This is a genomic window from Paraburkholderia monticola, from assembly GCF_001580545.1.
GTDB classification, from domain to species: domain Bacteria; phylum Pseudomonadota; class Gammaproteobacteria; order Burkholderiales; family Burkholderiaceae; genus Paraburkholderia; species Paraburkholderia monticola.
On record NZ_LRBG01000035.1, the window covers coordinates 226325 to 339758 of the forward strand.

Genomic DNA, 113434 nt, shown 5'->3' on the forward strand with positions numbered 1-113434 from the left:
CAAAGCGAATGAGTTGGACGCTCTCCAGCGGTTTGTCGACAGACTCAAGGAAGACCCGCCAAGTACAGCGACACCGCTTCCGGCCGTAGGATCCACGCCGATCCGACTGCAGAAGCGCATGCGCCTTGGATGGTGGCTGGCGTTGCGGCGAGTGCGTGCACGAAAGCGTCCGTCAGCATAGGCGCACAAGCCGCGACTTCAGCATTTCGTACTTCTCCCGCGACGTATCCGCAAAGGCCTCCTCACGACTCGACCGCGTATCGTCGAACGGGATCGGCTCGGCAAACTGGCTGATGGTCAGGTCCCATCGTTTGCCATCGATCAGGTTATAGAAGTGAGTGCCGCCCGACGTTCGCGTCGTCAGAATTTCGCCACCGAAGCAGTCGTGAACGATCAGTGCCGTGACACTGCAATGGTTCTGCGCCGGATTCGTCGCCGACCAGGCGTGAGTGGGGCTCGACGTATCGCCGGACCACACGCGTAGAAGCGCACGATACAGTTCGATCGGCGTGGCAAAGGTCTTCGATACGGCGGGCGTCTGTGCTTCCTGTGTCATGGCGGCAATCCTTCGTTCGATGAGCGGATCAGATCGTAGAAAACAAAAAGCCCCGTCGTTTCCGGCGGGGCTTTCTTGCGCATGTCGCTGCAAATGCTATCTAGCGTCGTATGCGTGTGCGAGTCCCCACTGGCAGTCCCGCGCGGGCATGCGCATGATGATGCTTTGCAATCGTGTGGGACGTGAGGGCTTGCATAGTGAGCGAGTGTGCCTTCAATTGCGCGACGCGTCAACGAAGCATCGGTCGTTGCGTCGCGCTCAATCTGCTCAGGACTTCGCGCCGCTCAGAATCGCGAGGCTCGGGCAGTAATGCGTCGCGCTCAGATACGCAGCCTGCTGCGAGCGCACGCCTGCGCTGCTCGAGGTGGGCGGATCGATGAACACCTGCGCATTGTTCGATCCGGCCGGAGCCGTCAGCGTCATCGTCACCTTCCACCAGTTGCCGGATTTCACCGCGCTCAGCGCCGTCGCCTGGCCTCCGCCCCACGTACCGCGCACGATCGCACCGGTGTTGGTGTTCAGCACCCAGCCGAACTCCGTGCCGCTCGGATCGTCAGTCTGGATCGAGCCGCCGGGGAACACCGTCGCGTTGGTGGTGGCGAGCACATAGTCGGTGAACGTGTACGACTGGCCACCTTGCACGCGGATCACTTCGTGGATGTTCGACACGGCCGAACCGTTCGTGCTCGTGACCGTCGCGGCGCCGCGATTGACACCCGAGATGTCGGTGGCGGGCACGGCTGTTCCGCCGTTCGATTGCGACCACGCATCGGGCGTCGCGAGACTGAGCGGCGAGTCGATCAGGTTGTTCGCATAGCAGGCCGACGCGGCCGTGTTCGACGGCGGCCCGTAGAAGCTCGCGATGCTCGACTGGATCTCGTTGTCGGTCGTATCGGCGGTCGCCTTGGTGAGGATCGCGCCTTCGAAGAACTGGATCGGCGCGGCGCTGCCGTCACCGCCTTCGCCGAGCGACAGACCGCCTTGCCATTGGCCGTTGAATGCATGACCTGCGTCGTTGCCGAAAATCAGCGCTTCAGGCGGCGCCTGGTCGTACAGCGAAGTCAACACGGTCTGCGACGCGGAGCCGCCTTTGACCGCGAACTGATTCGAGGCGGCGACTGGCGAGTACTTGGACAGCACCGTGACGAACTTCTCGTTTGCCGGCTGCTGCGGTCCGTACAGATAGACGCCGGCTTCCGCGTCGACGCCCGGCCAGTTGGTATCGAGCGCATTGCACACGGGGTCCTTCACATTCGACGGCTGGATCGAGTCGCCATCGCAATAGCCGAACACGGCCGCGTTGCCGTTCGAGAACGCGAGCGCGAACATTTCTCCTTCCACTTCGCCGTGCGCATAGGTGCCCGGATTCGCGCTGCTCTCCATGTTGCCGTAGGTGCCGCAGCAGGTCGACGATTGGCTGTAGTGCGCGCCGGCCACCATGTACTCGGCGATTTCGCTATCGCCGATCGACTGGTTCACCGTACCGAAGCGATTGCGATAGGCCTGCCCAGCCAACGTGCCGAGCGCTGGAATCTGCACACCGTTGGTCGTCACGAGTGCGAGCTTGGCCGGCGTGCCGGGTAGCGCGGGCAAGTCATTGCCGATCGTCAGTTGCTGCGTGGGTGCTTGCGCGGTCAATGCGGTCGGCGGCTGTAGCAGTTGCACGGTCAGGGTGCCCGCGGTGCCCGGCAGCGTGATCGTCGCGAAGCCGTTGAGAACCGGCACGGTGGTCGTTTTCTGCGAGCCCGAACTGCCGTTGGGCACCGTCAGGGATTGCGTGCCGTCCTGGTTGAGTGTGAGCGTCGCGGGTACGTTGCCGAATGCGCCGCCCTTCAATGGCGCGACCAGATCGATCTGGTCGTAGATGTAGGTGACGGAGCAGGTCGTGTTGTTACAGAAGGATTGCGTGCTCTGCACATTCGCCGAGCCGACCAGCGAGCGGTCGCCGCCCTTCAACGTGCTGTTGGTGTACGGGTAGACGTCGAGCGTCGTATTGTCGGATGCGCGTTTGATCTGGAACAGCGGGCCCGTGTAGTTCTTCGTCAGCAGCCGGGTCACGCTGTGCGCCGCGGAGCAGGGTGTGTTGGCGGTCGCGGCGGCGTCGCAGGGCAGCGCGGTGGTCGACTTACCGTTGTTGTCCGCCGATGCATTCGAAGTCGATTGCGAGGCGCTATTGGTCGACGCCGAACTCGAGGTGGCTGCATCGGCCACCGGCGATGTCGACGCGCCGCTATTGTCGCCATTACACGCGGCGAGTCCGACGGCCATCGCCAGCCAGACCGCCACCAATCCCATTCTCCTGGACATCATGAGCTCCTCCTGTTGAACCGCTGATCGGGTGGAAATACTTAGTTGTACGGATCGGGAAAAAGAATCGTTGTGATCGCGGGTTACTTCGCAAGACTCCGGCGAGGCCGGCACCGGACATCCGGTAGGTAATAATATTAGTCAATAATATCGATTTGACGACATGGGGTAATCCCGCATCTTTGCTTTACGAGAATGAAAGAATCAAGGCGTATAGCGGGATACGCAATCCGCATACGCTAGATGCATTGCCGGATTATTACTAATATTTGGATCGACGCGGCACGCGGCATGCTGCGGCGTTGACGTCGCGGGATGCCACGTCGAGCCGGGGCAGGAGTCAAACGGGGGGATGGATGGAAATGAAAGTGACGCGCGGCGAATCAGGCGTTCGACGCAATTCAACCACCGGATAAAACTGAATCCTCGATTTCGTAGCGTTCATTGCCGATGGAAATCAGATTGATGCCGGCATTCTTGCGGGTGAGCGTGTTACCTGGCATCGGCTGATCGCTTGCGGACGCAGCGGTGCCGATCACGCGGCCACTGACGCCGAAGAAAATCGCTCGCGTCGCGCCATCGGGCCAGTAGACCACGACCGTTGTCGATCGATCGCCGTGATGCTCGACGCCGAACTTGCACATCGTTCTGGTCTGTCCGTTGCCGCGTTCACACGGCAGCGTGCCGGTCGCGCTAATAGGCGATGGCTTCTCCGGCTTGACGCTCTTCTGCGAGTCGATCGGCGCCCCTTCCGTTGATATCGAAATCAGCGTCACGCCATCCGCGTGACCGACCGCGCGCGCGTACCGATGATGCTCGAGGATCGCGCGCGCGGCGGCGCTATCGCTCGAGCCCGGACAGCCGACCAGCATCGCCATATGGTCGAGATAGTTCGCGGTTGCAGTCGACTCGCCGAGCCGCCGGCATGTATCGCCCGAGTGCGGATAGCCATCGCCGAGCACGACGAACGAAGCGGGCCATTCGAAGGGCTTGTGCGTACCAGTGGTCTGCGCTGAAGTCGAACCGCTAGCGGCTGCGAAAGCCATCGCCGCGCACAGCACTGAAGCAAAGGTCCGGGAAGCGCGTCGCATCGAAGTTTTCCTCCGCATGTTCACGACCGTGCCGCACCCGAGGCCAATGCAGTCTGCGCACGTTGCAGCCATTCGCGATTGTGCTCGCGTGCGAGACGCGTCCAATGCCTGGCATCCTGAACGATTTCCGCATAGAGCGCGCTGGCCCGGCGGCGGTCCGCCTCGTCCGGTTGGGTGGCGAGCCAGTCGGCAAACAGGCAGCGCGGCGCGACGTCGTTCGCGCAGGTCAGCGCCTGTTCGAATGCCGCGCGCGCGCCGGGTGCGCTCAGTGCGGCCAGCGTGCGCGCGTACAGCAGCGCCGGGATGCCCTGATTGCGTGCTCGCGGATCGACCGAGAACAGATTCGCCAAGGTCGCATCGGCGGCGGTGTACTCGCCGAGCGCGAACTGCGAGCGTGCAAGACCGAGCAGCAACGCGGCATCGTTCGCGAACGGGCCGTTCGCCGCGGTCTGGAAATGTTCGAGGGCTTCGCGCGGATCGCCGGCATCGAGCAAGGCCTCGCCGAGGCGCATCCGATGCTGTACGGTCGGCGCACGGTCGAAATTGGCGCGCGCTTCACGCAGCGCCCGATTCGGATCGACGAATTGCGTTATCGCCTGCGTGGCTACTCGTGCGCCGCGCGTATGGCGCAGACTTGGCAGATAGATCGCGAAGAAATATACGACGCTGCCGAGCAGCGGAAAAGCAAACAGAATGAATAACCAGTAGATGCCCTGGTTATTGCGCATTGCGTGGACGGCGAAAAAGATCGCGACAAAAACGTGAAGACCAATTCCAAAGAAATAGGGCATATCGATTCAACCTTCGGGCGTGAAGCATCAATGCAGCGACTCGACGCGCAAATACGCGAATAAAAGTGACAGCGCGACGACGATCACGCCGGTCGCAATGACGAGACGATTGGCCAACAGTCGACGCATCGCGATTCTCCTAGACGAAGCTGTAGCGCTCGGAATGGTAGCGGATGCGCGGCACCTTCATGTCGCCGAGCGCTGTTTCGATCGCATCCATCATCGGATCCGGTCCGCAGATGAAGTACTCGTGATCGGCAAATTCGGGCGGCAGATGGCGCCGGAACATCGCGGCGTCGATGCGCCCGGTTTCGCCGCTCCAGCCTTCGGGCGGGTCCGACAGCACATAGACGATACGCAGATCGAGCCGCGTTTTCAGCGCATCGAGTTCTTCGCGGAACGTCAGCGAGTCCCACGTCTTGCCGCCGTACAGTAGCACGAGCGGACGTCGATCGCCGCGGTCGGCGAGCGTGCGGATCATGCTCATCATCGGCGTAATGCCGATGCCGCCTGCGATCAGCACGTGCATGTCGGTCGGATGGCCGATCGTGAATGCGCCGTACGGGCCGTCCAGATACACGCGTTGTCCGGCTTCGAGCGTGTTTACCGTGCTGGTGAAATCGCCGAGATTGCGGATCGTCATTTCGACACGGCCATTCGCGGCCTCGGCGCTCGACGAAAACGAAAAAGGATGGCCGGTGATGCGGAACGGACTGCCCCACACGTTGAGCCAGCCGAACTGGCCGGGTTGGAAGCGAAAGCCCGCATGACCTTCAGGCTGCATGACGAGCGTCGTGGTGTCGCCGCGTTCCGCGCGCACTTCGGCGATCCGGTAGGGACGTCTGAGCATGAAAAGCGGCTTGAACAGCCGCACGTACAGCAGTAGCGCGATCCAGAAGATCGTCATGCAGATCCACAGCGTGCGCTTGAGCGGATCGGCCAGATAGAAGCCCCAGCCGATCATATGCAGCACGCCGCCGAAGATCGCGACCAGCGCGAGCGCGATGTGCGACAGATGCCACAGCTCGTAAGGGATCTTCAGTTGCTTGCGCCACAGTGCTGTGATCACCAGCACGATCACCGAGCCGATCGACAGGAACGCGAACCACGCGCCCCATGGAACCTCGAGCAGCGAGTCGGGCATCTCGAGCTTATCGGAGCCGATCGCGAACAGAATCAGCGGATGCACGACGACGAGGCCGACCGCGAGCAACGACACGCGTCGATGGAAATGGTAGATGACGTCTTCGCCCCACGGCTCGGTCACGTGACGAAAGCGCGCGGTGAGGCCGAATTGCAGGCCCATCATCGCGAGGCCGGAGTAGCCGAGCGCCACCGAGAACTCGGTGCCGAAGTTGCGCGCGGGCGGTAGCGTACCGGCCAGCAGCGCGAACAGCGGCGCGAGAATGAACAGCAGATAGATGGCCGACCAGACGGCTTTGCGTGCGAGATCTTGAGACCGCATCAGTGCTCCTCCATGCAAGGGTGCGTCGCCCGGGCTCGCGCCCGATCCGCGTTCAGACGCAGGTGGTGAGCAGTAGCGCGGGGCCGAACGTGATCACGGTTGCGACCAACGCGGCGATCAGGGTCCAGACGACGACGGTATGCATGAACGAGCTGATGCGTTCGGGCCCCGGGTCGCGGGTCGCGGCGCGATAGCGCCACAGCCAGCCGATCGCGATCAGATGCAGCAGCAGGATGATCGCGAGACTGGCGCGCAGCGGTCCGGTCGGCCATGCGAACGCGCAGCCGATCGCATGGAGCGCATAGAGGATCACGAACGCGAGACACCAGATCGTGAAGCCGACGGCGAGCCACCACAACCGCCTTGGCGAGAGCGGACGCGCATTCATGGTCGGGCTCCCAGCATGGCGACGAGGCTCGGCAGCGCAAGCACGAGTGCAAGCGCGATGAGGCCCGTCGCAAACGTGTAATCGAGCCACAGGCGCGTGAGACGCAGGTCGGTCAGGCGGCGCGCGGAAACGAAGCCCGCGCCGATACGCAGCACGTTGCTGATCAGGAACAGCAGCCCGATGCCCGCGTGAATCGCGATATACGTGAGCAGCGCCGCGGCCGTCGCCCCGAGTGCGTGCTCGCGCGGATTCGGTGTCACGCCGTTGATCAGCATCACGCAGGCGACGAGCGCGACGATCAGTGCGATGGCCGTCAGCCCGATCGTGCCATGCGGTTTGCGCTCCGCCGCGGCGGCCCGCAGCGAGCCATGCGCGGCGGCCGCCGCGAGCGCGAGCGCGACGACCGCGACGAGCGCGAGCAGGCGGCTCGGATGCGGCGTCACCGCCGCCGGCCAGTTCGGCGCGGCGATCCAGAGATAGAACGTGCCGAAAACCAGCGACGTGAACAGCGTGCCGTCCGCGACCAGTGCGCAGATCAGTGAAAGCCATGACGGCGCGCCGGCCACCTCGGTGTGCGGCGGCACGCTGACGCCGCGGCCGACCGGCAGCGCGCCGTAATCGCGCGCATGGCCTGCGCTTTGTCCCGCGTAGATGAAGAGGCCGAACGTCACGAACGCAAACGCGACCGACAGCAGATAGAACTTGAACAGCATCGCGAGCACCGCCGCGCCCGTCACCAGGGCGGTGACGAGCGGCAGATAGGTCGCGTTCGGCAGCACGATCAGCTGTTCGGGCTCGCCCGAAGTCATATGCACGCCGAGCGTCTCCTGCCAGCCGTTGCGCGTGAAGCCGAGGTAGCCTTCGCCGCGCGCGAGCGAGCTGGCGAGCTGGCCCGGTGGGACCTTTTCGGATTCGGCGTCGATGTGCGGGATCGACGCGAACGCGTACGGGGCGGGCGGAATCGGCATGGCCCATTCGAGTGTGGTCGAGTCCCACGGATTGCGCCGCACGCGCTGGCCGAAACGCACCTGCACGATGATGTCGATCACGACGAGCGCGAAGCCGATCGTCATCACGAAGCTGCCCACCGAGGACAGCAGATTGAGCCAGTTCCAGCCTTCGTCGCCGCTATAGGTGAAGACGCGCCGCGGCATGCCGAGCAGGCCGGTCAGGTGCATCATGAAGAACGTCATGTTGAAGCCGATGAACACGAGCCAGAACGCCGGCACCGAAAGATTGTGCACGGCGGTGCGCCCTGTCAGCAGCGGCAGCCAGTAATAGAACGCCGCGAGCATCGGAAACGCGAGCGCGCCGGCCACCACGTAGTGCATATGCGCGACGACGAAGTAGGTGTCGTGCGCCTGCCAGTCGAACGGCACGATCGCGAGCATCACGCCGGTCAGGCCACCGCACGTGAACACGAAGAAGAAGCCGAAGATGTACAGCATCGGCACGTCCCAGCGCGGCCGGCCATGCGACAGCGTGGCGAGCCACGCGAAGAACTGGATTGCCGTGGGCACAGCGACGATCGCCGAGCCGGCCGAGAAGAACGCGAGCGCGAGATGCGGAATGCCCACCGTGAACATGTGATGCACCCAGATGCCGAAGCTCAGGAACGCGAGCGCGATGATCGCGACGACGATCGTGCGATAGCCGACGAGCTTGCGTCGCGCGAACACGGGGATCATCGTCGACAGCACGCCGGCCATCGGCAGGAAGATGATGTACACGTCCGGGTGGCCGAACAGCCAGAACAGATGCTGCCACAGCAGCGGATCGCCGCCGCGTGTCGGATCGAAGAACGGCAGGTTGAACGCGCGCTCCACCTCGAGCAGGATCGAGCCCAGAATCAGCGGCGGGAACGCGACGATCATCATCATCGCGGTCACGAGGATGTACCACGCGAAGATCGGCATGCGGTCGAGCGACATGCCCGGCGCGCGCATCTTCAGGATCGACACGACGATTTCCATCGCGAGCGACAGCGCCGAGATTTCGACGAACGTGATACCGAGCAACCAGACGTCGGCGTTCAGTCCGGGCGTGTACACGTTGGAGCTGAGCGGCGTGTACATGAACCAGCCGCCGTCGGGCGCGCTGCGCAGAATCAGCGAGACGGTCAGGATCGTGCCGCCGAACAGATAACACCAGTAGCCGTAAGCGGTCAGGCGCGGAAACGCGAAGTCGCGCGTGCCGAGAATTTTCGGCGTCAGATAGACCGCGAAGCTTTCGACCATCGGGATCGCGAACAGGAACAGCATCATCGATCCATGCATCGTGAAGACCTGGTTATAGGTTTCCACGTCCATGAAGTTCGCATGCGGCGTCGCGAGCTGGACGCGCGTGAGCATGCCGAGAATCCCGGCGATCGCGAAGAACACGAACGACGTGATCATCATCCGCATGCCGAGGATCGTATGGTTGACCGCGGCGAGCTTTTGCAGACCCGGCCCGGTGCCCCAGATCGCGGCAAGCTGGCGGTGCAGTCGCAGCGCGTTGATGCCCTGTGATGGCGGCTCGACCGGCACACTCATTTCTTCACCTCCCCGTTGGTGGCGGCGCTTTTAACTGCGGCCGGAAAATCTTCCGCACGATCGACGATCACGGTGAAGTGCATCTGCGCGTGACCGATACCGCAAAACTCATTGCATTGCCCGGCGTACTGGCCGGGCTGATCGGCCTCGATGCGCAGCAGGTTGTGGTGGCCCGGCACGGCGTCGATCTTGCCCGCGAAGCGCGGAATCCAGAACGCGTGCACGACGTCCAAGCTGGTCACGGAGATATCGACCGGCGTGCCCGCCGGCAGATGCAGCACGTTCCCGGTTTCGACGTTGCCGAGTTCCGGATAGCGGAAGGTCCAGCGCCATTGCTGCGCGATCGCCTCGATGCGCGCCGGCGCATGCGCGCGCAGCGGCAGCAGCAACTCGCCTGCGTACAGCGCGTAGCAGACGAGCGGGATCAGGATCACCGCGGGCAGCACGAGACCGCCGAGCACGATCCAGCGCGCGGGCGACACCTGCGAGCCCCAGCCGGGCCGGAACACCGTCATCAGAAACAGCACGAGCACCATCGCGAACAGGATCGCCGCGCCCGTCAGCATCACCCACCACAGCCCGGCGATCGAGGCGGCGGCCGGGCCGGACGGTTCGAGTGTCGAAAGCGGCCCGGTGCAGCCGGACAACGCCGCGAGCGATCCTGCTTGGACCACCCGACGCAAGCAGCTATGATGGTTTGCACCACCAGGCATTCGATGCGAGGGCACACCACCATGGCAAACAAAGGCAATTCGGGAACCGGCACGAGAAGCGAAGTGATGGTCGAACTGGAGCGGCTCGACAAGGGTTCGGCGGTGGCACTCGTTGGCCATCCGATTCACGTGATGATGGTGCATTTTCCGATCGCGTTCGTCGTCGCGACATTGGGCGTCGACGTGATCTACTGGTGGACGGGCGACCCGTTCTGGATCCGCGCCGGCCTGTGGGCCGCCGGCTTCGCGTTCTGGAGCGGCGTGGCCGCGAGCGTGGTCGGCACGGCCGAGCTGCTGCTCGTGCGCGGCATCCGCCTGAAGGAGGCGAGCTGGTCGCACGCGGTCGCCGCAATGACGCTCGTCGCGCTCGCCGGGGCGAACTGGGGCGTGCGGCTGCTGTACCCCGACCAGATCCTGCCGCATGGACTCGTGCTCTCGGCGCTCAGCTCGGTGATGACGGGCTTCGCCGGCTGGCATGGGGGCAAGCTCGTGTTCGATCATGGCGTGGGGATTCTCGTTTCGCCGAAGGAATGATGCAGCCACCGGCCAAGTCCGCCGGGCTCGAACAGATGCGGGGCGAACAGGTTCGAGTCGATCTGCGGCTTGGCCAGCACGATCCAGATGATCGCGACGATCACGACCAGATAAGCAATCGTTAGCGCGATCGCCGAGGCCCGGCCGAAGCGGCCGTCGGGCAGATACAGATCGTGCAGCACGAGGCCGGCCAGCACGTGCAGCATCGCCATGATGCCGACGAACACCATCTTCGCGGTGAACCACTCGACGAAGGTGGCTTGCAGAAAGATCAGCACGGTGCCGCTCGCGATCGCGACGAACGCGGCGGGCGAGGTCAACTCCACGAACACGAGCCGCGTGATGCGGTGTAGCCGGTCGAGCTCGGTGCCGGCCGCGAGCCCGCGGCGCTGCCAGAACAGATACGGCAGCACGATCAAACCGCCCGACCAGATAGCGATCGCGGCCAGATGAATGAATTTCAGGAGTGTCGTCACAGTGCGGGCTCTCTGACGCGCAGGCTTGACCAGACGAGCGAGAGTCCTGCCGCGAGATAAGGGATCATCGCCAGGACCCACATCAGCAGTCCGGCGAGTTGCTGGTCGGCGAGCGGCGTGAGCCCCCACGCGGCCGTGGTCGCGAAGTGCACGACGTAGAGCGGCACCGGCGCGAACACGATCAACGCACCGAGCAGACCCATATGGCCGATCGTCGCGACGAGCGCCATTAGCGCGGGTCCGGTCGGCAACAATGGCGAGAAAATGCTGCGCCACATGAGCCAAGCACTACCAAGCAACGTGAGCTGCATCAGCCAGTAGCCGGGCACGCTCGATAGTCCCCATGCGTAGGGCCCCGGTGCATGCCACAACCAGATGATCACCGCGTGCGCGGCGACCACCGGCACGAGTGGCGGATGCATGAGCCGCGGCAGCGGAAACGCGAGCGCGAGCAGCGGCGCGACGGCGGCGATCAGAATGATGTGATGTGTGACGCGCGCGGAGAACAATGCCGACGACAGCGCGCAGAGCGGCGACACGAACACGACCGCCATCAACGCGATGGCAACCCATCCCGCCCGTGCATTCGCCGAGCGGCCGCTGGCTACGATCCATGCAAGGGCCGCGAGCGCGACGAGCAATGGCGGGTCCGTATTCCAGCGCAACCACAAGCTCTCTGGGACAGCCGCGGGACCACAGTAGGCGACGGGAAAATATGGCATGGCGCAATATCTTCAACGAGTCCAGGTGCTTCATTAGTACACGCAATGAAACGCGTAACAGAAAACACCTTTGAATTGTCGGGACGGCTCACGATCTGGCTGATCGCTCATGTACTCTAGCGCAAATAAACTGTTTAGGGACAGCTATCTGAAACTTGTAAGTTTTCGCGTGACAAAATGTTTTCGATTGATCGCTGGCAACTTTAGTAAAGGCCGGTGTAACGATAGCAAGATAAACTCGATGGTGCGGCGCAATACTCGTGGGTTTCTACTGCGAGGCGTAATATGACGAAATCATGTGACGGAGGTCCGCCATGTTTCATGATCCAATTCAGATTCCTGCAATGATCGAATTGACATTGCTTGCGATCGTGCTGATTGTGGTCAGCATCGTGCGTGCGAGGCAGCAAAGGGAGCGGGCGAGGAATCGGGCAATGGCGGAGCAGGGAAGATCAGATAAAACGCAAATGTAATATTCGCATTTAGTGCATCTTTTGATGCTCATCTAATTCAGATTCTTTGCGGCTGTCTCGCCGCTTCTATCGATGGCTTGCCGGCGTGGCGGGCGGCCACGCCGGGCCACTTCATAACGGCGGACGCTTCAGCTGAACCCACTGTTGCACGCTGGCACGCTGCCATTGTCGCGTGGCGTATTCCTCGAGCCTGGGCGGAACCGGATCGCCATTCAGCACGAGGCGGTTGAGCATCAACGCGAGGTCGGTGTCGGCGATGCACCACTCGCCGAACAGGTTAGGCGAGTTGGCTGGAAGCAACGCGTCGGCGGCGGCGAAGAGTTTTTGTGCCGCCTGTTCTGCGCTGGCGGAAAGTGGGCCGCCGCGTGATCCAAAGAAGATGACTTCGGTGGAACGCTCCTGACGGATCGGTAGCAGATCGCTGCGCAGCCACGCTTGCACCTGGCGCGCTCGCGCGCGCAGACGTCGGTCTTGCGGATAGACCGGCGTCTGCGGAAATGTCTCTTCGAGGTATTCGGTAATTGCCGACGACTCGGACAACGCAAAATCATCGTGTATCAGCGTCGGCACGCGCCGCGTCAATGATCGGGCCGCGTAGTCGGTCGCGTGATTCGCTTTGCTCGCGAGATCGACGGTCGAAAAGTCGAACGGCAAGCGCTTCTCGTGCAGCGTCACGAAGACGGACATCGCGTAAGGGCTCGCGAATTGCGCGTCGGTGTAGAGGTGGAGGGCGTGTTGTGGCAAGGAGGCTCCGTTTTCGTGAATCGTCGATGTCGAGATTCGAATACTAGCTGCTCGTCGCCCCACCGCGTGGCGTTTCACCAATGCGGATTGGCCAGGTCACATGCGAGCAGGCAGCCTACCGCCGACACGGTGCCAACCGCGCCGAGACCGACGCCTACGGCAAGGTTTTCCACCGTCGTCGCGCAACCTTGCAACATGGAAATCGAGGTTAGCAGCGAGGCGAGAAGCAGACGCTGCCGGAGTCGCCAGGATGATGTGCGTGGTGGTGACATGGTGTGTTAGCCGTGAAGCGCTCGTTCAGCGCATGAGCGTACGAGCATAGTGGCCCACCATGTGCCGCATTCCCCGAAGGAGCGCCCGACAAGCGTCAGCCCTTACAAGCTGTTGCGAGGCCGCGGGTTTCGCAACAGCCGAACAAAATCACAAGAGGGGCTTTAAAAAAATAATTTTGCTGCTACAATTGCGGCCCTCTGCCCATGTGGCGGGAAGTTGGTAGACGCATTCGGCACAGTCCGGTGCGCTCCAGACTGCAGTGAAATGCCGACGTGGTGAAATTGGTAGACACGCTATCTTGAGGGGGTAGTGGCGAAAGCTGTGCGAGTTCGAGTCTCGCCGTCGGCACCAAAGTCAAAGTGTTTTCGCGTTCATGCACCTTCAGCATGAGCGGCGCTCGGGACTCAAGCGCCCTCGCAGCGCCTCAGAATTCGTTCCGGTAGGCAAATAGTCCGGGCAGTCCGCCGGTCATCACAAATAGAATCTTCTGCCCCACCGGGTACTTCCCGGTACTCACGTTTTCCACAAGACCCGCAAACGCCTTGCCGCTATACACGGGATCGAGCAATAGACCTTCCGTCGATGCCATCAGGCGAACCGTGGCCCGCATGTTTTCGGTCGGAATGCCATAGCCGGGTCCGAGCTGCGCTTCGTCGATCGAGATTGCGTCATCACTGACGCGCAGGCTTGGGTCGATCAGTTGAACCGTCTGGTTCGCTTTTTCCAAAGTCAGCGGGTAGGTGTGCGCAGCGCGTCCCAATACCGTGAATGCGGCAATACACGATGGATCCAAACCCATCGCGACAAAACCCGCGACCAGCCCCGCCTGCATGCCGCCGCTTCCGTTCGGCACCACGATGCGATCGAAAGCCAGGTTTTGCGTGTGCGATTGAGCGACGATTTCAGCAGCGCAGTCCGCATAGCCGAGGCAACCGACCGGGCTCGACCCGCCCAACGGACACACATAAACGTTACGGCCCTGCGCACGCAACTCGTTGGCGCGCTCCTCGGCGAATTGCAGCGCGTTGGCCGTGCCGGGAAGATCATGTACACGCGCATCGAATAGCGCATCGAGCAGGACGTTGCCGTTCTCCAGATAATCGTGATCGAAGCGCGGCACGGTTCTCGTCAGCACCAGCTCGCATCGAAGTCCGACGCGAGCCGCCGCGGCCGCGGTGAGCCGCGCATGATTCGATTGACGCGCGCCGACGGTAATGACGGTGTCCGCACCACGCGCGAGTGCTTCGCCGATCAGGAATTCGAGCTTGCGCAGCTTGTTGCCGCCGCCGCCCAGTCCCGTCAGATCTTCTCTTTTGACGTAGATGTCCGCGCCGCCGAGGCGAGCGCTCAGACGCGCGAGATGTTGAATGGGCGTGGGGCCGTCGAGAAGCGTGCGGCGCGGAAACCTGGATAAGTCGAGGCTGGGCGATGAGGTGGAGTTCATAGTCGGATTCGGGCCGTTGAGTTGGAAGCGACGCTCGTGGTACTCAATGCGTCAACGTTCGTATCCCCGCCAGCAATTTATCAATTTCGGCGTCGGTGGTCAGATAGCTGACCGACGCACGCGCAATCTGTGTCAACCCTCTGCTCGTCATATCGAACGGCGTGTATGCGACACCGTTCGAGCCGATCGTAATGCCCTGGGTCGCCAGAGAACGTCGCACCGAAAGAGCATCCATGCCGGCGACGTTGAACGATACGAGTCCGGATCGTTCAATCCCCTGATCGAGCACGGACACGCCCGGCAGCGCGGCCAATTGTTCGCGCAATGCCTGTGCGACCTGATCGATCCGCGCATGGATGTTGTCGATGCCGATTTCCAGCGCTTCCTCCAAAGCATTCGCCAATCCGCAATGCAGTGCTATCGATGCCTCCGACGACTCGAAGCGCACGGCATCGTCGCGCAGTACAGGTTCGCCATGGGCATCGAGCGGCGCGGAATACGTGTCGACGAAGGCTGGCGTCAGGCGAGGCAAAAAGTCCCGTCGCACGTATAAGAGCCCAGTGCCGCGCGGTCCGCGCAGTGCCTTGCGGCCCGGGCCGGCCAGAACGTCGCAACCCAGCTCGGCCACATCGATCGGAAGCTGTCCGACGGCCTGCGCCGCATCGATGAAATACGGAATGCCGTGACGGCGTGCAATCTGACCGATTGCGGCGGCCGGATTGATCAGTCCGCCATTCGCCGGCAGCCACGTCAGTGCAATCAGCCGGACCCGGTCGTCGAGCATCGCTTCGAGCGCGCGAGGATCGACCCTGCCGCTGGCATCCGATGGAATCGGCTCGATCGATGCGCCGGCACGTTGCGCCACCAGACGCATGGTCGCGAGATTGCCGCCCCATTCGTGCCGCCCGACGAGGATGCGTTGCCCTGCGCGCCACGGCCCCAACCCCGCGAACGCGGCGCCCCAGCCCGGCGAATTGCCTGTCGTCAACGCGATCTCGGCAGGCTGCGCGTTCAGCAATCGCGCGGCGAGCGTGCGCGCGCGCTCGGTCTGTTCGGCGGCGGCCGCGCCCGCTTCCATCGGTCCCATCGACGCTTCGCGCACCAGGTGCGCGTGAATCGCGTCGAGCGTGGCAGCCGACGGCAGCGACGCGCCAGCGTGATTGAAATGCGTCGTCGTGCGAACGCCGGGCGTGCGAGCGCGTAAAGCATCCACGATAGCGGGCGACAGCGGAGAAGACATTGGCGGCTCCGAGGTGATGAGTTGAGTTCAGGTGTTCTTCAATGCAATCACGGCTTCGACTTCGACGGCGACTCCCGCCGGCAGCGACGCGACGCCTACCGCGCTGCGCGCGTGACGGCCGGCCTCGCCGAAGATCTGCACCATCACGTCGGACGCGCTATTGGCAATCACACTTTGAGCACTGAATGCCGGCGTGCTCGCGATGAATACGTTCAGGCGCACGACGCGTGCCACGCGATCGAGCCGGTCGTCTGTCGCCGCGACGATCTGCGCGACGACACCGAGCGCCGACTGCCGCGCGGCCTGAGCGCCTTCGTCGTCGCTGATATTGTCGCCGAGACGTCCGAGATACGCAGGCTGTCCGTTGTGGCGTGAGATCTGACCGGAAATGTGGAGCAGATCGCCCTCGACCACGAAGGGCACGTAGTTGGCGGCGGGTGCCGACGCGGATTCGAGCGTCAGGCCGAGGCTGGCGGCGCGGCCGGTAATCGAAGCTGTCATGAGGAGCGTACCGTTGGGTGACGAGAAAGCTTCGATGCTAGGGATTCGCCGCGCGCGTGACCAACGAATTTTCGTGCTCGACGCATGAGCCAGACTAATGCGTTCAGACAAGCGGGTCCTGCTGCGCCGTTTGCATGATCCACGAGCGGAATGCGCTCGCGGCGCCATCGAGCTTGCCCTTGCGCGTGACGAGCCACCACCCGATGCGCGGATCGTCGAGCGCCGCGCCAGGCAGCGCCTGCACCAGCGAGCCTTGCGCTAGCTGCTGCGCGATCAGCCGATGGCGGCCCATCGCGATGCCCTGTCCGGCGAGCGCCGCTTCGACGACGATGTTGTAGTCGTGCAATTGCACGCGTTGCGCTTCGCCGAGATCGAGGCCGGCATGTCGCGACCACGCTTCCCATTCGAACGAGTGCGTCGAATACGAAATGAGCATGGGAAAGCGCAGCAGGTCCTGCGGTTTGCGCGGGCGCTTTTTGCCGGCGATCAGTGACGGAGCGCATACCGGGGAAAGACGTTCGGACATCAGCTTTTGCGAAGCGACGCCGGGCCAGCCGCCGCGTCCGTAGCGGATCGCGACGTCGACTTCGCCGCCCGGCACATTGGCGAGTGCGATGTCCGGTTGCAATTGCAGCTCGATGTCGGGATGCGCGAGCGGGAAAGTATGCAGACGCGACGCGAGCCAGCGACTCGCGAATGAAGACAGCAGGCCGACGCTCAGCGCTTTGCGTTCGGTGGAGAAGGCGCGGATTTCGCTGGTACCGAGTCGCAGCAGTTCGAAAGCCGCATGGACTTTCGCATAGTACGCCCGGCCTTTGTCGGTGAGCTCGATGGCGCGGGTCTGGCGCTCGAATAGCGCGATGCCCAGATCGGCTTCGAGCTTCTGGATCTGGTGGCTGACCGCGCTTTGCGTCACGAACAATTCTTGCGCCGCGCGGCTGAAACTGAGGTGCCGCGCGGCGGCTTCGAAGGCGCGCAGAGAAAGAAGAGGCGGTAAGGGGCGGGTGGAACGCATCGTATCGAGCGATGACAGCGTGAGCGAAGTCTGCCGTTATACGCCTGAAGCGACGCAAATAGAACCCTTACCGTCCAGCTTCATTGCTGCCAGGCCTCTCCTTCGGGAAACCAGTACTTCTCCAGCGACTCTTCCAGCATCTCGATGCTGTACCCCGGCTTTTGCGGCGGCATATAGTGCCCGTTGCGAATCACGACGGGATCCACGAAATGCTCGTGCAAATGATCGACGTATTCGAGCACGCGATTTTCCAGTGACGCCGACACGCAGATATAGTCGAACAGCGAAATATGCTGCACGTACTCGCACAAACCGACGCCGCCCGCATGGGGGCACACCGGCACACCGAACTTCGCGGCCATCAGCAGCACGACGATCACTTCGTTGAGTCCGCCGAGCCGGCAACTGTCAATCTGGCAAAAGTCGATTGCCTCGGCCTGCAGGAGTTGCTTGAACATCACGCGATTGTGGCAATGCTCGCCGGTCGCGACGCCAATCGAACCGAGCCGGCGCCGAATCTCCGCATGACCGAGGATGTCGTCGGGACTCGTCGGCTCCTCGATCCACCACGGGTCGAACTCGGCGAGACGGCGCATGTTCGCGATCGCTTCGTCGACGTCCCACACCTGGTTCGCGTCCATCATCAGCTTCAGGTTCTCGCCGATCTCTTCGCGCAGAATGCGCGCGCGCCGTACGTCCTCTTCCAGATCGCCGCCGACCTTCTGCTTGAAATGCGTCCATCCCTGCGCGACGCCTTCGCGCGCGAGACGGCGAATCTTGTCGTCTTCATAACCGAGCCAGCCCGCGGATGTCGTATAGGCAGGATAGCCGTGCGCGAGCATTTCCTTTTCGCGCTCGCCTTTGGTTTTGGCATGCCGGTGCAGCATGGCGAGCGCTTCTTGCGGCGTGATCGCATCGGTCACGTAGCGAAAATCCAGACAGCGCACGAGCTCTTCCGGACTCATGTCGACCAGCAGCTTCCAGACCGGCTTGCCAACCGACTTCGCCCACAGGTCCCACACCGCGTTGACGACCGCCGCGGTGGCCAGATGGATCGCGCCTTTATCCGGGCCGATCCAGCGTAGTTGGCTATCCGAAGTAAACGCGCGCCAGAAGGCGCCCATATTCGTGGCGATATCTTCGAGCTTCTTGCCGACGATCAGCGGCATCAGCGCATTCACGGCCGTCACGCAGATTTCATTGCCGCGTCCAATCGTGAACGTGAGGCCGTGGCCGGTGAGATTCGGCGTGTCGGTTTCGAGCGTGACGTAGGTGGCGGAGTAGTCCGGTGCCGCATTCATCGCATCGGAGCCGTCCAGCGAGCGTGAAGTGGGAAACCGGATGTCCCGAACGGACAGTCTTGTGATCGTAGTCATTTGTGCGCCCTCCGGGGCTATGGCTATCGGCTTGTCGTCTGCGAACACAGACGGATCGGCTTCGTGCGCACGTTCTTCGTGCGCGTTCCTGCTTCGCGTACGGGTTAGCCCGTAGTTCCCAGATACCAGGCACCTCTAGGTATTCCCAGGCATTTGTACGCGTTGACAACACGGCAATCACTTTCTAGCATGCTAGCATGTCTTCTCGAAATCAAGGCCTTCGTGAACTCCTCAGCCGAACTGGAGAATGCCGCCGGCAATCCTTATGTCGCACTGCAAAAGATTCGCGGTGGCGAGCGCGGCAGCTTGACCGACGCGGTCGAGGCGGCGTTGCGCGAAGCGATCGTCACGCTGGCGTTGGAGCCCGGCATGATGATCGACAAGATGGCCGTGTGCGAACGGATGGGGGTGTCACGCTTTCCGGTGTCGTCCGCGTTGGCGAGGCTTGCGCATGCCGGGCTCGTCGAGGTTTTGCCGCAGCGCGGCACGCGCGTCAAACCAATCGCGCTCGACGACATCCGCCAGCATCTGTTCATCCGCAGCGCGCTGGAAGTCGAAACCGTGCGCGGGGTGGCGCGGATGCATGACCCGGCGACGCTCGATGCCTTGGCCAGCAATCTCGACCAGCAGCGCAGTCTGGCCGGAGGGGGCGACCGTCTGGCGTTTCATGCGCTCGATCTGGGTTTCCACGAGATCCTGCTCGACGCGGTGAAGCTGCCGCGCGTGAAGGAGATCGTCGCGGTGTCGCGCAATGCGCTGGACCGCGCGAGGCAATTGCTCGCGAGTCCGGAACGGCTCGTGCATACGCTGGAAGAGCACGAGAGCATTTTCAAGGCCCTGTGCGCCGGCGACGGCGATGCGGCCGCGAAAGCGATGCACGACCATCTCGACCAGGTCGTCGCCGAATTGCACCGGTCCGCGAAAGCGCGGCCGGATCTGTTCGAGCCTTGAAGGAAAGCTCGAATGAAAGCCGTTGTTCAAGCTGTAGAGACCTCCACTGTAAAAGCGTTGGTGATATAGGCAGCCGTCGGCAGATCAGCACATGAACCCACTTATTTCCGTCAACAAGCTTTGCAAGAGCTTTCCGGGCGTCAGAGCGCTTCATGACGTCCGCTTCGAACTCATGGCCGGCGAGGTCCATGCGCTGATGGGCGAGAACGGCGCGGGCAAGTCGACGCTGATGAAAATTCTCGCCGGCGTCTATACGCGCGATTCCGGTGAAATTTTCTTCGACGGCAAGCCCGTCGATTTTCAGGGTCCGCGCGACGCGCAAGCGGTCGGCATCGGCATCATTCATCAGGAACTGCAACTGATGAATCATCTGAGCGTCGCGCAGAACATCTTTATCGGCCGCGAGCCGCGCAAGGGTCTCGGTCTCTTCCTCGACGAAGACAAACTGAATGCACAGGCGCGCGAGATCCTCGCCCGCATGCACGTGAATATCGATCCGCGCAAGATGGTCGGCACGTTGACCGTGGCGAGCCAGCAGATGGTCGAGATCGCAAAAGCGCTGTCGTTCGATTCGCGCGTGCTGATCATGGACGAGCCCACGTCGGCGCTCAACGACGCCGAGATCGCCGAGCTGTTCCGGATCATCCGGCAATTGAAGGAGCGTGGCGTCGGCGTCGTCTATATCTCGCACAAGATGGACGAGTTGAAGCAGATCACCGATCGCGTCACGGTGATGCGCGACGGCGAATACGTGGCCACCGTACCGACCGAGGGTACCAGCGTCGAGACGATCATCGGCATGATGGTCGGGCGCACGCTGAGCGACGTGGCGCCCGTGGAGCGCGCGCCCGAGAAAGGCGAACTCGCGCTCGAAGTGAAAAACCTCGTCGCGGGTCCGCTCGTGCGCAACGTCAGTTTCGAGTTGCGCAAGGGCGAGATACTCGGCTTCGCCGGCTTGATGGGGGCGGGCCGCACGGAGGTTGCGCGCGCTGTGTTCGGCGCGGACCCGGTCGAATCGGGCGAGATTCTCGTGAAGGGCGTCAAGACGTCGATCAGGAAGCCTAGCGACGCGGTCAAGCGCGGCATCGGCTACCTGTCCGAAGATCGCAAGCGCTTCGGTCTCGCGACCGGGATGGATGTCGAATCGAACATCGTGATGTCCGATCTCGGCAAGTTCCTGTCATTCAACATGTTCCTGCGGCGCGGACAGATTCGCAAACGGGCGCAGCACTTCATCAAGCTGCTTGCCATTCGCACGCCATCCGCGACGCAGCAGGTGCGGCTCCTGTCGGGCGGCAATCAGCAGAAGATCGTGATTGCGAAATGGCTCGAACGCGACTGCGACGTGCTGTTCTTCGACGAACCGACGCGCGGTATCGACGTCGGCGCGAAGAGCGAAATTTACAAGCTGCTGCGCTCGCTGGCATCGCAAGGCAAGGCGATCGTGATGATCTCGTCCGAGCTGCCTGAAGTTCTGCGCATGAGCGACCGCATCGTGGTGATGTGCGAAGGCCGCATTACCGGCGAGCTGTCCGCCGCCGACGCGACGCAGGAGCGCATCATGCATCTCGCGACGCAGCGCGAAACCCTGAAAACGGCACAAGCCTGAAGAGGTCTACGACATGACATTGCAAACGGATACCGCGGCGCTGGATAACGAACGGCGCACTTCCGGGCTGAAAGCGCGCATCTTCGCGCCGACTGCGGTGCAAAAAATGCTCGCGTTCGCGAGTCTCATCCTGCTGCTGGTTTTCTTCAGCTTCGCGTCGCCGGCCTTCATGCAGATGGACAACATCCTCGGCATTTTGCAGGCGACCGCGGTGAACGGCGTGCTGGCCATTGCCGCCACTTTCGTAATCATTACGGGCGGCATCGATCTGTCGGTCGGTACGTTGATGACATTCACCGCCGTCATTTGCGGGGTGTTTCTCACCTACTGGCATCTGCCGATGTGGACGGGCGTACTCGCGGCACTCGCGACCGGCGCGGTGTGCGGCACGGTATCGGGCACGTTGACCGCGAAAATGAAGATCCCGCCATTCATCGCGACGCTCGGCATGATGATGCTGCTCAAAGGGCTTTCGCTCGTCGTGTCGGCCGACAAACCGATCTATTTCACCGACACCGAGAACTTCTACCGTATTTCCCAGGACTCGCTAATCGGCTATTTCCTGCCGAGCGTGCCCATTCCGAATGCGGTGCTGATCCTGTTCTTTCTCGCGATCGTCAGCTCCATTACGCTCAATCGCACCGCGCTCGGCCGCTATACCTTCGCGCTCGGCAGCAACGAAGAGGCGGTACGGCTTTCGGGCGTCAATGTCGATCGCTGGAAGATCGCGATTTACGGCGTGGGCGGCGCGATCTGCGGCATCGCGGGCCTGCTGATCGCGTCGCGGCTCAACTCGGCGCAACCGGCGCTCGGCCAGGGCTACGAGCTCGATGCGATCGCCGCGGTCGTGATCGGCGGCACGTCGCTGAGCGGCGGCTCGGGCACGATACTCGGCACCATCATCGGCGCTTTCATCATGAGCGTGCTGACCAACGGACTGCGCATCATGTCGGTCGCGCAGGAGTGGCAGATCGTCGTGACTGGTCTGATCATCATTCTGGCGGTGTATGCGGACATCCTGCGGCGCAGCCGGAGAAGTTGACGCGGGAGCAAGGAAGCAACGCAACAGCAGCACAAGCAGTGAACGCAGAAGCAGGAGAGAGAGGGGCGGGTGAAGGCTCCCTCGAAAGCTCGATAGCGGCTTGATAGCCCAACCATTGGAGGAGGCCCCATGTTGAAGAGAAGACTAATCGGTATCGTGGTCGGTGTCGGTGCGCTCGTCGGCGGAACCAGTCTCGCGTATGCGGACGAGCCGTATATTCCGCTCATTTCGAAGGGCTTCCAGCATCAGTTCTGGCAAGCCGTCAAATCGGGCGCCGAGCAGTCCGCGAAAGCGAACAGCGTCAGGATCACGTTCGAGGGACCGGAAACGGAGGCGATGGTCGACAAGCAGATCGACATGCTGTCGGCCGCGCTCGCGAAGAAACCGCAAGCGCTCGGCATTGCGGCGCTCGACAGCAAGGCAGCCATCCCGCTGCTCAAGCGCGCGCAGAACGACAAGATTCCGGTGATCGCGTTCGACTCGGGCGTCGACAGCGACATTCCATTGACCACCTGCGCGACGGACAACATTGCCGCCGCCGCGCTCGCCGCCGACAAGATGGCCGAGCTGATCGGCAACTCCGGCGAAGTCGCCGTGATCGTGCACGACCAGACCAGCCGCACCGGTGTCGATCGCCGTGACGGTTTCGTCAATCAGATCAAGTCGAAGCATCCGAACATCAAGATCGTGTCCGTGCAGTACGGTGCCGGCGACCACCTGAAGTCGGCGGAAATCGCCAAGGCGATGATCCAGGCGAATCCGAACCTGAAGGGCATCTTCGGCGCGAACGAAGGTTCGGCGGAAGGCGCGGCGATCGGGGTCAAGGAATCGGGCAAGAAGCTGGTGCTGATCGGCTTCGACTCCGGCAAGGAGCAGAAGGAGAACATCATGTCGGGCCTGATGGCCGGCGCGATTACGCAGAACCCGGTTGGTATCGGCAAGTGCGTGGTCGACTCGGCGGTCAAGGCGCTGCATGGCGAGAAACTGCCGAAGAAGGTCGACACCGGCTTCTACTGGTATGACAAGACCAATATGAACGATCCGAAGATCGCGGCGGTGCTGTACGACTAAGCGAGCCTGACGATCCCGCTCCGGCTGGCCGGGGCGGCCGGCATCATCAAAAGAGGAAGAGCGGCGCTCTTCCTCTTTTTTATTGCCCATTCGCGTGGCGGCTAGTCATTTCACGCCATTGCACGTATTAATCTGATATTTTACGTTTATGTAATCGTTGCACGAACCGTCCATTCGCATGCCGACTCGGACCCGCTAACCGCCCAACGCGTAGGTCATGGCTTTTACCGAACCCAGCTCGCCATTTTTCAAGTGGGTCGTGTCCTGCGCCCAGAATCTGAGCCCTGACAACCGGCAGATTCTGCTTGCTAATCTGTTTACGCGGACTGCTTCGATCATTTTCGCGTCGATTTGCGAAATCAGTGTTTGCGCGACGGCGTATTACCTTTATCCGATTCCACTGTACGCCGGCTGGGGCATCGCGGTCGTCGCCTTGCTGATTGCAAGGCTCCTGCTGATCTGGCTATGCCGCACGCGCGCCGCGCGAGGGCTGCCCACGCCGACTTCCGCGTTTATCTTCGCGAGTCTTTTGTGGAGCGCGCTATTCGGCTTCGGCACGCTCCTGTGCAATATCAGCGGGAGTCCCACGCTGTTTCTCCTTGGAAACGTTTGTGCGGTCGGTGTGATCGGTGGTTTGGCGGGACGTAATGCGGGTACGCCTCGGCTCGCGTTATTGCAGATCATCTTTATTCTCGGTTTTCTGAGTGTCGGCGCGGCGATGTCGCCGGGCAACGGCAAGCTGGTGCTGCTTTTTCAGGCGCCGTTTTGCGCGGCCGGCTTTTTCACGGTCGCGCTGCGCAGTAATCGCGACACGGTCGCACTGCTGCTCGCGCGCGATACCAGTCATCGTCTCGCGCGCCAGGACAGCCTGACCGGACTGCCGAATCGCGCGCGCATCAGCGAGTTGCTGCTCGAACGCACCGGCGAGGATTCGAATCGGCAGGGCGAGTCGTTCGCGGTGCTGCTGATCGATCTCGATGGCTTCAAGGCGATCAACGACAGTCTCGGCCATGCCGCCGGCGACCAGATTCTTCAGGAAGCGGCGACGCGTTTGCGCGATTTGCTGCCGAGCGGCGATCAGGTTGGCCGTCTGGCGGGCGACGAGTTCGTGGCGATTTCCGACGGCGCCGGGCAGCTTCGCGACGTGCGCGTGCTGGCCGATCGCATCGTCAGAACGCTGGCGCGGCCGTTCGTGTTGAGCGACGCGCTCGTGCATATCGGCGCGAGCGTCGGCATCGCGCTCTATCCCGAGCATGCGAAAACGGGCCCGCAATTGCTGATCTGCGCCGATCGCGCGTTGTATGGCGTGAAGCGCAGCGGCAAAAGCGCGTTCGCGATTTTCGACGCCGAGAAGCACGTGTCCGACGAAAGCCTGAGCCTGTTGCGCAGCGATCTGGAAGGCGCGCTGAAATCGTTCAACGGCTTGCGCATGGAGTATCAGCCGATCATCGATCTGAATACGGGCGCGGTGGCCGGCCGCGAGGCGCTGCTTCGCTGGACCCATCCGACGCGCGGCGAGCTGTCGCCGTCCGCGTTCATTCCGACCGCCGAGCGCACCGGCCTGATCCTGCTGTTGGGCGAATGGGTGCTGCTGCAATCGTGCACGGCGGCGGCGACGTGGCGCGACAAGGTGATCGTCGCGGTCAACGTCTCGCCGGTGCAGTTGCGCGAGGAATCGTTCGCGTCGACGGTCACGGCAATACTTCGGAAAACCAGGCTTTCGCCGATGCGCCTCAATCTCGAGGTCACGGAAACGGCGCTATTGAACGACGACGAAGTGACCCGCCGTAATATCACCCGATTGCGCGCACTGGGCATCGGGCTCGCACTCGACGACTTCGGCACCGGCTTTTCGACGATGTCGACGCTCGTGCGCTTTTCGTTCGACAAACTGAAGATCGACAGCTCGTTCGTCCGCGAATCCGTGCATCGGCGCGAATCGGCGGCCGTGGTGCGCGGCATCGTCGCGCTCGCGCGCGAGATCGGCATGCCGACCACGGCCGAGGGCATCGAGACCCAGGAGCAGCTCAATTTCGTGCGCGTTTGCGGTTGCACGCATGCACAGGGTTTTCTGCTCGGCAGACCGGTGCATAACGACGAAATCGAGCAGGCCGAGGCAGTGCTCGATGCGCGTGTCGCCGACAAGGCCGCACCCGCGGACTTCTGATAATCGTTACCGACACGATCGAGGCGGTGATGTCTTCACCCTTGCAATTTCAGTTGCGAATCACGGTAACGGCGGAACTCGCCCAATCGCTGCGATCGGACGTTTCATGTGCGGGGCACCCAGCGCTGCGCGCCATTTTGCAAACGCATCACGCAACGCTCAAATGCCAGTTCGATGCATTCGCCGACTATGTCAGCGAAGCGGAAAGAAGGGGCACCGAGCACTATCCGCTTTATCAATGGACGCGGCAAACCATCGAGAACCCGGAGAAAAAAGCGAAGTACCTGCAATCGTTCACGCTCTATGTGAACGGCGACGAAGTGTATGGCAAGGACGTCGCCGATGCATTGGAGGCCGGCTTGTCGAAACTGATCGACACCAACGGCATTCTTCGCGTTTCGAGGTACGACACGAATCCGGCAAACAATCCGCAGCCGCCCGCGCGCACGTGAGGCATCCGCTTACATTTCACTCCGAAAGCTTCACGGTCAGGTGGCTTAACAATTGACGACACACCACGAAGTTCGTGAGACGATGCAGTTTCACTTATTTTTTGTGGGAGTGCGACATGGGACTTCTGGACGAAGTGGGCAAGATTGCCGGTGCGGTTGCCGCCGTTGAAGCAGCGGAGAAAGTCGATCCGGAAGCGGGCCTGCTGACGAAAGGCGTGGCCGCTATCGCCGGCTTCGAAGGCGCCGGCAAGCTCGAATCGCTGGTGGAAAACAAAGAAGAACAGAAGCCAGACGACGCCAACAACGCTCAAGCCGCGGACGACGCGAGCTCGCAGACCTGAGCGGACGTAACGTGAATTGCCGGTTGCCTGCGCGGGATCGAATCACGCGCAGCACCGGCAATATGTTCTTGTAAGCGCTTCGATATCCATCCTCTTCTCTCGCTGTTCGTCCGATGTTTTCATCGGGCTGTCATCGCCGTCCGGCTACGATCCCTCGTCACTTTCCGTCCGCGCTCGCCTCGCGGGGCGTTGTTTTGCGCTGGCATTCTTCCACCTGAACAACCATACCGGACATGTCGAACAGAAAAATCGTCAAGACAACGCACGCCGATGAGCACGGCGCATCGATCGTTTCGCGTCGCGGCTTTCTGAAGTTTGCCGGCGTATCAGGGCTCGCGACGGCGGCGGGCGCACTCGCATCGACCGCGCGCGGCGCGAACAGCGACACACCCGATGGCACGCCCGAACAGATTCACCTGACCTGGGGCAACGACCCGACGAGCGAGATCACGGTGTCGTGGTCGTCGCTCGCACCCGCGGTCAATCCGCAGGTTCGCGTGAGCGGCGCGAATGGCGGGGATCACGCCAAACGGACGGTGCACGCGGTGCAAAGCACCTACACCGACGGCATCAACGGCGAGGTCGTGTTCAACTATCACGCGCGCCTGCGCGACCTGAAGGCCGACACGAACTACCAGTACGAAGTGACGGCCGACAACGACGGCAACGCGTCACAGCCCTTCACCGCGAGTTTTCGCACCGCGCCGCACGGTCGCACGCCGTTTCGCTGGACGAGCTATGGTGACCTCGCGACGCCGAATACGAACTGGGTGCTGTCGTCGCCGCAGAGTCGCTTCGCAGTGGCGGCAGTCGAGCGCTTTCAACCGCTGTTCCATCTGCTGAACGGCGACCTCTGCTACGCGAATCTGAACCCGACGCAGCAGCCCGAGGTGTGGCGCGATTTCGGCAACAACGCGCAGACCTCGGCATCGAACCGGCCATGGATGCCGTGCCCGGGCAATCACGAACTCGAATTCAACAACGGCGAGCAGGGGTTGGCGTCGTATCTGTCGCGCTACTCGCTGCCCGATAATCACACGCGTTTTCCGGGGCGCTGGTACACGTTTCGCGTTGGCTCGGTGCTGTTCATTTCGCTCGATGCGGACGACGTCGTCTATCAGGACGCCGCCGCGTTCGTCGCGGGTCCCGCGCCGCTGACGCCGGTGGCGAGTACCGGCAATCCGCCCATACCGGCGGGCACGTCGCTCTACGTGCGCGGCTATAGCAATGGCGAGCAGACGCGCTGGCTCGAAAAAGTGCTGCAGCATGCGTCGCACGATAACGACGTGGACTGGATCATCGTCCAGATGCATCAGGACGCGCTGAGTTCGTCAAAGACCGGCAACGGCTCCGACAAGGGCATTCGCGAAGCGTGGCTGCCGCTGTTCGACCGCTATGGCGTCGATCTCGTGCTGTGCGGCCACGATCACGACTACGAGCGCAGCTATCCGGTGCGCGGTTGCAATCACAACAAGGGCACCGACATCGCGACGGGGCGCCCGGTCGATACGCTGCAGCCGAAGCCGATCATGTCGGCGGTATCGGCGGGCGCATCGACGTTCGATACGAGCCACGGCACGATTCACCTGATTCTCGGGGGTGGCGGCACGAGCGCGCCGCTTGACGTGTACGGCGTCGATACCGGTACGGGCCTACCGCAGGCGCGCATCTTCACGAAGCCGAATCGCCCGGTGCCGTCGACGAGCGCGGGCACGTTCGTGCGCGCGAGCGCCGATGCGGTCGAAGACGCGATCTGGTCCGCGCAACGCGACACCGGCACCGGCTACGGCATCGCGGTGTTCGATTACGATCCGGGGGAGCCGGGCGGCGACACGACGATCACGATGAACTACTACCATGCGCCGGGCGCGGATCAGACGCCGACACAGGACTATGAACTGTTCGAGACGATCGGGTTGAAGAAGAAGCGGCGCGGGTAGAACGATCGCTATTTCTTCAATCGTCTCCGTGCCACCGAGGGCCGCTCATCATGAGCGGCCCTTGTGTTTGTGCGCTCCCCGCAAGCGCAATCGTGTATTCATTTTGTTACACGTCTTACGGCCAAAGACGGCCGTGGTTACAAAGCCCTTTCGAAAGCCCCGCTATACTCGGCGCCGTCTCACTAAAACAAACACCGGATATGTCGAAAAAAATCATCCAGATGGTTGCCGTGGCTGCATTGAGCGCCGCGGCCTCGTTGCCGGCACTCGCCGGTGATATGAACAACATGCTCGGCGGCGCGCTCGGTGGCGTGGCTGGCGCGGCAGTCGGCGGCGCGGTCGGCGGCAGCACCGGCGCGGTGATCGGTGGCGCGGTGGGCGGCGGTGCGGGCGGCGCGGTCACGTCGAATCGCCGCGAACGAACCGGCGCGATCATCGGCGGCGCGCTCGGTGGCGGGGCGGGCACCGCGGCCGGCAATGCGATGGGCGGCCGCGGCGGTGGCCTCGTCGGCGCGGCGCTAGGTGGCGGCGCAGGTTCGGCGCTCGGCGGCAACATCTCGCGCTCGAACTCGTATGCCGACGACTATTCGCGCGGCTACCATTCGGGCAAGCACCATCACAAGCATCGTCGATACGACTGATTAGGCCTGGCGTTCATAGGGCCGCCGCATTCGCCTCACGGGCGAAGGCGGCGGCCCTTTCGCTTTCCCATCACGCATGCAGAACCAGCTTCTGAATACGCCAGTTCAGCAACTCGGCAACGAATAATACGTTCTCCGAAGGGCATGCCATCTCGTGAATCCAGCCGAACTGCTTCGGCTGTCTGCCCGCTTTGCCGAGCACGCCGAGCAGCTTGCCGTCGAGTGTCATCTTGTAGATGCGGCCCGGAAACGCATCGGCGCTATAGAGCACCTGATTCGGTCCCGGCGAAATGCAGATCGCCCATGGCGAGCCCGGCGCGAACGTGCCCGCCGCGAGCTCGGCTTCGGTCGGCATGTTGCCGATCAGCGGACGCGCGTCCGGCGGCACCGGCACGTCGATCGTGAACTGGCGCAGGAAGGTGCCCTCGGTATCGAACACCTGGATGCGCCGGTTGCTGCGATCCGCGACATACACGTTATCGTGCGCATCGACCGCGATGCTATGCGGCGTATGGAACTGCCCCGGACCCGTGCCGCGATCACCCCATGACTTCAGCCAGTTGCCGTCGCGATCGACTTTCGCGACGCGCGAGTTGATGTACCCGTCGCTGATATAGGTGTTGCCCGCCTTGTCCCACGCGACGTCGGTCACCTGGCGAAAGCGTCCGGGCTCGGACGGCAGCGGCGGATTCGGATGCTTGAGCGGCGCGGTTTCTTCGTCCGATGCTTCCTGCTTGCGGCCGAACACCATCGCGACGCGTCCTTCCGGCGTGAACTTGATCACCATGTCCGAGCCCTTGTCGGTGACCCAGATGTTGTCGTGCCGGTCCACCTTCACCGTGTGCGCGAACGACCATGCATACAGGTTGTGGCCGATCTCGCGCACGAAGCGTCCGTCGGGCGCGAACTCGAGCAGTTGCGCGGCGGCCGCGCCGTAGGCGGGCCCGGTCGTGTTGCCGCGCGACAGCACGAAGATATGGCCACGCGAATTGAGCGCGACGCCCGAGCATTCGCCGAAGTACACGTCGTTCGGCAAACGTACGGGATTGGGAATCGAGTCGTAAGCAATCGTGGGTACGGCGGGTGCATCCGCCGCGAACGTGGACGGTATCGCGAGCCCGGCCGCGCTGCCCGCCAGCAGGTTCATGAAGGTCCGGCGGCTCATCGCCCGGTGCTCGGGACTGCCACAGCATGCACACAACGACTCGTATCGTTCGCTCATTCGTTGTCTCCGTTGGTTGTCCTTCAGGCTTTACCGGCTTACACCCGGAACGCGCAAAGGCAATCGTAGTGCACAAAACGCTTAATAGCTAAACCGTTTTGCAATGCCGCGGGAGACACTTCCTGTCACGCGCGATCACGTGCTTGCGGTGACTCGCCTCGACGTTTGCGCCGCGCCACGCACGAACTCGACGAAGCGCGCGGTCACCGGATCGTCGCGCGTGGGCTCCCATGCGAGTCCGACCCGCCAGCGCGCCGCGGCATCGCGCAACGGTATGACGGTCGCATCGCGCAGCAGATATTGCACGCGGGACGGCAGAAACGCCGCGCCCACGCCTGCGGCAACGGCCGCGAGCACCGTCTGGATATCGTCGGCTTGCTGGATCACGCGCGGCACGAAACCGTGCACGCCACACCAGCGATCAATCTGCGCGGTGAGCCCCGGCCCGCGCCCGCGCGCCAGTGCAACGAAGCCGGGTTCGTTCAACCGCTCCAGGCTCGCCGGCAGGCGCTTGACGCTCGCGTTTTGCGGCAACGCGAGCGCCAGTCGTTCATCGAGCACGGCGAACGATGAGAGCCCGGCTTCGGCGGGCAAACGTAGAAAGCCGACATCGAGCTTGCCGGCCAGCAGCCGCCTGCTTTGCTCGGCCGACGACAGATCGTTGAGCGTGACCGACACGTTCGGATTGAGGCGCCGGAATTCGGCGATCAGCGGTGGCGCGAAATTGAGGGTGGAGAGCCCGAGACCGATCCGCAACGCGCCGCGCTTGCCGCCGCCCGCCTCGCGGGCGCGCGCGAGCATGTCATCGGCATCCCGGAGCAGTGCGGTCGCGTCGGCAAGAAACGCTTCGCCGAACGCGGTGAGTTCGGCGCCATGCCGGCCACGTACGAAAAGGCGTGCGCCGAGACTCGATTCGAGCGCGACGATTTGCTTGCTCAGCGCGGGCTGGCTCACGCACAGGTGTTCGGCCGCGTGACCGAAGTGACGCTGTTCGGCGACGGTCACGAAGGCCCGCAATAATTTGAGTTCCATTCCCTTGACCTATTGAACGCGTCAAAATATTCATTTTACTTATCGATGCATGGCGGGTCCAATGGAGCTGTCCGATTCGCCCGTTCAGAGGTCTCTGCCATGTTCGCTTCGATGTTGCGTGTTGCCGCCTTGCCGTTGGAATTGGCCTGTGGCGCGAGTTCACCCCATGTCACTCACGTTTCGCGGATCGCGGACCGGCTTGCGCGTGCCGCTTGCGAAGGGATTGGGCTCGCGGTGTTTCCCGAAGCGTGTCTCGTCGAGTGCGCGAATCTGGCGAAGCTGCATCGGCGTGAGTTCGAAGCGCTGGCCGAGCGGCTCGACGGACCCTCGGTGAGCGCGGTTGCCGATGCGGTCGAAGCAACCGGTGTGGGCGCCGGTGTCGGCCTGATCGAGCGCGGGCCGGATGGGCGTATCTTCAACAGCTACGTGATTTGCCTGCCCGGCGGAATGCGTCATTGCCATCGCAAGCTGTACGCGTTCGAGCATCGGCGCATCGACTGCGGAGACCGCTTTACCGTGTTCGATACAGCGTGGGGCGTTCGCATCGGCGTGCTGATCGGCGCCGACAACTATCTGGTCGAAAACGTGCGCATGACCGCGCTGATGGGCGCGACGCTGCTGGTGGCGCCGCATCGGCGGTACCGAACGGATCGTGACGGCGCGCTGCGCCGCTGGTTGCCAGCGCACGCGGCCGAGAACGGCATGTTCGTCGCATTCAGCGCAGCGACCGAAGGCGCCAACGAGAACGACGGGGAAGCGGACACCCCGATGATTCTCGACCCCTGCGGCCGCGTCCTCGCCGACCACGCCAGTGGGGAAAGCGCATTCGTCTCAGCGGAACTGGACACGGCGTTGCTCGGCGAGAGCGTCGGCCGGAGATGGCTCGAAAGCCGTCGCCCGGAGCTTTACGGACCCTTGGCTCAACCGGCCGGTGTGGCGCGGGCGAACGCGCATGCCGGCGTGGCGGCACGCGGCGGCGCGGTACCGCTCAGCGTCGCCGTGGTGAGTCGCGACCGGCTGACGGTCAGGTGGAATGTGCGGTGACGGTACAGCTTCGCGATCCCTCTTTGCTACTATGTAAGACCGCGACTGGTTTGGTCCGCTTTTGTCCCGCATGGGCCCATCACACAAGGAGATTCGAATGAGCAAAGGTTATTGGGTGTCGTCGTACCGCAAGACCAACGATCCGCAGAAACTGGCCGCGTACGCGCAACTGGCCCCGGCCGCGGTAGCAGCGGCTGGCGGCAAGTTTCTCGTGCGGGGTGTGGCGGACGAGACCCGCGAGCAGGGCCTCAAGGAACGCACGGTCGTGATCGAGTTCCCGACCTACGAGGCGGCCGTCGCCGCTTACGAAAGCGAGGAGTACAAGAAGGCGCTGGCCGCATTGGGCGACGGCGTCGAGCGCGATCTGCGCATCGTGCGCGGTACCGACTGACGCGCGAGCCGCATGCAAACACTGCGCGGCACGCGCCGCGCAGTCACTTACTTCACCGCGCCCAGCGCGAGCCCCTTCACCATATAGCGCTGCAACCACGCAAATACGATCGAAACCGGCAACGTCGCGCACAAGGTCGCGGCCATCACGAGATGCCATTCGACCACGTACTTGCCCGCCACCATATCGGTCACCTGCACGGTCAGCGTCTTGTTCTCCGGCGAGCGGATCAGCGTATAGACCACCGCGAACTCGTTCCACGCGTTGATGAACGTGAAGATCGCGGTCACGACGATGGCCGGCACCGCGAGCGGCAGAAACACCTTGAACACCGCGCGCGTGCGGCTGCAGCCTTCGAGCCACGCGGATTCCTCGAGATCCTGCGGGACGGTCTGAAAGTACGACGACAGCATCCACACCGCGAACGCGATATTGAACGCCGCGTACGACACGATCACGCCGATCCTCGAATCGACCAGGTTGCCGTCACCCCACGGAATCATCGCGGCGAGCCGGAACAGGCCGACCACGAGCAGGATCGGCGAGAGCATCTGCGTGACCAGCAGGAACTGCCGATACAGGCCGCGTCCGCGAAACGGAAAGCGCGCGAGTGCGTAAGCGGCGGGCAGGCTCACCGCGAGTGCGAGCGCGGTGGACAGAAAGCTGATGATCGTGCTGTTGCGTAGCGCGACGCCGAAGTTGGCCGCGTCCCACATGTCGATGAAATTGCGCCATTGCCATTGCACCGGCAGCCAGCGCGCCGGGTAGACGAAGATCTCCGAGGCCGGCTTGACCGCGGTGAAGAACATCACCGCGAACGGAAACAGGATGACGATCACGAGCGGCAACAGCGCGAGCCAGCACCACAGCGAGCGTTTCGTCTTCGCGCTCAGACTCATGACGGCACTCCTTCTTTCGTGCGTTGCAGACGCAGATAAGCGATCGAGAACGCGAACAGCATCACGAGCATGATCAGCGAGACGGCGGCCGCTTCGCCGGGGCGTCCGAGCCGGAAGCCGAGTTCGTACAGATAGGTGACGAGGATGTGCGTGCTGTTGTCGGGCCCGCCTTGCGTCATCACCCAGATGATCGGAAACGAGTTGAACACGTAGATCACGTTCAGCAGGATCGCCATGTTGATGAACGGGCGCAGCAACGGCATCGTCAATTGACGGAACTGCTGCCAGGCGCTCGCGCCGTCGATCCGCGCCGCTTCATAGATATCGCCCGGCACCGAAGACAGGCCGCCGAGAAAGATCGTCACCGTGAACGGAATCGACACCAGGATGCCGACCGCGATTTCGACGGGAAATGCGAGCTCGGGCGTGGCGAGCCAATGAATCGGACCGCCGATCAGCCCGAGCCGCTGCAGCGTGACGTTGACCATGCCGTAGTCGTCGTTGAAGGCCCAGCGCCAGACGACGGCGGTCATCGTCAGCGAGACGGACCATGGCAGCATCACGATCGTGCGCGCGATGCCGCGTCCGTGGAAGTCCTGATTCAGAATCAGCGCGACAGGGACCGAGATCGCCACCGTGCCGCCCACCACGCACACGGTCCAGATGATCGTGCGGCGCACGGAAGCGAGAAACACCGGGTCCTGGAATACGTTGATGAAATTCTGCTCACCGGTGAAATCGCGGATCGCGCCGAAGCGCGACACCTCATGCAGCGACTGCCACACGATGTTGAAGATCGGATAGGTGATGATGAACAGCGCGAGCACGAGGCTCGGCGCAATCAGCAACCAGGGCGCGGGCGCGCGCGGAGAAACGGAACGGCTCATGCGTGCTCGATCGTAAGACGCGCCCGCTTTTTCAGGCGGCGGGTGCGACGGAATGGGCCGGAGAGTGCATCTTGCTGCGTCAGCTCGATGGTGCGGGTGGCGCGGCGGAGCGCGCGACGCCGTCGTAACGGCGCCGCGCGTCTCCTGTTCGCCTCTTTAATGCCAGCGGCTGCCCGTCACTTACCGAGCGACTTGTTCGCCTGCGCAGCGGCCGTATTCAATGCTTCAGCCGGTTGCGCCTTGTTCAGGTAGATCGCCTGCATCGAATCGCTCACGGCCTTCGCGGTGTCTTCCCAGCCGGTCACGGTCGGGGCGAAGTGAGCCGTGGGCAGCAGCGCGATGAATGCCTTTACGTCCGGATCGTTGAACGCCGGGTCCGTCGCTTCGGCCTTCGTGGTCGGCAGGAAGCCTTCCGTCGTCGTGAACTCGACGCGCGGTTCCTTCGTGAACAGATAGTCGAGGAACTTCCACGCGCTCTTCTTCACCTTCGAGTTCTTGAACATCACGATCGAGTCGGTGACCGCGTAGGTGGCGTGCGTCGTGCCCATCGGCACCGGATCGATGCCGTACTTCAGGTTCGGCGCTTCCTTCTTGATCTGCTTGGCGAGGAACGGCGCGGAGATCACCATCGCGACGCGGCCCTGCTTGAACAGGTTCTGCACGTCTTCGCGGCTATAGCCGGTGACGCCCGGTTGCGTGAGGCCCTGGTCGATCATCTGCTTGTACATCGTCGCGGCCTTCACGCCCGCCGGCGAATTGAACGCGGCTTTACCGTCTTTGCCGACCACGTCGCCGCCCTGGGTCCACAGCGCGTAGTAATAGTAGACGTCGGTTTCGATTTCCTTGCCTTGCAGACCGAAGCCGGCGATGCCTTGCGCCTTCAGCTTCTTCGATGCATCGATCACGTCGTTCCAGGTCTTCGGGCCGTCGGGATAGCCGACCTTCGCGAGCATGTCCTTGTTGTAGTACAGCGCGCGCGCCGAAGCGGCGATCGGCAGGCCGTAGGTCTTGCCGTTGATCTGGCCGGGCGCGAGGAACGGACCGATGAAGCGGGCCTTGAAGTTCGCGTCCATATAGCCGTCGAGCGGCTCGGCGACGTCGTCCTTCACGAAGTCGAGCAGCCAGCGCGTGCCGACGATCGCGAGGTCCGCGTTGGCGCCGCCGGAGATGTCCGTTTGCAGCTTCTGTTGCAGCGTGTCCCAGTTCACGTCTTCGATCTTGATGGTCGTGCCGGGGTTGGCCTTCTCGAAGTTGCGGGCCATCTTCTCGAAGTACGGCGCGGTCGCGTCGCTGTAGTGAGCGACCGTCACGCGAACCGTGTCGGCGTGGGCCGAGACGGCGATACCTGCAAACGCGAGCGCCACGGCGACTTTGCCTAGCGCGAGGGAAGCACGGGCATGCAACGACATTTTTCTCTCTCCTGTGGGTGGTTTGCTGCCGTCGCCGGCCGCCTTGGGTAAATTGTTTGAAAAAATCCTACATGACGCAAAATTGCTTGTCACGTAGGGTCTGCGATATTTTTTCTCGCGCGGTTTTGTGCATAAGATGCTGTAAAGCATGGGGTATTCTGCACTGCGAGATGGCGTGAAACCCACTCTTCGGGATAGCCCGGCAGGCGTTGCCGGTTATTCGTGTAGGAAATTTACAGTATTTCGCCCTAGGCGAGCCGGGTGGCGGAAGGCGACGGCAAGACGGCTGAAACGGCGGGGCGAACGAGCGAGGATCACATGGATCGTGTCGTGTTGGTAACGGGCGCATGCGGCGGTATTGGCAGCGTGTTATGCGAGCGCTTCGTCGAAGCGGGCGATACGGTGCTCGCGCTCGACATCGACGCGGCGGCGCTGCAAACGCTCGGCACGAAACTGGGCGAGGACAAGATCGTGCCGGTCGCGGTCGATCTCGGCGACGCCGCCGCGGTGCACCAGGCGGTGGCCGCGGCAGTCGCGCAGCGCGGCCCGGTCGACGTGCTGGTCGCGAACGCGGGCGCGGCGCTCGGCGCATCGCTCGCGAGCACCGACGCCGCGAGCTGGCAGCGCGACATCCACCTGAATCTGAACGGCACGTATCACACGGTCGAGGCGGTGCGCGCGTCGATGATCGAGAGGCAGCGCGGCGCGCTCGTGCTGATCGGCTCGGTGAACGGTCTCGCCGCGCTCGGTCATCCCGCGTATAGCGCGGCGAAGGCCGGCCTGATCAGCTATACGAAAGCGCTCGCGATCGAGCTGGGCCGCTACGGCATTCGCGCGAACATCGTGTGTCCGGGCACGGTGAAGACGCAGGCGTGGCAAGCGCGGGTCGACAAGAATCCGCAGGTGTTCGAGGAACTGAAGAAGTGGTACCCGTTGCGCGATTTCGCGACGCCCGACGACATCGCCGACGCCGTGCTGTTTCTCGCGTCGCCGCAAGCGCGCGTGATCACCGGCGTCGCGTTGCCGGTCGACGGCGGCTTGATGGCGGGCAATCGCCTGATGGCGCAGGAGCTGACGCTCGAGTCGTTCTGAGCGCGCCGTGCGTCCGGGGAACCACCCGCAACTACAACACGCAGCAAGACAATGAGGACAGCATGGCAGCAGTGCAACTGAGCGGTATCTTCAAACGCTATGGCGATACCCAGGTCGTGCATGGCATCGATCTCGACATCGACGACGGCGAGTTCGTCGTGCTGGTCGGTCCGTCGGGCTGCGGCAAGAGCACGTTGATGCGAATGGTGGCCGGGCTCGAGGAAATCAGCGGCGGCGATCTGCTGATCGGCGGCACGCGCGCGAATACGCTCCCGCCGCAGCAGCGCAACATCTCGATGGTGTTTCAGAGCTATGCGCTGTATCCGCATCTGTCGGTGTACGACAACATCGCGTTCGGTCCGCGCATTCGTAAGGAATCCTCGGCGAGCTTCAAGCCGCGTATCGATGCCGCCGCGAAGATGTTGAACCTCAGCGGCTATCTGGACCGCTTGCCGCGCGCGCTGTCGGGTGGGCAGCGGCAGCGCGTCGCGATGGGCCGCGCGGTGGTGCGCGAGCCGTCGCTGTTCCTGTTCGACGAACCGCTGTCGAATCTCGACGCGAAGCTGCGCGTGCAGATGCGCACCGAAATCAAGGCGCTGCATCAGCGTCTGAAGAACACGGTGATCTACGTCACGCACGATCAGATCGAAGCGATGACGATGGCCGATCGCATCGTCGTGATGAACGCGGGGCGGATCGAGCAGATCGGCCGGCCGCTCGAGCTGTATGACCGTCCGGCGAATCTGTTCGTCGCGAGCTTCCTCGGCTCGCCGTCGATGAATTTCGCCGAGGGCGTGATCATCAATCGCACGCAGGGCCATGGCCTCGCGTTGAAACTCGCGGACGGCAGCGAGGTCGCGCTCGAAGGCGCGCCCGCGTCGGCCGTGGTCGGCGCGAAGGTTACGCTCGGCGTGCGGCCCGAGCACATCGAGATCACGACCCAGATACCGGATGCCGCGCTCGACGTCGAAGTGGTCGAGCCGACTGGCGCCGAGACGCACTTGTACGGGACAATAGGCGGTTCGTCGTGGTGCGTGACCACGCGCGAACGCTCGAAGATCGATCCCGGTCAGCGTGTCGCGCTGCGTCTGCCGGCCCAACACATTCATCTGTTCGATACGGAGAGTGGACGCAGGCTGGTCTGAACCGCGCGTGGCTTGAACGTCAATCAAGCCGATCGATGTCGAAGTAGCTGCAAGCGACGCGGATCCATATGTAAACAGACCCTAAGGAACACCGGGTGTCCGCACCGAACTTGATTCCTCATATCCGCAGCGCACTCACGAGTCTGCGGCCCGCCGAGCGCAAGGTCGCCGACATGGTGCTCGCCGACGTCGACTTCGCGATGCGCGCGAGCATCACCGAACTCGCGCAACGCGCTGACGTGTCCGAGCCTTCCGTCACGCGTTTTTGCCGCGCGATCGGTGCGCACGGTCTGCGCGACTTCAAGATGCAGCTCGCGCAAAGCGTGGCGGGCGGGCTGCCGTATGCATCGACCGCGGTCGCGCGCGACGACGACGTGCAGACCTTGCTGGACAAGGTCGGCGAGGCGGCGATCGACGGCATCACGCATGCGCGCGGTGCGCTCGATCCAGCCGTGGTCGAAAGCGCGATCGCGGCGCTTTCGAGCGCCCGGCGGGTGTTTTTCTTCGGCGTGGGCTCGGGTTCGGGGCTCGTCGCGCAGGACGCGGCGCTGCGGTTTTTGCGCATCGACATTGCGGCGGCCGCGTTTACCGACGGTCATTTGCAGCGCCTTTACGCTGGCCTGATGGAACCCGGCGACGTCGCCTTCGCGATCTCGCATTCGGGCCGCAGCGTCGAAGTGAACGAGAGCATCCAGATCGCGAAGGAGCGCGGCGCGACCACGATCGCGCTGACCAACGTCGGCTCGCGGCTCGCATGGCTCGTCGATATTCCGCTGCTGCTGCGGGTGGCAAGTCCGATCGATCCGAATACGCCGGGCGTCTCGCGGCTCGTGCATCTGTGCATCATGGACGCGCTCGCGATCGGCGTCGCGCTGAAGGCGGGGCCTGAGACGCTGGAAAAGATGCGCCACGCGAAGGCGCGGCTCGTGCCGCATGAGCCGGAAGGGGCGGGCGGATAGCGCGCGCTCGTAGCGCTAGCGCATCGTCCTCTTCGGCCAGCCGATCATCCATACCTTGGTCACGGGCTGCGCGACCGCGACCGCCGCGCGAAGCTTCCCACCCATCGGCAAATCGACCATCTGCCACTTGCCGTGCCGCGCGAATTCGAGCGTGAAGCTCGCGGCTTCATCCGAGGACAACACCCGCTCATCGATATCGACCGACGCGTCGCGCAACGCGCTATGCAGGCTGTCGCGCCGCGCGCGCCGGCGTAGTGCTTCGGGCGGTTCGTCGAGCGCGAGGCCCGGCGACGGCACGACGACGCTCAGACCGAGCGCCGTCGTCGCGATACCGATCACGATCCAGATGCCGCCATACGCGATATCGATCGAGATGCCGCGTCCATCACGAGGATGATGCGCGCGCAGCCTGTCGCCAACGTCGTCGCGCAACTCGATGTCGCGTGGCGCGCAGTCGAACAGATGACCGGCGATCCAGCGCACGGCCACGCGCGCGTTGATGAAGCGCTTGCGCAGCGTGGCATTCGGATGCAGCCGCGCACGCTCGCGCTCCGGCTTCGACAGCCACGCATCGCCTTCCGGCGCCGGCACCGGTAGCCATTCGCAACGAAAACGCCACAACTGCAACTCACCCGCGCGAGGCACGGCGGCATCGCGCGGGAAGTGGCGGCTCAGCGGGTGCGGGATCAAGGCGGGCGCGTCGGTCGCGGTGAAGAAAAAAACGCGGGTGGGTGTCTCCGTTTCATTTGCGGCGAGCGTCGCGCACGCGTCGTCCGGTTCCCATGACATAGGCGAAGGTCCTCAATGCATGTATGTGACGCGGCGCGCCTGCACGTCGAGTTCGACGCCGGCATCGAGCAGATCGATGGCGAACCAGCGCAGCAGTTTCAGCACGCCGCTGACGGCCGGCGCGGGCAGCCATTCGCCGAGCATGCGCAACGCGGCGCCGCTATGGGTCTTCTGCAGCAGCGCGATCGATTGCAGCATCACGGCCTCGTCCTTGCCGAGTTCGGTCGCGCAACGGCAGCGCATGTCGAGCGGCCGATACGACACGCGCATCAACGAGCGCATCAGCAGGTCGAAGTGCTCGATGCCGTCCTGGCGTAGGCCGGCCTCGCTCAGGATGTCGCGCCAATGCAGGCTACCGCGCGCGCTTTCGCAGGCCGGCCGCAGCCATGTGCGCACGGCGCTGAGCACGGTGTGCTCGGGCGCGCCGACGGCGTCGAGCGGATGGTCGTCGATCAGTTCGGGGCGGCTGCCGTGTTGCGATCGGAAGTTCATCGATGCTCCTCCAGGGAGACAGTCCGGCAACGCGCGCTGGCCACATGGGACGCGGTCGCGTCGCGAGTCGGATTGAAGGTCGGGTGATCTGCCATGCGCTGAATCATGGGCCAAATTCGTCGTTAATGCAAATCATTCTCATTTAAAAGCATCCGACATTTGAGCTAATGCAACTAACCGTCAAGCCTGAGCGTCGCTCCCGGCTATGATGGCAATCTCGCGCATGCGGCCGTCCCACTTGCTCCCAAACCGGCTTGCAGCGTTCCCGTTCACGTCCCTCCGCCCATGTCCTCCCGTTCCGCCGACACCGCCCCGCACTCTCCGACCACCATCGCGGCCCAACGCCTGCCGACCCTGCTGCTCGCCGCTGCGCTATCGCTCGGCAGCGCGATCGCGCTCGGCTTCGCGCGCTTCGCGTACGCATTACTGTTGCCGTCGATGAAACTCGACCTCGGCTGGAGCTTCGCGCAGGCCGGCGCAATGAACACCGCCAACGCGCTCGGCTATCTGCTCGGCGCGCTCGTGTTTCCGCGCCTCGCGCGCCGCTGGTCGGTGGGCGCGCTGTTCGCGGGCGGCTGTGTGCTGACCACGCTGCTGATGGGCAGCAGCGGCCTCACCGCCGGCACGCATGCGTTGTTGACGCTGCGCGTGATCACCGGCGCGAGCAGCGCGGCCATCTTCGTCGGCGGCGGCGTGCTCGCGGCGCGGCTCGCATCGGCGCGGCCGCGCGATGCGGGGCTCATCCTCGGTCTGTATTACGGCGGCACCGGGTGGGGGATCGTCGCGTCGTCGATGCTGGTGCCGGTGACGATTCTCGACGTCGCCCACGGCTGGCAATTTGCGTGGTTCGCGCTGGCGGCGGCCTGCGCGCTGTTCACCTCGGTCGCGATCGGCGCCTCGCGCCGGATCGAGCGGGCGCATTTGAGCGCGACGTCGACTGCGCACGTCAGCGACGTAGCCAACCCGCCACGCTGGCCGCGATTCGCCACCGCGCTCGCGGGCTATGGCCTGTTCGGCGTCGGCTATATCGGCTACATGACGTTCATCGTCGCGCTGCTGCGCAACGCCGGCATGAGCGCGGCGGTCGTCACTGGTTTCTATTTGCTGCTGGGCGCGGCGACCGTGGTGTCGGCGCGGATCTGGTCGACGCTGCTCGATCGTATGCGCGGCGGCCAGGCGCTCGCGGTGCTCAACGCGCTGCTCGCGATCGCGACGCTGCTACCCGCGCTGTTCACGCAGCCGTGGGTCGCGTTCGTTTCGGGCACGCTGTTCGGCGCGACGTTTCTATCCGCGGTCGCATCGACGACTGCGTTCGTGCGCCACAATCTGCCCGCGAGCCATTGGGCAAAGGGCATCAGCGCCTTCACGATCGTGTTCGCGTTCGGGCAGATCGTCGGGCCGGTCGTGATCGGCTGGGTGTCGGATGGTGCGGGGCTCGCGCGCGGGCTCGTGTACTCGGCGCTGCTGCTCGCCGCTGGCGCGGTGCTCGCGGCGTTTCAGAAGGCGTTGCGCGCCGCGTGAGCCGCGTTGCGCGTGCTTCGCCGTCAGCGCGGAAGGGCCGTTATGGGTTGTCGCGCGTCTCGGCCGTGCGTCGGCCCTGGAAGACCGGCAGCCGCCAGCCGTAGCGCAGCGAGGCGAGTCGCACCAGCACGCACGCGAGCGTGGCGAACCACGGCGTCCACCAGTCGGTCCAGCCCGCATACGAAAAGCCGACCTGCACCGCCGCACCGAACAGCGCGGCCGATGCATAGATCTCGCGCTCCAGAATCGCGGGCACGCGCGAAAGCACGACGTCGCGCATCACACCGCCGCCCACCGCGCTGACGATGCCGAGCAGAATCGCGAGCTCCGCATTGTGACCATACGCGAGCGCTTTCTGCGCCCCCGACACCGCGAACAGACCCAGCCCGATCGCATCGAAGAACAGCACCGGCTGACGCAGCCGGCGCACTTGCGGATACGCGAGAATCGCCACCGCCGACGCGGCGAGCGCGACGGCCAGATATCGCCAGTTGGACAGTCCCGCCGGCGGGATCGCGCCAATGCACACGTCGCGCACGATACCCCCGCCGCACGCGACCATGAAGGCGATCACGACGATGCCGAACAGGTCGAGCCTTCGTTGACGCGCGGCTACCGCGCCGCTGATCGCGAATACGAAGGTGCCGATCAGATCGAGAATGGTATAGACGGCGTGTGAATTCACGGAGTGGTTTCGGGTTGGCAGCCGATGCGGCGGATCGCGTCGAGCATGTACTCGCGCACGTCTTCGTCGTAGGTATGCATGTTCGGCTTCAGCGTCGCATCGTCGGGGATGATGTTTTCTTTCATGCTTTCGCAGGCGGCGCGTTTGCAGACTCGCTTTCGAGCAGGCTGTGCGACAGCTTGCGCAGCAGACGCTCGAGCGTCTTGCGCTCGTTCTCGCTGAGCGCCTTCGCGAGCTCGCCTTCGAGTTCGGTGCCGATCGTTTCGGACGCCTGCGCAACTTCGAGGCCGTGCGCCGTGGCGCGCAACGCGATGCTACGGCGGTCCGACGCATGCATGCTGCGCGTGATCAGGCCGCGCGTTTCAAGCTCGGCGAGGACCTTGGAAAGCAGCGTCTTTTCGATCAGCGCGCGTTGCGAAACGGACTTGGGCGTGATGTCGGGCTCCGCGCAGACGAGGCGCAGCACGCGCAGCGCGCGCACGTCGAGATCCCAGCGCTCGCGGTAGACCAGATTTGCGCGGTTGATCAGCAACGCGCTGGTCAGATCGAGCCTGAAAGTCAGGAAGTCCGAGTACAAGAAGTTGCTCCGCCGTGCGCCGTCATCCGCAGTGCAGGCATTATAGGTAAGTAGTTGAAATTTTCAAATAATTGCGCGGAGCGCGGCGTCTGCGTAGTCAGAGCTGTTTGCAAAAGAAGGTCGTGCCACAGAACGTACCGTCTGGCATCAGCGCGTAATTCGGCACGCTGCCGACACGTTGCCAGCCGGCGCGCAGATAGAGCCGCTCGGCATCGCCACCGGTCACGGTGTCGAGTACCAGAACCGATTTTTTCTCTTGCCGTGCGATCCGATCCAGCTCGCTCATCAAAGCGTGAGCGACGCCGCGTCGGCGTGCCTTTCTATGCACGAGCATCTTCGCGACATCCGCACGATGCGGCTGATTTTCGGGTTGCGCGGTGATCAACTGCACGGTGCCGACGATGTCGCCGCCGGGATCTTCGGCGATCAGCAAGGCGCGCTCGCCGCGTGCGACGCCCTCCGCGACGTTGCGCCAGAACGCGAGCGCGGTGGTGCGCGAGATCGGCAGCATGAAGCTGACCGACGCCCCGCCTTCCACGCAGTCGATCAGCACGTCGGCGAGCGCTTCGACACAGGCCGCCGCTTCGTTCGCGTCGACACGTCGTATGGTCACGCTATCGGTCATCCGTTTCTCCGTTCGTTGACTGGCCATGTGGTTAGCGCGACGAGATAGCGTGCGCGTTTGCGCGTGGGGTTGCGGAATGCGGTCGGGCTATCGAGCCGCATGGCGAGACAATCGCCAGCTTTGAGTCGCCAGGTGCTGTCGCCGACCGTGATTTCCATGGCCCCTTCGAGCATCCACACCTGCTGATGAATGTCGGCGTCGCGCGCGCCAGTTTCGTAACTGACGCGCCGACCCGCGGGAAAGTTGACCTCGACCAGTTGGATCGCCGAACGCGCGGTCGGCGACAGATGACGCCTCACATAACCGGAACTCGGATCGGTCCACACCGCCTGCTCGGCCGCGCGACTAACCGGCGACGGCTCGGCAGCCGGCGCGCCATCCTGCTCGAACAGCGACGCGAGCGGCACGTTCAACGCGGTGGCGAGTTTGTCGAGCACGGTCGCGGTGGGGCTGCTCTGCCCGCGCTCGATCAGCGAGATATTCGAGCGGCTGACCTTGCTGCGCTCGGCCAGCGCATCCAGCGACCAGGCTTGCGCGTCGCGCAGCTCGCGGATGCGGCGCGCGATCAGGGCGTTGATGTCCATGTGATCCAGTTTAAGGGACGGTGTTTCCAGTAAACTAGAGGCCGATTTTTTTGTTGTCAATACCGAGGCAAAGGAATCACGCGTGACGCTACGCACGCATGGTTTCGTGCCTCAACCCGACGAGCCCTTCTGCGATGCCTCGAGATTCGCTGTGCTTTCAGCATTCGACGCCATCCTGACCGTCGGAGTATCGACGGACAACGCCGCGAGTTTTTCGCGCAGGACGCCCGTCGTGCTATCGAACGCGATGCGCTGACTGCTCGTTAGCGGCGAAGCACCGGTTCGGCTTGTCAACTTCAGCGGATCGCGCGGTTGATTATGCTCACGCACCTCGAAATGCAGATGGGCCCCCGTGGCCGTGCCGGTACGGCCTACCGCGCCGAGCGCTTGTCCTTCAGTCACCGGCGCGCCGACGCGCAATTTCGGAGCAAAGGTCGACAGGTGTGCGTAGTGCGTCGTATAGCCTCGCGGATGACTGAGCACGATGATGTTGCCGTACCCCTGTTGGAAGCCGATGAACCGCACGGTTCCTGAGGCGGCCGCGAGGACAGGTGTCCCCTTCGGTGCGGCGAAGTCCACGCCTGTGTGCATGAGATGCTTGCCCTTGACCGGATGAATTCGGTGACCGAATGGCGAACTGACCCGAACGTATCGGAGAGGCAGCGCAAATGGCGTGGCGGCAAGCCGCTGTCCGCCGAACGAATAGTAGTCGCCGTTAGTGTGCCCCGGCGCGACGAACCACACGGCCTGGTAGACCTTACCGCCCGACCTGAGTTCGACGGCCGTCAGACGATTGCGCGGTGCGGCCGTATTGTCCGATTCATAGAGCACCTGGTAGGTGTCGCCGGTCTGCGCGGGTGCGGCGAGGTTGAGTCGGGGAGCAAAAACACGCGCGATTTGCTCCTGCACATCCATCGGCACGGCAGCTTGCACCAGCGTGTCGCGCAACGTCCCTTCAATCCGCCCCGCGTATGAGCCACGATCGGCCTCCGCCATGATAAGCGGCGCAGCGTCAGATAGCGGAGTATTTGTGGTTTCACTCGATGTGTTCACGTCACTGTCGACCTCGGACTCCACAACCCAATCCGACGTGCCAAGCAGCGCAACGATGCCGCATAGCAATACCGCACGCGCCGAAGACTTGAATCGGCAATTCGGGAGATGACGCACTTTGCTGGAAATGGCGTAAGCGCCGGAGCAGCCATGACGTAAAAAGGGCAAGCGCATCATTGCAAAACCTCGCAGTCGAAAGGGCTGCAGGCATGAATGACACTGCTTGAAACGCAATAGAAACCCAATAGAAATCCAATAGACAGAGGGTTACTGATTAGCGCTACACAACCCGGTAAGAAGAGTCCTTAGTCTATTGACCACGACTTTCCATGAATATTGGATGGGTCCTAATTTTGAGATGGGGTGGCCGGGACGAGTCACAAAAACATGCCGAATGCCGGCAGCCGCTTGGCTATGCGCCGGCGACGCGCTGTGTGTCGGACCAGGAGCGCACCTTCTTCCAACCCCGCGCCAGGCCAACAGCGACGATACGTCGCACATCGCCGTACATTTTTCCGCGTTTCTCAAATGTGTGAAATATTCGAATAGAAATTGCCGATTGATTATTCGAATTGATTCGATAGCTTTCAATTAGCCTGTGTAAGAAAAGCCTTACGTCTCATTACGCATAAAGTTACGCGTATTAGTAGAATTACCGATGCTGTAGTCAGACTACATTCTTACATTACTCACCACGGAGAGTCGCTACAGCCCATCCAGTTGCGCTGATTCTTCTTCCAGCAGGCAAACGTTTGCAGTCATCGCTGCACGCCTGTTTTCGCGTCCGCTTCCCACCCACCCGACGCGCTCCGCTGCCCCCAACAAAAGCACAATTTCGGAGAGAAAACGATGCAGAAGAAACTTTGGCCGGCCGTCGCGATAGCGGCGGCTGTGAGCGCTGCTGCGCACGCGGAAATCCCCACTCCTGGGCTCGACTTTGCACCCATGTCGACGGTGCTGAACGCGTTTGCGTCCGCCGCGGCGCATCGGCGCGCGGAAACGCTCGTCAACAAGATGACGGTCGACGAAAAGCTGCAGTTCATTCATTCGGAGTACGCGATGTCGTCCGTGCCGGGCGGCGGCGCGGGCTACATTCAAGGTGTGCCGCGTCTTGGCATCCCGGACCTGAACATGGTCGACTCCGCAACGGGTTCGGGCAGCACCAACCAGCCATCGACGACCTTCCCCGCGACGCTCGCGGTGGCGGCAAGCTGGGACCCTGCGCTGGCGTGGAACTTCGGCAAACAGATCGCGATCCAGTTGCGTCAGCAGGGCTTCGCCATGGGCCTCGGCGGCGGCACGAACCTCGCGCGTGAGCCACGCGGCGGCCGACTCTTCGAGTATCTAGGCGAAGATCCCGTGCTCGCCGGTGAAATGCTCGCCGCGCGGACCGATGGCACGCAAAGCCAGAAGGTCATCGCGACGATCAAGCATTACATGGGCAATGAGCAGGAACATAACCGCGGCGGCGGCAATAGCCAGATCGACGAGCGCACGATGCGCGAGCTCTATCTGCTGCCGTTCGAAATCGCCGCGCGCCGCGCGCAGCCCGGCAGCGTGATGTGCAGCTACAACGAGGTCAACGGCACGCAAGCCTGTGAAAACTCGCACATTCTCAACGACGTGCTGAAGAACGACTGGCACTTCGAAGGTCAGGTGCAGTCGGACTGGGGCGCGACGCATAGCACGGCACCGGCGATCAATGCCGGTCTCGATGAGGAAGAAGATGTCGGTTCGACCGTCTATCTGACGCCCACGCTGGTCAAGCAGGCGATCGCGAACGGCTCGGTGTCGACCGCGCGCCTCGACGACATGGTCGAGCGCAAGCTGTACGTGATGATCCGCACGGGCGTGATGGACGATCCGCCGAAGGGTGGCGCGACGATCGACTTCTCCGCTGCAAGAGCGTTCACGCAGTCGGTCGAAGAGCAATCGATGGTCCTCCTGAAGAACGCCAACAATCAGCTGCCGCTTGCGGGCGGCGCGTTGTCGCGTATCGCGGTGATCGGCGGCCACGCCGACGCGGCGGTGCTGACGGGCGGTGGCTCCGGCAATACGCGTGATCCGGTGACGGGCGCGTTCTCCGGTTGCGGTGGCCTGACGTTCGGCACGACGACAGGCTGCAGCTGGTGGACCAACCCATGGCTGAAGCTGCCCACGCCGATCGTCTCGGCGATTCAGGCAGCCGCACCGCAGGCCACGGTGACGTTCGCCGGCAATAGCGATCAGCAGTCGCCGTTTGCCGCCTACACGCAGCAGCAGATCACCCAGGCGGCGCAGTTGGCGGCCAACTCCGACGTCGCGATCGTCGTGGTCGCGCAGCCGGCCGGCGAGGACATCGGCGATCAGCCGAGTCTGGAACTCGCGAATCCGACCAACCAGGATGCGCTCGTCGAAGCGGTCGCGGCGGCCAATCCGCACACGATCGTCGTCGTCGAAAGCGGCAACCCGGTGCTGATGCCCTGGAAGGACAGCGTGTCGGCGATCGTCGAAGCGTGGTATCCGGGTGAAGGCGGCGGCAACGCGATCGCGAACGTGCTGTTCGGCAAGGTCAATCCTTCCGGCAAGCTGCCCGTCACGTTCCCGGTGCGCGATCAGGATACGCCGACGTGGGGCACGAATGGCGCGTTTGCGGCAAACCCGGTCTACTCCGAGAAGCTTGACATGGGCTATCGCTGGTACGACTCGCAGAACATCACGCCGATGTTCGAGTTCGGCTACGGCCTGTCTTACACGCACTTCGCGTACTCGGGTCTGTCGGTTCAGCATCTGCCGGGCGGCTTGATCGACGTGTCCTTCAACGTGCGTAACGATGGCCGCGTCGCCGGTGCGGAAGTGCCGCAGGTGTATCTGGGCGTGCCGTATCAGGGTGAGCCGCCGCGTCGTCTCGTCGGTTGGGACAAGGTGGGTCTGAACCCGGGCGAATCGCGCCGTGTGCATCTGGTCGTGACGCAGCGCATGCAAAGCGTGTGGGATACGACCAACAACCGTTGGCTCTATGTGCCGGGCAGCTCGGTGTACGTCGGCGCATCGTCGCGCGACATCCGTCTGCAGGGACACAGCTAAATAGTGTGACGGTGTAGCGAATGCGGGCGCGCGAGGTTGCGCGCCCGCATGCATTGCTGACTACGCTTTCAGCGTGTTCTTGTAGAACTTCCCATCCTTCATCACGATGCGCAGGTTCTGCTCCGGATTCGCAATCAGGTCGAGATTCTCGAGCGGATTGCCATCGACGAGCAGCAGATCGGCGTACGCACCTTCCTCGAGCACGCCGAGCCTGCGCGGATACGGATTGCGCTTGCCGGTCAGCGCGAGCAGTTGGCCATTGGTACCCGTGGCCATCCCCAACGCTTCGGCCGGGCTATACCAACGCTTCATGTGAGTGAGCATCGTGCCTTGCCGCGTCGCGATGGCCTGTGAGAAGAGCAGGTCCGTGCCGAACGCGACCTTGATGCCATGCTTGCGCGCGAGTCTGAAAGCGTTGTCGGTGCCTGCCACCACTTCAAGAAACTTTTCGCGACTCTGCGGGGCGAGCGGGCCCACGTCCTCTTCACTGATGAACGGCTGCGTGCTCAACCACGTGCCGTTTTTCGCCATCAATGCCGCGGTCTTGTCGTCCATCAGATGACCATGCTCGATGCACTGCGCGCCCGCCGCCACGGAACGCTGAACCGCTTCGGGCGTGTACGCATGCGAGAGGACATAGGTGCCCCAGTCGGCCGCCGTTTCGACCGCCGCGCGCAGCTGTTTTTCGGTGAACGTCAGCATGTCGAGCGGACTGCGCGGCGTCGATACGCCACCGGATCCGACCAGCTTGATCTGCGTCGCGCCCTGAATGAACTGCTCGCGCACGCGCACGCGCATTTCGTCTTCGGTGTCGGCGATCGCGAAGCCGCCATCCCGCTCCCCTTGCGTGACCTGACTGCTGGTACGCGGCAGATCCGTCAACGGACGAAAATCGCCGTGGCCGCCGGTCGTGGTGATCATCGCGCCGGACGGATAGATGCGCGGCCCCGAAATCATGCCGCTATCGATGGCCTGCTTGAGCGCGAACGAAGGGCCGCCCGCGTCGCGTATCGTCGTGAAGCCGCGCAATAGCGTGCGTTCGGCTTCGGCGCTCGCGGCAAGATGGACGAATGCAATGTCGGATTGAAGGATGACCTGAATCGGCAGCGCCGCGAGCAGCGCATGCCAGTGCATGTCGATCAGGCCGGGCATCATCACCTTGCCGCCGCAATCGACGAGCGTCTTGCCTTCGACCGAAGCGGGCTGCCCCTGACCCAACTGGCTGATGCTGTTGCCCTCGACAACCATATAGAGGCCGTCGCGCAACGTCATCGATTTGCCGTCGAACAAACGGAAGTTCGTGAACAGCACGGGCTTGGCGGGCGGTGCGGGCGGCAAGGTGCTTTGCGCCTGGCTGAGTCCGGGCAGAACCAGACTCAGCATCGAGGCCGCGAGACCGGTGACAAAGCCGCGGCGCGACAGGTCGGCACTGATGCGACGGTTCGCATACTGCGCCTGAGTCTTGTCGCACAGACACGAGAGCGATGGATTGACCTTCTTACTGCCGATGTACTTTCCTGAAGACATAGCTCACCCGTAACGTAGATCACTGTGCATCGAAAGCCGCCATCTGACTACAGTTCACAATTGGCGGCATGAAAGTCAAGCCAGCAAAGAGTATAACCTGAGACTGAAGACGGCAAATTCGCTCGATTTAATACAAGCATTGAAGTCGCATCTATTGCCTGATTACATAGTTGCAACACCTAATTAAAAAATATGCTTGCGACTGCCGAAAAGAACCGGCTATTCTCATACCACTCATTCTGTCGGTGAATATCCCGTAAGAAGGCACGTAATTCTCGACCACGTTGGGGGAGCGAGATGGGGCGGCCATGCACCCCAGCAAGGCGATTGCATCGCGTAATGCAAGCTCGCGTTCATCATTGCCATCCTCGCACGAGGTGACAGTTCACATTTTAGCGACATTGCAATTCGCCTTTATAGCGCTATCGCGTCCGGGTATGCGTACTCATTCGATTTTCATTTTGTTGGGGGCATGTTCGCACCATTCAGCTATTTGATCGTATCGCCACCACGCGATGAATGTCGGGGCCGGCAAAGCCGTATTCGGCTCGCTTGTTTTTTCATGGAGAAAATCGAAATGATTAATGTGTCAAAGCCGCGCATGATCAAGGCGCTGACGGGGGCTGCCTTGTCGCTGTTTGCCGTCGCCGCGATGGCGGACGATACGCTCGGCTTGTCCGAAAGCCTATTCTCGATCGGCGCACCAGAGATCACGCAGACACCCGCAGCGAATGCGAGCCCGTGGCGATTTGCGGTCGGCGCCGGGGTCGTGAACATGCCGAAATTCCCCGGTGCGAGCGGGACGAAGTGGGAAGTGGTGCCGTCGGTGAGCGCGAACTACGATCGCTTCTTTATCGGTGCGAACCCGGATGCGGCGGCGCTGCTGTCGCTCGGTGCATATCTGTATCGCGATAGTAACTGGCGCGTCGGTGCGGCTTTGACATACGATTTCATCGAACCGCGCAGCGAGTCCGACGACTCGCGGCTGCACGGACTCGGCGATGTCAAACGCACCGCTCACGCCGAGCTGTTCGGTGTCTATACCTGGGATTTCATCACCGCGCGCGCGAGTGTGTTGACCGATATTGCCGGCAACGATCGTGGCACCGTCGCGACGTTCGATCTGCTTGGTCGCTATCAGCCCATTCCGCAACTGACCCTGAGCGCGGGGCCGGGCCTGACGTGGGGAAGCGACAAATATAACGAAACGTATTTTGGCGTGACGTCCGAACAGAGCGCCCGCTCGGGATTGCCGACCTATTCGGCCGGTTCAGGTTTGAACCAGTTGCGCTTCTCGGTCAACGGGGTGTACCGGATCGCGACGCAGTGGAATGTCGGCGCGAGCGTGTCGTTCGCGTGGCTGCGCGGCGATGCGACGGATAGCCCGATCACGGAGAAGACAAGTCAGATTACGTACGGTCTTTTCGCCAATTATCTTTTCTAGCCGGCCGATCACGAATGAAGCCCCCATGTTCCCGATTGCTCGGGCGCATGAGGGCTTTTCCGCTCGATGAGTCGGCACACGCTTCGTCAATTCTTCTGGGCGAGCAGCGCCTGAATCTTCGCCTCGGTCTGCGCGTAGTCGCCTTCGCCGAAGTGCGTGTAGACGATGGCACCTTTCTTGTCGATCAGATAGAACGCGGGCCAGTACTGGTTGTCATAGGCACGCCATGTCGCATACTGGTTGTCCTGAGCAACCGGATAGCTGATGCCGAGCCGTTTGAGCGCGGTCTTCACGTTGCCGGTGTCGCGTTCGAACGGATATTCGGGCGTATGCACGCCGATCACCGTGAGCCCCTGATCCTTGTACTTCTGATTCCAGCTTTTCACGTAAGGCAGCGTGTTGGCGCAATTGATGCAGCTATAGGTCCAGAAGTCGACCAGAACCACTTTGCCACGCAATTGCTGCAACTTGAGTGGTTCGCTATTGAGCCATTGCGTAATGCCGGTGAATTCGGGTGCGGGCGGCCCGCTTTCCTGCGGTGCAGCGATGGCGGTCGTGCTAGCGGCGAGCAACGCGCAGGCGGCAAATGCGGTGGACAGTGCAAAGCTCTTCAATTGGGTAGTCATGTCAGATTCCTTTCAGTGAGGGGAAGAGGGCGGCGAGCCGCGCGTACAGCAGCACGTCGTATTGCAGATAGATGGCGAGCGCGGTCAGCATCACCAGTACGCCGAATACCTGTTGCAGGCGCTCAGCGTGACGTGCCACGACGCGTACATGGCGGGTCACGTAATGTCCGCCGTAGATGATCGCGAGCATCGGAATTGCCGCACCGATCGCATACAGCGTGAGCAGCAGCGTCGACCAGCCGAGATCCTGGGCCTTCACGACGAGCACGAGGATCGAGGCAAGCACGGGGCCGGCGCAGGGTGTCCATACCGCGCCGAGCGACATCCCGAGCACGAAGCCGCCCGCGTTGCCGCTGCCGGGTTGCGTGCCCGGTGCCACGACCGCGCCGATGCGATCGAGGGGCCCTTGCAGTTGTGCGACGAGCCAGTTGAAAGGGCGCGGCCAGATGCGCAGGAATCCGGATAAAGCCAGCAACGCAATGCCCGTATTGCGTAGTACCTGTTGTGCGACATGCACCGTGCTCGACACCGCGCCCAATAGCAGCGCAAATGACGCGAAAGTCAGAATGAAGCCGGCGATGATAAAGAGCGGCCGCGTGCGGCTTGGTTGTTCGACGGAAGTGCCGAGCAGGATCGGCATGACCGGCAGCACGCAGGGAGAGGCAATCGTCAGCAGCCCGGCGAGCAGAGCGAGCGGAGTTTCGAGAGGACTGTGCATGATGGGCGTTCCGTTGGCTGGGATGGCCGTATTGGAACGCCCGCACGTATCTGCTTTATGTCGGCAATCGGGCGCGCGTGCATGCTTGTGTATCTGCGTATCGCGCAGATACATTGCGACACAAATCGCCTGAGATGATGAGGTGCGCGGGGTTAGAAGTGGAGTGACCCAGGCACTGGATCGTCACGCCTTGCGTTTGCGTGCGGAGACTCCCGTTGCGCCCGCGGCTCGATTGACCTTCGGCGTGGCGAACATCGGCATGCGCTCCTGAATCCAGCGCAGCAATTCGAGTGGTCCGGGCGCGAGCGGTCGGCCAGTTTTGACGAGCACCCGCGCCTGCGCACCGGAAAAGAGCGGATGCGCGATGGGAACCGTCGTCAATTCGCCGCTCGCGATTTCGCGGTAAGCGGCGAATTCGCCGATTAGTGTCATGAAGTTGTCGACCGTGACGAAGCGCTTCAGCGCACTCAGTGAGTTGGTGGTCAGCGTCGCGCGAATCGACACGTTTTCCGCGAGCTCGGTCATCTTGACGACATGGCCGATCCCGAAGGTCGGTGGCATCAGTGCGAGCGGCCACGCGCGCAGATCGTCGAGTGTCGCGGGTCGTTTGCGCCTGGCGAGCGGATGGTCGCTTCTCAACAACAACACGACCGGCTGCGGCGAACTCGCACGATGCTCGATGCGCGCATGAGGCGGCGGATTGTACGCGAGCCCGATATGAGCCCGACTTTCGGCGACTTCTTCCTGGATCGCGTCGACCGCGAGCATATCGAGGCCAATCTCGAGTTCCGGATATTGGGCGCAGAATGGCGCGAGCACGTCGTCGACCAGCATATCGACGAAGCCTTCGCTGACCGCGAGCCGAATCTGCCCTCGCTGCAGGCCTTTTAGCGCATGCAACTGATCTTCGAGCTTCTCCTGCTGCGAACGATAGCCGCGCCAGAATTCGAGCAGATGGGTGGCCGCCTCGGTTGGCTTCACGCCGCGCGGCTGCCGCTCGAACAGCACGGTGCCGAGTTCGTCTTCGAGCAGTTTGATTTGCCGCGTAATCACGGACGGCGATGTATTGATGCTTTCGGCGGCGCCACGGATGGTGCCGTGCGTGAGCACCTCGTTGAAATAGCGAAGGCGTTGCTGGTTGATCTCTCGCATATTAATACTCGACTGCGGTGGTTGTGTTGCTCGTAAAGCAACGATATGTGAACTTAGTTGCTCTTGCTCGCGACGGTTTGCGCTGTCACTATTCCTCTCAAGCGTTGCGACAGCGGCAAGCTGCTTGCACGGACCCGATTAATTCCGCATCACAGCCTGACAAAAGGAGAATAGCCATGTCGGATCAGATCAACATGCGGCGCCGTCGCCTTCTCGGAACGACGATTGCGGGTATCAGCCTGCTCGAACTGGGACTGAGCGGGCTCGCGCATGCGCAATCGGCCGACACGGCCGGCAGCGCCAAAACGGGCGCGAGCAGCGCGTCGTTCGAGAACATTCGCTCGATCAACGCCGGCACGCTGAACGTCAGCTACGCGGAAGCGGGCCCGCGCAACGGACCGGTGGTCATTCTGCTGCATGGCTGGCCTTATGACATCTACAGCTTCGCCGACGTGACGCCGTTGCTCACGGCGGCCGGCTATCGCGTGATCGTGCCTTTCCTGCGCGGCTATGGCAGCACGCGTTTTCTGTCGGCGGATACGCCGCGCAACGGTCAACAGGCGGTGGTCGCGGTCGACATCATCAACCTGATGGACGCGCTGAAAATCGACAAGGCCGTGCTCGGCGGCTTCGACTGGGGTGCGCGCACGGTGAACATCATCGCCGCGCTGTGGCCGCAACGCGTGAAGGCGATGGTGTCGGTGAGCGGCTATCTGATCGGCAGCCAGGAAGCGAATCGTGCGCCGTTGCCGCCGCAGGCCGAACTCGCGTGGTGGTATCAGTTCTATTTCGCCACCGAGCGCGGCCGCGCGGGCTATGAAGCGAACCGTCATGACTTCAACAAACTGATCTGGCATACCGCCTCGCCCAAATGGAATTTCGACGACGCCACGTTCGAGCGTTCCGCCGAATCGTTCAAAAACCCGGACCATGTTGCCGTGGTGATTCACAACTACCGCTGGCGCCTGGGGCTCGCGCAGGGCGAGCCGCAATACGACGAACTCGAGAAGCGCCTCGCCACCGGCCCGACGATCGCCGTGCCGACCATCACGCTCGAAGGCGACGCGAACGGCGCCGCGCATCCCGCCCCCGCAGCCTACGCAAAGAAGTTTACCGGCAAGTATCAGCACCGCAATATAGACGGCGGCATTGGCCACAACCTGCCGCAGGAAGCGCCGAAAGCCTTTGCGGATGCGATTCTCGACGTCACGCGCCTGTGATCGAGCCGGCGCGCGCCGGTTTCCTGTTCTGAACAGAACCCCAGCAGTCGAATGTCCGGCTGCTGGGGTTTTTTCATGGGCGGACGAAACGCGATAGACGCGCCGTACGAACTGTCTCGAAGCGCTTTTTGTATCGCAATGTATCGACACCGTACACAGACAAACACGCTTGCACAAATGGGGGGTGACGAAAACATTGCAGATACGTTGGCGCGTTCAAATGTCTTCACGCAAGGTTGATTCACAACGTTGCGTGTGAATCAGGCGGGACATGCAGTGTATCTGCGTTGATGCCTTCGCGTCCTGCTCAATCCTTTGATCCCTGATGGTTTGATATCTGGAGAAGACTCATGAAACTCGTTCAATCGCTGATCGTCGCCGCACTCGTTGCCGTTCCCGTCGTTTCGTTCGCTCAATCGCAGCCGCAACAGGCGCTCACGCGCGCTGAAGTCCGCGCGGAGCTGGTCCAGTTGCAAAAGGCCGGCTACAACCCGTCGAGCGACAACACGCAATACCCGCAGAACATCGAGGCGGCAGAGGCGCGTATCAGCGCGGGCCAGGGCGCGGCCGCTTACGGTGGCGTCGTGAACGGCGGTTCGGCTTCGGGCTCGCGCGTGCCGATGAAGCATGCGGCCGCGAATGGCGCGAACGATGGCTCGGACATCGTCGGCCTCGGCGCGATCTACGCGCACTCCTGATTCCTTGATTCCTGAATGTTCTGACAACCGGAGAAGACTCATGAAACTCGTTCAATCGCTGATCGTCGCCGCACTCGTCGCCGTGCCCGTCGTTTCGTTCGCTCAATCGCAGCCGCAACAGGCGCTCACGCGCGCTGAAGTCCGCGCGGAACTGGTTCAGTTGGAAAAGGCCGGCTACAACCCGTCGAGCGACAACACGCAATACCCTCAGAACATCCTGGCGGCAGAGGCGCGTGTCAGCGCGGGCCAGGGCGGGGCCGCTTACGGTGGCGTTGACAACGGCGGTTCGGCTTCTGGAGCGCGCGTGCCGATGAAGCATGCGGCCGCGAACGGCACGAACGACGGCTCGAACGTCGTCGGCCTCGGTTCGATCTACGCGCATTCGTGATCGGTGCAAATGGGCAAGCTGTCCGCGCGCATCGACTCAGGTCAACGCGCGGACAGTCCATCAAGATTGATTCCTCAACCTGTCGAGACATAAACGATGACCACGCTGCTAAAGAAAATCCTCGGCTCCGTTCTGTTGCTGGGCGGACTGTTCGCGTTGCAGGCCACGGAGTTCGCGCAGGCCGCGCCGTCCGATGACCTGAAGGGCAAGAATGTCGTACTCGTACACGGCGCTTTCGCCGACGGATCCAGCTGGGACAAAGTCATCCCGCTGCTCGAAGCGCGCGGCCTGCACGTGGTGGCCGTGCAGAATCCGTTGAGCTCGCTCGCTGACGACGTCGCGGCCACCCGGCGGGTGATCGCGCAACAGAACGGCCCCGTGGTTCTGGTCGGTCATTCGTGGGGCGGCGTGGTGGTCAGCGAGGCCGGCAACGACGACAAGGTGAAAAGCCTCGTCTACGTCGCCGCGTTTGCGCCGGACAGCGGGCAGTCCATCGCCGACATCACGAAGGACCAACCCGCGCCGGTCTGGGCGAGCGAGCTACGCAAGGACTCGGCGGGCTATCTGACGCTGTCGACCCAGGCGGTGCTCGACGATTTTGCGCAGGATCTGCCATTGCCTCGCAAGCGCCTGATCGCGGCGACCCAGCAGCCGTGGGCGGCCGGCTGTATCGACGAGAAGGTGACGAACGCCGCATGGCATGAGAAGCCGTCGTACTTCGTGGTGTCGGGCCGCGACCGCATGATCGATCCGGCCTTGCAACTGGAGATGGCGAAAAACATCGACGCGAAGATCACGCGCGTCGACACGAGCCATGTCGCGATGCTCAGCCAGCCGCAGGCCGTGGCCGAGGCGATCATTGCCGCATCGCGGGCCGCGCACTGAAGCGCGCGCTCAAATTGCAATCGACGGAATGCTCTTCATGCAGCGCAGCGCGAACATCGAGCGGCTATGGCGAATGCCTGCGATCTTGTAGAGCTTTTCGCGCAGGAAGCGCTCGTAGCCCGCGGTGCCGTCTACGGCGACCTTGACCAGATAGTCGTAGTCGCCGGATACCAGGTAGGCTTCGAGCACTTCGCTGAGCGTCGCGAGTTCGGCGCCAAAGCGCGCGAGCGCATCCTCGTCGTGCCGGTCCAGCGTGACTTCGAGCAGCACCACATCGGCAAAGCCGAGCTTCTGCTGATCGAGCAAAGCGACATAGCCGCGGATATAGCCTTCGTTTTCGAGTTGCCGCGTGCGATTCCAGCACGCGGTAGTCGACATACCGACCAGTTCAGCGAGTTCCGCATTGCTGAGCCGGGCGTTCTTTTGCAGCTCGCGCATGATCTTGCGATCGAGGGTGTCGAGTGGACGGTTTCGGGTGGTCATCGGCGAGTTCGGAACAATCTTCTGTTAAAGAAGATTATAGGCGAAGGTCGTTCCGACGCGGTGGCATAACTAGGTGCGTTTAAGAAGCCTATCCAGCGGGCCTCCAGGTATATTTTCACGGTGCATTCATGCCCGGGACAACCGCCCGGACCGCCGGCCTCGGGCCGGCGATCCTCCGTGGCCACAAGCCGCTTTCCGGTGTCTCGCCGCCTTCACGGGAAGGCGGCACGCGGGCGAATTCCGGCGTTACCCGCGCCGGAAGGCGCGCTCGCCGGGCATGGACGCATGTCGCCGCATGTGTCGCATGTGTCTATCGCAACCCTCTTTTGCCCGCAGATTTGCCGATGCCGATCCAGTTGTACGTTTCGTTTCTTCTCGCTTCCGCCGTTCTGGTTTATTCGCCCGGCCCGGTCAATGTTCTGACGATGAGTCAGGCGCTCAGCACCGGATGGCGCGCGGCATTGCCGTGCGTCTGGGGCGGCACCTGCGCGGTGTTGCTGCAACTCGCATTTACCGCGTTGTGCCTGAATTCGTTGTTGCTGATCGATGAACGCGCATTGACCGTGCTGCGCTGGGCCGGCGCGATTTATCTGGTTTATCTGGGCTTCAGGCAATGGAGAAGCGGCATCTTCGCGACTGCGCCAGTGGCGCCCGATAGCGCCGGACAGCGCGGATTGTTTTGGCGCGGCTTCGCGACGTCGGGGCTGAATCCGAAGACGCTATTGTTCTTTCCGTCCTTCTTTCCGCAGTTCATCAGTATGTCGTCGACTGAAGCACATTGGTCGGCCAACCATCTGTACCTGTTGCTGGCCAGTACTTTCGCGCTGATCTTCGCGTTGGGCGTTGCGTCGACGGCGATCTTCTCGCACCGTCTGCGCGCGGTTCTGCAGCGGCCGACGCGACTGCGCATCGTGAACCGTCTGATGGGAAGCTTGCTGGTAGGGATGGGCGCGCTGATGGCGGCGGTACGCTGATGATCGATCGGCATACCGCCGCTTGATCCATCAATGGAAAATCAGATACAGGATCACCAGTACGATCAACGGAACGCCAAGCAACCAGCCAAGTAGGTAAGGCATGATGTCATCTCCTTTCGTATATTGAAGTTGGAATTACGAAGGAGTTTCAGCAGGCAGCGTGCCTGGACAACGGCGCCTCGCTACGACGCGGCATGACCTCATGCGAGGCGGCCCATCTCCTGAGTGCTGCGGCGACGACGAAAGCGAAGCCGCCGCCTACCGGCGCGCGGCTTCGCGCGGGTAGACGGCGGCTAGCGGTATTTCAATCCGACACGCGTGGTCTATATCACGCCGGCGACCAGCAGCACGATCACGACGATCAGTACGACGCCGAGTCCGCCGGTCGGACCATAGCCCCACGCACGACTGTGTGGCCATGCTGGAAAAGCGCCGATCAGCAGCAGTATCAGCACAATTAGAAGAATGGTTCCTAGCATGGTATGACCTCCGCGTGGTTGATAGAGCCCTGCTGACCTGGCTTGGCTACAAGGCCGCAGGGGTTATCCCTAGGGAGCAAACCATGTACCCGAGGCCGATCTTTTCGTTGGATCAGGGAGCGGCGCGCGCCGCGTGCGGAGATTTCGCCAGTCAATTGAAACGGCACCCGTCGCATGCAGAGGAGCGGGTGCCGTCTTTCCATTTGCGGACACGTCGCGCGTCCTATAGATAGGTTCCGCTGATGCGGCCTTCGAAGATCGCGGTGTTGATTTCCCAATCGTCGACGGTACCCGTGCCGTTGCCGTCCACCGTGACGACTACCGAGCGGCCGCCGCGCAGCGTCTTCATCTGTTCGACGGTCAGCGTTTTCTGGTCGGACGCGTCGTCAGCGCGAGGCGGCAAGTCTTTGATGATCACAGTGGCTTTCATGGCATTTCTCCTTGGCTTGGAAGGGCGAGCACCGTACGGCGCCCGCTCCGATTTCTGCAAGGCCTATGCCAATATGAGGGATGTGAGCCGCAAACTGGAGCGGGGGTCGCCATGCAAAGCCAGGCAAGGATGCGCGCGGTAGGCCCGTTGAATCGCACTGAAAGCGCACGCGCTTGCGGGTCGAAGTGTTCGCCCGCCCCCCACGAATCGCGTGGGAATGGTTGGGTTGCCGCGCCATGTCGCGCTCGGCGAACGCAAGCGTGCAACGCCCTCATCGAAGCGCAAACAGAAACGGCACGCGCCCGGTGCGCGTGCCGTCATCGTGCAATGCTACAGCCAGCCGTGCTAGCGGCGCTGCCGCTTGCGCGGCGCGGCTGCTTCGGCGATCCGCAGATGCGCGGTCGGAAAGCCCGGCGGGTACTCGACGACCCGCGTCGCGGCCGGCACCAGCGGCGCGGCGAGACTCGAGCGCGCGCCCACGTGCGCGCCGCCGACGATCGCGGCCATCGCCTCACGGTCCAGTTGGACGCTCTCGGTCAGATCCTTGATGATCAGCTTGGCCATGACGGCTCCAGAAAAACGTTCAGGCGGCCAGACCCGTCGGGGTTCCGGCCGCCGTGCCTGGAAGAAATTCGGTCTCTCGTTCGTTGTACTGAGGTCTCAACGCACTATAAGTATAGGAAATCCAATCGCGGCGCGCGTGTCCATGATGTTGCCAGGGCAGTGAAGGAACCCCCGGTCCCCCGCTGCTGCCCGGGCTCAAGCGGCGGGGTACTTGGAGCCCACGCTGGCGTAGTTGGCGCCCCACAGCGTAGGGTCGACTTTCAGATTCAGCGGCAGGATACCAGCGCCGATCACGCCGTCGTCGTTGAGCACGGCGACGTTGACGTTTTGCTGCTGCACCAGATTCTGATTGACTACGACGTTGACATTGGCGAAGCCGGCAAGGCTGCCGAGACCGCCCGTGGGCATGGGCACGTTGCTGCCGGTGCCGCCGGCGATCCCGGACATGGCCCGGCGGTCGAGTTCGCGCGTGCCGGACAGATCGCGAATCATGAGGGATGACATGGCGTTTCTCCAAAGACGAAAGGAAAACGGACATGCATGGCTCGCGGCGAAGCGGCCCGCGCGAGCGGGCGCCTCGCCGCGCCACGCATTAGTGGCCGTTGGTGTTGCTTTCCACGAGATACGGGTTGAGGTTCGACGAGATGTCGCCGGCGAGCGCAACGTTGTTGCCGTTGGCGTTCTGGAAGTTCAGCTCGTTGGCGATCGTCTGCGTCGTGTTGCTGGTCTTGATGCTGGTGGGCGCATAGACCGGTGCGAAGGTGTAGTACTGGCTCGGGCCGAAGCCGCCGCGTACCGCTTGCATGGCTTTGCTGTCGAGTTGTTCGGTGACGGACAGGTCTTTGATCATCAGCGTTTTCATGGTAAGTCTCCAGAAAGATGTGTTCGCAGTGTTGCGAGTGGTTTCGAGCAATTCGTTTGCTCGGACATCACTAACGCACAGGCTGTGCCAGTTTTAGTCAAGGATCCTGAAGATTTCTGTGAAGCCTTGTCGCATAAGGGTTTTGCGTGTGGTTCGGGGACGGTGCCGGTTAGCGCCAGGCACGTGGCAGCGCTCCGACCGGTGGTGGCAGTCCGACATCGCAGGGCGGCCTGTTGGTTCACGCACGACATCGCGCGAGCGAGAACCCCGCGCGACACGCGATGCATGCCTGGTTTGCCTGGTTTGCGAAAGCGCGCACCGGGAGCTAGTATCGAAAAGGCACATGTAACTGGTTACGTCAGGTTTTCTATCGACCCGCGTGGCGTCGGTCGCATGCGACACGGTCCAGCGGTAACGGCGGTGCTTCGCACAAATGGCTAGCCTTGCGCGTGTGATTCTCGATTACCAGAGCGGCGAGCTGTCGCGTGACGAGTTCGTCGCGCAGCTCGACAGCGCGTTGGCGACCGAACAACTCGGTCCGACGCGGCTGCTGGAGACGCTGTACTCCGCGCATCATCAGGCGCCTTTACCCGAAGATCTCTATCTGGAAGTGCGGCGGCGCATCGAGCTGCTGCGCGTGTCGAACGTAGCGGCAGGCGGCGAGGAAACCGGCATCCAGACCACGGTCGAATTGCCGTCGCTGCGTTCGTCGAGCGCGGGGAGTGAGGGCAGTGCGGGCCTCGGGGGCACCGCGAGTGCTACCGGGAGCGCCGCCAACGAGACTATCAAAGGCATCGGCGACACGCTGAATAATCGCTTCGTGCTCGAGGAGTGCCTCGGCGTCGGCGGCATGGGCACCGTCTACAAGGCGCTCGATCTGCGCAAGCTCGAAGCGTCGGATCGCAAGCCGTATCTCGCGATCAAGGTGCTGAATGTCCAGTTCCGTGGCAATCCGAATTCGCTAGTCGCGTTGCAGCGCGAGGCGCGCAAGGCGCAGGTGCTCGCGCATCGCAACATCATCACGGTCTACGACTTCGACCGCGACGGGCCGATCGTCTATCTGACGATGGAGTACCTGAGCGGCAAACCACTGAGCCAGCTGCTGCGCACGCCCGGCTATCAGGGCATGCCGGTACGGGCCGCGCTGCCGATCGTGCGCGGCATGTGCGCGGCGCTCGCGTACGCGCACGAGCGCGGCTTCGTCCATTGCGATTTCAAGCCCGCAAATGTATTTCTGACCACGAACGCCGAAGTGAAAGTGATCGACTTCGGCATCGCGCGGGTATTCCAGCGGCCGGAAGAGGAGAGCGACGCGACGGTGTTCGATCCAGGCAGCCTGGGTGCTTTGACGCCCGCCTATGCGAGCCCGGAGATGATCGAGCATCGCGAGCCGGACCCGCGCGACGACATCTACGCGCTTGGCTGTATCACCTACGAACTGCTGACCGGACATCATCCGTTCGATCGCCTGTCGGCCACGCAGGCGCGCAATTCCGATTTCAAACCGCAGCGTCCGCCGAATCTCGACACGCGACAGTGGCGCGCGTTGCGTGCCGCTTTGTCGTTCGATCGCAATACGCGGATGCCGAGCGTCACGCGCTTTATCGCCGAGTTCGACAATGAAGCGCGCGCGGAGAAGTCGGGCACGCTGGCGTGGGTCGGGCTCGCGGGTTTGGCCATGGTGTGTGCGGCGACCGTGGGCGTGCTGGCCCTTCGCTCGGGATCCAGCCGGCAGGCCGCGCAAACCGAGGCAGCGAATTCGCAGGGGGACCAGGTCGACCGGGCCAATGGCGCGTCCGGAGTCGCGTCTTCGACGAGCGTAGCGCAAACAACGCCCTCGTCGGCGGCTGCGACGTCGATCCCGACACCGTCGGTTTCGTCGCCGCCGGCATCCCCGCCCGCTCCTGCGCCGAAGCCCGCCTTGACGCTCGCCGCGGTCATGCCCACGCTCGACAAGGTGCCGTGTTCGGCTTTGTCGGGTGCGGTGCAGGATCACGCTTTGACGGTACGCGGCTTCGTGCCTCAGCGTTACGGTGCCGCGCATCTGAAGGAGACGTTGGCGGCGCTGCCGGGTGTCGAGACGGTTTCGCTCGACGTGCGCCCGGTCGCCGACGACAAATGCGACATCGTCAAAACGCTCGCGCCGTATCTGGTGCGCAACTGGCAAGTGGGACGCGCTGCTTCGTTGCAGATGCGTCCGGCAAGCGGCCTGTTGACCGAGCATGACTCGCTGGTGGTCGACCTGAAAGCGCCTGGCTTCGATTCATTCGCGACCGTCGACTACTACCAGCTCGACGGTCACGTCGTGCACATGGTGCCCAGTCATCTCTCGCCGGACAACCAGATGCAGGCGAACGGTTCGTACACGATCGGCAGCAGCGCGGGCGACTGGACCGTGTCGAAGCCGTTCGGTTCGGAGATGGTGGTGCTGGTGGTGACGCCGGTGGCGCTGTTCGACAAGCTGCGTCCAGAAAGCGAAACGCGCGCCGATTATCTGCGCGCGCTTCAGGCACGGCTCACGCAGATCGGCGGTCAGTATGGACAGGATCGTGTGTTGGCGGACTTCGCGCCGATTACGACCAAGGCTGCCTCGCCATGATCCGTTGGGGACTGGTGGAGATGCGGCTGGCGGGTGCAAACGCTATCAGCGCAGATCCTTGACGACGCGAAGACCGTCCTGCGATTGACGCACCCCCGCGCTGTATTTGAAGCGCGTCGCGCTGAGCATGTAGTCGCCGCCTTCGCGCCATGAACCGCCGCGAATCACGCGCATCTCGCAGCCGGGCGAGTCCCACGCGTGGCCGTCGAGGGGAGCGCCCTGATAGGTGTTGTGCCAGCAGTCGGCGGTCCACTCCCAGACGCCGCCGTTCATGTCGTACAAGCCGAGCGGATTCGCGGCGAACATGCCGACGTTTTCCGGTCCTTCCTTGTGCCACGGGTCGCCGCAGTCCTTGCAATTGGCGTTGCCCTTGCGCATCTGTTCGCCCCACCAGTAGGCGGTCGTGGTGCCGGCGCGGTCCGCGTATTCCCATTCGGCTTCGGTCGGTAGACGGTACGATTGGCCCGTCACCTTGCTGAGCCATCTGACGTACTGCTGCGCGTCGTCCCAACTGAGATCGCGCGCGGGGGCGGCCTTGTTGGCATTGCTTTCCGGCGTCAGCTTCATGCATGCATTGGCGGCGACGCAGGCATTCCATTGTTCGACCGTCACCGGGAATTTGCCGATCGCGAAGGGCGAGCCAATGGTCACGTGATGCACGGGCTTTTCGGAGGGATCGTCGGTATTGCTGCCCATCGCGAACGTGCCCGCGGGTACCGGGACCATGATCGGGCAGGCCGCGCAATCGCGAATCTCACCGGCCGAGGGCGGATGGGCGACCGCTTTTTGCGCGAGTGGCGCGGCCGCTGTGGCGGGCGGCGTTGGAGATGGCGCGGCAGCCGCGGGGTGAGGCGGCGGGGTGGCCGCGCTCGCTTGCGTCGCGGGATGCGCGGCCGGTGCGGGCGGCGCGGGTTGTGCGGGTTGTGCGGCATGACCGCTTTGCGCCGCGGGTGCGGCTGGCGGCGCGGCCGGCGTGGTGCTTACCGCGGGACTCGACGCCGCCGCGCGCAATCGATCGATACGCGCATGCGCGAGAGTGGCGAAACGGCCATTCGGATAGGCCTTCAGATAAGCCTCGTAATCCGCCGGGTAGTTGCTGTCCTTGATCGACTCCCAGAACGTGATTTCGTATTGTTCGCCGCTCTCTTTCGGCATGATGCCGCGACTGCGCAGCGTGATGGCGGGATCGTCCGACGCATCTGATGACGCGATGGCGGTTTCGCTGGCGGGAGTAGAAGCAGCCGACGTCGAAAGCCACGGCTGCTGCGCCCCGCGCGTGGCGGCACGTACCTGGGCGGCGACGTGTCGGAACAACACGTCGAGCGGTTCAGACGATGCGTCGGCATCGTGCAGTGCCCGCAGCAGAGCGCCGGTATAGACGCCGTGCAACGGACCATCGGCCGCGAAACCGCCCGGTGCGGTTGCATAGGCAATCACGGTGTTGGCAGAGATCTCCGCCTTGTCGAGCGCAACCACACCGGACGCAAACGGATCGTCGAGGCAGGTATCGAGAATCACGAGATTGAGCCGGTCCGTGCGAGCGGATTGCATCGCATGCAATACGGCATTCAGGTCGACACCACGTTCGAGTAACGAGACCGGTGCGCGCATATCCGTTCGCGTATCGAGTCCCGCGGGCAGAAGCAGCGTTTGCCGGCCTATTTGCATGCCGTGTCCGGCGAAATAGAACAGTCCGATAGCGCCTGTTTGCAACCGTCGCTGAAATTCGCCGATGGCGTCGCGCATTTGCTGCGGCGTAGCATTGGTGCGCGCGATGACTTCGAAACCACGCGCGCGCAATGCTTCGCTGATCGCGGCGGCGTCGCGCGGCGCGTTCGCGCGGATCGGCTCCGAGGCATTGCCGTACTCGCCGTTTCCGATCACGAGCGCGACACGCCGGGAAGGTGTGTTCTCGCGCGACGCAGCGAATGGCGAGGCAAGCCACGCGGCATCTGCCGGTCGCCCCGCATTGCTCGCCACCGAAGCCGCGCGCGGCTCGATGTTTTCACGTTGCGTCGCGGCACCGGCACTGTCCCACTGCGCCTGGATTGCCCCAACCACGCACACCAGCAGGAATTGTCGCCACATCTTTATATCCTGTTTGTACCGGACAGAATTCAGGCGTTCGTACGCCGCCTTGCGCGCGCCTTTCACTAACGATAGCACGCGTTTCGCGTCGCAACTGTCCGGGAGTCCTTAACGCGTCATACGGTTAACGAGCATTGCGTATCTTTTTGGCAAGTTACGTCCTAAGCTGATTCACAAAGTCACGTCACCCGGTCGTTTTAACTAGGTGGATGTCCGCCGCTTTACACGCGCGACATGCCGCTCGAACACCCGGAAGGCCATCGATAGCCGGGCCCAGCCATGACTCCTGTTCGGGAGAGTGCGCTATGCGAAGAACCCGTGTTTCCCTTCTTTTCGGCAGGCGTCATGCGGCGCAAGCAGTTTGCACCGGATTGCGCGCGGCGGCGAACGCGACTCTCGTCGCGGTCTGCATCGGTCTAGGCGCTGGCGGCATCGCGCGCGCCGAACAGACGGCGTCACCGCCCGGCGCCGAGGAGTACATCATCTGGCCGTCGGACGGCGCGGTGATTCACGGCGGCAAGCTGTGGGTGCGCATGGGGCTGCGCAATATGGGTGTGTGTCCGAAGGGCGTCGTGTTTCCGAATACCGGCCACCATCATCTGCTGATCGACACGGACTTGCCTCCGCTCGATCAGGAGATTCCGTCGGATCGCCAGCACCTGCACTACGGCGCGGGTCAAACCGACGCGCGCATCGAGTTGCCGCCCGGCAAGCACACGCTGCAGCTGATTCTCGGCGACCACAATCACGTGCCGCACGTACCACCCGTGTATTCGAAGAAGATCACCATCACCGTGCTAAAAGACTAACGCGATCCGTTCGTTCGAACTGGTCAAGCCGGAACGGAGAGTCCTGATGAACAAGATCATTGCGGCCGCGGCGTTCGTCGTAGCGGCACTGACGGCCGGGAGCGCGCCGCAAGGCGCGTCGGCAGCGACCCCGTCGCCGCCCGATGCCTATGCATATATCGGCTATCCGAACGATGGCCAGGTGGTGCCCGCCAATAAGCCCTTTCGCGTCTGGTTCGGTCTGCGCTTCATGGGCGTCGCGCCGAAAGGCGTGAAGTACCCGAATACCGGCCACCATCATCTTTTGATCGATACCGATCTGCCGCCGATGGATCAGGAGATTCCGTCCGATCGCCATCATCTGCATTTCGGTGCGGGCGAAACCGAAACGATGATTCAATTGCCGCCGGGCAAGCATACGTTGCAGCTGTTGATGGGCGACGACATGCATATGCCGCACAACCCACCGGTGTACTCGAAGAAGATCACGGTGATTGCGCGCTGACTGTCGACTGTCATCACGCAGCCAACAATGTCGCGCGCACTGTTGGCTGTCGACCACCATTCACGTGTGTTTCTCTCCCGCCTGCACGCCCCGCGAGAACGGGCCGGCTCGGGGAGGCCATTGCCATCAGGCGTTCAGGACGCGATTGAGGAAAGCGGGGCGTTGCTGGCATAAGCCATGCATCAGTAGCGTCCGAGCAGACAAGTTGCTCGAACCCCGACGCACAACGATGCGCTTTCCCTTTCCAGGAGATTTGCCATGAACACGCTGATGATCAAGGACCTGTCCAACACCGAACAGCTCGACAGCAAGGCGATGAGCGCCGTGCGCGGCGGCAACGGCTACTGCTTCCCGCTGTCGCCGTCGTACTACAACTATGCGCCCGTGTTTGCGCCGACCAGCATCAAGAACACCACCACGACGCAGTCGATCAACACGGAAATGAACATCCAAAGCGCGAACGGCAACAATTCGGCGCTGGTCGAGGGTACGACGACCTACATCAACCCGACCATTTACGCGAGCAACGTCAACAACTAACACTGAGCGGCGCGGCGCATTCGCGGCCCGAACGGCCGCGTATGTTCCCCCCCGCAACGGGCGGGTTGCTCAAAAAGACGGCTCGCCCAATCGTCCTTTCCACGCATCCTTCGCGTATCCGCCGCTCCCCGCAAAGACCTTTCCGCCGCTTCCTTGCCGAAGCTGCGCGGAAGCGGCTCGGCCTTTGAAGCCGGGCGTCTCGCGCGAAACAGGCGGGTGCAACTGGAGAACACCGTGTCAGCATTGCCGGAATCGTCGCTCGATCTGTCGTGTGATTCGCCCGACCTTCAGCGGGTTTCTGCTGCAACCAAAGCGTCGCGCGGCATGACCCGCGTGCTGCGCGGCATCTGCGCGGCAACGCTGTGCGCGCTTGCGCTGAGCGCATGCGTCGACGTCAGAATGCCGGCTTATCAACGTCCGGATACGCCGGCCAAGACCTCGTGGTCGGATCGCAACGGCGCGCCGGTGTCGGCCGCGGAGACGATCGAGCGCGACTGGTGGAAAGGCTTCCAGGACCCGTATCTGAATACGCTGATCGACAAGGCGATCGACGGCAACTTCGACATCCGGGTGCTGGCCGCGCGGATCGAAGTCGCCCACAGCCAGATCAGCGAGAATCAGGCCGCTGCATTGCCGACGGTGGACCTCGGTGCCGGCGTCGACTACACGAAGACGACCGGCCAGCCCGCCACGACGACGTATAACGTCGCGCTGCAGGTGAACTGGGACATCGACATCTGGGGCAAGGTCGAAAAAGGCGTGCAGGCGCAAAAGGCCGAGTTCCACGCGAGCGAGGCGGATTGGCGCGCGGGGTATCTCGAACTCGTCGCGAATGTCGCCAGTACCTATTTCCAGATCCTGCAATTCGACGACCAGATCGAACAGCAGCAGAAGACCATCGCCACGAACCGCCAGATCCTGACGATCTACCAGGGCCAGGCGCGCAACGGACTCGTGCCGCAGACCCAGGTCTTGCGCCAGCAGGCCGAGATCAACCGGCTCACAAATGATCTGTATGAGATCCGCCGCTCGCGGGCGGTTGCCGACAATGCGCTCTGCACGCTGCTCGGCGTGCCGGCCGGCGAATTCCAGGTGCCGCCGGGACATCTGCAGGAGCGCGTGAAATTGCCAGGCGTGCCCGATGGGTTGCCCGCGCAGTTGCTCTCGCGCCGGCCCGACGTGGTGGCGGCCGAATTCAGGGTGCTCGAGGCCTATGACCTCGTCGGTCAGTCGAAGCTCGCGCAGTTGCCGAGCATCGGCCTCACCGCGCAGGGCGGCACGGCGAGCTACGCGCTGAACCAGCTGCTGAAGTCGTTCACGTTCGGCCTGATGCCGAGCATCAACTTTCCGCTGTTCGATCCGGGCGTGCGTGCCCACATTAAGGTGACCGAGGCGCAATCGAAAGTCGCCGAGCAGCAATATCGGGTGGCCGTGATGGGCGCATTCGAGGAAGTGGAAAATGCGCTCGTCAATCTGAGTGCCCATAAGGCGCAGCACGAGGAATTGCAGCAGCAGGTGGATCGCCTGCAAATCGTCGCGGCTCAGATCCAGTCGCAATTGCGCCTGGGCGTCGTGTCGCAACTCGAAGTTTTCGAAGACGAGCGGACCTTGCTGGAGGCGCAGCAGGCGCTGCTGCAAAACCATCAATTGATTCTGTCCGATACGGTAACGCTCTATAAAGCACTCGGCGGCGGCTGGCCGAGTGTCGATGTGCAAGCGCAGGCCAAAGCGAAGTAACGAAGCGTTGAGCTAATCCACGAGTTGGCGTACCGCGCGGGTATTTCGTCTGCTGACGGCTTACCCGCCTTCTTCCCAACCAACGATAACCAAATTGACACTCGCCATGCGTGACTTACAATCCTTTAGGGGTCTGCGTTTACGTGGCTCTTCGCAACACCATCGTTGCGCTGTTGTTCTTCGTCCCGTTCACCCCGCGCCTTCGTCGCGATGGGTCAACGCTTAGTGATCCAGATAAAATGGCCCCCGGCGAAGCTCCGATTGCTGAAATGCGCGCGACAGAGGACGCGTCCTTCGACGTGGTGTTGACGCCGCTGGCCGGCGCGCAGCGCCCCGCGCTCGACGCCATTCGCATCGTCGACAACCTGTTCGCCGTCGGCCGCAGCGAAGCGCCGTTCAACGACTATCCCCCTCAATGGACCGCCGGTCTGTCACGTCGGCATGCGCGCGTTTTCGTCGAGCATGGCGCGATTTATGTTGCCGATCTCGGTAGCAAGAACGGTACGACGGTCAACGGCGTTGCGGTGCGGCAAGCGCCGGCGCGCGTGCGCGCGGGTGATGAACTCTGCTTCGGCGGCGAGCTGTGCTATCGCGTCGGCCTCGAGCCGCGCGCGCGTACCGTCAAGAGTGGAAGCGCTTCTTCCCTCACGCATCTATTGCTGGTGCCGCAACGCGACGACCTCGCGCTGCAACCGGTCGACGTGCTGGCTTTTCCGTTTCTGGTCAGCAAAACGGACGAGATTTTCGCGCGCTATAAAGACCGCTATCCGCATCAGGTCAATTACATTTCGCGGCGCCATGCACACCTGTTTCTGAAGGGCGACGAGCTCTACGTGGAGGACCTGGGCAGCACGAACGGCACGTTCGTGAATGGCAGGCGGCTCGACGAATCGGCGCTGCCGCTAGCGGATGGCGACGTCGTTGCATTTGGCGGTGACCACTTCGTCTACAGGGTGTCGCTACAGAAATCACCCGACGTCGAACCCACCGTGACCCAGCTTTCCCTCCGTCCTTCCGCCGATAGCGCCGCCGATGCCGACAAGACGACCTTCGTCGGCGCGGCGCATTCGTTCCTCGACATCTTTTGCGTCGATCCGGCACTGCAACGCGAAGACGAAGTGAACGAAGCGGCGCAACCCGGACCCGCGCGCGCGAAGCGCGACGGAGCCGGGAGCGGCAACGGCGCGAAGAATACGAAAGGGGCTAGCGCGGCGAATGCCGCCCACGCCAGCGGCGGCGCGGCTGATGGAAGCGGCAAAGCCGCCGCAAGGGGCAAGCCGCGCCGCTGGAAGATGGTCGCCGGCGAGTTGCGCAAGGTGCTCGCGGATGGCGAGCGCACCAACGTGCGACGCGCGGCGGCGTGGGGCGGCGCGGGTGTCGCCATCGTGGTCGCGCTCGGCGTGGGCCTGTATCTGCACGGTTCATCGGAACGTGAGCTGAAGAACCTGCTCGCGAGCGGCGATTATTCGAGCGCCGTCACGGTGGCGGGCGGTTATCTCGCCACCCATCCGGCGGACACGAAGGTTCGTGCGCTCGCGAGCGAGGCGCTGTTGAAAGCGAAATTGCCGGGCTGGATCGATGCGTTGCAAAAGGCGCAGTTCGACCAGGCCGACGCGCTGCTCAAGGACATGAAGACGTTGAGCGCGAATAACGCCGATGCCGCGTCGCTGGTCGGCGAATTGCAGTGGGTCGGCGATCTCGAACGCTTCGTGGCGGCGCGCGGCGGCGTCGACGCGCCGATCCGCATGTATGTGGACGAAGCGACGATCAACGGTCTGCTGCACCGCTGGGACGACGACGCGACGAGTCACCAGCGCGCGCTCGACCGCATTGCGAGCTATGTGCCGGTGTTCGCGGAGCCCTATGCGCACGCGCTCAGTCATCTGCGCAAGCTCGAAAGCGACGACTCGGTGTACGTCGCCGCGATCGATCGGCTCAATGGCGTGATCCAAACCGAACTCGCGCGCGACAAGCCCGACGCGCTGCCCCCGGTACTGGACGATTACGCGCAGCGATATCCGCGGCTCGCCGGGCTCGACAGAGTGCGTGACGATTTGCGCCAGTACACCGCGCTGCTGAATGCCGCGCTGAGCCGTCAATTGACGTCGTTGCTCGCGATGATGAAAGCGGCGCACTTCAGCACGCCGCCGTTTCAGGCGCAATACCAGCAGCTTGCGGCCACGCGTTTGCCGTCGGCGGAAATCGTCCGACGTCAGGACGCGGTCGATGCCGCGTGGCAGCGCGGCGACGCGCAGGCCGCGCTCAACGAATTGCAGTCGATGCCGGCGAGTCCCTGGTCCGACGTGCTCGCGGCCGAAGCGGCGCACAAGAAGGCGTTGTCCGATCAATACAACGATCTGCAGAAAGCGCGCGGCGCGAAGGATTACGACCAGCGTGTGCTGTCGTTCTACGCGAGCCTCGATCCGCAAACGGATGCATGGTTCGTGCAGTCGCTGCAGAAGGACGTCGCCGCGTTGCATGACAAGGCGCTCGCGCAAGCGCAGGACCTATTGCTGCGTGCGCAGAGCCTGTGGAAGGAATATCGCGCGAATGGTCCGATCGGCGGCACGCAGCGGCTCGAAGCCGGCATCTCGGCGGGCTTTCGCAACGAGGCGCGTCTGTTGACCGACGCGCAAACGGCCGCGCGCCAGGGCATGCGCATCTATACGCAGCTGAAGGCCGATCATCCCGCCGACTTCGATCGTCTGCTCGCGGACATCGAAGCCGAAGCGAGCTTGCAGCGCCGCTCGTTGACCGAGCTGCGCATGGTGCTGGACCCGGGCCTGTTGAAAGCCAAGCTCGCGTTGATTGGAGGCGATCAGAGTGAAGCGCGACCCTCACCCTAGACCGTTGTCGGAGGCGCTCGAAGATCATAGCGTCGAAGGCATCGCGATTCTGACGTCCGAGCCGGTGCGGATTGCGCGCGCGCTGATCTGGGCGATGGTGGCGCTCGTCGTCACGGGTTTGCTGTGGTCGTTCGTCGGCCGCGCGGACGTGATCGTCAGTGCGCCCGGCACCCTGGCGCCGGAGTCGGAAGTGCGACGCATCTATACGCCGATCGATGGCGAGCTCGCGGATGTATACATCGCCGAGGGGCAGCCGGTGTCGAAGGGCGACGTGCTCGCGCGGCTCAATGCACGCGGCGCGATCGAGGCCGCCAGCAACGCATTACAGACACAACTGAAGCTCGAAGACGCCGAACGCGAATGGAAGCAGTTTCCGGAGAAGAAGGCGTTGCTGGAACGCAAGGCCGCGTCGCTGAAGGCGCAACTCGAAGTCGAGGAACGGCTGCACGAGAACCGCGTCTCCGAAGGCACGACGAAGCTCGCCGAGGGGCAGAAAGCCGAACTCGACGAGGCGCGCAGCTCGCTCGACAATGCGCGCCGCACGCGTGAAGCGGCGAATCAGGAACTCGATCGCTATTCGCGGCTGTTCGCGCAGCCGGGCGGCGGTGGCATCGCCGAATTGCAGGTCGAGCAAAAACGCACGGCCGCGCTCGAGGCGGATAACGCCTACCGTGTCGCGCAATCGAAGCTGGCCGAGCTCGACTTCCGGCTCAGTCATGAATATGCGCAGGCCAATGCGCAACTCGCGACGAGCGGCCAGCAAAGCACCGACCTGCAACTGCAATACGATTCGGCGGTGCGCGACATCACCGACGCGGAAGACAAACTGCGCGTGCAACTGCAAAGCGCTCGCCTCGAAGCCGACGCGGCCGCGCGCGTGCGTTTCGAGAACATCGACAAAGACAACTTTCTGCTGATTCTCGCCCCGGTTTCCGGCGTGATCACCGACGTCACGTCGACGCAGCGCGGCGACAAGATTCAGGCGAATGCGCCGCTCGGCGGCATCGCGCCAAAAGACGCGCGGCCCGTGCTGAAGATCGAGATCGCCGAACATGACCGCGCGTTTCTGCACGAAGGTCTGCCGGTCAAACTGAAGTTCAGCGCGTTTCCGTATCAACGCTATGGCTTGATCAACGGCACGCTCGCGTATATCTCGCCGGCCACGAAGCCGTCCGTGGTGGACAAGCAACCGGTCTACGAGGGCCGCGTCACGCTCGAGCGCGACTACTACCAGGTGGCCGGCACGCGTTATCCATTGCGTTACGGCATGACCGCCAGCGCGGAAATCGTCGTGCGCGAGCGGCGCCTGATCGATCTCGGTCTCGATCCGTTCAGAGAGGTGGCGGGTTGAGCGCGCGAATCAAACATCTACGAAAGGAGCGGAGCAAATGACCGCGATAGTGCGTATCGATGACGAAGTCGTGGACGTGGAAGAATTCATTCGTCTTCTGAAACTGACCGGCCAGTTCGAGAGCCTGATCGAGCAGATCGTGCGCGACAAGCTGACCGTCCATGCGGCGAAAAAGCAGGGCGTTACCGTCAGCGCCGACGAAATCCAGGAGCGCGCCGATCAGTTTCGTCGCGTGCGCGGGCTGCATCGCGCGGCGGACATGAATCATTATCTCGACGCGCTGCACGTGAGCCTCGACGAATTCGAAGTGTTCATTACCGACGGGCTCTATCAGGAGAAGATGCTCGACGAGATCGGCAACGACGCGGCGATTCGTGATTACTTCGCGTTGAATTCGCCGAAGTTCGACTCGATCGAGGTCAGCCATATCGTGCTCGACAGCGAAGGCAAGGCGAAGGAAATGATCTCCTACCTGCACGATGACCCCGACAGCTTCGCCGAGATGGCGCGCGAGCATTCGATCGCGGATACGCGCGAGTCGGGCGGCGTGATCGGCAAGGTGCTGCGCGGCTCGCTGAAGCCCGATATCGAGGCGAAGATCTTCAATGCGGCGGTAGGCGATCTGCTTGGCCCCTTTCCGTCGGCGGACCGTTCGTGCTTCGAGATCTTCGCGGTGACGGCGAAATATCCGGCCACGCTCGATGCCGACGTGGCCACCGAAATCCGTCGTTTGCTGCGCGAAAGCTGGCTGATTGCCCGCTCCCAGGAACACGTGATCGAAGCGCGCTAGCCCCCGACTAGCGCCCGATAAAGCGAGGCTCGCCGATACATGGATGCCCCCCAGACCGCGCCATCCGCGCCTTCCACCGCCGAATTTCTCGCATCGGTGGAGATCCTGTCGCCGTTCTCGCGCGACGAAATCGAGCGGCTCGCCGACGCCGCGCAGGCGAAGTTCTATGCGTTTGGCGAAACGGTGTGCTCGGCCGGAGAAGTGGCCGACGGTCTCTATGTGATCCGCTCGGGCACGGTGCGCATCTTCACCGAGGAGCACGGCAAGGAAACCAGCATGGGCGTGCGCAAGTCGGGCGAGATCTTTGCCGACATTGCGATGTTGCGCACGTATGTTCATGAAGCGTCGGTACGGTCGTCGGGCAAGACCGAATTGCTGTTCATTCCGCGCGCCGCGATCGAACCGGTGATGGCGGGCAATGCCGCGGCGTTGGCCTTCGTCGCGAGCTATGTCGCGATCAATTCGGCCGGCGGCTTCGTCGCGCAACTGTTCGATCTGCGCGGCAAGCTGAACAAGGCGGAACTCGAGGAGTACGTGCGCAGCGTCGGCGCAAAACGGGTACCTGCCGGCAAGGAGATTCTCAAACAGGACGGCCGCGACGACAGGCGGCTTTATGTCGTGCGGCAAGGCCAGGTGCGCATCGTGCGCCAGGAGGAGGGCCACGACTATACGCTCGCGACGCTGGGCGAAGGCGAGATCTTCGGCGAGAAGGCGTGTCTGATGCGCCAGGAGCAGATGGCATCTGTCGTCGCGACCACCGACACGCGCTTACTGGTCATTCCCGAGCGCACCGTTCATTTCATTCTCGAACGCAATCCGAAACTGCGAGAAGTGCTCGACGAGCGCATCCGCTACGGCGACCGCGAATTACAGCGGCAAAAGCGGCTCGAACAGCGGCGCAAGATGCCGCTGATACTCGACCTGCACAGCAAGCCGGAACTCGGCGAGAAGATCATCCGGCGTTTCGCGCTGGTCGAGCAGGCCGAGGAGATGGATTGCGGCGCCGCGTGTCTCGCGATGATCTGCCGCCATTACGGCATTCCGATGACGCTCGGCAAATTGCGTGAACTCGCGAACGTGACGACGCAGGGCGCGACGCTCGACAGTCTCGCGCGCGCGGGCGAGTCGCTCGGCTTCACGACGCGCGGCGTGCAATGCACGTTCGATTCTCTGCAGGGCTTCGACCTGCCGTTCATCGTGCATTGGGAGGGCTATCACTATGTGATCGTGTACGGGCTGTCGAAAGACTATGTCTGGGTGGCGGACCCGGCACTCGGTTTCAGAAAACTGAGCGTCGAAGACTTCGAACGGGGCTGGAGCGGCACCTGTCTGTTGTTTGCCGGCGGATCGCAACTGTTGCAGATATCGGCCTCGCGCTCGCCGTGGATCCGTTTCGTCGGATATCTCAGGCCGTACCGCAAGATACTCGGCTACCTGTTTCTCGCGACCTTCGTGATTCAGGTGCTCGGCGTGATTCCACCGCTGATCATTCAGAACATTCTGGACGGCGTGATCGTGCATCAGAACGTCAGCTTGCTGCATATGCTGATCGGCGGGCTGATCATCTCCAACCTCTTTACGCAGTTGATGTCGACGATTCGCGCGTATCTGGCGAACTTCATGGTGCGCAACATGGACTTCGCGATGATGTCGCAGTTCTTCAAGCATACGTTGTCGCTGCCGTTCTCGTTCTTCGCGAAACGCAAGACCGGCGACATCTTCGCGCGCTTTCAGGAGAACCAGACGATCCGCGCTTTCCTGACCGAATCCACCGTGACGACGGCGCTGAATCTGCTGATGGTGTTCATCTACTTCACGATCATGTTCGTGTACAACGTGAAGATGACGCTGGTGTTGATCGCGTTCGTGATTCCAATCATGGGACTCACCGTGGTCGCGACGCCGAAGATCAAGAGCTACGCGCGCGAGGTGTTCACCGCGTCGACCGAGTCGAAGTCGTTTCTGATGGAAGCGCTGGCCGGTGTCGAGACCGTCAAGGGTATGGGGATCGAGCGGCCGGTGCGGCTGCGCTGGGAAAAGAAATACGCGAAGGCGCTCGAACTGCAGTATCGCGCGCACGCATTCAACATACTCGTCGGCTTTGGCAGTCAATTGCTGAATGCGGCAACGACGATTGCGATTCTTTGGGTCGGCGCGAATCTGGTACTCGCGCGTGAATTGACCATCGGTCAATTGATTGCGTTCAACGCGTTCATGGGCAGCGTGCTGAGTCCGCTGATGGGCCTCGTCGGCTTGTGGAGCATGCTCAACGACGCAGGCGTCGCGATGGAACGGCTCGGCGACGTGCTCGATATCGAGCCCGAACAGAAGCCGCAGGATTTGCCCTCGCGCGTGATGCTGCCGGAGCTGCAAGGCGACATCAGCTTGCAAGGCGTGTATTTCCGCTATGGCGAAGACGATTCGGCCTATGTGCTGGAGAACATCAGCTTCGATATCAAGCCCGGCGAGCTGGTCGCGATCGTCGGGCGCAGCGGGTCCGGCAAAACCACGCTCGCGAAGCTGCTGGTCGGCTTCTATCAGCCGAGCGAAGGCAAGATGACGATCGACGGCTACGACTCCGTTGTGATCGACAAGGCCTATTTTCGCGCGCAGATCGGCTACGTGATGCAAAGCAATCTGCTGTTCTCGGGCACGATTGCCGAGAACATCGCGAGCGGCGATGACGCGCCGGATCGCCGCCGCATCGAGGAAGTCGCGAAAATGGCCGACGCGCACGGCTTCATCAGCAAGATGCCGCTCGGCTATGAGCAGGTCGTCGGTGAGCGCGGCATCGGTTTGTCGGGCGGTCAGATCCAGCGGCTGTGCATTGCGCGCGCGTTGTATCACGATCCGCGCCTGCTCGTATTCGACGAGGCGACCTCGGCGCTCGACTCGCAATCGGAGAGCAATATTCTCGGCAATATGCACGACATCCTGAAGGGCCGCACGGCGGTGATCATCGCGCACCGCCTCAGCACGATCATGCGCGCGGACAAGATTCTCGTGCTCTATGAAGGCGCGATCGTCGAACAGGGCCGTCACGAGGAGCTGATCCAGCGCGGCGGTATGTACTATCAGCTCGTGCAGAAACAGTTGAGCGCATCATGAAGATACTCGACCAGATTGAAGAGGCGAGTCCCGCGATATCGTACGCGGGACTGATCGAGCGGATCGAGATCCTGCGCTCCACGCTGCGCTGGTCGTCGCGGCTCGAGCGGGCGGATATCGACAAGCTGCTGCGGCAGGCCACGTCGTTGCGCGACGAAGTGATGCAGCTTTCGCACAAGGAGCGCTTCGTGCAGGCCGCCACCGCGGGCGAACCGCAGGTGAGCGCGGAGCAATCACGTGGTGCGCGCCGCAAGGCGCTGCTCGAGCGCAGCTTCATTTTCGAGGGGACGTTCGGCGACAATCCGCGTTTGCTCGAATCGCTCGAAATCGCGGAAAAAGCGGCGCCGACCGATTTGCCGGTGTTGATCGACGGCGAAAGCGGCACGGGCAAGGAACTGATGGCCAAAGTGATTCACGCGAATGGCGCGCGCGCCGACAAGCCGTTCATCTCGGTGAACTGCGGCGCGATTCCGGACAATCTGCTGGAGTCCGAGTTGTTCGGTCATCGCAAGGGTGCCTTTACCGGCGCGTCGAACGATCGCAAGGGTAAATTCGAAAGCGCGCATACCGGTACGATCTTTCTCGATGAAATCGGCGAGTTGCCGCTCGCGGGCCAGGTCAAGCTGTTGCGCGTGCTAGAAGCGCACGAGATTCAGCGCGTCGGCTCCGACGAAACGATCGCGGTCGATACGCGCATCGTCGCGGCGACCAATCGCAATCTGCGCAAGCTCAGCGAGGAAGGCAAGTTTCGCGAGGATCTGTTCTACCGGCTCAGCGTGATTCACGTGACGCTGCCGCCGCTGCGCGAACGCCGCGACGAAATTCCGCTGCTGATTTCGTGGTTCGGCGACGAAGCGGCGGGCACGCTGAAACGCCGTCCGGTCAGATTGACGCCGCGTTTGCGCGACTTTCTGTTGGGCTACGCGTATCCGGGCAACATCCGCGAGTTGCGCAACGTGATGTACCGCATTTCGTGTCTGGCCGGGGAGATGGCCGACGTCGAGCACTTGCCGCTCGATATGCGACCAGCGATGCCCGGCTCGGCGGCGCAGGCGAGTGGCGGGCAGGCGAGCGGCGAGCAGCCGATCAGTGTCGCGAATCTGATGTCGTTGAGCGACGCGAAGCGGGCCGCGAGCGACGACGCCGAAAAAGCGTTCCTCGAACGCGGTCTGCGTGAAGTCAGCGGGACGGTCGCGGAACTCGCGCGGCGCATCGATATGAATCGATCGCACTTGCAGATGCTGCTGAAAAAGCACGGCCTGCACTCGAAGGATTTCCGCAATCGCAACGCGGCGCCCACGAAAAACGGCGCGAACGAACCCGACGAGGAAGACGACGAAGGCTGAGGGAAATAGCTGGCGGAAAACGATCAGGGTGCCGGATTCAGCAAGGTCTTCTCCGACGCATCCGGGTCCTGCGCCTCGACCACGACCGCGGTAATGTTGTCGCGCCCCCCGCGCGCGAGCGCGAGGTCGACGAGTTCGCCGCACGCGTTTTCGCGCTCCGCCGAGGTCAGCACGTTCGCGATCTCGTCGTCGCTGAGTTCGTTGCTGAGTCCATCGCTGCACAACAGGAACTTGTCGCCGTCGACGACTTCGATCGCGTCATCGTCGAGTTCGAGCACATCCGTTGCACCGACCGCGCGCGTGATCATGTGCTGCGCGGGATGATGGCGCGCCTCTTCCTCGGTGATGACACCCAGCGAGCGCAACTCCGCGACCTGGCTGTGATCGCGCGTGAGCTGCCGCAACTGCCCCGCGCGGTACAGATAGATGCGGCTGTCGCCGGCCCACACATAGCCGCAGAAGCGATCGCAGGCGAGCAACACGACCACGGTGCTGCCGATACGTTGCACCTGACGGCGCGCGGCTTCGTCGCGCAATTGACGGTTCGCGGTTTGCAGCCGCGCGCGCACATCGGCGATCAGCATTCTGAGGCCGTGCGGTTCCGCCAGTTGGGTCAACGCGTCGATCACCGTGCGGCTCGCCAGATCGCCAACAGCATGGCCGCCCATTCCGTCGGCGACAGCCCAGCGTCCCGCTTCGGGCTCGTCGAGGCAGGCATCTTCGTTGACTTCGCGGACCCGGCCCGTGTCGGTACGGGCGGACGAGGTCCAGCGAAATTGGCTCGCGCAGGTCACAACGGTTACACCATACTGTTTCTGTTACGGGCGTCCGGCGATACGGTGATGGTCGAGTTCGCGCCGGTGTTGGCCACGTCGACCGACTGGAACTGGTTGATCATCTGGTTAGCATAGAAGTTGTTGGAGACCTCGTACAGATTGACCACCGGCCCGATGCTGGGCGTTTGCGGTACGTACGGCTGAATCCAGCCAAAGACCCACGGCGCGCCGCCGCCGCCGCGAATTGCCGCCATCGCTTTGCGGTCGAGCGCGAGGTTCAGCGTGAGGTCATTCAATTTGATGCAGGACATGTCGTTCTCCGGTTGACCGCGTGTGCAACGCGCGCGGCTGTATGGACTCAGGCCAGATGGTGCAAGGGCCATGCCAATCGGGGGCGGATTGCACGCGCTGCCCGCGGCGCATTGACTGGCGGGCGTTGCGCGGCTTTCCCCCGAGCCGGGGCGACGCCATCGGTCGGCTCACGACCAACAAGCCCACCTCCAAACAGGTGTGGGACCCAACACATTCGGCGGGACCCCACACCTTCTCCATTCCTGTCAAATCACCGCGCGCCGCGGTTCGCGAATGAGTGTCGCGCACCAACAGATCAGCGTGATTTCTGTTGGCTTGATCCTGACATCTGCCTATTCAGAAACTCGCTCGATCGGCCGACAACCCCGTCAATACGGGCCTTTCGGCGCCTGGCCCGGATGATGCAAAAGCTGTGGCAACAGTGTTGGAAATACGAACGAGGCCAGCCATGAACACGCAAACGCTCGACACCCGCCGCGACGAACCGCAATCCGCAGCCGCTTGCGAAACCGTATCGTCGACGATCGATCTGCCGATCGGCTCGCATCTGGTCACGCAACGCAACGGCTACGAACATCACGGCATCTATGTCGGCAACGGCCGCGTCGTGCATTACTCGGGTTTCGCCGGTTCAGCGCATCGCGGGCCGGTCGAGGAAGTCGAACTCGCCCGCTTCGCCGCCGGCCATCCGTTGTCGGTTCGCCCGACCCCGAGCGCCATCTACGTCGGCGCCGAAGCGGTGATCCGCGCCCGCTCGCGCCTCGGCGAAAACCGTTATCGCCTGCTGACCAACAACTGCGAACACTTCTGCGCGTGGTGCCTGCTCGGCGAAAGCCGCAGCGAACAGGTGCATTGCTGCCTGCGTCATCCGAGCGCTGGCATGCGCGCGCTGCTGTGTCTCGTGAAGGCGTTCGTCGAAAGCGGGACACGGAATCAACAACGCGCCGCGCAATTCGCGTAAGTCGCGTGAACGGGACGATTCGAGGAGAGCATCATGGTTACCGCAGAAAAGAGCTTGCACTGGGCCGTCGACAAATGGCTCGCGCCGACGCCGTCGATGCCCGCGCGCGTCGTGCGGTTCTGCCATCGCGCCTCGCAACAGCAGCGCTATGTATGCGTGCAGGCGCTTAAGCCCGAAGGCCTGCTATCGATTTTCTTCTTTCGCCACGGCGACGGCTCGTGGAACGTGTTTCCGCCGCAAGCCGAGCGGCCCGCGATGAACGGGTATTGCCGCTCTGCCGCGTAGACGCAGAAACTCATGCGCGGCCCGTCGCGGCCGCTTCCTTCGCGATCCACTGACTGAACAGCACCATCGCCGGCGTCATCGGCTTGGCCTTCAGGCAGGTCAGCCAGTAACTCCCCGCCGCGACCTCGACGTCGAACGGGCGCACCAGCCGCCCGGTATTGATCTCCCTTTCGAACATCAAGGCAGGCGCGAGCGCGATGCCCGCACCCTGGATCGCCGCCTCGACCATCAGCCGCGACGAATCGAACACCGGTCCGCGCACCGGACGCGGCGCGATGCCCGCGGCCGCGAACCAGTTCATCCAGTCGTCCATGCGGTACGAGCGCAGCAGCGTTTCATTCGCGAGATCGTCGGGCCGTGCGAGGCGCGCGGCGATGTCGGGCGTGCAGAGCAGCGCGAGCGGCGCGTCGAGCAGCTTCGTGGCGAGCGAGCCGGGCCACGTGCCGTCGCCGAAACGGATCGCGAAATCGAGGCCCTCGGTCGCAAGGTCGACGAGGTTGTTGTTCGTCAGCAGCCGCAGTTCGACGAACGGATGCGCGTCGCGAAACGACTTCAGGCGCGGCATCAGCCAGCCGACCGCAAACGTGCCGACCACGCCGACCGTCAGCACCTCGTGAAAGTGGCCGCCGTCGAACTGCTTGAGCACCGCCTCGATGCGATCGAAGGCGTCGGACAGCACGGGCCGCAGCGCGAGCCCTTCGTCGGTCATCGCGAGGCCGCGCGGCAGCCGCTTGAACAGCGCCGTGCCGAGCCGCTCCTCCAGCGAGCGGACCTGTTGGCTGACCGCGGCCTGGGTCACGTTCAGCTCTTGCGCGGCGCGCGTGAAGCTCAGATGCCGCGCGGACGATTCGAACGCGCGCAGCGCGTTCAGCGGGAGATACGGTCTCATGGTGCAGATATTAGATTTTCTTGTGAGTGGGCTAACTTATCATCATCCGGCCGCCTGTCCATCCCCCGCCTGTTAATAGCCAGTCGAATTGTGCGACACTAGGGCCACATCGACGGGGGCAACCGCCGCGGATTGCCTCGATGTAGGTCGTGAGAAGTTGACTGTCCAGATGGAATGCTCGACATGTTCTGCCGACGTTCGTCCAGGTAAGCCGTCGGCTCGTGCAACCGTGCATCATTGCCCTCGATCGGGAGTCTGCTATGTCCGTGTATGTTCTGGCCTTGCTCATTGGCATCGTCGCTGGCCTTCGCGCGATGATCGCCCCCACCGCCGTCAGTTGGGCCGCGCGTCTGGGATGGCTGCCCCTGCAAGGCACGCCGCTCGCGTTCCTTGGCTTCACGGCGACGCCGTATATCTTCACCGTGCTGGCCGTGATCGAACTGGTCACGGATCAATTGCCCGAAACGCCGAGCCGCAAGGTGCCGCTCCAGTTCGGCGCGCGCATCGTGCTCGGCGCGCTGAGCGGCGCGGCGATCAGCGGCGCGCATGGCGGCCTCGCGGGAGGCATGATCGTCGGGGTGCTCGGCGCGGTGGTCGGGGCGGTGGGCGCGGTGATCGGCACGCTTGGCGGCGCGAAGGTGCGCAGCTCGCTGGCCAGTATGTTCGGGCGCGATGCGCCGGCGGCGTTGATCGAGGACGTGGTCGCGATCGTCGCCGGTGCGTTGATCGTCGTGTCGTTGCACGGCTTCTGACACACACGCAAACGCGGCGGGACGCTTGGTGCGTCGCCGCCGCGTTCGGCCGATCGGTTAGCCCAATCGGTTAGCCTGATCGGTTAGCCCGATCGGCTCGCTTGTTCAGCGCTCGCTCATTGAGCCCGGGCGACTCGCGGGGTCGTCGCGACTTGCCTGACCGGCGCCGCAATCGCTACCGCCGGGCTTGCCGCCACAGGCGGAATCAGCTTGCCTTGCACGAGCAACTGAAGCGTCTTCACCACCAGAATCGCGATGATCGCATTCGATGCGACGAACAGAACCGGTGCCGCATATTCGAGCGGACCCGCCGCACCGCGTTCGAGCAGACGCAGCGCCATGGTCGGCAACGCGGCCACGCCGAAGCTGAAGGCCCAGTAGCCGGGCACGAATGCCTGTTGGCGAATCCACGGCAGCAAACGCAGTAACAGCAGCGCCTGATACAGACCGTAGCCGAGCAGCGCGTAGGCGAACAGATCGGGCGTGCCGGTGGTGAGACTCATATACGCGACGCCCCCGACGACCGGCGGCGCGAGTTGCACGCCGAGCGTCGGACGCAGCGCTTCGGGCAGCGGCTCATGCACGGCGGCGCGATGCAGGATCATCGATTCGAGCGCGAGCCACGCGAGCATGCCGCCGCCGAAGAACAGCGCGCCGAGTTGATGAAAGCCGAACGCGGCCGACGCCGTCGCCGCGACGAAACCCGCTCCGACCGTCGGCAGATAGATCGCCGGCGTGGTCAGCTCGGGCTTGCGGCCGCCTTGCCACAGCCGGCCTTGAAGATAAATGCCGAGCGCGAGTTGGGCGAGCGCCGCGATGCCGTACAGCGTGAGCGCGAGCGTATGGGCAAACGGCTGCAGCAGTTGCGCGGCGAGCAGCGTCGAGATCGGTGCGAGCGCGACAAACGACGACTGCACCGGATGGTCGAGCTCCGCCCGCGCCTCGGCGGTCTGTGTGAACCACTTGTGCCCGTAGGCGAACAGGATCACGACCCACACGGCCAGCGCCGCGACCGTCACCACGGTGCCCGCGGCGGCCGGCAGATGCCACAGGCGGATGGCCACGCGCCACAGGTTGGCGAGCGCCAACGACCCCACCGCAATCCCCAGGAAACCAGCGGGAACCGCACCACGTTTGCTGTTCATGACGACCTCCGAAAGTTGCGACGCGCTACGGTGTCGTGTTGCGCGCGATCGATGGCCTACTGTAAAAGGCCGCGGAGAATCGCAGAACGCTGGAAACGCTCGATAAATCGCGCGAGCGTCTCAAGCTGTGTTTTTAGCGGGGAGGGGAGGTGAGAGGGGGCCTTTAGCCGCCCATGCGCGCCAGCATCGCCAGCAAAGCGTCGAACGAAAGCGGCTTGCGCGCATACGCAATATGCGGATTCGGCTGCGCCGGAACGTCCGACGCGGCGCTGCACAGGATGATCGGAATCTCGCGCAGCTCGGGGTCCTCATACAGTGCCGCGCATAGCTGGAGACCCGACATGACCGGCATCATGCAGTCGGACACGATGATGGCGGGCCGGTTCGCGCGGATCAGTTCGAGCGCGACGGCGCCATTGGACGCCGTCAGCACCGTATAGCCATGCCGTTCCAGCAACAGCCGCCAGACCGTGAGAATGTCGAACTCGTCGTCCACGACCAGAATGGTTTTCATGGGCGGCTAGGTTTTTCGCCGCGATTGCAGCGTGGCCGACAGGCCCGGCATCGACGGGTTGCCCGCCGCGTTCGGCGGGCCATCGAGCACGTCGAGTCCTTCCGACGAGATCGAGAGTTCGCGCAGCGAGGTGTCGTGCGCGCTTTCGCGTTGCTTGACCACGGAAATCATGCGTCTCAGCGAGCCTTCGGTTTCGGCGTAACGCAGCAGCACGAGGTTTTCGGTCAGCGCCGACACCCGCACGCCCCTCGCGTGGCCCGGATCGCTGTATAGCGGCAGCTCCTCGGTGACGAGCGTCGTGACGGCCGCTTCGCGCAGCTGGTGCAGCAGTGCGTTCAGGAACAGGCCGAAGCGCTCGGTGCGCAACGCCGAATCGCGAAAGCCCTCGACGCCGTCGATCACGATGCGCGTGGCGCCCGTCTGTTTGATGGCGGCGAGCGCTTCGGCAGCGATTTCGTCGATGGCGAGTTCGATCGCCGGCTGCCAATGCACGATGAGGCGACCGTCCTGCCAGGCCTCGGCGAGTGGGATCGACACCGCTTCGGCCTTGCCGACGAGCCGCTGCGGACCTTCGTAGAAGCCGAGATACACGCAGCGTTCGCCGCGCGCGAGGCCAGCCGCGAGGAATTGCAGACACAGCAGCGTCTTGCCGACACCCGACGGGCCGATCAGCGTGGTGGTCGAGCCTTGCGCGAAGCCACCGCCGAGCAGGTTGTCCAGATGCGGCAAGCCGAAGCCGAGCCGCGCTTTCAGATCGACGGGGCCGGGGTGCGCCGCGCACTGCGCTTCGAGGCGCGGGAACATCAGCAGCCCGCTCTCGGCGATGCGGAAGAAGTGCTTGCCCATCAGATGATTGCGCGCGCGCATCTTGTGCACTTCGATTTCGCGCGCGCGGCGCATGCCGTCGTGATAGCGGTTCAGCTCGATCAGGCCGTCCACCAGCGTGTGTTCGGGATGAGGCTCGTTGCCCGACAACGGCGCGAGCAGCAGTGTCGTGCAGTCCATCGCGGCGACCAGCGCGTTCAGCTCGTGAATGAACTTCGACAGCGCCAACTCCGTTTCGCTGAACTCGCGCGCGCTGCGAAAGCCGTCGATGATCATCAGGCTCGGTCGGTAGTCGTAGATGCTCGAGGCGATCAGCTTCAGGAACCCGTCGAGGCCGTCGTGCATGAGTTCGTGATAGCCGGACACGAACAGCATCTGCTGGGCGACCGCGGTTTCGTCGAAGAAGCTCAGGCCTTTCAGATGGCCAAGCAGCTTGTCGTGCGATTCGGCGATCAGTGTCATGTACAGCACTTTCTCGCCCTGCCGCACGCGGTGAAAACCGATCTGGCTCGACAGGATCGTCTTGCCGGCGCCGGCCATGCCTTCGAGCAGATAGACCCCACCGCTCACCAGACCGCCGCCGAGAATTTCGTCGAAGCCGGGCACACCGGTTTCGACATTGCGTCGGGCCGCGTTAGGTCGCGCTGCGTTAGCCAGGGCTGCGTTAGGCCGCGCCGCGTCGGACGGGCCAGGCGTATTGGATGCGTCGGTAGTCATTGTCGGTGTGTCGTTCAAAGTGCGCGTGCCCGGCCTGGTCATGACCGTTCTGTGCTCAACCCCGTTGTGCAGCAATCCACGTTCCCGATCGCGAGCGGTACTCTCCGCGGCGCGGAATGCGGGGATTTTATCCGCCAACGTGGCGTTTGGCTAACCGCCTGGTCTCGACGGGACGGGGGGCGGGGCTGGGGCGAATGGGCCCGCTGGCGTAGGAGTCGGGTGCGCGCGGTATGCGGGGATGAAGCGAGGAGGCGGTCGAACTTGCAATCTCGCGCAAGAAACGGCGAAGAAAAGTCGCGTAGGCCAGGGAAGGGCACGCGCGACTGGGAATATCGAGCGGCTCGTCGTGGCCTCGGCGCGTCGTTGTCTTTCACATCGTTCGCATTAGTCATCCTGATTAAATGGCGTGGACTTTCGAGGCGGCGGCGCGGCGGGGTGCTGTGATCGGCCGCGCTGCGCCGTATACAATTCGGCAGCACCTGATCCCCGCGGGCTTTCGCCCGCCCATTTGCCAACGATCCAACCCATGCCGAATCCGACCCGGGCCTTTCTTCTCGGCCCGCTCCTGAAAGGCGTTTCACGCTCCTTCTATCTAACGTTGCGCGTGCTGCCGATCGGCATGCGCGACCCCATCGGCCTCGCATATCTGCTCGCGCGCGCGGCCGACACGATTGCGGACACCTCGCTGATTGCGCCGGGCCAACGCCTCGAATTGCTGCTCGCGCTGCGCGATCAGGTCAACGGCGTGGCCATCGATCGCGCGCCGTTCCAGCGCATCGCCGCGGAAGTCGCGGGTCAGCAGGCACAGTCGGATGAAAAGCTGCTGCTCGAATCATTGGGCCCCGCGCTCGACGTGCTCGCGCAACTGAGCGAGTCCGACCGCCACGCGGTGCGCGCGATCGTCACGACGCTGACCGAGGGCATGGAGTTCGATTTGCGCACGTTTCCCGATGAACGCTCCGGCCAGCTCGCGGCGCTGCGCGAATACGCTGAACTCGATCGCTATACCTATCTGGTCGCGGGCTGTGTCGGCGAGTTCTGGACCACGATGACCTACGCCCACATGCCGGGCACGCTAAAAGAGCAGCCCGACACGATGAAGCAGCGCGGCGTGCGTTTTGGCAAGGCATTGCAGATGACCAACGTGCTGCGCGATTGCGGAAAAGACCTGCGCATCGGCCGCTGCTATCTGCCGCAGAGCATGCTCGAGCGCCACGGCCTGAGCGCGCGCGATCTGCTGCAACCGGCCAATTCGATGCGCGCGCGGCCGCTGCTCGTCGAGCTTCTGCGCAAGGCGCTCGACCATTTCCGCGCGGCGCTCGACTATACGCTCGCGATTCCGGCGAGCGCGGTACGCTTGCGGCTCGCCTGCCTGTGGCCGATCCTGATCGGCCTCGACACCTTGCTGCTGCTCGCGGACAACGACGCGTGGCTCGATCCGGCGAACGTGTCGAAGGTGACACGCCGCGATGTGTATCGGATCATGGCGTCGTCGCTGCTGCTGGTGCCGTCGAATGTGCTGGTGCGCAAGGCGATCGACAGGCGCATCGCGCGGATCGAAGCGCGCCTGTAAGCGTAAACGCCTACAGTTGCACGCGCAGCCATGCTGAGCGAATAAAACTGAATCGCTTCAATGCACTACGAATGACAAACAGGACGCGCCGTTTATTCTGGATCATTGAATAGACGAAAATCGGGAAACCCCTAGGCCACTGCATTCGTGCTTCGCGTTAGTCTCTTCGAAAAGGAGGCGACCCATGCGACAAGCGTTCAATATTGCGTTGGTGCTTTTGCTTGGCTATTTGATGGCGGATCGGGCGTTGATGCGTGCGCAGGCGGGCGAGGTCGGCACGATTACGTGTCACCAGGGCGCGGCGCTGGTCAAATCGGATGCGTTGAAAAAGGGCTTTGGTGACGCTGGCGCGAGCGCGCAGAGCGAGAGCTTCCTGTCGAGTTGCCTCGTGACCGGGCGTGGCCAGGTCGGCAATCAGATCGCGCGCGACTGAGCGCCGGCAGCGTTAAGGATTCGTCGCGGCGCATGCGGAGCGCCGCGAAAAAGCGCCCAGACCGCAAAGGTCCGGGCGAAGTCATCGGGAGTCCGATGACGGAGGTAACCACATATGAACTGGCCCGCGCTCGGGATACCCGAGTCGCGGGCCAGTTCATTTGAATCAGGGTGCGCGTCGCTCGGACGCGCAATTCGGCGCAGCGTTAGTGCTTACTGACCGAAGTAGACCGACTTCGCGCCAGTCGTCGGAGCCGCATGGCTCGTTTGCGACGTACCGCTCACCACACCACCGAAGCCGGTAGCAGCCTGACCGACGCCGTTCTGCGCGTCGACGCGGGCTTGCGCAGCCTGGATGTCAGCCGGGTAGTGCGGGTCGGCGTGACCGGGTTGATAACCGGCCTTTTCCAGTTGGACCAGCTCGGCGCGCACTTGAGCGCGGGTCACGGGCTGGTTGGCTTGGGCGAACGCGGCAACGGGAGCGGCGATAGCGGCGGCGATGACAACGGCTTGAATCAGCGATTTCATGATACTTACCTCCAGTTCAGGGTTTTATCTTGCTGCGAACTTGCTTGTTCGTAGTCAGTGATTGCATTCTAGATTGGTGAACTGGAGAGAGTAACTCGTGATTCAGGTAATGTTTGTTGCTGAATTTGATACAAAAGCGCGGAACTTTCAGGGTTAATACGTAGGCGCTTTGTGCGCCGCGGCCGCGGCGCGCTGTTATTTCGGCGAGACCGGAACGACGGGCGAGGTCGGCGCCTGTGCATCGTTGTGCGCGGTGCCTGGCGTGGCGTCGTGGAACGACTGCCGAAGGCGTGTGAACGCCTGGCTCGTGCGTGCATCGCGCTGGTCGCGTGCATCGTAGAAGTCCTTGCTGAGCCACTGCCCGAAACTCATCATCAGCGAGCCCAGCGCGCTCTTGAAGCGCACCCACGCATTGCCGGTGCGCGCCAGTTGCGCGGCCGCCTCGACGGCCTGCGCGGCGAGCAGGTCCAGTTCCGCGTGCAGAAAGTCGGCGAAATGGTGCAGGCCATCCTGATTGCCGTTCGACGATTTGCGCTCCAACTCGACATGCTCGGCAATCAAAGCCTGATTGGGCACGCGAATAAACGCCGGCGTGTCGGTTCGCGCGTTGCCGCCACGGCGAATCGCGACACCGAGGTTGGCGGATGCCTCCGCGCGCCTGCCAAGCGATGGCATTTGCCACTTGTCGCACAGGTACTTGAGCAGGCTGCAATGATCGAATCGTTCGTTGCACACGTCGGCTTCGCACCACGGCGATACGAGGATCGCGGGCACGCGCACGCCGAGCTGTTTGAAATCGAAGCTCGCGGTGTGGTCGTCGGGGGCGAGCGCATCGGCGGGCGGTGCAACGTGGTCGTAGAAGCCGCCATGTTCATCGTAGAGGATCACCAACAATGTGCGTTCCCACAGCGCCTCATTGGAGCGCAGTGCGTTGTAGGTATCCGCGATCAGCTTTTCCGCCTTCATGATGTTGTGCGGCGGATGATCGTCGTTCTGCGCTTCGCCGAAGTACTTCGGCTCGATCAGCACGAATTGCGGAAATTGCTCGACGGGTCCGGCTGCGTCGGCGAAGAACCTGTCGAAAGAGCGGTAGTTCGCGAGGTTTTCCGCGCGCCGCTGGTTCTTCAGCAGGAGCGACGCGGGGAAGTCGTAGAAATAGACGCTCCATGATTTGCGCGCCGCATTCAGACGATCGAAGATCGTGTCCTGGTCCTGCTCGGTATACCAGCGCGGATTGAGCGCATCGAGTCCAGCAGGCATGCCGATCTCGCCTTTCGACGTGCCCGTCAGCGCGAAAAAACGGTTGGGCCACGTCGGTCCCGGCAACGACGCAAACCACCGGTCGCATACGGTGAATTGCGAGCCCAGCGTATGCAGCGCAGGCAGAAAGCCTAGCGGGTAATAGCCCATCACGTCCTGGCGCGCGGCAAGGCTGCTCTTTGGATAGTCGTTCACGAACGAACGCACGAAGCCGCTGTTGTCCGCGGCGATCTGCTCCATCACCGCCTTGTGCTCGTGATTCGGATCGTGCTTCATCTGCCGCTCGCGCGTCGGACGCGGAAAGAAGGTGTTCCCCTTGCCGTCGGCGTTCGATTTGCCGGCCGCGTTGCGCACGCCATCGAGTTTGTCGTGCACGGCGTCCAGACAGCCAAGCATCTGGTCGAACGAGTGATTCTCCATCAGCAGCAGCACGACGTGTTCGATCGGATCGTTTTGCGCGCTCTGTGCGTTCTGCTCGACCTCACTCATCTTTATCGCTCCACTCTGGACGGGATGGATTTCGCGGGCATGCCGCCGTACGGGGTGATGGCTGCGCTACGGCGTTGCCAAACTTAGCGCAAAACGCGTGCGCGCGAAAGAGCCGCGCTTCGAAACGGACACGCACGCGACGACCAGCGTGTTTCGTCGCGTGCATGATTGGCTCAACGAAGCATCGGCTCAGCTACCGCCCGAGAAGATCGGCCCTTGCACGCCCGGCCCGAACGACGAGAACGCGTCGCCAGACGGCGCGGCCGCCGCCGGAGCGCGTGATCCCGACTGCGACGCCGGTTCGCGCAACGTCAGCGCGCTATCGGCCGTGATCGGCACGCTCGGCTTCGCGAGCAACTCGGTCTTGCGCATCGAGCCGACCGACGTGCCGAAGTAGTAGCCGATGATGCTGATCCAGGCGGTGCCCAACGCGCCGACGATCACGTTGACGAGATCCTTGTTGGTGCCCGGCAGTGGCTGGAACGCCATCAACAGCAGAATACCGAAGAAGCCGGTCGTGACCGCCATCGCGAGGACCTTCGGGACCCAGTCGCGATTGGCGACGCCCATCGCGCGCGCATTCGCGATATCGCTAGTGGCGATGCGGGCCATGTCGGCTTCGTGTGCGAGGCTCGACTGCGCGGCCGCCACCATCAACTGCTGCAATTGCAGCGAGTTCGCGCTTTCGGCCTGGCGGATTTTTTCTAGCGCACCGGGGTCGTTCAAGGCGGGTTCCACTAAGGCCGGGTCGCTAGGCGTGCCGACCGCGTGCGAAATGATCGCGGCGGCGGCCGTCACGCCGAGACCGACCGGACCACCCACGAGCCCGGCGAGAAGCGGAGCGGTGCTGCTGATATTCGAAGCTACTTTGGTCCAGTCCATCATGCTGCTCCCAGAAGAAGATTGGCTGCCATGCGTTCGGTCCAACCGCGGCTGAAGTGCGGCCACGAATGCAGGTTCCTCAGATACCGCAGACGATACGCGGCGAAGCGCATCACGAACTTCATCGGATCGGCTTGCTTGACCGCTTCGAGTGTGTCGGGGCCGAACTTACCGTCTTCCTTCGCGCCGGACGCTTTCTGCATCCACAGCACGACGAGACCGCCGTTGTAGTTCGCGTCGAAAATCTGGAAGGCCACCCGCGGGTCGAGTTCGTCGAGATGCAACGGGTCCCAATACCGGCGTTTGGCGATCTGGTGGGCGGTATCGAGCGGCAAGTCCTTCATCGCACCGGTATAGCCCTCGTTGCGCGCAACCCGCGCCGTCACGCCCCACATCGTTTCGCCGCCTGGATCGGCCGGATTGAAGCTGTAACCCCCTTCATTTCCGATCAAGGCTTTGAATGCGTCTTCGAAGCTGTCCATCGATCTGTCTCCTCTTCGGCAGTGTTTGCAACTCAAATAGCGAATGCGCCCGGCTCAGGCCGCTTGCATTGCATGTCCTCCGGGCTCGCGTTCCGTATCGAGCGACGCTCGAAGCGGATACGGCACCGTTGGATTCGAAACGGGCTTGACGTGAGGGTCAGGCCGCGATGTCAGGGCGTCGTCGTCGTCGGGCGCTGCGTTCGCCGAGCGTGCGAGATCGATTTCGCGCGGCGACAGCGTGCTGGAGTCGAGCTGCAAGGCGCGTGCGTATTTGCGCGCGGCTTCGCGCAGATCGCCTTTATGCTCGAGCGCGTGTCCCCACAACACATACGACGGCGCGAGATCGGGACGCAGTGCGACGGCGCGCGAGAGCTTGTCGATCGCGGCGTCGTCGTGGCCGGTTTCGAGGAGCGCTTCGCCCCAGTCGTGCAAGGTGTTGACGGCATTGGGCTTCATGTCGTCGGCTTTCTGGAACGCCTCGAGTGCTTCGCGTTCGCGCTTCGCATGCAACAGCACATCGCCGAGTAGTCGCAGGTTTTCAGCGGTGCGCGACGCTTCGTCCGCGCCGGTCCGCAGTTCCTTGAGCGCGTCGTCGATGCGGTTCTGCTGCTCGAGCGCAATACCGAGGCTCGCATGCAGTACCGCCGAATGCTGGTATTGGGTCAGGGCTTCGCGGGTCTGCTGCTCGGCGTCTTTCGAGCGCCGCTGGCTGGCGAGCAACCAGGCCTTGCCCGCGAGTGCCCATTCGGCTTGCTCGGATGCGGGCAGCGCAAGGACTTCGTCGTAGATTCCGACGATCTCGCCGTAGTCGCACTGCGCGTACTCGCATTTGCTCTTTTGCACCTGCGTGAACAGATGGCTGGCGAGGATGTTCGGCTCGGCGAGGCGCATCGCCATGACGGCGATGTCGCGCACGAAGCGCTCGATGTCGCGCCCTTCGAACGGCACCGTGCTTTCGCGGGCGTTGAACGGCCCCCCTTCTATCTGCACGTGCGCGACGTACGAGTCCGCGCTGTTGTTCGTCTTCGTGATGCCGACGCGCACAGCGACATCGCTGCGATTGAGGACGCCTTTGATGAAGCGCACCGTCGTCGCATACGATATCTCCGGCCCGGGAATCTGGATGTCCGGCTGCGCGTCGTTGTCGGTCATCGAGTCGTGCGGGATCGATTCGGCATCCTGTCCGATATCCTTCATCGCCGACATGATCCGCTCGGCGAGGAAATTCGACGTATAGCCACGCTCGTTCAGCGTTTGCGGGGTCTCGACCGGCGGCACCAGCAATTGACGCGTGAGCACGCCGCGCACGACGAGGCAGATGAAGCCGATCGACACGATGGCGATCAACCAGGGCAAGACGTACGGCCACAGTTGTTTCGGTCCACGGCCGATCACGCCGGCGGTGTGCCAGCCGAACGGCGCGGAGCCGTTGGGCGGCATTCCGTTCGTATGGCGACGCTGCCGGCGACTGCCGGCGTTGCCGTGCGCGAACGGGCCGCTGTATCCATGCGATGACCGGCGTTGACTCTGTGCACTCGACATGATTCACCTCGTTTCGATCCGCGATCGGTGTTGGCGATCGCCTGACTTGCGCGGTGGGTATGCATCGAGCGTGCCATGCGGCGGGGACGGGCTTGTAGCCGCCTGTCGGCTTCTGGTGGGCGGATTGAAAGAGAGAAATGTTGCGCGGCGGCCAACGTATTGGCGAAAACCGTTCGATGGCGGGAGACAGGACGTGCGTTAGCAAATAAAAATGCCGCTCGGTCCGGAAGACCGAGCGGCATGCGTGAAGCGAACCTCTTTGGGGTGACTCGCGTTGCCGGGGCTTAAACCGAACTCGGCCGCCACTTCAGCAAACGATTCTCGACCGCGGTCAACAGATAGTCGGCGGCAAGCGCCACCACCGCCAGCACGATCATCGCCGCGAACACACCGGCTGCATTGAACGCGCCCTGCGCGGTGGAGATCAAGAGACCGATGCCCTGCTTCGAGCCGAGAAACTCGCCGACCACCGCGCCGACCAGCGCGAAGCCGAAGCTCACGTGCAGGCTCGCGAGAATCCAGCTCAGCGCCGACGGAATCACGACCGAGGTCGTGACCTGGCGGCGCGACGCGCCGAGAATCTGCGCATTCGCGATCATGTAGCGGTCCGCTTCGCGCACGCCCTGGAACGCATTGGCGAACACCACGAAGAACACCATCACGACCGCGAGCGCGACTTTCGATGCCATGCCGAGCCCGAGCGCGATCACGAACACCGAGCCGAGCACGACGCGCGGGATCGAATTGGCGATCTTGATGTAGAGGCTGAACACGTCGGAGAGCAGCTTATTGCGGCCGAGCACGATGCCGCAGAAGATGCCGGCGACCGAACCGATGATGAAGCCGAGGCCGGTCTCTTCGAGCGTGACCCATACCTGGGTGAGCAGCGGGCCTTGCGACGTGCCGTTGACGAACCAGTCCACGATCTGTTCGAAGATCGCACTGGGCATCGAGAAGAAGAACGGGTCGATCCACTTCAGGCGCGCCGACAGTTCCCAGCCGCCGAGCACGACCACCAGCACCAGAATGCGCAGCGAAATTACGAGGACCTGGCGCTGGCGGATTTTCTTCTGCGCGATACGCTCGACGTGTGCGAGCGACGCGGCATCGATGCCCGAAGGCATCATCTGTTGAGAGGGTGTAGACATGTTTGCCGTTCCTTGATTAGCCGATCTGCACTTCTTCGCGCAGGTCATGCCAGATGTCGCGCGAAATTTCGATGAAACGCGAGTCGTAGCGGATCTCCGACGTGACGCGCGGTCGCGGCAGATCGATTTCGTAGACCTTCTTCAGCGTGGCCGGGCGCGCGGTCAACACGAACACGCGGTCGGCGAGCGCAATCGCTTCTTCGAGGTCGTGCGTGACGAACACGACCGAGCCGACGCCGCCCCACAGTTGCAGCAGTTCGTCCTGCATCAGCGTGCGGGTCTGCATGTCGAGCGCCGAGAACGGCTCGTCCATCAGCAGGATTTCCGGCTTGTTGATGAAGGTCTGCGCAAGCGCGACGCGCTTGCGCATGCCGCCGGACAGTTGATGCGGATAGTGCTTGCCGAACTTGTCGAGGCCCACGCGGCGCAGCCATTCGTTCGCTTCGTCGTAGGCAGCCGATTTCGAGCGGCCGCGATAGAGCGGACCCGCCGCGACGTTGTCGAGCACCGAGCGCCACGGAAACACCGCGTCGGCCTGGAACACGAAGCCGATACGCGGATCGATGCCGTCCACCGGCGCGCCCATCACGCGCACTTCGCCGGTGGTCGGCTTCAGGAGGCCCGTGATCATGCTGAGCGTGGTGGACTTGCCGCAGCCGGTCGGGCCGACCACCGCGACGAATTCGCCGCGTGCCACCGACATGCTGAAGTCGCGCAATGCAATCGTGGCCTTGCCGTCCGGGGAAATGAAACGGCACGACACGTTGCGCATTTCGATCGCTGGCGTCTCGCGTGACAGAGGTTGATTCATCGGCGGGTGCCTCGCAGTTCTGTGAATATAAAAATGGCGTTACTTCGACGCGGTCTTGACCGGCGCCGACACGTAGTCGTTGGTGTAGGTCTTGGCGAGATCGATGTGCTTGCCCTTCACCGACGGATTGAACGCGGAGAGCACCTTTAGCACCGTATCCGGGCCGTCGGCGGGCATCTTGCCGTCCTTCGTGAACATCGGCAGCGAAGCCTTCAACGCGCTCACGTACAGGTCCTTGTTGTTGCCGTAGTAATCCTTGGGCATCTGCGCGGCGATGTCCTCGGCGCTATGCGTCGAGATGAAGTTCAGCGTCTTCGCGAAGGCATGCGAGAGCTTCGCGGCCTCGTCCTTGTGCGATTCGGCCCACGCGCGCTGCACGTAGAAGCTCGAAGCGGGGTAGGTGCCGCCGAGCGCCGCGCGCGTGCCGTCGACGTTGCGCATGTCGACCAGCACCTTCGCGTCGCCGGTCTTCAGCAGTTGCGAGACGGTCGGCTCCGTGGTCATGCCCGCGTCGATGCGGCCTTGCTTGACCGCCGCGATGAAGCTGTTGTCCGCGCCGACCGGCAACATCGTGTATTGCGTCGACGGCACACCCGCGCGCTGCGCGAGGTACTGCGTGAGGAAGCTGGTCGACGAACCGAGGCCGGTCACGCCGAGCGTCTTGCCTTTGACGTCGGCCATGCTCTTCAGCGAATCGGCCGCCTTGGTCGAGACCATTTCGACTTCGCCCGGCACCTGGCCGAATACGACGAGCGCCTGCACTTCCTTGCCTTTGCTCTGCAGATCGATCGTGTGGTCGTAGAAGCCGACCACGCCTTGCACCGCGCCCGCGAGCAGTTCGTTCTCCGCATCGACACCGGCCGGCTGCGAGAGGATCTCCACGTCGAGGCCTTCATCCTTGAAGTAGCCGAGCTGCTCGGTGAGCTTGGCCGGCAGATAGATGATCTTGGTGGCGCCGCCGACCATGATCGTGATCTTCTCGGCGTGGGCGCCGGCCGAAGCGGCGGCAAGGGCAAACGCAACTCCTGATACGGCGGCAATCTGGCGCAAGGTACGCATGAGGCAGTCTCCTTAGGTGGATCGCCGCGATCGTGGCGTGCGGCGTTTTTCTGGGTGAATGGCGGCGATTATAGAAACGCGAAACCTTCTGGCAGCTTTCGGGGTTTGGCGTAAAACATGGGTGTTAACCCGAGAATGGGCCGACAGTGCGAGGCAGTCGCCGCCGCGCACGCGGCGGCCCCGTACCTCTGTGGCAAATCACGCAGCACGCGCGCAACCCTCTTGTTTTAAGGCACAATCGACGGCCTGACTTTTGCCGTTGCCGCCATGAAGCTGCTGCTGATCGAAGACAATCCCACGCTTGCGCACTGGCTCGCGAAGATGCTGGAGCAGGAAGCGTTCGCGCTCGACGCCGTGCAGGACGGCGACGAAGCCGACCGTCTGCTGCGCACCAATCACTACGACGTGATCCTGCTCGACCTGAATCTGCCCAAGCTGTCGGGCAAGAACGTGCTGCGCCGGCTGCGTCAGCGTGGCGATGCCACGCCGGTGCTGATCCTCACCGCGAGCGGCTCGATCGACGAAAAGGTCGAACTGCTCGGCGCCGGTGCCGACGACTATCTGGTGAAGCCGTTCGAAGTGCGCGAGCTGATCGCGCGCATCAAGGTGGCGATTCGCCGGCAGTCGCCATCGAAGGCGAGCGAGGTGGTGTGCGGCGATCTGTCGTTCGACATCGACACGCGCCAGTTCACGCTGAAGGGCGCGCCGCTGAACGTGACGCCACGCGAGCGCTCGGTGCTCGAAGCGCTGATCCTGCGCCTCGGCAAGACGGTGACGAAGCCCGCGCTCGTCGATGCGATCTTCACGCTGGCGGACGAGCCGAGCGAAGACGCCGTCGAGATCTACATCTCGCGTCTGCGCAAGAAGCTCGACGGCAGCTCGGCCGCGATCGTCACGCTGCGCGGTCTCGGCTATCTGCTGCGCAAGCGCGAAGACGACCAGTAACGATGGCCAATAGCCTGCGCATACGCCTGCTATGGTGGCTGCTCGTGCCGCTCGCGCTTTATGTGTTCGTGACCGGCAAGACCGAGTACGACAACGCGCGGCGCACCGCGAATCTCGTGCAGGACAATCAGCTGGTCGCGTCGGCGCGCATGATCGCGGGCGAGGTCGAATGGCGGGACGGTTTTCTGCGTGTCGATGTGCCGCCCGCCTCGCTCGAGATCTTCGCTTCGCCGTACCGCGATCAGGTGTTCTACAGCGTGCGCGCCGACGATGGGCGGCTGCTCGCGGGCACGCCCGATTTCCCGCCGCGCCCGGCGCTGGCGCCCGACGTGCCCGACTCGTACTACACGGAGCTGCACGGCCAGCAGGTGCGCGCGGCCGACATCGTGCGGCTCATGTACGACAACGGCGCGACGCGTCCGGTGCGCGTGACGGTCGGCAAGACCGTGCGCTCGCGCGACGCGATGACCCAGCAGCTATGGCGCCCGCAACTGGTGCGCCAGCTCGAAATGATCGCGCTGGCGGTCGCACTCGTTTGCATCGGACTGACGTTCGAATTGCGGCCTTTGATGAAGGTGAAAGACGAGGTGGCCGACCGCGATCCGATGCAGCTAGAACCGATTCGCGTCGAACGTCTGCACTCGGAATTGCGGCCCATCGTCGATGCGATCAATCAGTGCATTGCGCGGCTCGGCCTGCAGGTGGCCGCGCAGCGCCGCTTCATTGCCGACGCCGCGCATCAATTGCGCACGCCGCTGACCTTGCTCGGCACGCAACTGCAATTCGCGCGGCAGCAGGAAGGCCTCAATCCCGCACTCGACGAAGCGCTCGCCGCGATGCATCGAAGCAATCGCTCGATGGTCGGTCTCACCAACAAGCTGCTGTTGCTCGCCCAGGCCGAGGCCGCCGACAACTCTCAGCTCGCGATGGAAAGCGTCGATCTGGTGCCGCTCGCGATGGAGGTCGTCGAAGATCTCGCGTTGCTCGCGCAGGCGCGTGAAATCGATCTGGGCGCGGAATTGCATGGCGCGGCGCCGGTGCTCGGACATCGCGGCCTGTTGCAGGCACTGATCGCGAACCTCGCCGAGAACGCGATTCGCTATACGGGTGGAGGGGGGCATGTGACGGTTGCCGTCAGTGCAGATCCGGGAGCGAATACCGTTACCGTCAGCGTGACCGACAACGGCCCCGGCATTCCGGCCGAGTCACGCAGCCGCGTGTTCGAGCCGTTCTTTCGCGCGTCGACGGATACCGAGGGCACCGGACTCGGCCTTGCGATCGTCCGCGAGATTTCAGACGCGCATCACGGCGACATCACGCTGAAGGCGGGCGAGGGCGGCAAGGGCGTGCATATCGCCGTGACGTTTCCGCGCGCGGCCCCGAAGTGATCGGGATAAACCCGAGGTTCGCGCCACACAGGCCTGCTTGAAAGCGTCGGGAAGGATTCGCCCCTTCAGAATCACGGGCAGGCGACCCGTGTGGCGCCCAGACGCAAGATAACGGAGACATCCGCAATGAAGCTTTCCTCGACGCGTTTCTCGCGCGCGGCCTATGCCGCCGTCGCGGCGTCGCTCGCGTTGTGCGCGCTCGCAAGACTCGCGACGCCCGCGCAAGCCGCCGCGCCGGAGAAACTCGCGATCATGGTGGGCGGCATCAACAAGCTCATTTATCTGCCGGCGCGTCTGGCCGAACAGCTCGGCTATTTCCAGGCGGAAGGGCTCGACGTCGAACTGCTGTCGCAACCGACCGGCATCGACGGTGAAAACGAAATGCTCGCGGGCGCGGTGCAGGGCGTGGTCGGTTTCTACGATCACACGATCGATCTGCAGACGCGCGGCACGGAAGTGAAGACGATCGTCGTGTTCAGCCAGGTGCCCGGCGAAGTGCAACTGGTCGCGACGCAATCGGCCGATTCGATCCAGAGCATGGCCGACGTGCGCGGCAAAACGCTCGGTGTGACCGGGCTCGGATCGTCGACGAGTTTTCTGACGCAATACCTCGCGCAGCGCGCGGGCGTGCCGCCCCACCAGTACACGCTGCTGCCGGTCGGCGCCGACACCAGTTTCATCGCGGCCATGCGGCAAGGGCGCATTCACGCGGGTATGACGACCGAGCCGACCGTCACGCAACTATTGAAGGCGGGCGACGCCAAAGTACTCGTCGACATGCGCAATGTCGACGGCACGCGCGCCGCGCTCGGCGGCACCTATCCGGCGTCGAGCCTCTACGTGCAAAGCACATGGCTCGACGCGCATCCCGACGAAGCCGCGAAACTCGCGCGCGCATTCGTGAAGACGCTGCGCTACATGCATACCCACAGCGCGGAACAGATCGCCGCGCAGATGCCGAAAGAAGACATCGGCGGCGACAGGGCGTTGTATATCAGCGCGCTGCAGGCCTCGTTGCCGATGTACACCGTGGACGGCAAGATGCCCGCCGACGGTCCGCAGACGGTGCTGAAGGTACTGTCGAGTTTCAATCCGGCGGTGAAGGGGCGGCATATCGATCTGTCGCGTACGTTCACCAATCAGTTCGTCAATGACGTGAAGCCTTGAAAGCGGGCTGACCGCGCGGGTTGCTTCGGGCACCAAAGGATCGACATATCGTGTTTTCAGGCAGTTTGCGCGGACGCTTGTTGTGGTGGCTGCTGTTGCCGCTGGCCGCATTCGTCTCCATTTCGGTCGTCATTTCATATCGCTTCTCGCAGACCACCGCGGACCTGGTTCAGGACAATGCGCTGCTGTCGTCGATGCGCATCATCGGCGAGGATATCGACTGGGACAACGGCTCGGTGTCGATCCAGATTCCGCCGGCCGCGCTCGAGCTGTTCGAATCGCCGGAGCAGGACACCGTTTTCTATCGCGTCGAGGCAAGCGGCCATCGTCTGCTCGCGGGCAGCCCCGACTTGCCCTTGCCGCCGCATGTGAGCGACAGTCCCACGCTTTATTCCACGCATTTCGCCGACGGCCAGGCCGCGCGCGCGGTCGCCTACGTCCGGCAGCTCTACGATTCGGGACGCACCGAGGAAGTGATCGTCGCGGTCGCGAAGACGGAAGGCTCGCGCGATGCGATGGTGTGGCGGTTGCTGCGGCCGCAATTGTCCGGCGAAGTACTGACGCTGGTACTGGCGATGGTGTTCGTCTACCTCGGACTGACCTTCGAACTGCTGCCGCTGATGAAGGTGAAGGACGACGTCGCCGATCGCAATGCGTCGCAGCTCGAACCGATTCGCGTCGCGCGTCTGCATGTCGAACTGAGGCCGATCGTCGAGGCGATCAACCAGTGCATCGCGCGAATGGGCCAACAGGCCGCGACGCAGCGGCAATTCATCTCCGATGCCGCGCATCAGTTGCGCACGCCGCTCGCGCTGCTGGTCGCCCAGATCCAGTTCGCGCGGCAACGCGATAACCGCGATGCCCCGCTTGCCGAAGCGCTCGCGGGCATGCACAAGAGCAGCCGCAAGCTGACCACGCTGACCAACAAGTTGTTGCTGCTGGCCCAGGCCGAGTCGGCCGCGCCCGCCAATGCGCGCGAGCGGATCGATCTGGGCGCGCTGATCGCGGGCGTGCTCGAGGAACTGATCGCGTTTGCGCAGTCGCGGGAAATCGATCTGGGCGCGGAACTGGAAGATGGCTTGTACGTGAACGGCGACGAAGCCTTGACGGCGGCGCTCGTGACCAATCTGGTCGACAACGCGTTGCGATATACGCAGCCAGGCGGTCACGTCACCGTGCAAACGCGGCGTCGCGACGGCATGGCGATCGTGCGCGTGATCGACAACGGACCCGGCATCAAGGCCGAAGCACGCGAACGGGTGTTCGAGCGCTTCTATCGCGCGTCGAGTCATGCCGAAGGGACGGGACTCGGCTTGCCGATCGTACGCGAGATCGCGCAACGCCAGGGCGGCAGCGTGACGCTCGAATCGAATCAGGGCGGTGCGGGCCTCGTCGCGACCGTCGAGATGCGCCTATGGATGGGCGCGACCTGACGCCATGCGCGACTCGCAAACGGGAGGAGACCGATGAAACTGTTGCTCGTGGAAGACGATGCGGACCTCGCGCGTTGGGTGATGAACCTGATGCAGGTCGAACAATTCGCGATTGACTGGGCGCAGAACGGCGAATGCGCACAGACGCTGCTCGGTCTGCAGTGTTATGACGCGGTGCTGCTGGATATGCGCCTGCCCGGCATCGGCGGCAAGGAGGTGCTCGCGAGGTTGCGCCGCAAGCGCGATAACGTGCCGGTGCTGATGCTGACCGCAAACGGCTCGACCGACGACAAGGTGGCGTGCTTTTCCGCGGGCGCCGACGACTATGTCGTCAAGCCCTTCGATGCGCGTGAACTGGTGGCGCGCATCAAGGCGCTGATTCGCCGTCAGGCTGCCGGCGACAAAGGCCAGTCGACCGAATGCGGCAATCTGCGTTACCTGTTCGATTCGCGCGAATTCGTGCTGCAGGACGAACGCTTGCCGCTGCGCCGCCGCGAACATGCGATCCTCGAAGCGCTGATACTGAAGCAAGGCAAGACCGTTTCGAAAGCCACGCTGATGGACAAGATCTTCACGCTCGACGAGGAACCGAGCGCCGATGCGATCGATATCTATATCCACCGGTTGCGCAAGCATCTCGCGGCATCTACTGCGAAGATCATGACGCTGCGCGGGCTCGGATACATTCTGCGCGAAGAAGAACCGCGCGAAGCATTTGCCACGAGCTGATATGACAGCGCGATAAAAACGCAGATCATCGACTCGTCTTCGGTTGTCAATAGCACGCTGTTCTAGTGTTTTCACCGACTTCCACCGCTCTTTCGCGAAAGAGGCGTGAAGGGTTGCTCTGACTATTCTTGGCTTCGCTTTGCAAGCCGATGTCGGATCAATTCAACACAGAAAGAGCGGAGGAGAAGATGGGAACAAAGACCAGGTCGTTGCTGGTGGCGGGCGGTAGTGCTTTGGCGATGAGCGGCGTTCACGCGCAGTCGAGCGTGCAGCTGTATGGCTTGATGGATCTGAGCGCGGTGACGTATCAGACCAATGCGAACGCGAACGGCAAGCACGTCATTTCGATGGGTATCGACGGCGAGCCGTGGTTCAGCGGCAGCCGCTTCGGCATGAAGGGCGCGGAAGATCTCGGCGGCGGGCTGAGAGCGATCTTCCGCCTCGAAGCGGAATACCGCGTGAGCGACGGCGCGATGGAAGACCCGGGTCAGATCTTCGACCGCGACGCCTGGGTCGGCTTCGAAAGCGACACGTTCGGCAAGGTCACGGCCGGCTTCCAGAACACCGTGGCGCGCGACGCCGCCGCCATCTACGGCGACCCGTACGGCAGCGCCGCCTTGACCACCGAAGAAGGCGGCTGGACCAACGCCAATAACTTCAAGCAACTGATTTTCTACGCGGGCAGCGCAACCGGCACGCGTTATGAAAACGGCGTGGTATGGAAAAAGCTCTTTGACAGCGGTGTATTCGCCGCGGCGGGGTATGCATTCGGCAATCACACGAGCTTCGGCACCGACGCGACCTACACCGGCGCGCTCGGCTATAACGGCGGTCCGTTCAGCGTGTCCGCGTTCTACAACCACGTCAACAACAACGGCTTCACGAATCAGGCCTATTCGATCGGCGGCAACTACCGGTTCAACATCGTTCGTCTGAACGCGGGTTATTTTCACTACTCCGGCGATCAGGGCGCGTTGGGTCAACGTCACGACAATGCATGGACCGTCTCAGTCAAACTGGCGCCGAAGGGGCCGTTCGACTATGCGATCGGCTACCAGCAGATGCATGCCTCGAACGCGGCGTTCGACGACAGCGGCGGCACCGCCAATGCGAACCTCGGCTTCAATCCCGACACCGGCACGGCCAGCGGCTACAAGGAAACCTTGTACGCGTCGATGTTCTACCACCTGTCGAAGCGCACCGAGCTGTACGTGGCCGGCGATTACATGAAGCTGCACGACGGCTACGTCGTCGCGACGACGCATGGCGCGCGGAACCAGCTGGAATTGACCACGGGTATTCGCACGCGGTTCTGAGTTGCTTGACGGGTTGCGAGTGTTTCAATGCTGGAAAGACCGCCGCCGATTCAGCGCGGCGGTCTGCTTTTCAGGGTGCAGACAGGTTGGCGTATTTAGCCAGCCTTGGCCGCAGTTTCCTTCGCGAGCAGGCGTTGAGCCTGTCGGTCGCCCTTTGCCGCTTCCTGCGCGGTCTGCACCGAGGTTTCGCTGGCTTCAGCGAGCAGGGCGCGCGCCGCGTTGCTAATGCTGACGGTGTATGACGACGTGCTGCCGGTCGTCGATCCCGCCGATGATGAACTGCTCGTGCTGGATGTAGGCGCCGCCGATGTCGCCTTCGACCCCGAACTCGACGCGACGGCCGAGCCTGTTGCCCCTGTCGTGGTTTGAGCCACTGCCTGAATAGACACTTTGATCTCCTTGTAAAAGACGAGTACTGCGCTCTGTCTATCGGCGCCGTTCCAGAGTGCTTGAGAGCTATATTTTTTCTATTTTTCGCGTGCCTTAAGTGGCCGTTAAGGTTTGCATCGACTCTCTGCGTAACGGACGAATCTCTTAAGATTTCGTTAAGGTTAATGACGCAATTGATCTGGAATACGGATTAATCGAATCAGGCGAAGCGAGCCGATCAACTCACGACGTCCGCTCGCGCGTCGCACGCGTCTTGCCGGCTCCGCGCCTCGCGCTCGCCTCCGCCGCAAGCTCATCGACCATCTCGCGCGCGGCCGTCTGCAACTCGGGCACATAGCGCCGCTTCGCTTCCGCGAGCGACACCGCCCGCGTCAGAAACACCACGTTCAAACTCGCAAGCACCCGCTCCTCGAACACGATCGCGACGGCGACCGCGCCGATCTTGCCCTGGTCCACCCAGTCGCCGTGATTCGAACCGAAACCGTCCGCGCGCACGCGTCGCACGAGGCTGCGGATCAACGCGTCGTTCGACGCGAGCGCCTTCTGCTCCTCGCCGCCCGCGCCCGCGCGCAGCAGATCGAGTATGTCCTCGCGCTCTTCGTCGGGGCACATCGCGAAGTACGCGCGGCCCGCCGCGGTCAGCAGGATCGGCAGACGCCGGCCGACCATCGCGCGATGAAACGACAGCGGACTGAAGCGGTGCGTGGTTTCGCGGATGATCATCGCGTCGCCGTCGGGCGTGGTCAGATCCGACGGCCACGCGACGCGTTGCAGCAGGCGCCCCATGACCGGCGGAGCGATGGTGGCGATGCGTTCGTCGTCGGTAAAGCCTTCGCTCAGCGCGCGAACCTTCAACGTGAGCCGGAAGCTGTCGTCCGACGCGCTGCGCCGCACGAAGCCTTCCTCCATCAAGGTTTCGAGCAGCCGCCGCGCGGTGGTGCGATGCAGCCTGGTCAGTTCGCTGATCTGCTGGCTCGTCGCGCGGCCGCTGTCCATCGAGTTGAGCGCCTGCAGCACCTGCAAGCCGCGCGAGAGACCTCGCACGTTCGTGTATTTGGTCACGTAAAACTCCAATTAAATCAACTATGTGCATTCTATGCACAATTTCCAGATTTTGTTGAGCGAGCACATGGCCGGTCCTAGACTGCCAACAAATCAACGAATTCATGGAGACGCAAGCTGTTGTCCGCAAGCGATTTTTCGCTGTGGTGACGGCCGGTTCCCGCCGCCGCGCTCCCTGATTTTTCGACCCAGCCAGTCGGGTCGACAACTGGAGACAACATGCCCGCATCGCTCGATACGGTGGCTGCGCAAGAGCGCAGCGGAACCGTCACCACCGACGTCGCGATCATCGGAGCCGGCCCCGTCGGTCTGATGATCGCCAACTATCTTGGCCTGCAGGGCGTACGCGTCGTGCTGATCGAAAAGCTCGACCAGATCATCGACTATCCGCGCGCAATCGGTCTGGATGACGAGGCATTGCGCGTGTTCCAGTCCATCGGCCTCGCCGATCGATTGCTGCCGCACACGACCCCCGATCACTGGATGCGTTTCGTCACGGGCAATGGTCATTGCTTCGCGTCGATCGAACCGCGCACCGATGAGTTCGGCTGGTCGCGCCGCAACGCATTCATTCAGCCGCTGGCCGATCGTGTGTTGTTCGACGGTCTGCAACGCTTCCCGCACGTCGAGGTGCTGTTCGGCCACACGCTCGATTCGTTCACGCAGGACGGCAGCGGCGTCACGATCGAAACCGAACACGCGCAGGGTAGCCGCTGCACGATCCGCGCGTCGTACATGGTCGGCGCGGACGGCGGCAACAGCTTCGTGCGCCGCACGCTCGACGTGCCGTTCGAGGGCCGCACGAAGCCGAATCAGTGGATCGTCGTCGATGTACGCAACGACCCGATCGGCTCGCCGCACGTGTACATGCATTGCGATCCGCGGCGCCCCTATGTGTCGGCCGCATTGCCGCACGGGATTCGCCGCTTCGAGTTCATGGTGATGCCCGGCGAGACCGAGGAAGAGCTGTCGAAGCCGGAGAACCTGGCCGCGCTGATCCGCAAGGTCGTTGCCGATCCGCAGAAAGTCGACTACATCCGCAAGCGCGTCTATACGCACAACGCGCGGCTCGCGAGCAGCTTCCGCGTGAATCGCGTGCTGCTCGCCGGCGATGCCGCGCACATCATGCCGGTGTGGCAGGGCCAGGGCTACAACAGCGGCATTCGCGACGCGAGCAACCTCGGCTGGAAACTCGCGATGGTGGTCAAGGGTGTCGCCGGCGCTGCGCTGCTCGATACCTACACCGCCGAGCGTCGTTCGCACGCGCGCTCGATGATTCATCTGTCTGAAGTCGCGGGCGACATCTTCGCGCCGACGAGCCGCTTCGGCATCAGGTTTCGCGACGCGTTCGTGCGTACCTTCAACTGGTTTCCGGCGGTCAAGCGCTACTTCGTCGAAATGCGTTTCAAGCCGATGCCGCGCTATGAAAGCGGCGTCGTCCTGCTCGCACGCACACCGCGCAAGCATGGCTGGCTCGCGCGCGCGCTCGAACGCTCCGGTCATTCGGCGCCGGGCCGTTTGCTCGGTCTGATGAGCGAGAAGCGCGAATCGCGGCTCGGCCGCCTCGTGTATGGACGCGATCCGCACTGTCATTCGCCGGTCGGTCGCATGTTCATTCAGCCGCGCGTACGCACGCTGGGCGGTGACGTCGTGCGACTCGACGACGTGCTCGGCAACCGCTTCGCGATCATCGGCTGGGGCGCGGAGCCGACCTTCGGTTTGTCGGAGGAAGCGCGCGCGATCTGGCGGCGCCTCGGCGGCTGCTTCGTGGTCGCGAAGCCGGACACGCAATTGTCTTTCCATGACGACGTGCCTGACGACGTGATTGCGATCGGCGACCTCAACACACGGTTGAAGGACTGGTTTGCGCGTGTGCCCGAATCGGTCGTGCTGTTGCGCCCCGATCGCTTCGTCGCGGGCATGGGCTCGCCGCAGCAGGTGTCGCAACTGGTGGTCGAACTCGCGCAGAAGCTGCATCTCGACGCGGCGGCGTGCGCTGACACGGCCGGCGCGGGCCAGCAAGCGGCGTTCGGGCACGACGGTGTCGTCACGTTCCCAACCGTCGCAACCGCCGGAGCCTGATATGCCGATGCTGCTCGAATGTCTGTCCCATACACCCTTGCACGGCTACTACGATCCCGCGCCTGAAGTCGTCGCGGAAGTCGAGCGCGTGCATGCGGCGGCGCGCGCGCGCGTCGTCGAGTTCGATCCCGAACTGGTCGTCGTGTTTGCGCCCGATCACTACAACGGGTTCTTCTATGACGTGATGCCGCCGTTCTGCATCGGTGCGTCGGCGAGCGCGGTCGGCGACTTCAAAAGTCTTGCCGGCCCGCTGGACGTGCCCGCCGATACCGCGTTCGAACTCGCCGAAGCAGTGCTCGCGAGCGACGTCGACGTGGCGGTGTCGTACCGCATGCAGGTCGATCACGGTTGCGCGCAAGCGCTCGAGATTCTGCTCGGCGGCCTCGATCGTTATCCGGTCGTGCCGGTGTTCATCAATTCGGTGGCGGCGCCGCTGGCTTCATGCCGCCGCGCGCGTTTGCTCGGCGATGCGCTGGGCCGCGCGCTGGCACGCTCGAACCGGCGCGTGCTGGTGATCGGCTCGGGCGGCATCTCGCACGAGCCGCCGGTGCCGGAGCTGGCTGGCGCGAGCGAGGAAGTCGCCGAACGTCTGATCGCCGGCCGCAATCCGTCGGCCGAATCACGCGCGGCGCGCGAGGCGCGCACGATCGCCGCGGCGCGCGCCTTCACCGCGGGCGACAGCCGTCTGCATCCGCTGAATCCCGAATGGGACCGCGCGTTCCTGAAGCTGCTCGAAGATGGCGAACTGACGGCCCTCGACGGCCTGACTGACAGCGCGATCACGCGCGAGGGCGGCAAGTCCGCGCACGAAATCCGTACGTGGATCGCCGCGTTCGGCGCATTGAACGCAAGCGGCCCGTATCGCGCGTCGCTCGATTACTACCGTGCGATCCCTGAATGGATCGCGGGCTACGGCGCGATGCACGCACGCGCCGTGACGGCCCACCTCTAACCGGATCAGGTACCCGCTATGAACACTCAGACCAATGTCGATGCGCTGGCCCTGCGCCTGCGCGAATCGGAACGAACGCGCGCGACGATCGCGCCGCTGCGCGACGACACGCGCTTTGCCGAACTGTCGAACCCGGCCGACGCGGAGCAACTCGCGTACGCGGTGCAGCAGGCCAACGTGGCCGCGCGCGTCGCGGCGGGCGAGCGCATCGTCGGCCGCAAGATCGGGCTCACATCGCCGGCAGTGCAACGTCAACTCGGTGTCGACCAACCGGACTTTGGCGCGCTGTTCGCATCGATGGCGTATGGCGACGACCAGCCGATTCCGCTTAACGAACTAATCCAGCCGAAGGTCGAAGCTGAGATCGCACTCGTGCTCGAGCACGATCTGCTTCACGAACGTCACACGTACGCCGATCTGATCCGCGCGACCGCCTATGCGGTCGCGGCGATCGAAGTGGTGGACAGCCGTATCGAAGGCTGGAACATCCGCTTCGTCGATACGGTCGCGGACAACGCGTCGAGCGCGCGCTTCGTGCTCGGCAGCCGCCCGGTCCTGCTGCGCGATATCGACCTCGCGGCCTGCGCGATGACGCTTTCGAAGGATGCCGAGGTACTGTCGCGCGGCAACGGCGCGGCCTGCCTCGGCAATCCGCTGAACGCCGCCGCGTGGCTCGCGGACCGCATGGTTCGGCTCGGCACGCCGCTGCGTGCCGGCGACGTGCTGATGACCGGCGCTTTGGGCCCGATGGTCGCGGTCACGCAGCCGGGCACCTTCAGCGCGCAGATCGACGGTCTCGGCAGCGTCCGCGCGACTTTCTCCGCATCAAGCAAGCAATCGCAAGCACTCCATTGAGGACTCATATGGCAAGCGAAAAACTCAAGGCCGCGATCATCGGCTCAGGCAATATCGGCACGGATCTGATGATCAAGATTCTGCGGCACGGCAAGCATCTCGAAGTGGCCGCGATGGTCGGCATCGATCCGAATTCGGATGGCCTCGCGCGCGCCGCACGGCTCGGCGTGGCGACCACGCATGAAGGCGTCGAAGGTCTGACGCGTCTTCCGGTGTTCGACGACATCGATTTCGTGTTCGACGCGACCTCGGCCGGTGCACACGTGAAGAACGATGCGCTGCTGCGCAAGCTGAAGCCTTCGATTCGCGTGATCGACCTGACGCCCGCCGCAATCGGCCCGTACTGCGTGCCGGTCGTCAATCTCGACACGCACCTCGATGCGCTCAACGTCAACATGGTCACCTGCGGCGGTCAGGCGACGATCCCGATGGTCGCCGCCGTGTCGCGCGTGGCGAAGGTGCACTACGCGGAAATCGTCGCGTCGATCAGCAGCAAGTCGGCCGGTCCCGGCACGCGCGCGAATATCGATGAATTCACCGAGACCACCTCGAAGGCGATCGAAGCGGTCGGCGGCGCGGCGAAGGGCAAGGCGATCATCGTGCTGAACCCGGCCGAGCCGCCGGTGATGATGCGCGACACCGTCTACACGCTCTCCGAGATGGCCGACCTTGAGAAGGTCGAGCAGTCGATCGAGCAGATGGCTGCGGCGGTGCAGGCCTACGTGCCGGGCTATCGCCTCAAGCAGAAGGTGCAGTTCGATGAAATCCCCGCGAGTGCGCCACTCAATATTCCAGGCCTCGGCAAGTTCAGCGGCCTGAAGACTTCGATCTTCATCGAGGTCGAAGGCGCCGCGCACTATCTGCCCGCCTATGCAGGCAACCTCGACATCATGACTTCGGCCGCGCTCGCGACCGCCGAGCGCATGGCGCAGGCGCTCGTGCAGGCATCCGAAGCTTAAGGAGACTTTCCGCATGGACAAGAAACTGTATATCTCCGACGTGACGCTGCGCGACGGCAGCCACGCCATTCGTCACCAGTACTCGATCCAGAACGTGCAGGACATCGCCCGCGCATTGGATCGCGCGAAGGTGGACAGCATCGAAGTCGCGCACGGCGATGGTCTGCAAGGATCGAGCTTCAACTACGGCTTCGGCGCGCACAGCGACCTCGAATGGATCGAAGCGGTGGCGGATGTGGTCGAGCACGCGCAAATCGCCACGTTGCTGCTGCCCGGCATCGGCACGATCCACGATCTGAAGGCCGCGTATCAGGCAGGCGCACGCGTGGTGCGTGTCGCCACGCATTGCACCGAAGCGGACATCTCGAAGCAGCACATCGAGTACGCGCGCGAACTCGGCATGGACACCGTCGGCTTTCTGATGATGAGCCACATGACCACGCCGGAAAACCTCGTCATCGAAGCGAAGAAGATGGAAAGCTACGGCGCGACCTGCATCTACGTGGTCGACTCGGGCGGCGCGCTGACGATGAACGACGTGCGAGACCGCTTCCGCGCGGTGAAGGCCGTGCTCAAACCCGAAACACAAACGGGCATCCACGCGCACCACAACCTGTCGCTCGGCGTGGCGAATTCGATCGTCGCGGTGGAAGAAGGCTGCGACCGCATCGATGCCTCGCTCGCGGGCATGGGCGCCGGTGCCGGTAACGCACCGCTCGAAGTGTTCATCGCGGCGGCCGAGCGCATGGGCTGGAATCACGGCACCGACCTCTACACGCTGATGGACGCAGCAGACGACATCGTGCGGCCCTTGCAGGACCGGCCGGTGCGCGTGGATCGCGAAACGCTCGCGCTCGGTTATGCGGGTGTGTATTCGAGCTTCCTGCGCCACTCGGAAGTGGCCGCGAACAAGTACGGCCTGAAGACGGTGGACATTCTCGTCGAGCTGGGCAAGCGCCGCATGGTCGGCGGCCAGGAAGACATGATCGTCGACGTCGCGCTCGATCTGAAGCGCGCGCGTGCAAGCGACGCCGCGGCTTCATGACCCCGACGCTGCGCGACGGCACCGCATGCCGCGCGCGCAGCGTTCATTTCATCCGGCAAGGTCGCCGCAAGAGCGACGCTGAATCAACATTGGAGACTTTTATGCGGCAGTCAACGCAAGCAACGCAAGCAACGCACTCGACGAAACCTCCCGCCAGCGGCGCGCTGACGATCGGGCTCTGCCTGATCGTCGCGCTGCTCGAAGGGGTGGACCTGCAATCCACCGGCCTCGCCGCGCCGCGCATGGCGCGCGAGTTCCATCTCGCGGTCGCGCAGATGGGCTGGGCCTTCAGCATCGGCGCATTCGGGCTGCTGCCGGGCGCTGCGATCGGCGGACGTCTGGCCGACCGGCTCGGGCGCAAGCGCGTCTTGATGTGGTCGGTTGCGCTGTTCGGCATCTTCTCGCTCGCGACCGCGCAGGTGTGGGATCTGAACAGTCTGCTCGCCGCGCGCTTTCTGACCGGCCTCGGTCTCGGCGCGGCGATGCCGAACCTGATCGCGCTGTGCTCGGAAGCGGCGCGGCCCGATCAGCGCAACACCGCGGTCGGCGCGATGTATTGCGGCATGCCGTTCGGCGCGGCGCTCGCCGCGGTGGTCGGCATCCTCAGTCCGGGCGATGCGAGCTGGCGGCATATCTTCTACGTCGGCGGTTTCGGGCCGCTGCTGGTGCTGCCGCTGCTGGCGCTGTTTCTGCGCGAGTCGGCGCAGTTCGTCGCGGCACGCGCGACCAGGGACGCGCGACGCGATGAATCGGCCAGCGTGACGCGCGCGCTGTGGCGGGAAGGCCGCGCGGGCACGACGATCGCGTTATGGATCAGCTATCTCGGCACGCTGATCGTGCTGTATTTCCTGATCAACTGGCTGCCGTCGCTCGTGTTGACGCGCGGGCTCACTCGCGTGCAGTCGGGCGTGGTGCAGATGATGTTCAACATCGGCGGCGGCATCGGCGCGATCGTGATCGCCGGCATGATGGACCGGATGGGCCGGCGTCGCACGGTCGCGGGCATGTACGTCGGCATCGTCGTCGCGCTGGGTGCGTTACTGAGCGCGAACGGCGGCACGTCGATGGCGTGGGGCGGATTGCTTGCGGGGCTGTTTCTGGTCGGCGGGCAATCGGTGTTGTATGCGCTCGCGAGCAGCCTGTACCCGACCGAAGTGCGCGGCACCGGTGTCGGCGCGGCCGTGGCGGTGGGCCGTCTCGGCTCGATCCTCGGACCGTTGATCGCGGGGCAACTGCTCGCGATCGGTCAGGGCGCGACCGTGCTGCTCGGCGCGAGTATTCCGTTGATCGCGGTCGCCGCGATTGGCGCGTGGCTCGTCGTGAGCCGCTCGACGCGTCGTTATACCCCGGCGGTCGTGCAATAGTTTTGCAGCCCGAAATACCGAGCGGGTTGGCCATCGAGGGCGGCCCGCGATCACTCAACGCGTGAAAGCAAGGAATTCGATATGAGCAACACCAACACCCAGGCAACGGCGATCACCGAAGAAGCGACCAGCCGATTCGTTCGAATCACCGAAGATGGCCGTGAGATGCAGATCCACTACAACGACGTGGGGCAGGGCACGGAAACGGTCGTGATGTTGCACGGCTCGGGACCGGGCGCGACCGGTTGGGCCAACTTCCACCGCAACGTCGAACCGCTCGTCGCGGCGGGCTATCGCGTGATCCTGATGGACTGCCTCGGCTGGGGCAAGAGCGATCCGATCGTCTGCAAGGCGTCGCGCTCGGAACTGAACGCTCGCTGTCTGAAGGCGCTGCTCGATGCGCTCGATATCGAACGCGTGCATATCATCGGCAACTCGATGGGCGGGCATAGCGCGGTCGCATTCGCACTCGCCGAGCCTCGGCGCGTCGGCAAGCTCGTGCTGATGGGCGGCGGCACCGGCGGCCCGAGCCAGTTCGTGCCGATGCCGACCGAAGGCATCAAGCTGCTGCAAGGGCTGTACCGCAACCCGACCATCGAGAACCTGCAGCGCATGATGAGCGTCTTCGTGTTCGACTCGAAGGCGTTGACCGAAGACCTGATGCAGGCGCGGCTTGCGAACATGCTGGCTCGTCGCGATCACCTCGAGAACTTCGTCGCGAGCCTCGCCGCGAATCCGAAGCAGTTCAACGACTTCGGCCCGCGCCTTGGGGAGGTGGCCGCGCCGACGCTCGTGATCTGGGGGCGCGACGATCGTTTCGTGCCGATGGACGTGGGCCTGCGTCTCGTCGCCGGGATGCCGAATGCGGACATGCATATCTTCACGCGTTGCGGGCACTGGGCGCAGTGGGAGCATGCGGAGAAGTTCAACCGCATGGTGGTCGAGTTCCTGGGCCGCGAGGAGTAAGCAGGGTTGTGCCTGCGGGGGACCGGCGCGCCGGTCGCCCTGTCAGGTTTGGGTGGGACTCGCTTTCTTGCGCGTCCGGGCATCGGCACCCGACGCATCATCCGCCGGCTCCGCCACCCCTCGCCGAACCGTGGACTCCCGCACGACCAGATGCGGATCGAGCATCGAATAACCCGCACCTTCTTCGCTCTTGCCGTGCAGTTCGTTGATCAGCTTCGTCATGGCGAGCTCGCCCATCTTCTCGCTCTGAAAGTCGACCGACGTCAGCGCCGGCGACGCGTACTCGCCGTACGGCACGTTATCGAAACCAGCGACCGAGACGTCGTGCGGCAACGAGAAACCCAGCTCGCGCGCTTCCTTGATGAAGCCGAGCGCGATCAGGTCGTTGTAGCAGATCACGGCGTCCGGCCGTTTGGGGCCGAGCATCAGGCCCGAGCACGCACGCTCGCCGGCCGGGGCCGACGGGCTCTCTGTTTCGTGAATGTCGAGTGGCAGGCCGTGTTCGTCGAGGCAGTTGCGAATGCCGCGAATCCGCTCGTCGTTCCAGCGTGAGCGGCCAAAGCCCAGATATGCGATGCGCTTGTGGCCGAGTTTGACCAGATGGTTCGCGAGCATGTAGCCGGCGAGGCAGCTGTCGGTGCCGACACTCGAAATCGAAAAGCGCGCGCTGCGCCCGAACAGGACGACCGGCTTGCCAAGATCGAGCAGCCATTGCACCGATTCGTCGGGCATGCGCGAGCTGACGATCATGCCGTCGACGCGTTGTGCGAGCGACTCGATCAGCGTTTTTTCGCGCTCCTGGCTCTCTTCGGTATCGACGAGCAGCAGCGTGTAATCGTGCTGAAGGGCGACGCGATTCGCACCCTTCACGATGTTGGTGAAATGCGGATTGCGGATGTCGAGAATGGCGAGACCGATG

Annotated in this window: 110 protein-coding genes, 1 tRNA gene and 1 pseudogene (2 of these 112 cut by a window edge); 55 read left to right on the forward strand and 57 right to left on the reverse strand. The window is 63.2% G+C overall.

All coding sequences use genetic code 11. From position 1 onward, the window contains the following. A protein-coding gene (locus CI15_RS21815) for a glycosyltransferase family protein (RefSeq protein ID WP_062130875.1) crosses the window boundary here: on the forward strand, positions 1-181 show its final stretch. Its footprint begins 902 nt before the window's first position; 181 of the gene's 1083 nt are visible here — the last part of the coding sequence; its start codon lies beyond the left edge, outside the window; it ends in the stop codon at positions 179-181. Here CI15_RS21815 and CI15_RS21820 read toward each other — a convergent pair. From CI15_RS21820 to coxB, 8 genes are all read right to left on the reverse strand, one after another. Then, positions 173-556 (reverse strand): YunG family protein, encoded by a 384-nt coding sequence (locus CI15_RS21820; protein ID WP_062130878.1) that lies wholly within the window; start codon positions 554-556, stop codon positions 173-175. The two genes, CI15_RS21815 and CI15_RS21820, sit on opposite strands and share 9 nt — an antisense overlap. 267 nt (positions 557-823) lie before the next feature. Then, positions 824-2866, reverse strand: coding sequence for an arabinofuranosidase catalytic domain-containing protein (locus CI15_RS21825; protein WP_062130881.1), 2043 nt, complete (start codon positions 2864-2866; stop codon positions 824-826). A 398-nt stretch (positions 2867-3264) separates the two neighbouring features. Further along, positions 3265-3954 (reverse strand): hypothetical protein, encoded by a 690-nt coding sequence (locus tag CI15_RS21830; RefSeq protein ID WP_062130883.1) that lies wholly within the window; start codon positions 3952-3954, stop codon positions 3265-3267. Positions 3955-3974: 20 nt separating this feature from the next. Then, positions 3975-4745 (reverse strand): tetratricopeptide repeat protein, encoded by a 771-nt coding sequence (locus tag CI15_RS21835; protein WP_062130886.1) that lies wholly within the window; start codon positions 4743-4745, stop codon positions 3975-3977. Between the two features lie 139 nt (positions 4746-4884). Next, a complete protein-coding gene (locus CI15_RS21840; protein WP_062130889.1) occupies positions 4885-6210 on the reverse strand; it encodes a ferredoxin reductase family protein in 1326 nt (441 codons plus the stop codon). A 52-nt stretch (positions 6211-6262) separates the two neighbouring features. Beyond that, positions 6263-6598, reverse strand: a complete 336-nt coding sequence (locus tag CI15_RS21845; protein WP_018423781.1) for a hypothetical protein — start codon at positions 6596-6598, stop codon at positions 6263-6265. Next, positions 6595-9132 (reverse strand): cytochrome c oxidase subunit I, encoded by a 2538-nt coding sequence (gene ctaD, locus CI15_RS21850; protein WP_062130892.1) that lies wholly within the window; start codon positions 9130-9132, stop codon positions 6595-6597. Before ctaD ends, CI15_RS21845 begins: the two co-directional genes overlap by 4 nt. Next, positions 9129-9779: a cytochrome c oxidase subunit II gene (gene coxB, locus CI15_RS21855; RefSeq protein WP_241495889.1), complete on the reverse strand. Its 651-nt coding sequence runs from the start codon at positions 9777-9779 to the stop codon at positions 9129-9131. Before coxB ends, ctaD begins: the two co-directional genes overlap by 4 nt. Before the next feature lie 87 nt (positions 9780-9866). Between coxB and CI15_RS21860 the strand changes: the two genes are divergently transcribed. Beyond that, positions 9867-10379 carry a DUF2231 domain-containing protein gene (locus CI15_RS21860; RefSeq protein WP_062130898.1) on the forward strand — a complete coding sequence of 171 codons (513 nt, stop codon included), beginning with the start codon at positions 9867-9869 and terminating at the stop codon, positions 10377-10379. On the opposite strand, the gene CI15_RS21865 is transcribed toward CI15_RS21860, so the two are convergent. Both CI15_RS21865 and CI15_RS21870 read right to left on the reverse strand, forming a co-directional pair. Continuing rightward, positions 10343-10855, reverse strand: a complete 513-nt coding sequence (locus CI15_RS21865; protein WP_062130901.1) for a CopD family protein — start codon at positions 10853-10855, stop codon at positions 10343-10345. The two genes, CI15_RS21860 and CI15_RS21865, sit on opposite strands and share 37 nt — an antisense overlap. After that, positions 10852-11577: a cytochrome c oxidase assembly protein gene (locus CI15_RS21870; RefSeq protein ID WP_241495890.1), complete on the reverse strand. Its 726-nt coding sequence runs from the start codon at positions 11575-11577 to the stop codon at positions 10852-10854. Before CI15_RS21870 ends, CI15_RS21865 begins: the two co-directional genes overlap by 4 nt. A gap of 314 nt (positions 11578-11891) precedes the next feature. Between CI15_RS21870 and CI15_RS37340 the strand changes: the two genes are divergently transcribed. After that, positions 11892-12050 (forward strand): hypothetical protein, encoded by a 159-nt coding sequence (locus tag CI15_RS37340; RefSeq protein ID WP_162842057.1) that lies wholly within the window; start codon positions 11892-11894, stop codon positions 12048-12050. 111 nt (positions 12051-12161) lie between these two features. On the opposite strand, the gene yfcF is transcribed toward CI15_RS37340, so the two are convergent. Then, positions 12162-12794 carry a glutathione transferase gene (gene yfcF, locus CI15_RS21875; RefSeq protein WP_075643755.1) on the reverse strand — a complete coding sequence of 211 codons (633 nt, stop codon included), beginning with the start codon at positions 12792-12794 and terminating at the stop codon, positions 12162-12164. Between the two features lie 539 nt (positions 12795-13333). Between yfcF and CI15_RS21880 the strand changes: the two genes are divergently transcribed. Next, positions 13334-13418 (forward strand) — tRNA-Leu (locus CI15_RS21880). A 73-nt stretch (positions 13419-13491) separates the two neighbouring features. Here the strand turns inward: CI15_RS21880 and CI15_RS21885 are convergent. The 5 genes from CI15_RS21885 to CI15_RS21905 form a co-directional block, all read right to left on the reverse strand. Further along, positions 13492-14511, reverse strand: coding sequence for a D-cysteine desulfhydrase family protein (locus CI15_RS21885; protein ID WP_062130906.1), 1020 nt, complete (start codon positions 14509-14511; stop codon positions 13492-13494). Between the two features lie 43 nt (positions 14512-14554). Then, on the reverse strand, positions 14555-15751 hold the full coding sequence (locus tag CI15_RS21890; RefSeq protein WP_062130909.1) for an aminotransferase class V-fold PLP-dependent enzyme: 1197 nt from the start codon (positions 15749-15751) through the stop codon (positions 14555-14557). Between the two features lie 27 nt (positions 15752-15778). Further along, entirely contained in the window at positions 15779-16252 is a 474-nt protein-coding gene (locus tag CI15_RS21895) for a RidA family protein (RefSeq protein WP_062130912.1), read from the reverse strand. Between the two features lie 103 nt (positions 16253-16355). Further along, complete coding sequence (gene gcvA / locus CI15_RS21900; RefSeq protein ID WP_062130923.1) at positions 16356-17267, reverse strand: transcriptional regulator GcvA; 912 nt, start codon at positions 17265-17267, stop codon at positions 16356-16358. Positions 17268-17347: 80 nt separating this feature from the next. Beyond that, positions 17348-18643, reverse strand: coding sequence for an L-fuconate dehydratase (locus CI15_RS21905; protein WP_062130926.1), 1296 nt, complete (start codon positions 18641-18643; stop codon positions 17348-17350). A gap of 189 nt (positions 18644-18832) precedes the next feature. On the opposite strand from CI15_RS21905, the gene CI15_RS21910 reads away from it, so the two are divergent. The 9 genes from CI15_RS21910 (at position 18833) to CI15_RS21950 (ending at position 28857) form a co-directional block, all read left to right on the forward strand. Continuing rightward, complete coding sequence (locus CI15_RS21910; protein WP_062130930.1) at positions 18833-19594, forward strand: GntR family transcriptional regulator; 762 nt, start codon at positions 18833-18835, stop codon at positions 19592-19594. Positions 19595-19685: 91 nt separating this feature from the next. Beyond that, positions 19686-21203 (forward strand): sugar ABC transporter ATP-binding protein, encoded by a 1518-nt coding sequence (locus tag CI15_RS21915; protein WP_062130932.1) that lies wholly within the window; start codon positions 19686-19688, stop codon positions 21201-21203. Between the two features lie 13 nt (positions 21204-21216). Further along, the gene (locus CI15_RS21920; RefSeq protein WP_062130935.1) at positions 21217-22245 is read left to right on the forward strand and encodes an ABC transporter permease; all 1029 of its coding nucleotides are present in this window, start codon (positions 21217-21219) and stop codon (positions 22243-22245) included. A gap of 129 nt (positions 22246-22374) precedes the next feature. Continuing rightward, positions 22375-23316, forward strand: a complete 942-nt coding sequence (locus tag CI15_RS21925; RefSeq protein ID WP_062130938.1) for an ABC transporter substrate-binding protein — start codon at positions 22375-22377, stop codon at positions 23314-23316. A gap of 217 nt (positions 23317-23533) precedes the next feature. Continuing rightward, entirely contained in the window at positions 23534-25483 is a 1950-nt protein-coding gene (locus CI15_RS21930) for a putative bifunctional diguanylate cyclase/phosphodiesterase (protein WP_062130941.1), read from the forward strand. Positions 25484-25512: 29 nt separating this feature from the next. Beyond that, complete coding sequence (locus tag CI15_RS21935) at positions 25513-25935, forward strand: hypothetical protein (protein ID WP_062130944.1); 423 nt, start codon at positions 25513-25515, stop codon at positions 25933-25935. A 116-nt stretch (positions 25936-26051) separates the two neighbouring features. Next, a complete protein-coding gene (locus CI15_RS21940; protein WP_062130947.1) occupies positions 26052-26276 on the forward strand; it encodes a hypothetical protein in 225 nt (74 codons plus the stop codon). 233 nt (positions 26277-26509) lie between these two features. Further along, the gene (locus tag CI15_RS21945) at positions 26510-28216 is read left to right on the forward strand and encodes a purple acid phosphatase family protein (protein ID WP_062130961.1); all 1707 of its coding nucleotides are present in this window, start codon (positions 26510-26512) and stop codon (positions 28214-28216) included. Positions 28217-28416: 200 nt separating this feature from the next. Continuing rightward, positions 28417-28857: a hypothetical protein gene (locus CI15_RS21950; RefSeq protein WP_062130965.1), complete on the forward strand. Its 441-nt coding sequence runs from the start codon at positions 28417-28419 to the stop codon at positions 28855-28857. A gap of 70 nt (positions 28858-28927) precedes the next feature. Here CI15_RS21950 and CI15_RS21955 read toward each other — a convergent pair whose 3' ends face one another. Further along, on the reverse strand, positions 28928-30079 hold the full coding sequence (locus tag CI15_RS21955; RefSeq protein WP_062130967.1) for a peptidyl-alpha-hydroxyglycine alpha-amidating lyase family protein: 1152 nt from the start codon (positions 30077-30079) through the stop codon (positions 28928-28930). A 135-nt stretch (positions 30080-30214) separates the two neighbouring features. Further along, positions 30215-31111 carry a LysR family transcriptional regulator gene (locus tag CI15_RS21960; RefSeq protein WP_062130970.1) on the reverse strand — a complete coding sequence of 299 codons (897 nt, stop codon included), beginning with the start codon at positions 31109-31111 and terminating at the stop codon, positions 30215-30217. A gap of 99 nt (positions 31112-31210) precedes the next feature. On the opposite strand from CI15_RS21960, the gene CI15_RS21965 reads away from it, so the two are divergent. Then, complete coding sequence (locus CI15_RS21965) at positions 31211-32155, forward strand: nitrilase-related carbon-nitrogen hydrolase (RefSeq protein WP_241495891.1); 945 nt, start codon at positions 31211-31213, stop codon at positions 32153-32155. A gap of 97 nt (positions 32156-32252) precedes the next feature. Beyond that, positions 32253-32546 carry a DUF1330 domain-containing protein gene (locus CI15_RS21970; RefSeq protein WP_062130976.1) on the forward strand — a complete coding sequence of 98 codons (294 nt, stop codon included), beginning with the start codon at positions 32253-32255 and terminating at the stop codon, positions 32544-32546. A 47-nt stretch (positions 32547-32593) separates the two neighbouring features. On the opposite strand, the gene CI15_RS21975 is transcribed toward CI15_RS21970, so the two are convergent. From CI15_RS21975 to CI15_RS21985, 3 genes are all read right to left on the reverse strand, one after another. Continuing rightward, complete coding sequence (locus CI15_RS21975) at positions 32594-33445, reverse strand: carbohydrate ABC transporter permease (protein ID WP_062130979.1); 852 nt, start codon at positions 33443-33445, stop codon at positions 32594-32596. Then, positions 33442-34332: a carbohydrate ABC transporter permease gene (locus CI15_RS21980; protein ID WP_062130982.1), complete on the reverse strand. Its 891-nt coding sequence runs from the start codon at positions 34330-34332 to the stop codon at positions 33442-33444. Before CI15_RS21980 ends, CI15_RS21975 begins: the two co-directional genes overlap by 4 nt. 176 nt (positions 34333-34508) lie before the next feature. After that, a complete protein-coding gene (locus CI15_RS21985; RefSeq protein WP_062130985.1) occupies positions 34509-35741 on the reverse strand; it encodes an ABC transporter substrate-binding protein in 1233 nt (410 codons plus the stop codon). Between the two features lie 318 nt (positions 35742-36059). On the opposite strand from CI15_RS21985, the gene CI15_RS21990 reads away from it, so the two are divergent. The 3 genes from CI15_RS21990 to CI15_RS22000 all read left to right on the forward strand — a co-directional run bounded on the left by CI15_RS21990 (position 36060) and on the right by CI15_RS22000 (position 38937). Beyond that, entirely contained in the window at positions 36060-36833 is a 774-nt protein-coding gene (locus CI15_RS21990) for an SDR family oxidoreductase (protein ID WP_062130988.1), read from the forward strand. 62 nt (positions 36834-36895) lie between these two features. Then, entirely contained in the window at positions 36896-37978 is a 1083-nt protein-coding gene (locus CI15_RS21995) for an ABC transporter ATP-binding protein (protein ID WP_062130991.1), read from the forward strand. Positions 37979-38073: 95 nt separating this feature from the next. Then, positions 38074-38937: a MurR/RpiR family transcriptional regulator gene (locus CI15_RS22000; protein ID WP_062130994.1), complete on the forward strand. Its 864-nt coding sequence runs from the start codon at positions 38074-38076 to the stop codon at positions 38935-38937. A gap of 15 nt (positions 38938-38952) precedes the next feature. Here CI15_RS22000 and CI15_RS22005 read toward each other — a convergent pair whose 3' ends face one another. Next, positions 38953-39726, reverse strand: coding sequence for a 4'-phosphopantetheinyl transferase family protein (locus CI15_RS22005; RefSeq protein WP_062130997.1), 774 nt, complete (start codon positions 39724-39726; stop codon positions 38953-38955). A 12-nt stretch (positions 39727-39738) separates the two neighbouring features. After that, positions 39739-40218 (reverse strand): hypothetical protein, encoded by a 480-nt coding sequence (locus CI15_RS22010; RefSeq protein ID WP_062130999.1) that lies wholly within the window; start codon positions 40216-40218, stop codon positions 39739-39741. Positions 40219-40503: 285 nt separating this feature from the next. On the opposite strand from CI15_RS22010, the gene CI15_RS22015 reads away from it, so the two are divergent. Continuing rightward, positions 40504-41739 (forward strand): YbfB/YjiJ family MFS transporter, encoded by a 1236-nt coding sequence (locus CI15_RS22015; protein WP_062131002.1) that lies wholly within the window; start codon positions 40504-40506, stop codon positions 41737-41739. A 40-nt stretch (positions 41740-41779) separates the two neighbouring features. On the opposite strand, the gene CI15_RS22020 is transcribed toward CI15_RS22015, so the two are convergent. The 6 genes from CI15_RS22020 to CI15_RS22040 form a co-directional block, all read right to left on the reverse strand. Continuing rightward, positions 41780-42424 (reverse strand): trimeric intracellular cation channel family protein, encoded by a 645-nt coding sequence (locus CI15_RS22020; protein ID WP_062131005.1) that lies wholly within the window; start codon positions 42422-42424, stop codon positions 41780-41782. Next, complete coding sequence (locus tag CI15_RS38070; protein ID WP_277621046.1) at positions 42421-42549, reverse strand: hypothetical protein; 129 nt, start codon at positions 42547-42549, stop codon at positions 42421-42423. The genes CI15_RS22020 and CI15_RS38070 overlap by 4 nt, the downstream gene beginning before the upstream one ends. Then, positions 42546-43001 carry a MarR family winged helix-turn-helix transcriptional regulator gene (locus CI15_RS22025; protein ID WP_062131007.1) on the reverse strand — a complete coding sequence of 152 codons (456 nt, stop codon included), beginning with the start codon at positions 42999-43001 and terminating at the stop codon, positions 42546-42548. The genes CI15_RS38070 and CI15_RS22025 overlap by 4 nt, the downstream gene beginning before the upstream one ends. A gap of 97 nt (positions 43002-43098) precedes the next feature. After that, complete coding sequence (locus CI15_RS22030) at positions 43099-43626, reverse strand: GNAT family N-acetyltransferase (RefSeq protein ID WP_062131010.1); 528 nt, start codon at positions 43624-43626, stop codon at positions 43099-43101. Beyond that, the gene (locus CI15_RS22035; RefSeq protein WP_062131013.1) at positions 43623-44210 is read right to left on the reverse strand and encodes a helix-turn-helix domain-containing protein; all 588 of its coding nucleotides are present in this window, start codon (positions 44208-44210) and stop codon (positions 43623-43625) included. Before CI15_RS22035 ends, CI15_RS22030 begins: the two co-directional genes overlap by 4 nt. Before the next feature lie 111 nt (positions 44211-44321). Beyond that, positions 44322-45440 (reverse strand): M23 family metallopeptidase, encoded by a 1119-nt coding sequence (locus tag CI15_RS22040; protein WP_062131016.1) that lies wholly within the window; start codon positions 45438-45440, stop codon positions 44322-44324. Positions 45441-46112: 672 nt separating this feature from the next. On the opposite strand from CI15_RS22040, the gene CI15_RS22045 reads away from it, so the two are divergent. Then, the gene (locus CI15_RS22045) at positions 46113-48329 is read left to right on the forward strand and encodes a beta-glucosidase family protein (RefSeq protein WP_062131019.1); all 2217 of its coding nucleotides are present in this window, start codon (positions 46113-46115) and stop codon (positions 48327-48329) included. 60 nt (positions 48330-48389) lie between these two features. Here the strand turns inward: CI15_RS22045 and CI15_RS22050 are convergent, their stop codons facing one another. After that, positions 48390-49712, reverse strand: coding sequence for a metal-dependent hydrolase family protein (locus CI15_RS22050; RefSeq protein WP_062131652.1), 1323 nt, complete (start codon positions 49710-49712; stop codon positions 48390-48392). A gap of 721 nt (positions 49713-50433) precedes the next feature. On the opposite strand from CI15_RS22050, the gene CI15_RS22055 reads away from it, so the two are divergent. After that, the gene (locus tag CI15_RS22055; protein WP_161950051.1) at positions 50434-51300 is read left to right on the forward strand and encodes a MipA/OmpV family protein; all 867 of its coding nucleotides are present in this window, start codon (positions 50434-50436) and stop codon (positions 51298-51300) included. A gap of 86 nt (positions 51301-51386) precedes the next feature. Here the strand turns inward: CI15_RS22055 and CI15_RS22060 are convergent, their stop codons facing one another. The 3 genes from CI15_RS22060 to CI15_RS22070 all read right to left on the reverse strand — a co-directional run bounded on the left by CI15_RS22060 (position 51387) and on the right by CI15_RS22070 (position 53796). After that, positions 51387-51926: a thioredoxin family protein gene (locus CI15_RS22060; protein ID WP_062131025.1), complete on the reverse strand. Its 540-nt coding sequence runs from the start codon at positions 51924-51926 to the stop codon at positions 51387-51389. Position 51927: 1 nt separating this feature from the next. Next, positions 51928-52644: a cytochrome c biogenesis CcdA family protein gene (locus CI15_RS22065; protein WP_062131028.1), complete on the reverse strand. Its 717-nt coding sequence runs from the start codon at positions 52642-52644 to the stop codon at positions 51928-51930. 183 nt (positions 52645-52827) lie between these two features. Further along, a complete protein-coding gene (locus tag CI15_RS22070; RefSeq protein WP_062131031.1) occupies positions 52828-53796 on the reverse strand; it encodes a LysR family transcriptional regulator in 969 nt (322 codons plus the stop codon). A 176-nt stretch (positions 53797-53972) separates the two neighbouring features. On the opposite strand from CI15_RS22070, the gene CI15_RS22075 reads away from it, so the two are divergent. The 4 genes from CI15_RS22075 (at position 53973) to CI15_RS22090 (ending at position 56987) form a co-directional block, all read left to right on the forward strand. After that, entirely contained in the window at positions 53973-55016 is a 1044-nt protein-coding gene (locus CI15_RS22075) for an alpha/beta fold hydrolase (protein ID WP_062131032.1), read from the forward strand. A 350-nt stretch (positions 55017-55366) separates the two neighbouring features. Beyond that, positions 55367-55714 carry a DUF4148 domain-containing protein gene (locus CI15_RS22080; RefSeq protein ID WP_062131036.1) on the forward strand — a complete coding sequence of 116 codons (348 nt, stop codon included), beginning with the start codon at positions 55367-55369 and terminating at the stop codon, positions 55712-55714. A gap of 40 nt (positions 55715-55754) precedes the next feature. Beyond that, positions 55755-56102 carry a DUF4148 domain-containing protein gene (locus tag CI15_RS22085; RefSeq protein WP_062131039.1) on the forward strand — a complete coding sequence of 116 codons (348 nt, stop codon included), beginning with the start codon at positions 55755-55757 and terminating at the stop codon, positions 56100-56102. Between the two features lie 96 nt (positions 56103-56198). Beyond that, the gene (locus tag CI15_RS22090) at positions 56199-56987 is read left to right on the forward strand and encodes an alpha/beta fold hydrolase (protein ID WP_062131042.1); all 789 of its coding nucleotides are present in this window, start codon (positions 56199-56201) and stop codon (positions 56985-56987) included. A 9-nt stretch (positions 56988-56996) separates the two neighbouring features. Here CI15_RS22090 and CI15_RS22095 read toward each other — a convergent pair whose 3' ends face one another. Continuing rightward, entirely contained in the window at positions 56997-57470 is a 474-nt protein-coding gene (locus CI15_RS22095) for an Lrp/AsnC family transcriptional regulator (RefSeq protein WP_062131045.1), read from the reverse strand. Between the two features lie 344 nt (positions 57471-57814). Between CI15_RS22095 and CI15_RS22100 the strand changes: the two genes are divergently transcribed. Next, the gene (locus CI15_RS22100; RefSeq protein ID WP_062131048.1) at positions 57815-58444 is read left to right on the forward strand and encodes a LysE family translocator; all 630 of its coding nucleotides are present in this window, start codon (positions 57815-57817) and stop codon (positions 58442-58444) included. Positions 58445-58770: 326 nt separating this feature from the next. On the opposite strand, the gene CI15_RS35605 is transcribed toward CI15_RS22100, so the two are convergent. The 5 genes from CI15_RS35605 to CI15_RS22120 all read right to left on the reverse strand — a co-directional run bounded on the left by CI15_RS35605 (position 58771) and on the right by CI15_RS22120 (position 60782). Further along, positions 58771-58926 carry a DUF3309 family protein gene (locus CI15_RS35605; RefSeq protein ID WP_075643756.1) on the reverse strand — a complete coding sequence of 52 codons (156 nt, stop codon included), beginning with the start codon at positions 58924-58926 and terminating at the stop codon, positions 58771-58773. Between the two features lie 223 nt (positions 58927-59149). Beyond that, complete coding sequence (locus tag CI15_RS22105) at positions 59150-59356, reverse strand: hypothetical protein (protein WP_062131051.1); 207 nt, start codon at positions 59354-59356, stop codon at positions 59150-59152. A gap of 345 nt (positions 59357-59701) precedes the next feature. After that, positions 59702-59920: a hypothetical protein gene (locus tag CI15_RS22110; RefSeq protein WP_062131053.1), complete on the reverse strand. Its 219-nt coding sequence runs from the start codon at positions 59918-59920 to the stop codon at positions 59702-59704. Between the two features lie 195 nt (positions 59921-60115). Beyond that, on the reverse strand, positions 60116-60424 hold the full coding sequence (locus CI15_RS22115) for a hypothetical protein (RefSeq protein WP_062131055.1): 309 nt from the start codon (positions 60422-60424) through the stop codon (positions 60116-60118). Between the two features lie 88 nt (positions 60425-60512). Then, positions 60513-60782: a hypothetical protein gene (locus tag CI15_RS22120; RefSeq protein ID WP_062131057.1), complete on the reverse strand. Its 270-nt coding sequence runs from the start codon at positions 60780-60782 to the stop codon at positions 60513-60515. A gap of 433 nt (positions 60783-61215) precedes the next feature. Between CI15_RS22120 and CI15_RS22125 the strand changes: the two genes are divergently transcribed. After that, complete coding sequence (locus CI15_RS22125) at positions 61216-63381, forward strand: serine/threonine protein kinase (protein WP_062131059.1); 2166 nt, start codon at positions 61216-61218, stop codon at positions 63379-63381. 45 nt (positions 63382-63426) lie between these two features. Here CI15_RS22125 and CI15_RS38275 read toward each other — a convergent pair whose 3' ends face one another. Then, a complete protein-coding gene (locus CI15_RS38275; protein WP_420915872.1) occupies positions 63427-64536 on the reverse strand; it encodes a formylglycine-generating enzyme family protein in 1110 nt (369 codons plus the stop codon). Between the two features lie 99 nt (positions 64537-64635). Further along, positions 64636-65469: pseudogene (locus CI15_RS38280) on the reverse strand (caspase family protein); the annotation flags it as partial. Positions 65470-65774: 305 nt separating this feature from the next. On the opposite strand from CI15_RS38280, the gene CI15_RS22135 reads away from it, so the two are divergent. From CI15_RS22135 to CI15_RS22175, 9 genes are all read left to right on the forward strand, one after another. Beyond that, entirely contained in the window at positions 65775-66278 is a 504-nt protein-coding gene (locus tag CI15_RS22135; protein ID WP_062131063.1) for a DUF4399 domain-containing protein, read from the forward strand. A gap of 46 nt (positions 66279-66324) precedes the next feature. Further along, a complete protein-coding gene (locus tag CI15_RS22140) occupies positions 66325-66762 on the forward strand; it encodes a DUF4399 domain-containing protein (protein WP_062131066.1) in 438 nt (145 codons plus the stop codon). Between the two features lie 258 nt (positions 66763-67020). Further along, entirely contained in the window at positions 67021-67302 is a 282-nt protein-coding gene (locus tag CI15_RS22145) for a hypothetical protein (RefSeq protein ID WP_062131069.1), read from the forward strand. A gap of 324 nt (positions 67303-67626) precedes the next feature. Next, a complete protein-coding gene (locus tag CI15_RS22150; RefSeq protein ID WP_062131655.1) occupies positions 67627-69039 on the forward strand; it encodes an efflux transporter outer membrane subunit in 1413 nt (470 codons plus the stop codon). Between the two features lie 239 nt (positions 69040-69278). Further along, on the forward strand, positions 69279-71885 hold the full coding sequence (locus CI15_RS22155; RefSeq protein WP_062131072.1) for an FHA domain-containing protein: 2607 nt from the start codon (positions 69279-69281) through the stop codon (positions 71883-71885). Continuing rightward, positions 71863-73236: a beta-barrel domain-containing protein gene (locus CI15_RS22160; protein ID WP_062131075.1), complete on the forward strand. Its 1374-nt coding sequence runs from the start codon at positions 71863-71865 to the stop codon at positions 73234-73236. Before CI15_RS22155 ends, CI15_RS22160 begins: the two co-directional genes overlap by 23 nt. A 37-nt stretch (positions 73237-73273) precedes the next feature. Next, positions 73274-74026, forward strand: coding sequence for a peptidylprolyl isomerase (locus CI15_RS22165; protein WP_062131078.1), 753 nt, complete (start codon positions 73274-73276; stop codon positions 74024-74026). Positions 74027-74065: 39 nt separating this feature from the next. Continuing rightward, on the forward strand, positions 74066-77134 hold the full coding sequence (locus CI15_RS22170; protein WP_062131081.1) for a peptidase domain-containing ABC transporter: 3069 nt from the start codon (positions 74066-74068) through the stop codon (positions 77132-77134). Next, the gene (locus tag CI15_RS22175; protein WP_062131084.1) at positions 77128-78480 is read left to right on the forward strand and encodes a sigma-54 interaction domain-containing protein; all 1353 of its coding nucleotides are present in this window, start codon (positions 77128-77130) and stop codon (positions 78478-78480) included. Before CI15_RS22170 ends, CI15_RS22175 begins: the two co-directional genes overlap by 7 nt. Positions 78481-78503: 23 nt before the next feature. On the opposite strand, the gene CI15_RS22180 is transcribed toward CI15_RS22175, so the two are convergent. Both CI15_RS22180 and CI15_RS22185 read right to left on the reverse strand, forming a co-directional pair. Beyond that, positions 78504-79274: a PP2C family protein-serine/threonine phosphatase gene (locus tag CI15_RS22180; protein ID WP_062131088.1), complete on the reverse strand. Its 771-nt coding sequence runs from the start codon at positions 79272-79274 to the stop codon at positions 78504-78506. Between the two features lie 5 nt (positions 79275-79279). Beyond that, on the reverse strand, positions 79280-79567 hold the full coding sequence (locus CI15_RS22185; RefSeq protein ID WP_062131091.1) for a hypothetical protein: 288 nt from the start codon (positions 79565-79567) through the stop codon (positions 79280-79282). A 449-nt stretch (positions 79568-80016) separates the two neighbouring features. Here CI15_RS22185 and CI15_RS22190 point away from each other — a divergent pair, with 449 nt between their 5' ends. Next, complete coding sequence (locus tag CI15_RS22190) at positions 80017-80529, forward strand: lecithin retinol acyltransferase family protein (RefSeq protein WP_062131095.1); 513 nt, start codon at positions 80017-80019, stop codon at positions 80527-80529. Between the two features lie 33 nt (positions 80530-80562). Continuing rightward, on the forward strand, positions 80563-80814 hold the full coding sequence (locus tag CI15_RS22195; RefSeq protein ID WP_062131098.1) for a hypothetical protein: 252 nt from the start codon (positions 80563-80565) through the stop codon (positions 80812-80814). 10 nt (positions 80815-80824) lie between these two features. On the opposite strand, the gene CI15_RS22200 is transcribed toward CI15_RS22195, so the two are convergent. Then, the gene (locus tag CI15_RS22200) at positions 80825-81703 is read right to left on the reverse strand and encodes a LysR family transcriptional regulator (RefSeq protein WP_062131101.1); all 879 of its coding nucleotides are present in this window, start codon (positions 81701-81703) and stop codon (positions 80825-80827) included. Positions 81704-81963: 260 nt separating this feature from the next. Here CI15_RS22200 and CI15_RS22205 point away from each other — a divergent pair, with 260 nt between their 5' ends. Beyond that, the gene (locus CI15_RS22205; RefSeq protein ID WP_062131104.1) at positions 81964-82455 is read left to right on the forward strand and encodes a DUF4126 family protein; all 492 of its coding nucleotides are present in this window, start codon (positions 81964-81966) and stop codon (positions 82453-82455) included. A gap of 116 nt (positions 82456-82571) precedes the next feature. Here the strand turns inward: CI15_RS22205 and tehA are convergent, their stop codons facing one another. The 3 genes from tehA to CI15_RS22220 all read right to left on the reverse strand — a co-directional run bounded on the left by tehA (position 82572) and on the right by CI15_RS22220 (position 85656). Then, the gene (gene tehA / locus CI15_RS22210; protein WP_062131107.1) at positions 82572-83600 is read right to left on the reverse strand and encodes a dicarboxylate transporter/tellurite-resistance protein TehA; all 1029 of its coding nucleotides are present in this window, start codon (positions 83598-83600) and stop codon (positions 82572-82574) included. Positions 83601-83763: 163 nt separating this feature from the next. Continuing rightward, positions 83764-84114: a response regulator gene (locus CI15_RS22215; protein ID WP_062131109.1), complete on the reverse strand. Its 351-nt coding sequence runs from the start codon at positions 84112-84114 to the stop codon at positions 83764-83766. 6 nt (positions 84115-84120) lie between these two features. Further along, on the reverse strand, positions 84121-85656 hold the full coding sequence (locus tag CI15_RS22220) for an ATPase domain-containing protein (protein ID WP_062131112.1): 1536 nt from the start codon (positions 85654-85656) through the stop codon (positions 84121-84123). Between the two features lie 526 nt (positions 85657-86182). Between CI15_RS22220 and CI15_RS22225 the strand changes: the two genes are divergently transcribed. After that, positions 86183-87229 (forward strand): phytoene/squalene synthase family protein, encoded by a 1047-nt coding sequence (locus tag CI15_RS22225; protein WP_062131115.1) that lies wholly within the window; start codon positions 86183-86185, stop codon positions 87227-87229. Positions 87230-87413: 184 nt separating this feature from the next. Beyond that, positions 87414-87662, forward strand: coding sequence for a hypothetical protein (locus CI15_RS22230; RefSeq protein WP_062131118.1), 249 nt, complete (start codon positions 87414-87416; stop codon positions 87660-87662). 212 nt (positions 87663-87874) lie between these two features. Here CI15_RS22230 and CI15_RS22235 read toward each other — a convergent pair whose 3' ends face one another. The 8 genes from CI15_RS22235 to CI15_RS22270 form a co-directional block, all read right to left on the reverse strand. After that, complete coding sequence (locus CI15_RS22235) at positions 87875-88189, reverse strand: DUF4148 domain-containing protein (protein ID WP_062131121.1); 315 nt, start codon at positions 88187-88189, stop codon at positions 87875-87877. Between the two features lie 195 nt (positions 88190-88384). Then, entirely contained in the window at positions 88385-89938 is a 1554-nt protein-coding gene (locus tag CI15_RS22240; RefSeq protein ID WP_062131124.1) for an alkaline phosphatase family protein, read from the reverse strand. Between the two features lie 189 nt (positions 89939-90127). Next, entirely contained in the window at positions 90128-90820 is a 693-nt protein-coding gene (locus CI15_RS22245) for a hypothetical protein (protein WP_062131127.1), read from the reverse strand. Continuing rightward, on the reverse strand, positions 90820-91302 hold the full coding sequence (locus CI15_RS22250; RefSeq protein WP_062131130.1) for a glycoside hydrolase family 108 protein: 483 nt from the start codon (positions 91300-91302) through the stop codon (positions 90820-90822). Before CI15_RS22250 ends, CI15_RS22245 begins: the two co-directional genes overlap by 1 nt. 54 nt (positions 91303-91356) lie before the next feature. Next, positions 91357-92844: a tetratricopeptide repeat protein gene (locus CI15_RS22255; RefSeq protein WP_062131133.1), complete on the reverse strand. Its 1488-nt coding sequence runs from the start codon at positions 92842-92844 to the stop codon at positions 91357-91359. Positions 92845-93128: 284 nt separating this feature from the next. Continuing rightward, the gene (locus CI15_RS22260; RefSeq protein WP_062131136.1) at positions 93129-93992 is read right to left on the reverse strand and encodes an ABC transporter permease; all 864 of its coding nucleotides are present in this window, start codon (positions 93990-93992) and stop codon (positions 93129-93131) included. Positions 93993-94008: 16 nt separating this feature from the next. Continuing rightward, entirely contained in the window at positions 94009-94803 is a 795-nt protein-coding gene (locus CI15_RS22265) for an ABC transporter ATP-binding protein (RefSeq protein ID WP_062131139.1), read from the reverse strand. A gap of 39 nt (positions 94804-94842) precedes the next feature. Continuing rightward, positions 94843-95862 carry an ABC transporter substrate-binding protein gene (locus CI15_RS22270; RefSeq protein ID WP_062131142.1) on the reverse strand — a complete coding sequence of 340 codons (1020 nt, stop codon included), beginning with the start codon at positions 95860-95862 and terminating at the stop codon, positions 94843-94845. A 267-nt stretch (positions 95863-96129) separates the two neighbouring features. Here CI15_RS22270 and CI15_RS22275 point away from each other — a divergent pair, with 267 nt between their 5' ends. The 7 genes from CI15_RS22275 to CI15_RS37020 all read left to right on the forward strand — a co-directional run bounded on the left by CI15_RS22275 (position 96130) and on the right by CI15_RS37020 (position 103209). Further along, positions 96130-96807 carry a response regulator gene (locus CI15_RS22275; protein ID WP_013092490.1) on the forward strand — a complete coding sequence of 226 codons (678 nt, stop codon included), beginning with the start codon at positions 96130-96132 and terminating at the stop codon, positions 96805-96807. Positions 96808-96809: 2 nt separating this feature from the next. Then, entirely contained in the window at positions 96810-98195 is a 1386-nt protein-coding gene (locus CI15_RS22280) for a sensor histidine kinase (protein ID WP_062131145.1), read from the forward strand. Positions 98196-98321: 126 nt separating this feature from the next. Then, the gene (locus CI15_RS22285) at positions 98322-99362 is read left to right on the forward strand and encodes an ABC transporter substrate-binding protein (protein ID WP_062131148.1); all 1041 of its coding nucleotides are present in this window, start codon (positions 98322-98324) and stop codon (positions 99360-99362) included. 50 nt (positions 99363-99412) lie between these two features. Beyond that, entirely contained in the window at positions 99413-100795 is a 1383-nt protein-coding gene (locus CI15_RS22290; RefSeq protein ID WP_062131151.1) for a sensor histidine kinase, read from the forward strand. Between the two features lie 33 nt (positions 100796-100828). Next, complete coding sequence (locus CI15_RS22295) at positions 100829-101524, forward strand: response regulator (protein WP_062131154.1); 696 nt, start codon at positions 100829-100831, stop codon at positions 101522-101524. A 188-nt stretch (positions 101525-101712) separates the two neighbouring features. Next, positions 101713-102840 (forward strand): porin, encoded by a 1128-nt coding sequence (locus CI15_RS22300; RefSeq protein WP_062131157.1) that lies wholly within the window; start codon positions 101713-101715, stop codon positions 102838-102840. Positions 102841-103065: 225 nt separating this feature from the next. Then, on the forward strand, positions 103066-103209 hold the full coding sequence (locus CI15_RS37020; protein WP_161950052.1) for a hypothetical protein: 144 nt from the start codon (positions 103066-103068) through the stop codon (positions 103207-103209). Positions 103210-103452: 243 nt separating this feature from the next. On the opposite strand, the gene CI15_RS22305 is transcribed toward CI15_RS37020, so the two are convergent. Further along, the gene (locus CI15_RS22305) at positions 103453-104292 is read right to left on the reverse strand and encodes a DNA-binding transcriptional regulator (protein WP_062131658.1); all 840 of its coding nucleotides are present in this window, start codon (positions 104290-104292) and stop codon (positions 103453-103455) included. A 219-nt stretch (positions 104293-104511) separates the two neighbouring features. Here CI15_RS22305 and CI15_RS22310 point away from each other — a divergent pair, with 219 nt between their 5' ends. From CI15_RS22310 to CI15_RS22340, 7 genes are all read left to right on the forward strand, one after another. Beyond that, the gene (locus CI15_RS22310; RefSeq protein WP_062131160.1) at positions 104512-106374 is read left to right on the forward strand and encodes a bifunctional 3-(3-hydroxy-phenyl)propionate/3-hydroxycinnamic acid hydroxylase; all 1863 of its coding nucleotides are present in this window, start codon (positions 104512-104514) and stop codon (positions 106372-106374) included. Position 106375: 1 nt separating this feature from the next. Next, complete coding sequence (locus CI15_RS22315) at positions 106376-107326, forward strand: 3-carboxyethylcatechol 2,3-dioxygenase (protein WP_062131163.1); 951 nt, start codon at positions 106376-106378, stop codon at positions 107324-107326. Between the two features lie 18 nt (positions 107327-107344). Next, complete coding sequence (gene mhpD, locus CI15_RS22320; RefSeq protein WP_062131165.1) at positions 107345-108181, forward strand: 2-keto-4-pentenoate hydratase; 837 nt, start codon at positions 107345-107347, stop codon at positions 108179-108181. A gap of 8 nt (positions 108182-108189) precedes the next feature. After that, positions 108190-109140 carry an acetaldehyde dehydrogenase (acetylating) gene (locus tag CI15_RS22325; protein WP_062131168.1) on the forward strand — a complete coding sequence of 317 codons (951 nt, stop codon included), beginning with the start codon at positions 108190-108192 and terminating at the stop codon, positions 109138-109140. 13 nt (positions 109141-109153) lie between these two features. Beyond that, positions 109154-110185 (forward strand): 4-hydroxy-2-oxovalerate aldolase, encoded by a 1032-nt coding sequence (gene dmpG, locus CI15_RS22330; protein WP_062131171.1) that lies wholly within the window; start codon positions 109154-109156, stop codon positions 110183-110185. Between the two features lie 101 nt (positions 110186-110286). Continuing rightward, the gene (mhpT, locus tag CI15_RS22335) at positions 110287-111549 is read left to right on the forward strand and encodes a 3-(3-hydroxy-phenyl)propionate transporter MhpT (protein WP_062131661.1); all 1263 of its coding nucleotides are present in this window, start codon (positions 110287-110289) and stop codon (positions 111547-111549) included. A gap of 81 nt (positions 111550-111630) precedes the next feature. Further along, complete coding sequence (locus CI15_RS22340) at positions 111631-112515, forward strand: alpha/beta fold hydrolase (protein ID WP_062131173.1); 885 nt, start codon at positions 111631-111633, stop codon at positions 112513-112515. Between the two features lie 42 nt (positions 112516-112557). Here CI15_RS22340 and CI15_RS22345 read toward each other — a convergent pair whose 3' ends face one another. Beyond that, positions 112558-113434, reverse strand: partial view of a LacI family DNA-binding transcriptional regulator gene (locus CI15_RS22345; RefSeq protein WP_062131176.1) — the 3' portion only. Its footprint extends 191 nt past the window's final position; 877 of the gene's 1068 nt are visible here — the last part of the coding sequence; its start codon lies off the right edge, out of view; it ends in the stop codon at positions 112558-112560.

Excerpts from the sequence above, each read along its gene's own strand:
- CI15_RS21820 (WP_062130878.1), bottom strand. The coding sequence starts at position 556 with ATGACACAGGAAGCACAGACGCCCGCCGTATCGAAGACCTTTGCCACG.
- CI15_RS21825 (WP_062130881.1), bottom strand. The coding sequence starts at position 2,866 with ATGATGTCCAGGAGAATGGGATTGGTGGCGGTCTGGCTGGCGATGGCC.
- CI15_RS21830 (WP_062130883.1), bottom strand. The coding sequence starts at position 3,954 with ATGCGACGCGCTTCCCGGACCTTTGCTTCAGTGCTGTGCGCGGCGATG.
- CI15_RS21835 (WP_062130886.1), bottom strand. The coding sequence starts at position 4,745 with ATGCCCTATTTCTTTGGAATTGGTCTTCACGTTTTTGTCGCGATCTTT.
- CI15_RS21840 (WP_062130889.1), bottom strand. The coding sequence starts at position 6,210 with ATGCGGTCTCAAGATCTCGCACGCAAAGCCGTCTGGTCGGCCATCTAT.
- CI15_RS21845 (WP_018423781.1), bottom strand. The coding sequence starts at position 6,598 with ATGAATGCGCGTCCGCTCTCGCCAAGGCGGTTGTGGTGGCTCGCCGTC.
- ctaD (WP_062130892.1), bottom strand. The coding sequence starts at position 9,132 with ATGAGTGTGCCGGTCGAGCCGCCATCACAGGGCATCAACGCGCTGCGA.
- CI15_RS21860 (WP_062130898.1), top strand. The coding sequence starts at position 9,867 with ATGGCAAACAAAGGCAATTCGGGAACCGGCACGAGAAGCGAAGTGATG.
- CI15_RS21870 (WP_241495890.1), bottom strand. The coding sequence starts at position 11,577 with ATGCCATATTTTCCCGTCGCCTACTGTGGTCCCGCGGCTGTCCCAGAG.
- CI15_RS37340 (WP_162842057.1), top strand. The coding sequence starts at position 11,892 with ATGTTTCATGATCCAATTCAGATTCCTGCAATGATCGAATTGACATTG.
- CI15_RS21885 (WP_062130906.1), bottom strand. The coding sequence starts at position 14,511 with ATGAACTCCACCTCATCGCCCAGCCTCGACTTATCCAGGTTTCCGCGC.
- CI15_RS21890 (WP_062130909.1), bottom strand. The coding sequence starts at position 15,751 with ATGTCTTCTCCGCTGTCGCCCGCTATCGTGGATGCTTTACGCGCTCGC.
- CI15_RS21895 (WP_062130912.1), bottom strand. The coding sequence starts at position 16,252 with ATGACAGCTTCGATTACCGGCCGCGCCGCCAGCCTCGGCCTGACGCTC.
- gcvA (WP_062130923.1), bottom strand. The coding sequence starts at position 17,267 with ATGCGTTCCACCCGCCCCTTACCGCCTCTTCTTTCTCTGCGCGCCTTC.
- CI15_RS21905 (WP_062130926.1), bottom strand. The coding sequence starts at position 18,643 with ATGACTACGATCACAAGACTGTCCGTTCGGGACATCCGGTTTCCCACT.
- CI15_RS21910 (WP_062130930.1), top strand. The coding sequence starts at position 18,833 with ATGCTAGCATGTCTTCTCGAAATCAAGGCCTTCGTGAACTCCTCAGCC.
- CI15_RS21915 (WP_062130932.1), top strand. The coding sequence starts at position 19,686 with ATGAACCCACTTATTTCCGTCAACAAGCTTTGCAAGAGCTTTCCGGGC.
- CI15_RS21920 (WP_062130935.1), top strand. The coding sequence starts at position 21,217 with ATGACATTGCAAACGGATACCGCGGCGCTGGATAACGAACGGCGCACT.
- CI15_RS21925 (WP_062130938.1), top strand. The coding sequence starts at position 22,375 with ATGTTGAAGAGAAGACTAATCGGTATCGTGGTCGGTGTCGGTGCGCTC.
- CI15_RS21930 (WP_062130941.1), top strand. The coding sequence starts at position 23,534 with ATGGCTTTTACCGAACCCAGCTCGCCATTTTTCAAGTGGGTCGTGTCC.
- CI15_RS21935 (WP_062130944.1), top strand. The coding sequence starts at position 25,513 with ATGTCTTCACCCTTGCAATTTCAGTTGCGAATCACGGTAACGGCGGAA.
- CI15_RS21940 (WP_062130947.1), top strand. The coding sequence starts at position 26,052 with ATGGGACTTCTGGACGAAGTGGGCAAGATTGCCGGTGCGGTTGCCGCC.
- CI15_RS21945 (WP_062130961.1), top strand. The coding sequence starts at position 26,510 with ATGTCGAACAGAAAAATCGTCAAGACAACGCACGCCGATGAGCACGGC.
- CI15_RS21950 (WP_062130965.1), top strand. The coding sequence starts at position 28,417 with ATGTCGAAAAAAATCATCCAGATGGTTGCCGTGGCTGCATTGAGCGCC.
- CI15_RS21955 (WP_062130967.1), bottom strand. The coding sequence starts at position 30,079 with ATGAGCGAACGATACGAGTCGTTGTGTGCATGCTGTGGCAGTCCCGAG.
- CI15_RS21960 (WP_062130970.1), bottom strand. The coding sequence starts at position 31,111 with ATGGAACTCAAATTATTGCGGGCCTTCGTGACCGTCGCCGAACAGCGT.
- CI15_RS21965 (WP_241495891.1), top strand. The coding sequence starts at position 31,211 with ATGTTCGCTTCGATGTTGCGTGTTGCCGCCTTGCCGTTGGAATTGGCC.
- CI15_RS21970 (WP_062130976.1), top strand. The coding sequence starts at position 32,253 with ATGAGCAAAGGTTATTGGGTGTCGTCGTACCGCAAGACCAACGATCCG.
- CI15_RS21975 (WP_062130979.1), bottom strand. The coding sequence starts at position 33,445 with ATGAGTCTGAGCGCGAAGACGAAACGCTCGCTGTGGTGCTGGCTCGCG.
- CI15_RS21980 (WP_062130982.1), bottom strand. The coding sequence starts at position 34,332 with ATGAGCCGTTCCGTTTCTCCGCGCGCGCCCGCGCCCTGGTTGCTGATT.
- CI15_RS21985 (WP_062130985.1), bottom strand. The coding sequence starts at position 35,741 with ATGTCGTTGCATGCCCGTGCTTCCCTCGCGCTAGGCAAAGTCGCCGTG.
- CI15_RS21990 (WP_062130988.1), top strand. The coding sequence starts at position 36,060 with ATGGATCGTGTCGTGTTGGTAACGGGCGCATGCGGCGGTATTGGCAGC.
- CI15_RS21995 (WP_062130991.1), top strand. The coding sequence starts at position 36,896 with ATGGCAGCAGTGCAACTGAGCGGTATCTTCAAACGCTATGGCGATACC.
- CI15_RS22005 (WP_062130997.1), bottom strand. The coding sequence starts at position 39,726 with ATGTCATGGGAACCGGACGACGCGTGCGCGACGCTCGCCGCAAATGAA.
- CI15_RS22010 (WP_062130999.1), bottom strand. The coding sequence starts at position 40,218 with ATGAACTTCCGATCGCAACACGGCAGCCGCCCCGAACTGATCGACGAC.
- CI15_RS22015 (WP_062131002.1), top strand. The coding sequence starts at position 40,504 with ATGTCCTCCCGTTCCGCCGACACCGCCCCGCACTCTCCGACCACCATC.
- CI15_RS38070 (WP_277621046.1), bottom strand. The coding sequence starts at position 42,549 with ATGAAAGAAAACATCATCCCCGACGATGCGACGCTGAAGCCGAACATG.
- CI15_RS22030 (WP_062131010.1), bottom strand. The coding sequence starts at position 43,626 with ATGACCGATAGCGTGACCATACGACGTGTCGACGCGAACGAAGCGGCG.
- CI15_RS22035 (WP_062131013.1), bottom strand. The coding sequence starts at position 44,210 with ATGGACATCAACGCCCTGATCGCGCGCCGCATCCGCGAGCTGCGCGAC.
- CI15_RS22040 (WP_062131016.1), bottom strand. The coding sequence starts at position 45,440 with ATGATGCGCTTGCCCTTTTTACGTCATGGCTGCTCCGGCGCTTACGCC.
- CI15_RS22045 (WP_062131019.1), top strand. The coding sequence starts at position 46,113 with ATGCAGAAGAAACTTTGGCCGGCCGTCGCGATAGCGGCGGCTGTGAGC.
- CI15_RS22050 (WP_062131652.1), bottom strand. The coding sequence starts at position 49,712 with ATGCTGAGTCTGGTTCTGCCCGGACTCAGCCAGGCGCAAAGCACCTTG.
- CI15_RS22055 (WP_161950051.1), top strand. The coding sequence starts at position 50,434 with ATGATTAATGTGTCAAAGCCGCGCATGATCAAGGCGCTGACGGGGGCT.
- CI15_RS22060 (WP_062131025.1), bottom strand. The coding sequence starts at position 51,926 with ATGACTACCCAATTGAAGAGCTTTGCACTGTCCACCGCATTTGCCGCC.
- CI15_RS22065 (WP_062131028.1), bottom strand. The coding sequence starts at position 52,644 with ATGCACAGTCCTCTCGAAACTCCGCTCGCTCTGCTCGCCGGGCTGCTG.
- CI15_RS22070 (WP_062131031.1), bottom strand. The coding sequence starts at position 53,796 with ATGCGAGAGATCAACCAGCAACGCCTTCGCTATTTCAACGAGGTGCTC.
- CI15_RS22075 (WP_062131032.1), top strand. The coding sequence starts at position 53,973 with ATGTCGGATCAGATCAACATGCGGCGCCGTCGCCTTCTCGGAACGACG.
- CI15_RS22080 (WP_062131036.1), top strand. The coding sequence starts at position 55,367 with ATGAAACTCGTTCAATCGCTGATCGTCGCCGCACTCGTTGCCGTTCCC.
- CI15_RS22085 (WP_062131039.1), top strand. The coding sequence starts at position 55,755 with ATGAAACTCGTTCAATCGCTGATCGTCGCCGCACTCGTCGCCGTGCCC.
- CI15_RS22090 (WP_062131042.1), top strand. The coding sequence starts at position 56,199 with ATGACCACGCTGCTAAAGAAAATCCTCGGCTCCGTTCTGTTGCTGGGC.
- CI15_RS22095 (WP_062131045.1), bottom strand. The coding sequence starts at position 57,470 with ATGACCACCCGAAACCGTCCACTCGACACCCTCGATCGCAAGATCATG.
- CI15_RS22100 (WP_062131048.1), top strand. The coding sequence starts at position 57,815 with ATGCCGATCCAGTTGTACGTTTCGTTTCTTCTCGCTTCCGCCGTTCTG.
- CI15_RS35605 (WP_075643756.1), bottom strand. The coding sequence starts at position 58,926 with ATGCTAGGAACCATTCTTCTAATTGTGCTGATACTGCTGCTGATCGGC.
- CI15_RS22105 (WP_062131051.1), bottom strand. The coding sequence starts at position 59,356 with ATGAAAGCCACTGTGATCATCAAAGACTTGCCGCCTCGCGCTGACGAC.
- CI15_RS22110 (WP_062131053.1), bottom strand. The coding sequence starts at position 59,920 with ATGGCCAAGCTGATCATCAAGGATCTGACCGAGAGCGTCCAACTGGAC.
- CI15_RS22115 (WP_062131055.1), bottom strand. The coding sequence starts at position 60,424 with ATGTCATCCCTCATGATTCGCGATCTGTCCGGCACGCGCGAACTCGAC.
- CI15_RS22120 (WP_062131057.1), bottom strand. The coding sequence starts at position 60,782 with ATGAAAACGCTGATGATCAAAGACCTGTCCGTCACCGAACAACTCGAC.
- CI15_RS22125 (WP_062131059.1), top strand. The coding sequence starts at position 61,216 with ATGGCTAGCCTTGCGCGTGTGATTCTCGATTACCAGAGCGGCGAGCTG.
- CI15_RS38275 (WP_420915872.1), bottom strand. The coding sequence starts at position 64,536 with ATGCCGAAAGAGAGCGGCGAACAATACGAAATCACGTTCTGGGAGTCG.
- CI15_RS22135 (WP_062131063.1), top strand. The coding sequence starts at position 65,775 with ATGCGAAGAACCCGTGTTTCCCTTCTTTTCGGCAGGCGTCATGCGGCG.
- CI15_RS22140 (WP_062131066.1), top strand. The coding sequence starts at position 66,325 with ATGAACAAGATCATTGCGGCCGCGGCGTTCGTCGTAGCGGCACTGACG.
- CI15_RS22145 (WP_062131069.1), top strand. The coding sequence starts at position 67,021 with ATGAACACGCTGATGATCAAGGACCTGTCCAACACCGAACAGCTCGAC.
- CI15_RS22150 (WP_062131655.1), top strand. The coding sequence starts at position 67,627 with ATGACCCGCGTGCTGCGCGGCATCTGCGCGGCAACGCTGTGCGCGCTT.
- CI15_RS22155 (WP_062131072.1), top strand. The coding sequence starts at position 69,279 with ATGGCCCCCGGCGAAGCTCCGATTGCTGAAATGCGCGCGACAGAGGAC.
- CI15_RS22165 (WP_062131078.1), top strand. The coding sequence starts at position 73,274 with ATGACCGCGATAGTGCGTATCGATGACGAAGTCGTGGACGTGGAAGAA.
- CI15_RS22170 (WP_062131081.1), top strand. The coding sequence starts at position 74,066 with ATGGATGCCCCCCAGACCGCGCCATCCGCGCCTTCCACCGCCGAATTT.
- CI15_RS22185 (WP_062131091.1), bottom strand. The coding sequence starts at position 79,567 with ATGTCCTGCATCAAATTGAATGACCTCACGCTGAACCTCGCGCTCGAC.
- CI15_RS22190 (WP_062131095.1), top strand. The coding sequence starts at position 80,017 with ATGAACACGCAAACGCTCGACACCCGCCGCGACGAACCGCAATCCGCA.
- CI15_RS22195 (WP_062131098.1), top strand. The coding sequence starts at position 80,563 with ATGGTTACCGCAGAAAAGAGCTTGCACTGGGCCGTCGACAAATGGCTC.
- CI15_RS22200 (WP_062131101.1), bottom strand. The coding sequence starts at position 81,703 with ATGAGACCGTATCTCCCGCTGAACGCGCTGCGCGCGTTCGAATCGTCC.
- CI15_RS22205 (WP_062131104.1), top strand. The coding sequence starts at position 81,964 with ATGTCCGTGTATGTTCTGGCCTTGCTCATTGGCATCGTCGCTGGCCTT.
- tehA (WP_062131107.1), bottom strand. The coding sequence starts at position 83,600 with ATGAACAGCAAACGTGGTGCGGTTCCCGCTGGTTTCCTGGGGATTGCG.
- CI15_RS22215 (WP_062131109.1), bottom strand. The coding sequence starts at position 84,114 with ATGAAAACCATTCTGGTCGTGGACGACGAGTTCGACATTCTCACGGTC.
- CI15_RS22220 (WP_062131112.1), bottom strand. The coding sequence starts at position 85,656 with ATGACTACCGACGCATCCAATACGCCTGGCCCGTCCGACGCGGCGCGG.
- CI15_RS22225 (WP_062131115.1), top strand. The coding sequence starts at position 86,183 with ATGCCGAATCCGACCCGGGCCTTTCTTCTCGGCCCGCTCCTGAAAGGC.
- CI15_RS22230 (WP_062131118.1), top strand. The coding sequence starts at position 87,414 with ATGCGACAAGCGTTCAATATTGCGTTGGTGCTTTTGCTTGGCTATTTG.
- CI15_RS22235 (WP_062131121.1), bottom strand. The coding sequence starts at position 88,189 with ATGAAATCGCTGATTCAAGCCGTTGTCATCGCCGCCGCTATCGCCGCT.
- CI15_RS22240 (WP_062131124.1), bottom strand. The coding sequence starts at position 89,938 with ATGAGTGAGGTCGAGCAGAACGCACAGAGCGCGCAAAACGATCCGATC.
- CI15_RS22245 (WP_062131127.1), bottom strand. The coding sequence starts at position 90,820 with ATGGACTGGACCAAAGTAGCTTCGAATATCAGCAGCACCGCTCCGCTT.
- CI15_RS22250 (WP_062131130.1), bottom strand. The coding sequence starts at position 91,302 with ATGGACAGCTTCGAAGACGCATTCAAAGCCTTGATCGGAAATGAAGGG.
- CI15_RS22255 (WP_062131133.1), bottom strand. The coding sequence starts at position 92,844 with ATGTCGAGTGCACAGAGTCAACGCCGGTCATCGCATGGATACAGCGGC.
- CI15_RS22260 (WP_062131136.1), bottom strand. The coding sequence starts at position 93,992 with ATGTCTACACCCTCTCAACAGATGATGCCTTCGGGCATCGATGCCGCG.
- CI15_RS22265 (WP_062131139.1), bottom strand. The coding sequence starts at position 94,803 with ATGAATCAACCTCTGTCACGCGAGACGCCAGCGATCGAAATGCGCAAC.
- CI15_RS22270 (WP_062131142.1), bottom strand. The coding sequence starts at position 95,862 with ATGCGTACCTTGCGCCAGATTGCCGCCGTATCAGGAGTTGCGTTTGCC.
- CI15_RS22275 (WP_013092490.1), top strand. The coding sequence starts at position 96,130 with ATGAAGCTGCTGCTGATCGAAGACAATCCCACGCTTGCGCACTGGCTC.
- CI15_RS22280 (WP_062131145.1), top strand. The coding sequence starts at position 96,810 with ATGGCCAATAGCCTGCGCATACGCCTGCTATGGTGGCTGCTCGTGCCG.
- CI15_RS22285 (WP_062131148.1), top strand. The coding sequence starts at position 98,322 with ATGAAGCTTTCCTCGACGCGTTTCTCGCGCGCGGCCTATGCCGCCGTC.
- CI15_RS22295 (WP_062131154.1), top strand. The coding sequence starts at position 100,829 with ATGAAACTGTTGCTCGTGGAAGACGATGCGGACCTCGCGCGTTGGGTG.
- CI15_RS22300 (WP_062131157.1), top strand. The coding sequence starts at position 101,713 with ATGGGAACAAAGACCAGGTCGTTGCTGGTGGCGGGCGGTAGTGCTTTG.
- CI15_RS37020 (WP_161950052.1), top strand. The coding sequence starts at position 103,066 with ATGCTGACGGTGTATGACGACGTGCTGCCGGTCGTCGATCCCGCCGAT.
- CI15_RS22310 (WP_062131160.1), top strand. The coding sequence starts at position 104,512 with ATGCCCGCATCGCTCGATACGGTGGCTGCGCAAGAGCGCAGCGGAACC.
- CI15_RS22315 (WP_062131163.1), top strand. The coding sequence starts at position 106,376 with ATGCCGATGCTGCTCGAATGTCTGTCCCATACACCCTTGCACGGCTAC.
- mhpD (WP_062131165.1), top strand. The coding sequence starts at position 107,345 with ATGAACACTCAGACCAATGTCGATGCGCTGGCCCTGCGCCTGCGCGAA.
- CI15_RS22325 (WP_062131168.1), top strand. The coding sequence starts at position 108,190 with ATGGCAAGCGAAAAACTCAAGGCCGCGATCATCGGCTCAGGCAATATC.
- dmpG (WP_062131171.1), top strand. The coding sequence starts at position 109,154 with ATGGACAAGAAACTGTATATCTCCGACGTGACGCTGCGCGACGGCAGC.
- mhpT (WP_062131661.1), top strand. The coding sequence starts at position 110,287 with ATGCGGCAGTCAACGCAAGCAACGCAAGCAACGCACTCGACGAAACCT.
- CI15_RS22340 (WP_062131173.1), top strand. The coding sequence starts at position 111,631 with ATGAGCAACACCAACACCCAGGCAACGGCGATCACCGAAGAAGCGACC.